Source organism: Mitsuaria sp. CC2, assembly GCF_048957715.1.
GTDB lineage: Bacteria > Pseudomonadota > Gammaproteobacteria > Burkholderiales > Burkholderiaceae_C > Roseateles.
In genome coordinates this window covers 230,687-346,029 of record NZ_JARVXN010000011.1, presented here as the reverse complement: position 1 = coordinate 346,029, position 115,343 = coordinate 230,687, and the positions used below count along the sequence as shown (strand labels likewise).

The 115,343-nt window shown below is 68.5% G+C and carries 92 protein-coding genes and 1 pseudogene (2 of these 93 running past the window's edge); 33 read left to right on the top strand and 60 right to left on the bottom strand.

Annotation, left to right across the window (positions count from 1 at the left end):
* Both PV762_RS07410 and PV762_RS07405 read left to right on the top strand, forming a co-directional pair.
* A protein-coding gene (locus tag PV762_RS07410) for a hypothetical protein (protein ID WP_421034389.1) crosses the window boundary here: on the top strand, positions 1-1,485 show its 3' portion. It extends 303 nt beyond the left edge of the window; 1,485 of the gene's 1,788 nt are visible here — the last part of the coding sequence; the start codon falls outside the window, past its left edge; it ends in the stop codon at positions 1,483-1,485.
* 129 nt (positions 1,486-1,614) lie between these two features.
* Entirely contained in the window at positions 1,615-3,927 is a 2,313-nt protein-coding gene (locus tag PV762_RS07405) for a di-heme oxidoredictase family protein (RefSeq protein ID WP_421034387.1), read from the top strand.
* 42 nt (positions 3,928-3,969) lie between these two features.
* On the opposite strand, the gene norR is transcribed toward PV762_RS07405, so the two are convergent.
* Positions 3,970-5,598 carry a nitric oxide reductase transcriptional regulator NorR gene (norR, locus tag PV762_RS07400; RefSeq protein ID WP_421034386.1) on the bottom strand — a complete coding sequence of 543 codons (1,629 nt, stop codon included), beginning with the start codon at positions 5,596-5,598 and terminating at the stop codon, positions 3,970-3,972.
* A 183-nt stretch (positions 5,599-5,781) separates the two neighbouring features.
* On the opposite strand from norR, the gene hmpA reads away from it, so the two are divergent.
* A complete protein-coding gene (gene hmpA / locus PV762_RS07395) occupies positions 5,782-6,969 on the top strand; it encodes an NO-inducible flavohemoprotein (RefSeq protein ID WP_421034385.1) in 1,188 nt (395 codons plus the stop codon).
* 113 nt (positions 6,970-7,082) lie between these two features.
* A complete protein-coding gene (locus tag PV762_RS07390; RefSeq protein ID WP_421034384.1) occupies positions 7,083-7,916 on the top strand; it encodes an enoyl-CoA hydratase-related protein in 834 nt (277 codons plus the stop codon).
* A gap of 57 nt (positions 7,917-7,973) precedes the next feature.
* Here the strand turns inward: PV762_RS07390 and PV762_RS07385 are convergent, their stop codons facing one another.
* Complete coding sequence (locus tag PV762_RS07385; protein WP_421034383.1) at positions 7,974-8,858, bottom strand: putative bifunctional diguanylate cyclase/phosphodiesterase; 885 nt, start codon at positions 8,856-8,858, stop codon at positions 7,974-7,976.
* Positions 8,859-9,020: 162 nt separating this feature from the next.
* Positions 9,021-9,209 (bottom strand): annotated as a pseudogene (locus PV762_RS07380) (integrase core domain-containing protein); the annotation flags it as partial.
* Between the two features lie 235 nt (positions 9,210-9,444).
* Here PV762_RS07380 and PV762_RS07375 point away from each other — a divergent pair.
* Positions 9,445-9,915: a histidine phosphatase family protein gene (locus PV762_RS07375; protein ID WP_421034382.1), complete on the top strand. Its 471-nt coding sequence runs from the start codon at positions 9,445-9,447 to the stop codon at positions 9,913-9,915.
* Positions 9,916-10,212: 297 nt separating this feature from the next.
* On the opposite strand, the gene PV762_RS07370 is transcribed toward PV762_RS07375, so the two are convergent.
* The 4 genes from PV762_RS07370 to PV762_RS07355 all read right to left on the bottom strand — a co-directional run bounded on the left by PV762_RS07370 (position 10,213) and on the right by PV762_RS07355 (position 13,480).
* A complete protein-coding gene (locus tag PV762_RS07370; protein WP_067272237.1) occupies positions 10,213-10,488 on the bottom strand; it encodes an HU family DNA-binding protein in 276 nt (91 codons plus the stop codon).
* Positions 10,489-10,829: 341 nt separating this feature from the next.
* Positions 10,830-12,329, bottom strand: a complete 1,500-nt coding sequence (locus PV762_RS07365) for a PA domain-containing protein (protein ID WP_421034381.1) — start codon at positions 12,327-12,329, stop codon at positions 10,830-10,832.
* A 3-nt stretch (positions 12,330-12,332) separates the two neighbouring features.
* Positions 12,333-12,788: a post-PEP-CTERM-1 domain-containing protein gene (locus PV762_RS07360; RefSeq protein ID WP_421034380.1), complete on the bottom strand. Its 456-nt coding sequence runs from the start codon at positions 12,786-12,788 to the stop codon at positions 12,333-12,335.
* A 53-nt stretch (positions 12,789-12,841) separates the two neighbouring features.
* Positions 12,842-13,480 carry a choice-of-anchor J domain-containing protein gene (locus PV762_RS07355; protein WP_421034379.1) on the bottom strand — a complete coding sequence of 213 codons (639 nt, stop codon included), beginning with the start codon at positions 13,478-13,480 and terminating at the stop codon, positions 12,842-12,844.
* Positions 13,481-14,112: 632 nt separating this feature from the next.
* Between PV762_RS07355 and PV762_RS07350 the strand changes: the two genes are divergently transcribed.
* Positions 14,113-14,901, top strand: a complete 789-nt coding sequence (locus PV762_RS07350) for an alpha/beta hydrolase (protein ID WP_421034378.1) — start codon at positions 14,113-14,115, stop codon at positions 14,899-14,901.
* 69 nt (positions 14,902-14,970) lie between these two features.
* The gene (locus PV762_RS07345; RefSeq protein WP_421034376.1) at positions 14,971-16,584 is read left to right on the top strand and encodes an HD domain-containing phosphohydrolase; all 1,614 of its coding nucleotides are present in this window, start codon (positions 14,971-14,973) and stop codon (positions 16,582-16,584) included.
* On the opposite strand, the gene PV762_RS07340 is transcribed toward PV762_RS07345, so the two are convergent.
* Positions 16,541-17,350 (bottom strand): alpha/beta fold hydrolase, encoded by an 810-nt coding sequence (locus PV762_RS07340; protein ID WP_421034375.1) that lies wholly within the window; start codon positions 17,348-17,350, stop codon positions 16,541-16,543. The two genes, PV762_RS07345 and PV762_RS07340, sit on opposite strands and share 44 nt — an antisense overlap.
* Before the next feature lie 80 nt (positions 17,351-17,430).
* Between PV762_RS07340 and PV762_RS07335 the strand changes: the two genes are divergently transcribed.
* The gene (locus PV762_RS07335) at positions 17,431-17,889 is read left to right on the top strand and encodes a hypothetical protein (protein WP_421034374.1); all 459 of its coding nucleotides are present in this window, start codon (positions 17,431-17,433) and stop codon (positions 17,887-17,889) included.
* Between the two features lie 269 nt (positions 17,890-18,158).
* Here PV762_RS07335 and PV762_RS07330 read toward each other — a convergent pair whose 3' ends face one another.
* The 3 genes from PV762_RS07330 to PV762_RS07320 form a co-directional block, all read right to left on the bottom strand.
* Positions 18,159-19,349, bottom strand: coding sequence for an MFS transporter (locus tag PV762_RS07330; protein ID WP_421034372.1), 1,191 nt, complete (start codon positions 19,347-19,349; stop codon positions 18,159-18,161).
* 10 nt (positions 19,350-19,359) lie between these two features.
* Positions 19,360-21,240 (bottom strand): hybrid sensor histidine kinase/response regulator, encoded by a 1,881-nt coding sequence (locus PV762_RS07325; RefSeq protein ID WP_421034371.1) that lies wholly within the window; start codon positions 21,238-21,240, stop codon positions 19,360-19,362.
* Between the two features lie 247 nt (positions 21,241-21,487).
* Positions 21,488-22,177 (bottom strand): response regulator, encoded by a 690-nt coding sequence (locus PV762_RS07320; protein WP_421034370.1) that lies wholly within the window; start codon positions 22,175-22,177, stop codon positions 21,488-21,490.
* A gap of 381 nt (positions 22,178-22,558) precedes the next feature.
* Here PV762_RS07320 and PV762_RS07315 point away from each other — a divergent pair, with 381 nt between their 5' ends.
* Both PV762_RS07315 and PV762_RS07310 read left to right on the top strand, forming a co-directional pair.
* A complete protein-coding gene (locus PV762_RS07315) occupies positions 22,559-23,386 on the top strand; it encodes a MipA/OmpV family protein (RefSeq protein ID WP_421034369.1) in 828 nt (275 codons plus the stop codon).
* 62 nt (positions 23,387-23,448) lie between these two features.
* Positions 23,449-24,612: a sterol desaturase family protein gene (locus PV762_RS07310; protein ID WP_421034368.1), complete on the top strand. Its 1,164-nt coding sequence runs from the start codon at positions 23,449-23,451 to the stop codon at positions 24,610-24,612.
* A 27-nt stretch (positions 24,613-24,639) separates the two neighbouring features.
* Here PV762_RS07310 and PV762_RS07305 read toward each other — a convergent pair whose 3' ends face one another.
* The 4 genes from PV762_RS07305 to PV762_RS07290 form a co-directional block, all read right to left on the bottom strand.
* The gene (locus PV762_RS07305; RefSeq protein WP_421034367.1) at positions 24,640-25,761 is read right to left on the bottom strand and encodes a DUF4126 family protein; all 1,122 of its coding nucleotides are present in this window, start codon (positions 25,759-25,761) and stop codon (positions 24,640-24,642) included.
* A 233-nt stretch (positions 25,762-25,994) separates the two neighbouring features.
* A complete protein-coding gene (locus tag PV762_RS07300) occupies positions 25,995-28,391 on the bottom strand; it encodes a TonB-dependent receptor plug domain-containing protein (RefSeq protein WP_421034366.1) in 2,397 nt (798 codons plus the stop codon).
* A gap of 22 nt (positions 28,392-28,413) precedes the next feature.
* Positions 28,414-28,611, bottom strand: coding sequence for a hypothetical protein (locus PV762_RS07295; protein WP_421034365.1), 198 nt, complete (start codon positions 28,609-28,611; stop codon positions 28,414-28,416).
* A gap of 10 nt (positions 28,612-28,621) precedes the next feature.
* The gene (locus PV762_RS07290) at positions 28,622-29,248 is read right to left on the bottom strand and encodes a GNAT family N-acetyltransferase (protein ID WP_421034364.1); all 627 of its coding nucleotides are present in this window, start codon (positions 29,246-29,248) and stop codon (positions 28,622-28,624) included.
* Between the two features lie 97 nt (positions 29,249-29,345).
* Between PV762_RS07290 and PV762_RS07285 the strand changes: the two genes are divergently transcribed.
* The 5 genes from PV762_RS07285 to PV762_RS07265 all read left to right on the top strand — a co-directional run bounded on the left by PV762_RS07285 (position 29,346) and on the right by PV762_RS07265 (position 35,777).
* Positions 29,346-29,795: a hypothetical protein gene (locus tag PV762_RS07285; RefSeq protein WP_421034363.1), complete on the top strand. Its 450-nt coding sequence runs from the start codon at positions 29,346-29,348 to the stop codon at positions 29,793-29,795.
* Positions 29,796-29,912: 117 nt separating this feature from the next.
* Complete coding sequence (locus PV762_RS07280; RefSeq protein ID WP_421034362.1) at positions 29,913-32,147, top strand: TonB-dependent receptor; 2,235 nt, start codon at positions 29,913-29,915, stop codon at positions 32,145-32,147.
* Positions 32,147-33,028 (top strand): ABC transporter ATP-binding protein, encoded by an 882-nt coding sequence (locus PV762_RS07275; protein ID WP_421034361.1) that lies wholly within the window; start codon positions 32,147-32,149, stop codon positions 33,026-33,028. Before PV762_RS07280 ends, PV762_RS07275 begins: the two co-directional genes overlap by 1 nt.
* Positions 33,025-34,428 (top strand): DUF3526 domain-containing protein, encoded by a 1,404-nt coding sequence (locus PV762_RS07270; RefSeq protein ID WP_421034360.1) that lies wholly within the window; start codon positions 33,025-33,027, stop codon positions 34,426-34,428. The genes PV762_RS07275 and PV762_RS07270 overlap by 4 nt, the downstream gene beginning before the upstream one ends.
* On the top strand, positions 34,425-35,777 hold the full coding sequence (locus PV762_RS07265) for a DUF3526 domain-containing protein (protein ID WP_421034359.1): 1,353 nt from the start codon (positions 34,425-34,427) through the stop codon (positions 35,775-35,777). Before PV762_RS07270 ends, PV762_RS07265 begins: the two co-directional genes overlap by 4 nt.
* Here the strand turns inward: PV762_RS07265 and PV762_RS07260 are convergent.
* Positions 35,668-36,909 carry an MFS transporter gene (locus PV762_RS07260; protein WP_421034358.1) on the bottom strand — a complete coding sequence of 414 codons (1,242 nt, stop codon included), beginning with the start codon at positions 36,907-36,909 and terminating at the stop codon, positions 35,668-35,670. The two genes, PV762_RS07265 and PV762_RS07260, sit on opposite strands and share 110 nt — an antisense overlap.
* A 394-nt stretch (positions 36,910-37,303) precedes the next feature.
* Here PV762_RS07260 and PV762_RS07255 point away from each other — a divergent pair, with 394 nt between their 5' ends.
* Entirely contained in the window at positions 37,304-38,938 is a 1,635-nt protein-coding gene (locus PV762_RS07255; RefSeq protein ID WP_421034357.1) for a glycoside hydrolase family 64 protein, read from the top strand.
* A gap of 55 nt (positions 38,939-38,993) precedes the next feature.
* Here the strand turns inward: PV762_RS07255 and PV762_RS07250 are convergent, their stop codons facing one another.
* The 18 genes from PV762_RS07250 to PV762_RS07165 form a co-directional block, all read right to left on the bottom strand.
* Entirely contained in the window at positions 38,994-41,045 is a 2,052-nt protein-coding gene (locus PV762_RS07250; protein ID WP_421034356.1) for an alpha/beta fold hydrolase, read from the bottom strand.
* A 161-nt stretch (positions 41,046-41,206) separates the two neighbouring features.
* Positions 41,207-42,358 (bottom strand): hypothetical protein, encoded by a 1,152-nt coding sequence (locus PV762_RS07245; RefSeq protein ID WP_421034355.1) that lies wholly within the window; start codon positions 42,356-42,358, stop codon positions 41,207-41,209.
* Positions 42,359-42,383: 25 nt separating this feature from the next.
* Positions 42,384-48,743, bottom strand: a complete 6,360-nt coding sequence (locus PV762_RS07240; RefSeq protein WP_421034354.1) for a calcium-binding protein — start codon at positions 48,741-48,743, stop codon at positions 42,384-42,386.
* A gap of 805 nt (positions 48,744-49,548) precedes the next feature.
* Positions 49,549-50,130, bottom strand: a complete 582-nt coding sequence (locus tag PV762_RS07235; RefSeq protein ID WP_421034353.1) for a hypothetical protein — start codon at positions 50,128-50,130, stop codon at positions 49,549-49,551.
* Between the two features lie 111 nt (positions 50,131-50,241).
* Positions 50,242-50,769, bottom strand: a complete 528-nt coding sequence (locus PV762_RS07230; protein ID WP_421034352.1) for a hypothetical protein — start codon at positions 50,767-50,769, stop codon at positions 50,242-50,244.
* Positions 50,766-51,434 carry a hypothetical protein gene (locus PV762_RS07225; RefSeq protein WP_421034351.1) on the bottom strand — a complete coding sequence of 223 codons (669 nt, stop codon included), beginning with the start codon at positions 51,432-51,434 and terminating at the stop codon, positions 50,766-50,768. Before PV762_RS07225 ends, PV762_RS07230 begins: the two co-directional genes overlap by 4 nt.
* Positions 51,427-52,107: a hypothetical protein gene (locus PV762_RS07220; RefSeq protein ID WP_421034350.1), complete on the bottom strand. Its 681-nt coding sequence runs from the start codon at positions 52,105-52,107 to the stop codon at positions 51,427-51,429. Before PV762_RS07220 ends, PV762_RS07225 begins: the two co-directional genes overlap by 8 nt.
* A gap of 328 nt (positions 52,108-52,435) precedes the next feature.
* On the bottom strand, positions 52,436-52,744 hold the full coding sequence (locus PV762_RS07215) for a hypothetical protein (RefSeq protein ID WP_421034349.1): 309 nt from the start codon (positions 52,742-52,744) through the stop codon (positions 52,436-52,438).
* Between the two features lie 578 nt (positions 52,745-53,322).
* The gene (locus PV762_RS07210; protein WP_421034348.1) at positions 53,323-54,048 is read right to left on the bottom strand and encodes a hypothetical protein; all 726 of its coding nucleotides are present in this window, start codon (positions 54,046-54,048) and stop codon (positions 53,323-53,325) included.
* Between the two features lie 174 nt (positions 54,049-54,222).
* The gene (locus PV762_RS07205) at positions 54,223-55,527 is read right to left on the bottom strand and encodes a glycosyltransferase family 4 protein (protein ID WP_421034347.1); all 1,305 of its coding nucleotides are present in this window, start codon (positions 55,525-55,527) and stop codon (positions 54,223-54,225) included.
* Between the two features lie 64 nt (positions 55,528-55,591).
* Positions 55,592-61,876 carry a beta strand repeat-containing protein gene (locus tag PV762_RS07200; RefSeq protein WP_421034346.1) on the bottom strand — a complete coding sequence of 2,095 codons (6,285 nt, stop codon included), beginning with the start codon at positions 61,874-61,876 and terminating at the stop codon, positions 55,592-55,594.
* 49 nt (positions 61,877-61,925) lie between these two features.
* Positions 61,926-62,708: a hypothetical protein gene (locus tag PV762_RS07195; RefSeq protein ID WP_421034345.1), complete on the bottom strand. Its 783-nt coding sequence runs from the start codon at positions 62,706-62,708 to the stop codon at positions 61,926-61,928.
* The gene (locus PV762_RS07190; protein WP_421034344.1) at positions 62,705-64,201 is read right to left on the bottom strand and encodes an HlyD family type I secretion periplasmic adaptor subunit; all 1,497 of its coding nucleotides are present in this window, start codon (positions 64,199-64,201) and stop codon (positions 62,705-62,707) included. The genes PV762_RS07195 and PV762_RS07190 overlap by 4 nt, the downstream gene beginning before the upstream one ends.
* On the bottom strand, positions 64,198-66,429 hold the full coding sequence (locus tag PV762_RS07185; protein ID WP_421034343.1) for a type I secretion system permease/ATPase: 2,232 nt from the start codon (positions 66,427-66,429) through the stop codon (positions 64,198-64,200). Before PV762_RS07185 ends, PV762_RS07190 begins: the two co-directional genes overlap by 4 nt.
* 208 nt (positions 66,430-66,637) lie before the next feature.
* Entirely contained in the window at positions 66,638-67,561 is a 924-nt protein-coding gene (locus PV762_RS07180; RefSeq protein WP_421034342.1) for a spherulation-specific family 4 protein, read from the bottom strand.
* A 168-nt stretch (positions 67,562-67,729) separates the two neighbouring features.
* Entirely contained in the window at positions 67,730-69,127 is a 1,398-nt protein-coding gene (locus PV762_RS07175; protein WP_421034341.1) for an efflux transporter outer membrane subunit, read from the bottom strand.
* Positions 69,128-69,252: 125 nt separating this feature from the next.
* Positions 69,253-72,417 (bottom strand): efflux RND transporter permease subunit, encoded by a 3,165-nt coding sequence (locus tag PV762_RS07170; protein ID WP_421034340.1) that lies wholly within the window; start codon positions 72,415-72,417, stop codon positions 69,253-69,255.
* 4 nt (positions 72,418-72,421) lie between these two features.
* Entirely contained in the window at positions 72,422-73,699 is a 1,278-nt protein-coding gene (locus PV762_RS07165) for an efflux RND transporter periplasmic adaptor subunit (RefSeq protein WP_421034339.1), read from the bottom strand.
* A gap of 187 nt (positions 73,700-73,886) precedes the next feature.
* Here PV762_RS07165 and PV762_RS07160 point away from each other — a divergent pair, with 187 nt between their 5' ends.
* From PV762_RS07160 to PV762_RS07150, 3 genes are all read left to right on the top strand, one after another.
* Positions 73,887-75,278, top strand: a complete 1,392-nt coding sequence (locus tag PV762_RS07160) for an ATP-binding protein (protein ID WP_421034338.1) — start codon at positions 73,887-73,889, stop codon at positions 75,276-75,278.
* Positions 75,271-76,041: a response regulator gene (locus PV762_RS07155; protein WP_421034337.1), complete on the top strand. Its 771-nt coding sequence runs from the start codon at positions 75,271-75,273 to the stop codon at positions 76,039-76,041. The genes PV762_RS07160 and PV762_RS07155 overlap by 8 nt, the downstream gene beginning before the upstream one ends.
* 196 nt (positions 76,042-76,237) lie before the next feature.
* Entirely contained in the window at positions 76,238-76,747 is a 510-nt protein-coding gene (locus PV762_RS07150) for a CC0125/CC1285 family lipoprotein (RefSeq protein WP_421034336.1), read from the top strand.
* On the opposite strand, the gene PV762_RS07145 is transcribed toward PV762_RS07150, so the two are convergent.
* The 10 genes from PV762_RS07145 to PV762_RS07100 all read right to left on the bottom strand — a co-directional run bounded on the left by PV762_RS07145 (position 76,725) and on the right by PV762_RS07100 (position 87,209).
* Positions 76,725-77,531: an SIR2 family NAD-dependent protein deacylase gene (locus PV762_RS07145; RefSeq protein ID WP_421034335.1), complete on the bottom strand. Its 807-nt coding sequence runs from the start codon at positions 77,529-77,531 to the stop codon at positions 76,725-76,727. The two genes, PV762_RS07150 and PV762_RS07145, sit on opposite strands and share 23 nt — an antisense overlap.
* A gap of 183 nt (positions 77,532-77,714) precedes the next feature.
* Entirely contained in the window at positions 77,715-78,194 is a 480-nt protein-coding gene (locus PV762_RS07140; protein WP_421034334.1) for a VOC family protein, read from the bottom strand.
* Between the two features lie 170 nt (positions 78,195-78,364).
* Entirely contained in the window at positions 78,365-79,084 is a 720-nt protein-coding gene (locus PV762_RS07135; protein ID WP_421034333.1) for an anti-sigma factor, read from the bottom strand.
* Complete coding sequence (locus tag PV762_RS07130) at positions 79,084-79,788, bottom strand: sigma-70 family RNA polymerase sigma factor (protein ID WP_421034332.1); 705 nt, start codon at positions 79,786-79,788, stop codon at positions 79,084-79,086. The genes PV762_RS07135 and PV762_RS07130 overlap by 1 nt, the downstream gene beginning before the upstream one ends.
* Before the next feature lie 32 nt (positions 79,789-79,820).
* A complete protein-coding gene (locus PV762_RS07125) occupies positions 79,821-81,884 on the bottom strand; it encodes a TonB-dependent receptor (RefSeq protein WP_421034331.1) in 2,064 nt (687 codons plus the stop codon).
* Positions 81,881-83,098: a HupE/UreJ family protein gene (locus PV762_RS07120; protein WP_421034330.1), complete on the bottom strand. Its 1,218-nt coding sequence runs from the start codon at positions 83,096-83,098 to the stop codon at positions 81,881-81,883. Before PV762_RS07120 ends, PV762_RS07125 begins: the two co-directional genes overlap by 4 nt.
* On the bottom strand, positions 83,095-84,270 hold the full coding sequence (locus PV762_RS07115; protein ID WP_421034329.1) for a hypothetical protein: 1,176 nt from the start codon (positions 84,268-84,270) through the stop codon (positions 83,095-83,097). Before PV762_RS07115 ends, PV762_RS07120 begins: the two co-directional genes overlap by 4 nt.
* Positions 84,267-84,611, bottom strand: a complete 345-nt coding sequence (locus PV762_RS07110; protein ID WP_421034328.1) for a hypothetical protein — start codon at positions 84,609-84,611, stop codon at positions 84,267-84,269. Before PV762_RS07110 ends, PV762_RS07115 begins: the two co-directional genes overlap by 4 nt.
* A gap of 14 nt (positions 84,612-84,625) precedes the next feature.
* On the bottom strand, positions 84,626-86,155 hold the full coding sequence (locus tag PV762_RS07105; RefSeq protein WP_421034327.1) for a DUF4331 domain-containing protein: 1,530 nt from the start codon (positions 86,153-86,155) through the stop codon (positions 84,626-84,628).
* Between the two features lie 322 nt (positions 86,156-86,477).
* A complete protein-coding gene (locus PV762_RS07100; protein WP_421034326.1) occupies positions 86,478-87,209 on the bottom strand; it encodes a TetR/AcrR family transcriptional regulator in 732 nt (243 codons plus the stop codon).
* A 110-nt stretch (positions 87,210-87,319) separates the two neighbouring features.
* Between PV762_RS07100 and PV762_RS07095 the strand changes: the two genes are divergently transcribed.
* Together PV762_RS07095 and PV762_RS07090 are read left to right on the top strand one after the other, a co-directional pair.
* Complete coding sequence (locus PV762_RS07095) at positions 87,320-88,453, top strand: FAD-dependent oxidoreductase (protein ID WP_421034325.1); 1,134 nt, start codon at positions 87,320-87,322, stop codon at positions 88,451-88,453.
* 101 nt (positions 88,454-88,554) lie between these two features.
* On the top strand, positions 88,555-90,150 hold the full coding sequence (locus tag PV762_RS07090; protein WP_421034324.1) for a hypothetical protein: 1,596 nt from the start codon (positions 88,555-88,557) through the stop codon (positions 90,148-90,150).
* A gap of 107 nt (positions 90,151-90,257) precedes the next feature.
* On the opposite strand, the gene PV762_RS07085 is transcribed toward PV762_RS07090, so the two are convergent.
* Both PV762_RS07085 and PV762_RS07080 read right to left on the bottom strand, forming a co-directional pair.
* Positions 90,258-91,235 carry a Bug family tripartite tricarboxylate transporter substrate binding protein gene (locus PV762_RS07085; protein ID WP_421034323.1) on the bottom strand — a complete coding sequence of 326 codons (978 nt, stop codon included), beginning with the start codon at positions 91,233-91,235 and terminating at the stop codon, positions 90,258-90,260.
* A gap of 23 nt (positions 91,236-91,258) precedes the next feature.
* A complete protein-coding gene (locus PV762_RS07080; protein ID WP_421034322.1) occupies positions 91,259-92,032 on the bottom strand; it encodes a GntR family transcriptional regulator in 774 nt (257 codons plus the stop codon).
* 41 nt (positions 92,033-92,073) lie between these two features.
* On the opposite strand from PV762_RS07080, the gene PV762_RS07075 reads away from it, so the two are divergent.
* The gene (locus tag PV762_RS07075; protein ID WP_421034321.1) at positions 92,074-92,895 is read left to right on the top strand and encodes an amidohydrolase family protein; all 822 of its coding nucleotides are present in this window, start codon (positions 92,074-92,076) and stop codon (positions 92,893-92,895) included.
* Positions 92,896-93,145: 250 nt separating this feature from the next.
* Here PV762_RS07075 and PV762_RS07070 read toward each other — a convergent pair whose 3' ends face one another.
* Positions 93,146-93,517 carry a VOC family protein gene (locus tag PV762_RS07070; RefSeq protein ID WP_421034320.1) on the bottom strand — a complete coding sequence of 124 codons (372 nt, stop codon included), beginning with the start codon at positions 93,515-93,517 and terminating at the stop codon, positions 93,146-93,148.
* 142 nt (positions 93,518-93,659) lie between these two features.
* Here PV762_RS07070 and PV762_RS07065 point away from each other — a divergent pair, with 142 nt between their 5' ends.
* Together PV762_RS07065 and PV762_RS07060 are read left to right on the top strand one after the other, a co-directional pair.
* A complete protein-coding gene (locus PV762_RS07065) occupies positions 93,660-94,436 on the top strand; it encodes a hypothetical protein (protein ID WP_421034319.1) in 777 nt (258 codons plus the stop codon).
* A gap of 176 nt (positions 94,437-94,612) precedes the next feature.
* Positions 94,613-95,317 (top strand): PEP-CTERM sorting domain-containing protein, encoded by a 705-nt coding sequence (locus PV762_RS07060; protein WP_421034318.1) that lies wholly within the window; start codon positions 94,613-94,615, stop codon positions 95,315-95,317.
* Positions 95,318-95,345: 28 nt separating this feature from the next.
* Here PV762_RS07060 and PV762_RS07055 read toward each other — a convergent pair whose 3' ends face one another.
* From PV762_RS07055 to PV762_RS07045, 3 genes are read right to left on the bottom strand one after another with little or no spacing between them, the layout of a single operon-like run.
* Complete coding sequence (locus PV762_RS07055) at positions 95,346-95,846, bottom strand: endonuclease V (protein WP_421034317.1); 501 nt, start codon at positions 95,844-95,846, stop codon at positions 95,346-95,348.
* Complete coding sequence (locus PV762_RS07050; protein ID WP_421034316.1) at positions 95,843-96,397, bottom strand: YrhB domain-containing protein; 555 nt, start codon at positions 96,395-96,397, stop codon at positions 95,843-95,845. Before PV762_RS07050 ends, PV762_RS07055 begins: the two co-directional genes overlap by 4 nt.
* Entirely contained in the window at positions 96,394-96,939 is a 546-nt protein-coding gene (locus PV762_RS07045; protein WP_421034315.1) for a hypothetical protein, read from the bottom strand. Before PV762_RS07045 ends, PV762_RS07050 begins: the two co-directional genes overlap by 4 nt.
* A gap of 176 nt (positions 96,940-97,115) precedes the next feature.
* On the opposite strand from PV762_RS07045, the gene PV762_RS07040 reads away from it, so the two are divergent.
* Positions 97,116-97,616 (top strand): hypothetical protein, encoded by a 501-nt coding sequence (locus tag PV762_RS07040; protein WP_421034314.1) that lies wholly within the window; start codon positions 97,116-97,118, stop codon positions 97,614-97,616.
* A 13-nt stretch (positions 97,617-97,629) separates the two neighbouring features.
* Here the strand turns inward: PV762_RS07040 and PV762_RS07035 are convergent, their stop codons facing one another.
* Positions 97,630-97,887, bottom strand: coding sequence for a hypothetical protein (locus tag PV762_RS07035; protein ID WP_421034313.1), 258 nt, complete (start codon positions 97,885-97,887; stop codon positions 97,630-97,632).
* 277 nt (positions 97,888-98,164) lie between these two features.
* Here PV762_RS07035 and PV762_RS07030 point away from each other — a divergent pair, with 277 nt between their 5' ends.
* Both PV762_RS07030 and PV762_RS07025 read left to right on the top strand, forming a co-directional pair.
* On the top strand, positions 98,165-98,929 hold the full coding sequence (locus PV762_RS07030) for a class II aldolase/adducin family protein (RefSeq protein ID WP_421034312.1): 765 nt from the start codon (positions 98,165-98,167) through the stop codon (positions 98,927-98,929).
* Entirely contained in the window at positions 98,930-99,148 is a 219-nt protein-coding gene (locus PV762_RS07025) for a 4-oxalocrotonate tautomerase (protein ID WP_421034446.1), read from the top strand. It abuts the gene before it with no gap.
* 43 nt (positions 99,149-99,191) lie between these two features.
* On the opposite strand, the gene PV762_RS07020 is transcribed toward PV762_RS07025, so the two are convergent.
* From PV762_RS07020 to PV762_RS07010, 3 genes are read right to left on the bottom strand one after another with little or no spacing between them, the layout of a single operon-like run.
* Entirely contained in the window at positions 99,192-100,223 is a 1,032-nt protein-coding gene (locus PV762_RS07020; RefSeq protein ID WP_421034311.1) for a Bug family tripartite tricarboxylate transporter substrate binding protein, read from the bottom strand.
* Positions 100,220-100,606 (bottom strand): AtuA-related protein, encoded by a 387-nt coding sequence (locus PV762_RS07015; protein WP_421034310.1) that lies wholly within the window; start codon positions 100,604-100,606, stop codon positions 100,220-100,222. Before PV762_RS07015 ends, PV762_RS07020 begins: the two co-directional genes overlap by 4 nt.
* Positions 100,603-101,982, bottom strand: a complete 1,380-nt coding sequence (locus tag PV762_RS07010; protein WP_421034309.1) for an acyclic terpene utilization AtuA family protein — start codon at positions 101,980-101,982, stop codon at positions 100,603-100,605. The genes PV762_RS07015 and PV762_RS07010 overlap by 4 nt, the downstream gene beginning before the upstream one ends.
* Before the next feature lie 70 nt (positions 101,983-102,052).
* Between PV762_RS07010 and PV762_RS07005 the strand changes: the two genes are divergently transcribed.
* Positions 102,053-103,039, top strand: coding sequence for a LysR family transcriptional regulator (locus PV762_RS07005; RefSeq protein ID WP_421034308.1), 987 nt, complete (start codon positions 102,053-102,055; stop codon positions 103,037-103,039).
* Between the two features lie 57 nt (positions 103,040-103,096).
* Positions 103,097-103,387: a hypothetical protein gene (locus tag PV762_RS07000; RefSeq protein ID WP_421034307.1), complete on the top strand. Its 291-nt coding sequence runs from the start codon at positions 103,097-103,099 to the stop codon at positions 103,385-103,387.
* Between the two features lie 74 nt (positions 103,388-103,461).
* Here the strand turns inward: PV762_RS07000 and PV762_RS06995 are convergent, their stop codons facing one another.
* Together PV762_RS06995 and PV762_RS06990 are read right to left on the bottom strand one after the other, a co-directional pair.
* On the bottom strand, positions 103,462-104,859 hold the full coding sequence (locus tag PV762_RS06995) for a HAMP domain-containing sensor histidine kinase (RefSeq protein ID WP_421034306.1): 1,398 nt from the start codon (positions 104,857-104,859) through the stop codon (positions 103,462-103,464).
* A gap of 74 nt (positions 104,860-104,933) precedes the next feature.
* The gene (locus tag PV762_RS06990) at positions 104,934-105,788 is read right to left on the bottom strand and encodes a MipA/OmpV family protein (RefSeq protein WP_421034305.1); all 855 of its coding nucleotides are present in this window, start codon (positions 105,786-105,788) and stop codon (positions 104,934-104,936) included.
* Positions 105,789-105,983: 195 nt separating this feature from the next.
* Here PV762_RS06990 and PV762_RS06985 point away from each other — a divergent pair, with 195 nt between their 5' ends.
* The 4 genes from PV762_RS06985 to PV762_RS06970 all read left to right on the top strand — a co-directional run bounded on the left by PV762_RS06985 (position 105,984) and on the right by PV762_RS06970 (position 112,722).
* Positions 105,984-107,462 (top strand): efflux transporter outer membrane subunit, encoded by a 1,479-nt coding sequence (locus tag PV762_RS06985; RefSeq protein WP_421034304.1) that lies wholly within the window; start codon positions 105,984-105,986, stop codon positions 107,460-107,462.
* Positions 107,459-108,571 carry an efflux RND transporter periplasmic adaptor subunit gene (locus tag PV762_RS06980; RefSeq protein WP_421034303.1) on the top strand — a complete coding sequence of 371 codons (1,113 nt, stop codon included), beginning with the start codon at positions 107,459-107,461 and terminating at the stop codon, positions 108,569-108,571. Before PV762_RS06985 ends, PV762_RS06980 begins: the two co-directional genes overlap by 4 nt.
* Positions 108,568-111,711, top strand: coding sequence for an efflux RND transporter permease subunit (locus PV762_RS06975; RefSeq protein ID WP_421034302.1), 3,144 nt, complete (start codon positions 108,568-108,570; stop codon positions 111,709-111,711). Before PV762_RS06980 ends, PV762_RS06975 begins: the two co-directional genes overlap by 4 nt.
* Positions 111,712-111,822: 111 nt before the next feature.
* Positions 111,823-112,722, top strand: a complete 900-nt coding sequence (locus PV762_RS06970; RefSeq protein ID WP_421034301.1) for a hypothetical protein — start codon at positions 111,823-111,825, stop codon at positions 112,720-112,722.
* Positions 112,723-112,728: 6 nt separating this feature from the next.
* Here PV762_RS06970 and PV762_RS06965 read toward each other — a convergent pair whose 3' ends face one another.
* The 4 genes from PV762_RS06965 to PV762_RS06950 all read right to left on the bottom strand — a co-directional run.
* Positions 112,729-113,505 carry a VacJ family lipoprotein gene (locus tag PV762_RS06965; RefSeq protein ID WP_421034299.1) on the bottom strand — a complete coding sequence of 259 codons (777 nt, stop codon included), beginning with the start codon at positions 113,503-113,505 and terminating at the stop codon, positions 112,729-112,731.
* Between the two features lie 88 nt (positions 113,506-113,593).
* Positions 113,594-114,724, bottom strand: a complete 1,131-nt coding sequence (locus PV762_RS06960; protein ID WP_421034298.1) for a hypothetical protein — start codon at positions 114,722-114,724, stop codon at positions 113,594-113,596.
* Positions 114,725-114,772: 48 nt separating this feature from the next.
* A complete protein-coding gene (locus tag PV762_RS06955; RefSeq protein ID WP_421034297.1) occupies positions 114,773-115,321 on the bottom strand; it encodes a flavin reductase family protein in 549 nt (182 codons plus the stop codon).
* A 10-nt stretch (positions 115,322-115,331) separates the two neighbouring features.
* Positions 115,332-115,343, bottom strand: partial view of a hypothetical protein gene (locus PV762_RS06950; RefSeq protein WP_421034296.1) — the 3' end only. 519 nt of this gene lie beyond the right edge of the window; the window shows 12 of its 531 coding nt (coding positions 520-531); the start codon falls outside the window, past its right edge; the stop codon is at positions 115,332-115,334.

The window sequence follows — 115,343 nt, the reverse complement described above, 5'->3', positions numbered from 1 at the left end:
TCGAGGAACAGCACCGGCGGTCCCGGCGCATCCACCGACGCCCAGGGCGGCGAGCACATCCCCATGACGCCGCTGTCCGCCACGCTCAGCAGCAGTTCGCTGTCGAGCGATGCGCAGCGGCTCTCGGGCGGCGCGCCCGGCGGTGCGCAGGTCATCGCCGAGCAGCGGCGCTCCTCGGCCACCGGGACGGAACACTCGTCCGCCCTGCCGCGACAGCCGCGCGACGAGATCTCCGAACTGACGCGCGGCATGCCGGGCGCGTTCGATCCGCTGCCGCGCGCGGAGCCGGATCACGGTCCCCGCGCGCCCGGCGGCCTGGCCTCGCTGCACGCGGCCACCGTGCCGAGCCCGCGCGACGTCAATCCGCGCATCGACATCGACTCGCTCGCGCACAAGCTGCCCGGCGACATCACCGGCTGCGCCGCCTACATGCTCAGCGCGATGCGCCAGGGCCCCGAGGACATTCCCGCGCTGGAACGTCTGGCCACGCAGCAGGCGGCGGTGCTGCAATCGCGCGGCATCCACACCCGCGACGATTTCGTGGCCGTGCTCAAGAAGGTGCAGTGGCGCGACCAGGGCACGGCCATGATGCATGGCATGACCTCGGCCAGCGGTTTCAACCTCGGCACGATCCCGGTCAACCTGAAGCTCGCCGACCTGACCCTGGGCGCCCTGGCGAAGGCGATGCCCACCCTGCCGATCGCCGTGCCCGCGCTGATCACCGGCGCGATCATGGGCTTCGCGCTGTCGATGCTGGACGTCGCCGCCGGCGCCGCTGCGGGGAGAACCTTCAAGGACGCCTACTTCACCCGCCCGCCGGGCGAGCAGTTGCCCGAACCCCTCGCGAGCGCGAATCCGCCCACCAAGGCCAGCCTGGCCGCGGACAACTCGAAGGCAGCAGGCATCGGCTACGGCGGGCGCAACGCGGTCGTGCGCGTCGCGCCCATGCTCAACTACGAGCTCAAGGGCCAGCCGGAGAAACGTGCCGCCGTCGACGGCGTCCTCGATCCTGCCTTCGGCTTCGCGGCGGGGGGCGTCATGCGCGCCGTCCAGAACGACTATGACGTCAGCGCCGGGCGGGCGGGCTTCCAGCATTTCCTGGCGCGCGACGATCTGGGCGCCTGCCTCGACCATCTGAACAAGCCGGCGGCCGAGCAGATCATCAGCGCCGCCGCGCGCGTCGGCACCCACATGAAGAACCTCAAGGACACCTTCCCCGAGGCGCTCGGGGACGTCTTCGCCAGCAAGGTCGGCTGGACATCGCACGCCATCCTCAGCGCCGGTTTCGGCGGCCTCACAGCCATGGTGGCCAGCCTGCCCACGACCCTGCGGCAGGGTTACGGCCTCAGCGAGAAGGAAGCCAACATCACCACGCAGATGCTCAAGTACGTTGTGCTGCAGGCGCTCTACCACGTCTGGGGCGGCGCGCTGGGCGCGGTCGGCGGACCGAAGGCCCCGGACCCGGCGGCGGTCTCCCACGCCTGAGCGCGCATCAATTCGACACACATTCAAACTTGCCGACCGGCAAAAAAAACGGAGACACTCCCGGCGCCTGACCCTCGAATGAGGGACAAACCACCAATCGCACCGAACAGGCACGGGAGGGAGTCAACCATGATGGGCAAGGCCTGCGTCCGAGCCCTGCTCGGCAGCGCCTTGCTGACCGCCTGCGTCGGCGGCGGCACCGTCCGGCACGAGAGCAGCACCCGGATCGCCGCGGACACCGGGCCGGACGACACGACGATCACCTCGCCCTTCCCCGTTCCCGCGGCGGGCGCGACGACCGCGTCTGCGCACCTGCCCGGTATCGTGCCGCTCTTTGCGCCGCAGGCGCCGATCGAGACCCTGCAGTTCACGTTGCCGGACGGCACGCTGGTGACGCGCTTCGGCAACCGCGCCGTGGGTCGTCACGGCCGCGAGCGGGGCGAGGAGTGGAACGAGGCCGGCCAGGGCCCCAACGAGACCGTCGACGAGGCCGGCCAGCCGGTCGACAAGGGACGGGGCGCGTCCCTGAGCTTCGTGCCGAACTCCTTCAGGAACCGCACCTGGGGGCTGGAGATCATCGACGACAGCCGCGTCGCCGGAGTCACCCGGCCGACGCTGAAGGTCAACACCTACAACCCTACGGTGGACTTCCTGCCGGGCGGCACGGCGTTCTTCCGCGCCTTCGATCGCGTCGGCGTGACCGGCTACGGGTGGATGGACAACGGCGAGCTGCTCGACCGATCGGGTGCGATCTGCCGCCCCGTGGGTTATCCGGCCAACGGCCAGCCCGGCACGGACCACTGCACGGTGCTGGTCAAGGGCTACCCGGCCCATGCGGGCCTGGGCGCCGACGGCTTCCCCGACGGTCGCACCGTGGCGGCGCGTCCGCTGAAGATCGGCGACGCGGTGGAGGTCGCGCCGTCCATGTACACCACCTCGCGGGCCATGCAGGCCCGCGGCGACGCTGGCGGCATCCGCTACGTGGCCGGCGAATGGTTGTACGTCGTCGGGCAAGGCCTGACCCCGTGGCACGGCGTCCAGCCGCGCCTGAACAGCGCGCCCCTGCCGGAGTCCGTCCTGTCGGGCGGATCGGGATCCGTGTCGTACAACTATTCGGACGAGGGCGCCCGCATGTTCCAGCAGCCGGCGGGCAACATCGGCATGCAGAACATGCAGCGCTTCCTCGAAGGGCGCCGCACGGCCCACAGCAGCTTCGTCACCGGGGCGCACGACGAGTCCGGCAACGACCCGATGACGGCCGTCGCCAACCTGGCCGGGCAACGCTTCAATGCGTCCTCGTGCGTGCAGTGCCACACCGGCAACGGACGCAGTCCGGCGCCGTTCATGGTGGGCCAGCGGCTGGAGGGGATGGCCTTCCACGTGGCGGTGATGGACGCGGACGGCGCGCTCCGCCCGGATCCGCGCTACGGGTCGGCGATCCTGATGAATGCGGCGTCGGCGTCGGGCGCGTCGCGGGACGGGGGCAACGCGGTCAAGGTCGCGGGTTTCGAGACCCGTGTCGTCACGCTGGCCGACGGCACGACGGTCGAGCTGCGCAAGCCGCGGTTCGCCTTCGACGGGCCCACGCCGCAGCGCTGGTCGGCGCGCGCCGCGCAGCCGCTCATCGGCGTCGGTCTGCTGGAGGCCGTGCCGGAGGCGGACATCCTGGCCCGCGTCCGCTCGAAGCCGGACCCCGACGGCGTGCGCGGGCAAGCCAACTTCAGCGTCGATCCCGAAACCGGCGTCACGCGCCTGGGCCGCTTCGGCTGGAAGGCGACCAAGGCCAGCGTCCGGCATCAGGTGGCGGCGGCGTTGCTCAACGACATGGCGGTGACCTCGCCGGTGTTCCCCAACCGCAGTTGCTCGATGGATCCGGCGGGCTGCCGCGCGGCCCCACCGCAGATAGGCATCACCGAAGGCGACCTGACCGCGCTGACGCACTACATGCAGCTGCTGGCCGTCCCGGCGCAGCGCAGCCTCGCGAGCGGCTTCCCGAAAGGCGTGGCGCCGATGGAGGAGCACCGGGTGGATCCGGTGCAGGTGGCGGCCGGCCGCAGGGTGTTCGACGCCTTGAGATGCGCGGCGTGCCACACGGCGGAGATGAAGACCGGCAGCACCCATCCGTTTGCGGAACTGCGCGACCAGACCATCCGTCCGTTCACCGACCTGCTGCTGCACGACATGGGCCCGGACCTGGCGGACAGCCTGCCGGAGGGCCGCGCGCCGGCCGCGATGTGGCGCACGCCGGCGCTGTGGGGCATCGGGTACACGGAGAAGGTGGCGCAGTGGACGCCGGTCGGTTACCTGCACGACGGGCGCGCCCGCACCCTCACCGAGGCCATCCTCTGGCACGGCGGCGAGGCCGCGAAGGCGCGGCAGCGTTTCGAGCGGTTGCCGACGGCGGATCGGGCAGCGCTGCTGGCGTGGCTGCGATCGCTGTAGGCCGCGCGGCGACGCCGCCTCGCCCCGGCGCTCAGTTCCGGCTCAGTCCCGGCTCTTCAAGCCGAGGCGCTTCACCAGGCGCAGGAAGTTACTGCGGTCCATGCCCGCCTCGCGCGCGGCGGCCGCCCATGCGCCGTCGTGTCGTCGCAGCGCGTCCTCGATCCATCCGCGCTGGAAACGCTCGGTCGCCTCACGAAGCCCCGGACCGACGTCGCGCGCAGCGCCGAGCCCCGTGTCGCGATGGGTGTCGCGTCCGATCTCCCGCCCGGTGTCCCGCCCGGTGTCGAGTTCCGCGCCCGGATCCCGGCGGGCCTCGACGCGGTCGCTGAGCGAGCGCGCGGCGGCCATCGTCGGAGGCGCCAAGCCCGTCGCCGCGCCGATGACACCCGTCTCCAGTCCCAGGTGTTCCGGCTCGATCGCGATCCACCGCCCTCCCCGGCCGCTCGATGACAACGCGCGCAGCGCGGCGCGGCTGATCAGGTGTTCCAGCTCGCGCACGTTGCCTGGCCAATCGTGACCGAGCAGCGCCTGTGAGGCCGCCGGCGACAGCCGCAAATTGCGGGCGCCGAGTCGATGCTGGTTCTCTTCCAGGAAGCCGCCGGAGAGCGCCAGCACGTCGCGGCCGCGTTCACGCAGCGGCGGCACGTGCAACGGATAGACCGACAGCCGGTGGTAGAGGTCGGCGCGGAAGCGGCCGCGCGCGACCTCCGCGCGCAGGTCGCGGTTGGTGGCGGCGATCACGCGCACGTCCACCTTGCGGACCTGGTCGCTGCCGGGCCGCTGTATGTCGCCGCTCTGCAGCACGCGCAGCAGCTTGGCCTGGACCGGCAGCGGCAGCTCGCCGACCTCGTCGAGCAGCAGCGTGCCGCCGTCGGCCAACTCGAATTTCCCGCTGCGATCGGCGACCGCGCCCGTGAAGGCGCCGCGCTTGTGGCCGAAGAGCTCGCTGTCCGCCAGCGTCTCCGGCAGCGCCGCGCAATTGATCTGCACCAGCGGTCGATCGCGCCGCGGCGAGCGCGCGTGCAGGCGCTCCGCGACGAGTTCCTTGCCCACGCCGGTCTCGCCGAGGATGAGCACCGTGAGATCCGAGCCGGCGACGGTGTCGATCTCCTCGCGGAGGCGGGCCATCGCCGCGCTGCGGCCGAGCAGCTCGCGCGATCCGCCGCGTGAGGCGGCCCGCGCGAGCGCCTGTTCCTGCTCGGCCCGGCGGGCGAGCTCGGCGATGGTCTCCTCGGCGGCGATGCCGGCCTCGAGCAGCCGGACGATGCCTTGCAACCGGCCGTCGTCGACGCCGTCGAAGGCGCGCGGATCCATCGCATCCAGGGTCACGAGGCCCCAGATCCGGCCCTGGACGCGCACGGGCGCGCCCATGCAGTCGTGCACCGCCTCGAGTTCCTGCTGATGTTCCAGCAGCCCGTCATAGGGATCGGGCAGGCCCGCGTCGGACGGAAAGCGCAGCCCCTGCCCGCTGTCCAGCAGACGCGCCAGACGGGGATGCGCCGCCACCGGGAAGCGCCGACCGAGCGCCTCCTCCGCGAGCCCGTCCACAGCCACCGGCTGCAGCACTGGCGCGCCTTCGCCGGGCAGCAGCCGCAGCAACGCGGCGGCATCGCATCGCACGAGGCCGCGCACGGCGGCGAGCAGCTGGCGGTAGCGGGAATCTGGTGTCACTGCGACCTGTTCGTTGTCAGTTGGACTGCTTCCGATACTCGGTCATTTAGACCTTTCCTGTCCATCAATAAAATGGTAGGTATGGAAAATCAATAAGTTGCGAATGATTTTTGAAGTCGTCAGCGCTGGCACGGATCGTGAAATGAGGAAAGCACCCTCAACGACTCCGGAGTCCAGAAGCTCATGTTCAAGCCCCAGACCATCGCCCTGATCCAGGCCACGGTGCCGCTGCTGAAGTCGCGCGGCGAGGACATCACGCGGCACTTCTACCGCGCGATGCTGACCGAGCACCCCGAACTGAAAGCCTTCTTCAACGAGGCGCACCAGGCCGAAGGCACGCAGGCGCGCGCCCTGGCCGGCGCGGTGCTGGCCTACGCGAGCCACATCGACCGCGTGCACGAAATCGCGCCGGCCCTCCCTCGCATCATCCAGAAGCATGTGGCGCTGGGCGTGCAGCCGGCGCATTACCCGATCGTCGGCGCGTGCCTGCTCGCGGCCATCCGCGAGGTCCTGGGCGCGGAGGTCGCGACCGACGAGATCATCGCCGCCTGGGCCGAGGCCTACGGCGCCCTCGCGCAGCTGCTGATCGACGCCGAGGAGCAGGTGTACGCCGCCACGGCCGCGCTGCCGGGCGGCTGGCGGGGGCAACGCGCGATGGTCGTCGCGCGCAAGGAGCGGGAGAGCGAGCTGATCACCTCGTTCTACCTGGAGCCGGTCGACGGCCAGCCGCTGCCGCCTTTCCACCCTGGGCAATACCTGACCCTGGTGCTGGACATCGACGGACGGACGGTGCGCCGGAACTACTCGCTGTCGGATGCGCCGGGCAAGCCCTGGTACCGCGTCAGCATCAAGCGCGAGGACGGCGGGCTGGTGTCCAACTGGATGCACGACACGGCCGAGGTCGGCAGCCGCCTCGACGTGCAGGCGCCGGCCGGCGAGTTCACGCTCGACGCCGCGGCGACGCGGCCGCTGGTGCTGGTGACGGGCGGCGTGGGCATCACGCCGGCGATGTCGATGCTGGAATCGGCGGCGGCCAGCGGGCGCCCGATCCGCTTCATCCACGCGGCGCGGCACGGTGGCGTGCATGCGTTCCGGGAGCGGGTGGATGTGCTCGCCGCGGCGCATGACAACGTCGAGGCGACGTACGTCTACGACGCCCCGCGCGACGGCGACGAGCCGCACGAGGTCGGCTACGTCACCGATGCGCTGCTGGCGCGCCACCTGCCGGAGGATCGCGACGTCGACCTCTACCTGCTCGGCCCCAAGCCCTTCATGCAGGCGGTCTACCGGGCCGGCCGCTCGCTGGGCATCCCGGCGACGCAGCTGCGCTACGAGTTCTTCGGCCCGGCCGAAGAACTGGTCGGCGCCTGAGAGCCCTCTCCAATCGGGATCGGGCGTCGCGTCCTTGACGCGGCGTCCGGCGGTCTCCCGCTAGCATGGTCCGATTCCCTGCTCCAAGACAGGGACGACCGAAGGAGACTCGAATGGACTGCCTCACCCTGACCGAAGAAGCCGGCGTCGGCCATCTGGTGCTGAACCGGCCGGACGCGATGAACACGATGTCGCCGCAGCTGTGGCGCGAGCTGGAAACGGTGCTGGCGCAGTTGCACCGCAGTCCGACGCTGCGGGCGCTGGTGATCTCGTCGACGGGCAAGCACTTCAGCGCGGGGATGTCGCTGGAGGTGTTCCAGAACGGCGGCATCCAGCTCGACGACCGCAGCGCCGAAGGCCGCGCGGCGATCGTCGACCTGCTGGCCGACATGCAGCGGGCCTTCAACCAGCTCGACGAGCTGCGCGTGCCGACGATCGCGGCGATCCAGGGGGGCTGCATCGGCGGCGCGGTGGACCTGGTCGCGGCCTGCGACATCCGCTATGCGGAGACCGGCGCGTTCTTCTGCATCCAGGAAATCAACATCGGCATGGTGGCCGACCTGGGCACGCTGCAGCGCCTGCCGAAGCTGGTGCCGCTGGGCGTGGTCAAGGAACTGGCCTACACCGGCCGCCGCATGCCGGCGGCGCGGGCGCAGGCGGTGGGGCTGGTCAACGACGTCTTCGCGACGCAGGCCGAGTGCGTCGACGCCGCGCTGCAATGCGCGCGCGAGATCGCGCAGAAGCCGCCGGTGGCGATCTGGGGCAGCAAGCAGGCCCTCCACTACGCGCGCGACCACGGCGTCAAGGACAGCCTCCAGCAGATGGGTTGGCTGCAGGCGGCGATCTGGCAGAACAAGAACCTGATGGAGGCGTTCGCGGCCGCGCAGGCGAAGCGGCCGACGGCGTTCCCGGACCTGGCGGCGTTGAAGTTCTTCCGCGAAGGCTGAGCCGGATCGGCCAGGCGTCGCGGCACGCCGCTCGCGCCCGTGCCCCGGCCCGCTTCGTCAGAAACTCGTCGCGGCGAACTTGACTTCCAGGCCGGTCAGCGTGGCCACGGCCTGGGCGCAACACTCCCCGCGATCGGATTCGCGCCGCAGCATCGACTCGAGCTCGGCCGCCGGCACGGCCGGGCTGAACAGGAAACCTTGCAGCAGGTCGCACCCCAGCGCGCCCAGCGCGCGCTCCTGCGCGTCCGTCTCCACGCCTTCGGCGACTACCTGGAGCCGCAGCTTGCGGGCCATCTGCACGATGGCCTGGGCGAACGCGCGATCCTCGGGGTAGTCGGCGATGCCGCGCACGAAGCTGCGGTCGATCTTGAGGGCATCGACCGGGAAGCCTCGCAGCTGAGACACGGACAGGCAGCCCGTGCCGAAGTCGTCCACCGCCAGCCGCACGCCGAGCGCCTTGAGCGCCGTCAGCTTGTCGACCGTGCCCGCGGTGTCCGGCATCAGGAGGCTTTCGGTGATCTCGAGCACCAGCAACTGCGGGTCGACGCCGGTGCGCACCAGCAGAGCCTCGATCTCGAACAGCAGCTCGGGATCGCGGAACTGGGCCGGCGACAGGTTGATCGACAGGCCGATCGCGGGCAGCCCCGCGCGTCGCCAGCCGAGTAACTGATCGAAGGCCTGACGCAACACCCAGCATCCCAACGGCACGATCAGGCCCGTTTCTTCGGCGATCGGGAGGAAGCTCTCGGGCAAGATGCTGCCCAGTTGGGGATGCTTCCAGCGCACGAGCGCCTCGACGCTTTCGATCCGCCCGGTGAGTGCCGAGACCTGGGGCTGGTAATGGAGGGACAGCGCCCCGGTCCCGACGGCCTGACGAAGCGCGGCCTCGAGGGCCGGTCGTTCCATCTTCGGCGGCAACGGGATCTCGGCGTGATGTGTCATGGGGCGGCTCCGCGAACGGGGAGAGCAAGGATCTGGGCTGATTGTTCCGACCCGGTCCGCGTCTCACCAGCGGGGGATGGCGTCACCGCCTGTCGGCAAGTTGCTGACAGACAGCCCCGCGCATGGAGCGCTTCTGCGCCTTGTCACGCCCTCGTCGTTGGACTCGATGACGACCTTGGCCTCGCGGCGCGAACGGAACCACTCGACGGACAGGCACTCGTCGCGGAACTTGCCGTTGAAGCTCTCGTCGGCGCCGTTCTGCCAGGGCTTGCCCGGGTCGTTGAGCACGGTCGAGATGCCCGCGCCCGCGATCCATTCCAGAATCGCCAGGCTGACGAACTCCGGCCCGCTGTACTTGCTTCAGTGTGCGGCGGCGGTGCCATGGCACGCGAGGGGGGCCACGCCTTACGCCCCGGTAGAAAATTCCCTCGCCAGGCCCCGGAGTGCGCATAAGCTGCCAGGAACGGCAGACGGCACCGCCCCGTCCTGACGTGCGTGACCAGGGACCGCTATGAAGTTTTGCCTAGCCTGCCTTCTTTGCCTGTGGCTCGCGCCCGCTTGGGCGCTGGACCTTCGGGACGGCGACGTGCTGCTTTACCGCCATGCGCTGGCGCCAGGGGGCGGCGATCCGCAGGGCTTCAAGCTCGGCGACTGCGCCACGCAACGCAATCTCAGCGACGCGGGACGCGATCAAGCGCGGCGTCTGGGTGAGGCGCTGCGTCAGAAGCTTGGCGAGTTGCGTGTCTCCGCCGTTTGGGCATCGCCCTGGTGCCGAACGTTGGATACAGCCCGGTTAGCCTTTCCAGGTTTGCCGGTGCTCGAACAGCCGGCCTTGGGCTCGTTCTTTCGCCAGCCCGAACGCGAGGCGGACCAGTTGCGCGAAGCCACCGCGCTGCTGGCGGCGTGGCGCGGGCCTGGCGTACTTGTGGTCGTCACACACCAGGTAACAATCACCGCGCTCAGCGGCGTGCACCCCGAATCCGGCGAAGGTGTCGCCCTACGTTGGACGGACGGCCGCGCCGGGTTGCTAGGCCGCTTGCCTGCGCCGCCGCACTGAGCCGGCTCCCAAACTGTCGGCTTGAGCAATTGGAAGAAACTCTCTGCCACGGCGTTGTCGTGTCAGTTGCTATGACCCTCTGTCACTACGGGGCGTTCAGAGACGACAAGTCCTCGCTTTCCCTTGCCTTGTCCATCGCAGGGATGCAGACGTACGGGTGGAATCGCAACCTCTTGGGCAGAAAGGGCAACACCTGCCCCCATGCCGGAAGTCCCGCATCCGATCCCGCCCACAAACGACAACGCCCGCCCTGCTGTTGCAGGAGCGGGCGTCGCCCAGTGAAAGAAGCCGGGAGGCTTACTTGTTCACCGCATCCTTCAGCGCCTTGCCGGCGGTGAACTTCGCGACCTTGGAGGCCGGGATGTCCAGCGCTTCGCCGGTGGCGGGGTTCTTGCCGGTGCGGGCGGCGCGGTCGCTCACCTTGAAGGTGCCGAAGCCCACCAGGGCGATCTGGTCGCCGGAGGCCAGCGCTTCGGTGATGGTTTCCAGGGTCGCGTCCAGGGCGGTCGCGGCCACGGCACGGGTCACGCCAGCCTTGGTGGCGATGCCTTCGATCAGTTCACTCTTGTTCATCAATGCTTCCAGTAAAAAACCAGGTTCCGGCTAGCCGGGGCCGGCGATTATCAGCCAGTCCTGACCACCCGCCTGTTTGAAGACGCAACCAGTCGCCCTCTTCACCCCCCTCGAACGTCCGCATGGCGGATTTCATCGCCCGTTTGAGCGACATCGCCCGGTCATGACACCGACATTCGAGCGGGATCCGGACGGCGTCCGGTTGCCGCGTGCAAGAAAAAAGCCTGGCGCTTTCGCACCAGGCTTTCGGGGACTATCCTACCCGACCCGCAAAGCGCCCACTTCAGGGGCGAGCGGGTGGGACGACCGGGCCTGCCGGCCCGATCAAGACGACGCGGGGATTACCAGCCCAGGTCCTTCAGCAGCGGCTTGGTCAGGTCCTTGGGCGGCACCAGGACCAGGCCCAGGTCGGGGCTGATATTCGGTTCCATCAGCAGGTTCGGCGAGGCCGACACGTCCCAGTGCGACACGGACGAGCCCGAGGCGATGGGGTTCGGCGTGTACAGCAGCGGACGACCCAGCACGTCGGCACCGGCGCGCCGGCTCGGGTCCGCGCCCAGGGAGGCGTTGGCCAGACCCGGCTTGGTCCGCGTGCCGTAAGGCAGCGCCGCGGTGATCGCGGTGCGCAGCTTGACGCCGTCGGCCTGCGAGACGCTGACCGTCGGGATCACGACGGTCGGATCCGCACCGCCCAGGCCGGGGGCGGCGCCCGCGGCGTTGTTGGCGATGATCACGCCGATCGCGCCCGCGTTCTGGGCGTTCTTGGCCTTGACCGCGAAGCCGCAGACGCCGCGATCGATGATCGCCACCTTGCCGGTCACCGCCGCCGTGACGGCCGGGGTGAAGGGCAGGCAGCCAGCGCCGTTCGAGGCGTCGGCCGGCACGGTCGCCAGCGCGCCCAGGTTCAGGCCGCTGCTCACGGCCGGACCGAAGGACGCCGTGCCGTACGGATACTGACCCGAAGCGCCCGGCGCGGAGGCCGAGATCTTCAGCACCGGCGTCGCTGCCAACATGTCGGCGCCGGCCAGCACGTTGGGGCCGATCCAGGCCAGACCCAGCGGGTTGACCGCCGAAGCGCCGCGCTCGGCGCTGGTCATCGTGAGCCAGGTCTTGCCTGCCGTGTTGTCGTACATGAACTGTTCCCAGACGCTGGGCAGTCCACCGCTGGCGACGTAGGCCGTGCCGTCCGCGTTGAGGCGATAGCCGACCGCGGGGGTCACCGAACCGGTGTAGACCGTCAGCACCGAGAAGCCCAAGCCGTGGCCCAGTTCATGCAGCAGCGTCTCGACGAAGTTCACGCCGGTGCCGAAGTTGCCGTCGATGCCCAGGTAGAACGGTGAGCCGGCCAGGCAGTCGCTCTTGCCGAGGTTGATGTTGAACTGCGTCTTGATGTCGACGTTGTCGTAGCCGGAGGGGCCGGGGGGCTGGTCCGCGCTCAGGTTCTCGCCGGCCAGCTTGTTGGCCAGCGCCTGCGGATACCAGGTCCCGGGCGTGCCGCCGGGGAAGTCGTGCCAGATGTTCCAGGCGCCGGCGCTGCCGAGCACCGCCTGCGACGAGGTGCAGGTCAGCGCTTCCCAGCCCGCGTTCACGGTGATCGTGACGTTGCTGTCGAGCGCCTTCTCCCACACGTCGGCCACGTACCGGTAAACGAACATGCGCTGCTCGCCCAGCGTGGTGCCCGGGTTCCCGCCGACCGGCGCCACCGGCGTCGTGTCGTTGAAGCCGACGCCTGCGGGATCGCGGCTCTGGATGACGATGGTCGCCGCCTGCGCGACGCCCGCGCCGCACAGCGCAGCCAGCAGGGCCGAGCGGAGAACGGTCTTCTTGAACGATGTCTGCATGGCTTACTCCGTGGGCAGGGCCGACTTGGCGACCGCGCCGCCGTTCTTCATGAAGGCTTCCGCCTCTTCCTTGCTGGCGAAGCAGGCCTCGATGAGCTTGCCGTCGGCGCCGCGCACCATGACGGACTGGCTCACCATGTCGTCGGTCAGGCGGACGCCGACCGCGCCGCTGCGATGCTGCTTGAGCAGCGGCGTCAGCGCCGCGGCGCGCGAGGCGACACGGGCGCGGGCGTTGACATTGGCGGGCAGCGCCTTGAGGGCGTTGTGCTCCTCGGGTGTCGCGGGGCGCAGGTGGCCGGTCTCGGCGTCGCGCACGATGATGATGTTGTTGCTGTCGGCAGCCGCGGCGGCGGCCGCGTCTGCGACGGACAGGGAAGCCGGCGCGGCGGCTTCGTGAGCCTGCGCCGCCAGCGGCAGGGCCGCGGCGATCGCCAGGCCCAGGGAAATGCGGGTGATCATGGTCGTTGTCCTTGCGGAGATGACTCGGAAGTTCCGATGACTCGACACGCGGCTCAGGCCTGCGTGCGACGACGGCGGGCGGCCACCAGGCCCAGCAGGCTCACGCCGGCCAGCGCCCAGGTCGACGGCTCGGGTACGTTGATGGCGACGTCGTCGACACCGATCACGGTGGCCAAGTCACCGGCGCCGAAATACTGGATCGCGAAGCGACTGCTGGAGCCCGCGCCTTGCCCCGACAGCTGGAAGCTGTAGCGGGTCCATTCACCGACAAGGGTGACGCTGGCCTGCGGCACGAAACTGGCGAAGGTGCCGGCCGCGTCGACCAGGCCATAGGCCAACTGGTCGATGTAGCCCGCAGCCCCCTCATTGCGCGCCCAGAATGACACCTCGAGGTTCTCGGCGGTCGAAAACACCGGGCTCAGCAACCAGCTCGACAGCGTGCCGCCGGCCCCGACCGCGCCCCATTGGGAGGCGATGTAAGCAGTGGGGAGGCCGCTATGCGCGTCGAACGCGCCGACGTTGCCCTGGTACCAGGTGAGGATGTCGGGGTTGACCGGCGTGCCGAGGTTGGCGATCGTCCAGCCCGGGAGGGTGTTGACGTCGTCGAATCCCTCGTTGATGAGGGTCGGCCCGGCATGGGCCGCGGCCGCGGCGCCGACGAGCGCCAGAGCCAGACAGGTCTTCTTGAACATTGCTGCGTCCTTTTCAGGATGAAGGTGGGATGTCCACCTGGACTTGGACGACGGCGCACCGTGATGCGGGGCGCTGTCTTGAGGGCTGACGGCCGGCGGGAGGACGACCTTCGGGCGTGTCGATTCTGTGACTCTTGTCACGGAGAGCACGAGGGGGTAGCGCCGCGGTTCCCCCTTGGTGTGGGGGTGGTTCTTTCCCTAGGGGGTGACTCTTTCGGGCCGGTCGGCCGGTTTGGGAGGGCCCCTCGCCGGGGTCAGGACTTGCCGGTCCGACCGCGTCGCGCCGGGCGCAAACGGCGCGCAAACGCATCCGCATTGGGAATGCGGCAAGCCCTGGCCCCGCGCGCGTGTCGCTCGCCGGTGGCGACCTCCGCCCGCGTCGGGCGATGGCCGTTTGACGCCGGACTCACACCGCCCGCGGTCGAGTGTGGCGGGCTCGGTGTAAATACCGATGGGCAACGGCGACCCCTGTCACCTCCGTGTCACTTCCTTGTCACCCGTGCCGACGGCTGCCCCGATTAGGAGAACCGGACCTCGGACATTCGTCCGATACCGGCGCGCGGCCCGATTCGCGACAGTAGAGCCCTGTCTTGAACACCTTCGACACCCTCCCAACCACCAGGAGCCTGACCATGAACTTCACCCGCCGCCTCATCGTCGCCGCCGCCGCTGCTTCCGCCCTCGCCGCCTCGGCCGGTCTGTCGACCGCCGCGCTGGCCGCCACGCCGGCCGCTCCCGCCCAACCGTCGGTCGTGATCGTCCACGGCGCCTTCGCCGACGGCTCCGACTGGGCCAAGGTCATCCCGCTGCTGCAGCGCGAAGGCGTGCAGGTCACCGCGGTGCAGAACCCGCTGAGCTCGCTGGCCGACGACGTCGCCGCCGCGCGTCGCGCGATCGACGCGCAGCCGGGCAAGGTCGTGCTGGTCGGCCACTCCTGGGGCGGCACGGTGATCACCGAAGCCGGCAACTCGGACAAGGTCGCGTCGCTGGTCTACGTGGCCGCCTTCGCGCCCAATGTCGGCCAGAACACCGCCGAGCAGGGCAAGGGCTTCCCCACGCCGTCTGGCGTCGGGCACTTCAAGGCCGACGCGCAAGGCTGGCTGAGCCTGACCGCCGAAGGCATGAAGAACCACTTCGCGCAGGACCTGCCCGCCGCGGCGACGGCCGTGATGACGGCGACGCAAGGTCCGATCCAGGCCAAGGCCTTCGAGCAGACCGTGTCGGCCGCGGCATGGAAGAACAAGCCCTCGTACTACCTGCTGGCCACGGCCGACCGCATGATCGCCCCGGAAGCGCAGGCCTCGATGGCCGCGCGCGCCGGCGCCAAGGTGACCAAGGTCGACAGCTCGCACGTGCCGCAGCAGTCGCAGCCGGAAGCGGTCGCAAAGGTCATCCTGGACGCCGTCCGGCAATCCCGGTAAGGTCCGCGCCGTCCGCGGGCACCCATGGCGCGGTGCCCGCGGCGCGTTGGACTTTGCCCCTGGGACGCCGTGACTGAACCTTCGCCCTCCTCTTCCCCGCCCCTTCCGACTTCCCGCTCGACGGCACCCGCCGCGACGGCCACGACCACCGTAGCCGCCTCGGCCGCCGTCGCAGCGGGCTCGCGCGTGCCGGTGCTCGACGCCGTGCGCGCGTTGGCGTTCGTGGGCGACCTCAGCATGGGCCAGCCGGTCGACCATTCGACGCGGACCGGATGGCTCGCCACGCGCATCGCCGAGGCTGCGCGCGCCGAGGGCTTGGCGCCCGGCCGCGACGCGGATCAAGCGCCGGGGCACGCGGCCTGCGTCGCGCTGCTGCGATGGTCCGGCTGCACGGCCAACGCGCCGGAGATCGCCGCCGCGCTGGGCGACGACGTCGGCGGACGCGACGCGATGCTGTCCAACGGCTCGGCCGAGGAAGCCTCGGCCCTGGCCGGCACGCTCGGCGAGGCGGCGCTGATCCACTGCGAGGTCGCGGGCGAGATCGCCCGGCTGCTGGGCCTGCCCGGCAACATCGAGCGCGCGATGCGCCACCTCTTCGAGACCTGGGACGGTCACGGCAAGCCCGACGGCCTGAACAGCGACGAGGTGCCCGCCGTCGTCTTCCACGTGTCGCTGGCGGGAGACCTCGAGATCTTCTCGCGCGTGCACGGGCTGCCGGCGGCTCTGCGCTACATCGGCGAGCGCTCGGACGCGAAGTATCCGAAGGCGCTGGTGGACCTCGTGAGCAGGAACGCGCAGGCGTGGATGACAGCGCTGGACGCCGGAGCCCATGAGGACGGTTCGCACGATCTCGACGCGACCCTGGCGACGCTGGACACACCGCTAGAGCTGGTCGCCGACGTCATCGACCTCAAGCTGCCGTGGATGACGGGCCTGTCGCGGCGCGTGGCCGACGCGGCGCGCGAAGCGGGCGCGGTGCTCGGCTTCGACGCTGCCGCGCAGGAGCGACTCCATCGCGCAGGCCTGCTGCACGGCATCGGCCGCGCGTCGGTGCCCAACGCGCTCTGGAGCGAAGGCCGTCGGCTCGGCGAGGCTGACCGCGAGAAGCTCCGCCTGATGCCCTACTGGACCGGACGCGCCGCGCGACGCCTGAGCGCGCTGCACGCGGAAGCCGAGCTCGCGTCCTACGTCGACGAACGCATGGACGGCTCCGGATCCTTTCGAAGCGCAGCAGGCGCCGCGATCCCGATGCCCGCACGCGTGCTCGCAGCCGCCTCCGCGTGGGTGACCGTGCGAACCGGCCGCCCCGGCGCACCGGCGCTCGATACCGACGCGGCGCGCGCGGCCATGAGCGCGGAAGTGGCGGCAGGCCACCTCGACGCCGAAGCGGCTGAGGCCGTCTGCGGCGCCGAACGTCGCCGCGCGACAGCTCCGGCGTCCGCGCCCTCCTCCTCATCCGCCGCGCCCGTCCCGATCGTCACGCTCTCCGCGCGGGAGACCGAGGTGCTCGGCCGCATCGCCATCGGCGAAAGCAACAAGGAAGCCGCCAAAGTCCTCGGCATCAGCCCCGCCACCGTGCGGACCCACCTGGAAAGCGCGTTCCGCAAGCTCGAATGCAGCACGCGGGCCGCAGCAACGCTCAAGGCGATGACGATGGGGCTGTTGTCCCCAGCCAGTCTCTGACGGCTGCGATCACCTCGACAGGCTTGTCCTTGTGCGGCGAATGGCCGCATGCGGGAATCTCCAAGAGGCGCGTCTGCGGCACTTCGCGGGCGATGCCCCGGATCTGTTCGAGCGTGCCGTACTCGTCGTCGTCGCCCTGTATCGCCAGCAGCGGACAGGTGATCGCACGGATCTCCTCGACGATGGACCAGTCGCGGAACGCCGGATTCAGCCAGGTCCCGCTCCATCCGCCGAACGGCGAATCCGGATCGTCGTGGAATCGCGCCAGACGATCGCGCAGCGGACCCGCCTCGTAGATCTCAACGGTCTTGCGAATGCCGTCGAGCGACAGGTCCTCGACCACGATGTGCGGCGCAGCAACGACTGCCCCCGCGGTCGGCAATGTCGCCGCATGCAGCAGCGCGATGGAGCCGCCATCGCTGTGCCCGAACAGCCACGGCGGCGACGTCACGCCCAGTTTGGCGAGTACCGCGGGCAGCACCTCATGCGCCTGGCGATGCAGGTAGTCGACGCCCCAACGATCGTCCGGCGCGCGCATCGTCGAGCGCCCATACCCCGGCCGCGAGTACACGAGCCCGCGCATGCCGATGGCTTCGCACAAGCGAGTGGGGAAGTCGCGCCACATCGCGATGGATCCCAGGCCCTCGTGGAGGAAGACCATGACCGGCGCGTCGCTGATCGACTCGTTGACCCAGGTGTATTCGATGTCGGTGGCCCGCCCGCGCCAGTCGATGCGAAGCCGTTGCGTCGAAGTCGTGCTGTTCATGGGCACGCATCTTAGGCACGCGCGCCGGTACGAGCAGTCCCGTAGGCACCTTGCCTCCGGTCTGGAAAGACGAATCGGGCATGCGTGCCCGTGTGTTCGTGAAGGTGACCGCCACCGCCAAGGGCTGGTTCCGCATCCGCGAGGCTTTTGAGGACGAATCGCTGACCGGCCAGCCAGCTCGGCCCGTCTACGAGGGCGAAGGCTGGGTCAGCGGTCGCAAGCTCGTCGTGAAGTCGCAAGCCAATGTCGGGCGCACCCGACCCGATGCCAAGGCACCCGTCGCCGTGCAACTCAAGGATGGCCTTTTCTTCGATGGCAGCAGCACCATCGCCGCCGGGCGACTGGTCGACTGCAGCGGCAGCTGGGTGCAGGTCGATTACGAGGAATCGCGCTTCTCCGCCGAGATGCGGCCCTATCTGCAGATCGCTCCTGCGGCTCGCTCAGGGCAGCCCAAAGGCCGCTTCCGCGCCTGGCTGGATCAGATCTGCGGCATCCAGGAGACGACCTGCGACGGATCGTCGTCGATCGACACGCAGTAGTCCGCGCGGTCTGACCCCGACCGCAAAGCGCCGCCCCGAAAAGAAAAGGCCCCGGTCGTGAGACCGGGGCCGAAAGTTCGTCCGCCTGCAGAGGGAAAAGGCGGACCATGCGAGAGAGAAGCATGAACAACGGAAGCTCGAATTCCGTTGTCAGGATCAACTGTAGGGACGAGGGCGTGCCGTGGCACGAGGGCGACGACGCATCGTCGCCTCGGGGAACGCCCGATGCGCGTGTCGGGCGTTCGCCTACAGGAGCGCAGGCGGCGACGTCAGTCCGCGGCGGCAGGTGCCGCGGGACGAGCCGTGCCGCCCAGCGCGCGCTGGGCGCTGGCGGCCATGAACAGCGCGAAGAAGACGACGCAGGACAGCCCGGCCGTGAGCGAGGTGTGCTCCGCGATCATCCCGATCAGCGGCGGGCCGGCCATCATGCCGAGGTAGCCGAGCGACGAGACCGCCGCGATGCCGTGCGCGGCGCTGACGCCGGGCACCTTCGAAGCCGCGCTGAACAGCACCGGGACGACGTTGGACAAGCCCAGGCCGACCAGCGCGAAGCCCAGGAGACCCGCGGAGGCGACCGGCACCAGCAGCGCGGTCGCCATTCCGGCGGCCGCCATCAGTCCGCTCGCGAGCATCAACGGGACGGGCGCGACACGCGCCCGCACCCAGTCGCCGCCGAAACGCCCCAGCGCCATCGCCAGGCTGAAGCTCGCATAACCGAGCGCGGACAGGCTCGCGTCGCTGGCACGCTCCTGCTTCATGAAGAGCACGCTCCAGTCGTACATCGCGCCCTCGGCGATCAAGCCCAGCGCGGCCAGCGTGCCGATCAGCGCGAGCACGCCGCGCGGCAGGCTCAGCGGCTGCGATTCGCCGGCATCGGTCTTCATCTTCAGCATCGCGGCGCAGGCCCCGAGGATCAGCACCATGCCCGTCCCGCAGGCCACGATCAGGTGCGTCTGCGGCGTCCAGCCCAGCAGCGGCAGCAGGCTGCCGACGCCGGCACCGACCATGCCGCCCAGGCTGAACATCGCATGGAAGTTGCTCATCAGCGGCCGGGCGGCCTGGTGTTCGATCTCGGTGGCCTCGGCGTTGATGGCGACGTCGAAGAGACTGGCCGTCGCGCCGAAGAGCATCAGCAGAAGAACGAGCCCGAGGTACACGCTGGGCGCGATCAGCATCGATACGCCGGCCGCGCAGAGCACGCCCGTCAGCCCCGCCACGCCACGCGGACCGAACCGCGCCACGACACGACCGGCCTGCGTCAGCGCCAGCAGCGCGCCGACCCCGGAGGCCAGCATCGCAATCGCCAGCGACTGCTCACCCAGGCCGTAATGCGCCTTCACCGTCGGCACGTGCACACCCCAGGTCGCGAACAGGGCGCCCGAGACGAAGAACTGGATGCGCAGCGCCCAGGCCGCGGACGTCAGGCGGCGGGGCGTCAAGGGGTCGGAGATCGTGGTCATTGACTTCGGGTCAGGACACCATGCCGCGCAGGGCGTTGAAGAGCTTGCGCGGCTGCAGAGGTTTGAAGAGCACCGTGTGACCGCTCTCGGTGGCGCGGCGCAGTTCCTCGCGGCTGGTGTCGCCGGTGACGAGGATCGCCGGCACCTCCATGCGGCAGAGCTCCCGCACGGCACGGATCGCGGCAATGCCGTCCGGCCCGTCCCCCAGGTGCAGGTCCGACAGGATCAGGTCCGGCGGCTCGGCGCGCTTGCGCACCGCCTCGGCCGCCTCAGCCGCGGTCGCCGCGATGATGGACTCGTAGCCCCACTCCTCCAGCAGCAGCTGCAGGCCGATGCGGATCGGCTCCTCGTCGTCGATGACCAGTACGGAGCGCGGCTCCATCACCGGCATCGGGACGGTGTCGGCCGCCGTCGTGAACTCGGGGATCTCCGGCAGACCGCCCAGCGGGATGCTGAGCCGGAACATGGTCCCACGGCCCGGCCGCGACGCGACCATCAGCCGGTAGCCCAGCAGGTGCGCCAGGCGCTTGACGATGGCCAGGCCCATGCCGAGGCCCTGGGTGCGGCTGCGCTCGCTCTGGCCCACCTGGTAGAACTCCGCGAAGATGCGCGGGAGGTCGCTGGACTTGATGCCGATGCCGGTGTCCCAGACTTCGAGGTTGAGGTGGGTGGAGGTCGACCGCGCGACCACCACGACACCGCCCTCCTCCGTGTACTTGATCGCGTTCTGGATCAGGTTGCCCAGGATGCGCTCGAGCAACTGCGGATCGCTGGTGACGGACTTGCCGCCGGGTGAGAAGCGCAGCCCCAGTCCCGCCGCCTCCGCCTGCCCCGCGTAGTGCATGTGCAGACGCCGGAACAGGTCGCGCAGGGTGAAGTGCTGGAGGTTGGGCTCGACCGTACCGGCGTCCAGCCGGGAGATGTCGAGCATCGCGTTGAAGGACCGTTCCAGCCCCTCGATCGAGCGCATGACGTTGCGGATCAGCGGCTCTTCCTCGGTGCCCTGCAGGCGTCGCTCCAGGCTCGCGGCGAAGAGCCCGAGCGCATGCACGGGCTGGCGCAGGTCGTGGCTGGCGATGGCGAGGAAACGGCTTTTTTCCTGGTCGGCTCGGATCGCGCCGTCGCGGTCCTGTTCGAGCGTGCTGACCTGCAGGTCCTGCTCCATCAGCAGGCGCTTGGCGCGCTGCCAGCGATGGTGTTCGAGCAGGGCCAGACCGCCGACCACCGCCGCGGCGAGGAACCACACCGGGCCCGCACCGGCGCGCGCGCTCGGATCAAAGAGCCGCGCCAGGCCTTCGGAGGCCGGCAGCACCGCGATCACCGCGGCCCAGCGTCCCATGGGCGCGAGCAGGACGCCGACGACCGCCGCGGTGGCCGCCAGCAGCGGGCCGGTGAGCAGGCCGCGCGCGCCCGGCGATTCGGCCAGCCACGGATGCAGGCTGAGCAGCCCGAGGCAGCCCGCCGCCTGCAGGAAGAGGAGTCGCCGTCCCTCGCGGTCGGAGAACGCCATGCGGCTGCTGTCGCTCCGGGACCCGCGTCGCGAGAGGGTTCTCGCGGTGAAGACGCACCCCACGGCCAGCGCGATCACGCCGAAGACCCAGACCACCAGCCCCGTGCCCGGCACGCCGCGCAGCAGCGCGGAGACCAGCGGCACGGCGACCGCCGTCAGCAGCCAGGGCCAGTGGCTCCAGGCCTCGTCGAAACCGGCGTCCTGCAAGCGGCGCGCGATCGCGCGGCGCTCGCGGCGACGGCCTTCCTGGACGGCCTCGTCGTTCTCCGCGACGGCACCGGCAACCGCCACGAAAAGGCTGGGTTTGGGGGGACGCCGGGAGCGCTTCGGACGTACGCCCAGGCTCTCGGCCGGCGACGGCGCGTGCGCTGATGCACCCATCGGGGCTTCCGCCGATGGGGGGCGGGGAGGCGCGGCCGAGGACGTGTCGGAAGATGCACCAGAAGACGTCCCAGAAGACGCACCAGGGGGCGTTCCCGTGGGCGTTCCAGAAACGGCGCTCGCCGGCACGTCAGGGACGTCCGGCGAGTCGATGAAGAGTTCGGTCGGGGGGAAGGTGGTGTCGGGGGCGGGCTCGCCCCCCTGTTGAGCGCCCCGAGGATCGCCCCGATGGACCGCGGCCACCGCGTCAGCGGAAGAGGCTGATCATGTGCGAGCGCGACTTGACGTCCAGCGCGAGCAGCAGCGAGGAGACGTAGTTCTTCACCGTGCCCAGCGACAGCTGCGTCGAGTTGCTGATCTCCTGGTTGCTGCATCCGGACAGCACCAGCTCGAGGATCTCCAGGTGGCGCGGGCCGAGTTCGGCCACACGGTCGTACATCGCCGAGGACGGGAAGCGCGGGAACAGCGTGCCCGACTGCGACTGCCGATGGCGCTGGCCCTCGGCCAGCAGCGCGCGCAGCGTGCTGCGCATCTCGGCCATCATCGCGCCCTTGGGCAGGTAGCCGACGGCGCCCAGCGCGCGCGCCTGGCGGACGACGAATTCATCCTGCGTGCCGCTGAAGACGACGACGCGGGCCTCGGGATAGGCCTCCATGAACTGCCGCAGCCCTTGCAGGCCCTTGCAGTCCCCCAGGTTGAGGTCGAGCAGCACGGCATCCACCGCCCCGCCCTGCGCGTACGCCAGCAGACCTTCCTGCAGCGACGCCGCCTCCACCCACTCGATGTCGATCTCGTCCAGCGACTGGTACAGGGTGCGGATCCCCGCCCTCACCAGTTCGTGGTCGTCGACCAGCAGCACCCGGCGCTTGACCGCCGGCAACGCATAGCCACCACTCCCAGCCGCCTCGAACGTACGGGCAACGGACACTGCTTCCATAGGGCCTCCCTTTTTCGACTGACCGATGGGTCTCCGGCACGGTCGTCGTCACCCTTTACTGCACGCCGGAGAAGCTCTGCATGATAGGCCGATGGTCACTTGCGTCGCCCCCTCTTCAGGGGGAACCCTGAGGGGTGAAGCCCGAAACACTTGTGACGACATGTTGCCGATGTAAGTCGTCAACGTTGTCATTCCCCTCCCTATCTATCGCGCGAATTGCGGCGGGGCTATCCCCCATGAGGTGGGATCTGCAAACGTACTCTGCACGGACACGCCGCAGTCAGGCAAGACGGCGCTGGACGGGAACCGAAGCGACGACAGCCTCCAGCAAGGTCTGGTCGCCGCCCGCTCCCTAGAATTCCGTCCAACTTCCGAGACCCAATGCGCCGCCTTCTCCGTCCTCTCGTCCTGCCGATCGCGCCGATGCTGTGTGTCGGTCTGGCGGCGGGCCCCGTGTCCGGTCCGGCGATGGCGGCGGGCAGCCTGGTGCTGATGGACGCGCCGCCGGCTGAGACGAGCTGGTCCGGCGGGCTGTCCACCCGCAGCTGGCCCTCCGCGCCCGGCAGCCGCGCCCGGAGCAACGACCTGCTGCCGGCCGTCGAAGTGCTGACACCCGAAGGCGGTTTCGTCTCCACGGATCTCGGCGTCGGCTGGAACCTCGTGCCCTGGGTGGCCGATGCGGACACGGCCAGGACCTGGCAGGCGGGCGCGCGGCTGTGGCCCGAGTTCGGACGACCCTCGCGGGTCACCCCCAAGGGCGTCGACCGGCTCGGCTCGCGCGTCACGACGGAGGCCTTCGCGAATGTGCAGGCGACTTCGTGGCTGATGCTGCAGTCGGGCTTCTCCTGGGGCAGCGGCCGCCGTCATGACGGCGAGTTGCTCGAGCTCGGCCTGACCTCGGGCCTCCCGTTGGGCGACGAGCTCATCGCCGTCACGCTGGGCGCCACCGCCGCCAACGGCGCGCACCTGCGCAGCAGCTATGGCATCGGGCCGGGCGAGTCCCGCGCCAGCGGCCTGCCGGCCTGGCGCCCGCGCGCCGGGATGATGGACTGGAGCGTGGCGCTCAGCGGCGAGCACAAGTTCTCCGGGCACTGGTCGGTCAGCGGCCAGTGGCTGGACGCGCGGCTGGTCGGGGACGCGTCGCGCTCGCCGCTGACCACCTCCCGGACACAGCAGACCTTCAGCGCCAGTCTCTGGTATCGCTTCTGAGGCCAGTCCTGCCCCCTCCCCCCGCCGTCCCCCCCGCCTTCCCGCCTTCCCGCCTTCCCGCCATGCATCGCGTCCTGCTCATCGCCGTCCCGCTGTTCGGACTCCTGATCGCCTTCGAATGGCTGTGGGGGCGGCTGAAGGGGCGCGACACCTACCGGCTCTCCGACTCGATCAGCAGCCTGAGCCAGGGCCTGATGAGCCTGGCGGTGGCTGCGGTGACGCCGCTGTTCCAGAACGGCATGTACGCCTGGCTGCAGCCGCACCTGGCGCTGCTGCCGGCCTCGGTCTGGGACGGCTGGTGGGGCTGGGCCGCGGCCATCGTCGTGTACGACTTCTGCGACTACTGGCTGCATCGCGCCAGCCATGAGAGCGCCCTCTTCTGGGCGGCGCACACGGTCCACCATCAGAGCGAGCATTTCAACCTCACGACCGCCCTGCGCCAGGAGAGCTTCTACGCGCTCATGGGCTGGCCGTTCTTCCTCCCGATGGCGCTGCTGGGCCTGCCGCTGGAGCAGTACGTGATGGCCGGGCTGCTCGTGCTGCTGTACCAGTTCTGGATCCACACCGAGCACATCGGCCGGCTCGGCTGGCTGGACCGCGTCTTCTCGACACCGTCCAACCACCGCGTCCACCATGCGGTGAATCCGGGCTACCTGGACAAGAACTACGGCGCGGTGCTCGTGGTCTGGGACCGGATGTTCGGGACCTTCGCCGAAGAGACCGAACCCTGCGTCTACGGGACGGTCAAGGCACTGCACAGCTGGAATCCGATCCGCGCGGTGGGGCAGTTCTATGGTGAGCTCTTCCACCGCGTGCGGGCCACGCCGCGCTGGGCGGACCGGATCCGGGTGCTGTTCAAGTCGCCCGGCTGGGCGTCGCCGGGAAGCTCGGCGGCGGCCGAGCCGGACGGCGAGCGGCTACGCCAGCCGCGCTTCGATCCCCTGGTGAGCCGGCTGGACCGCTGGCGCGCGGTCAGCCTGCTCGCGATGACGGGCGCGGCGTCGGCGGTGTGGCTCGATGCGAGCGACGACATGAGCGAAGGCCGCAACCTGCTCGCGGCGGCGGTGATCGTCGCCGGGCTCTATGCGGCGGGCGCCCTGCTTGCGAGAGGCACGGACCAGGCAGGCGATCGAGAGGACCGCCGCCGCCACTTTCGCGACTGGGGCCTCTACCTCGGCGCGATGGCGCTCTGCGCCGCGATGGTGGCCGTGCTGATCCGGCGTTGATCGGGCGTTGATCCGATGGCCGGCCGCTCAGCTGTGCGGCCATCCCAGCACCGAGAGCGCATCGTTGTAGGAATCGGTGGCGTTTGACGGCGTGGCCGCGGCGTCCGCCGCGTTGCTCCCCAGCTGAGCCAGACACACCATCGTCGCGCCGCCGAAGGCGATGAAGTCCTCGACCGCCGCGACCGGGAAGTCGTGGCCGAGTGCGTCGGACAGCTTCTCGCGCAAGGTGTAGCCCGCATAGGTGGCCACGACCGCGCCCATCGCGCCGGCGAAGGCCGCGGGCCATGAACGGCCGCCCGCCAGCGCCGCGCCCGAGATCGCCCCGCTGACCGCGCGCGCCGCGAGCCCCGGCGGATCGGTGCGATCGGGCGTCGCAGGCAGCTTGTCGACGATGAGTTCGCCGATCGCCATCGGGGTGGTGACCGCCACGGCGTGGGTCGAGCCCAGGAAGGCCAGCGGCGAGTCCTTGACGTCGATCCAGCCGCACTTCGCGGCCCAGCTGGCGACGGTCAGCGGCGCGCTGGTCCGCGGCCCGGCGGTGCTGCCGAGCAGGAAGGCGAGCAACAGCGTACGGCGTGAATCGGCCGGCTTGACGGCGACGACGGGCACGCCCTGCGCCTTCGCTTCCCGCACGAGCTGCGCGCCCGTGCGCACGTCGCCGAAGAAGCGACGGAAGAAGCGTCGCGCCGATTCGGTGAACGCGCCGTATACCAGGTGCGAGACATACGAATATGGATGCGACTGCAGCGGCGCCCGAGTGATCGGATCGCCGAGACGGAAGGCGGGCACCAGCGTCTCGTCGACGACGGTCGCCGCGGCCACGCCGAAGACCGTGCCGCATCCCGCGGTGACGCGCGGTTGCAGCTCGGCGGCCGCGCCGTACAGACCGCCGACCAGCGAGCCCATCCCGTAGTGGACGGCTTCGCCGGCCGCGGGACGGCGCTTGCGGGGCAGGCGACGGCCCGTGAGCTTGGCGACGCGCTCGGCGGCCCGTTCGGTCGAGGGCATGCCGCGCACGCCGGAGGTGATGCCGACCCGCTCCAGACCTGCCTGGAAGGCCGTCATCGCGGCGGCGCCGATCAGGCCGCCGAGCAGTCCGGAAGCGGTGCCGACGCAGAGGTCGCGCGGCGGGCGGGGGTCGATGTCCATGGGCGTTCCCGTCAAGATCGGAGTGGAACCGCTTGCATGGCAAGGGTCGTTCCTCCCAGGATGACGGGGTTGAGATGGGGGAGGAAATTCACGATCGACCTCATGACCACCTACCACCGCCTCGCCAACAGCTTCCGGAACGTGCCGAGGGCGGGTCGTTGAAGCGGACGCCGCACCAGCCTTGAGCCCCTCTCCCGCAGTGCGGGAGAGGGAGTCATCCCGGCGGTGGCGCATTACCAGCGATATCCCGCTTTCGCGTAGTACTGACGGCCGTTCGCGCCGAATGGCGAGAATTGGTTGTAGGCCAGGATCCCTCCGACGGCATTCGGCGTGATCACGCGATCGGGGTAGCGGTTGGTGAGGTTGTCGACGCCGGCGCTCCAGGACCAGGCGCCCTGCTCCCACCCTGCCGACAGGTCGAGCAGCCACGCCGGCCCGAAGGTCTGGTCGTTGGCCGCGATGGACTGCCGGATCACGAAGCTGCCGTAGCGGCTCGCCGCCGCGCGAGCGATCCACGGTCCCCAGCGGTGCTCGGCACCGAGCACCAGCTTGTCCTTGGGCGATCCGATCGTGGCGCGCGCCAGCGAGACGCGGTCGATCAGCTCCAGGCTGTTGGCGGTCAGGATCGCCGGGTTGTCGTCGACATGCCGGATCGAATTCCTGTTGTGGTTGTACGCGACCGTGTACTGGCCGCGGCCCGCGCCGCCCCAGTCCTGCTGCCAGGTGCTCACGACGTCGACGCCGCGCGTGCGCGTGTCCAGCGCATTGGTGAAGTAGCGCCCCGCGCTGACCAGCACGCCCTGCGCCGCCAGCTGGTTGCGAAGCGCGACCGGCAAGGTCAGGTTGGCCGACAGCAGGATGCGGTCGTCGATGTCGATCTGATAGACGTCGACCGTCGTCTGCCACTGCGCCAGTGGCTGCAGCAACAGGCCGAGGCTCACGTTCCGCGACTTCTCCGCCTTGAGCGGCTTCGCGCCGAGCGCCGCCGCGGGAGCGGACTCGACCGGGAAGGTGCCGGCGTCGACCAGCGCGCCGTTGATCAGGTTGGTCGACGTGGTGGCGAAGTACTGCTGCGCCAGCGAAGGCGCTCGGAAGCCCGTGGACACCGTGCCGCGCAACGCGACGGCCGGCGACCAGACGTAGCGGCCGGACAGCTTCGCGGAGGTCGCGTTGCCGAAGTCGTTGTAGTGTTCGGCCCGCAGCGCGGCGGAGGCGCTGAGAGCCTTCGTCACCTGGCCTTCGAGGCTGGCATAGGCCGCCACGTCGCGACGCGAATGCGCGCCGGCGTTGCTCGGCTGGAAACCGGGGAAACCGGAGGCGCCGCCGGCCTGATAGGACGCGGGCTCGCCGGCGTCGATCTCATATCGCTCACGGCGCGCCTCGGCGCCAAGCGCCAGCGTCCACGGCGCGGCGAGACCGAGGTCGACTTCGCGCGACAGGTCGAGGTTCAGCACCGTCTGCTGGTTGCTGAGCCGGCCGGCGTCGAAGCGCGTCGGGCTCGCGTTGCCGAGCGAGTAATTGGCCGTGTTGGCCACGGCGATGTCGAAGCGGTTGCGGCCGTGGTTGACACTCGCATCCCAGGACCAGCCGGCGACTTCACCGCGCACGCCGGCGACGATGCCGGTGTCGACCGTGCTGCTGTCCTGCAGCGGCAGGAAACCCTCCGGATACAGCCCGGCGACGTTGTTGGCCACGGCGGTCGCACGGGTGCGCCAGAACGCGGCGGACACCGTGTCGCGATGGCTCAGCGTGGCGACGGCATAGGCCTGCAAGCTGCCGGTCAGCGTGATCTCCGCGTTGATCACGGCGGACTGCTGGTGGCTGTCCGGATCGCCCAGACGGTTGTTGACCTGGCCGAAACGCGGCTCCGTGGCCGGGTCGCGCGTGTCGACGCCGGCGCGGTTGGTGCGCTGCTGATGGCGGTTCTCGAGCGCGAAGCGTACCCAGCCATCCTGGCCGAGCGCGAATCCGGCGCTGGCCGCCTCGGTGTGGCGGAAGCCGTCGCCCGAATCGGTCTGGCCGACCTCGGCATTGACGCTGCCGCCCTTGGCGCCCTTCTTCAGCACGATGTTGATCACGCCGGCGATCGCGTCGGAGCCGTACTGCGCGGCGGCGCCGTCGCGCAGCACCTCGACGCGTTCAATGGCGGCGAAGGGGATGGTGTTCAGGTCCACCGGTGCGGAGCCGCGGCCCTGCGTGCCGTTGATGTTGACGACGGCGGTGGTGTGCCGGCGCTTGCCGTCGATCAGCACGAGGGTCTGGTCCGGCGACAGCCCGCGCAACTGGGCGGGCCGCACGGCATCGGACGCGTCCGTCAGCGACGGCCGCGGGAAGTTCAGCGAGGGCAGCAACTGCCCGAGCGCCGTCGCGAGTTCGGAGGTCCCCGTACGTTGCAGATCGGCGACGCTGAGCACGTCGACCGGCGATTCGGACTCCGCAACTGTCCGGTTCACGCGACGCGTGCCGGTGACGACGACCTGTTGGAGCTGATCACCGGAGGCGGCGACCGACGATGCTGCCGATTGCGGTTGAGCCTGGACGGCGGGTGCGAGGCTGGCGATGGCAGCGAGCGCGACAGCACTCAGCGGGATTCCGGAGTTCAACGGCCGGAAGGACGAACGAAGGGACATGGGGGCTTTCGGGAGTCATCAGTCACGACAACCCCATAGCCTGCGGGCGTCGGCGTGCCCAGCCAACGAAGCGCACCGCACAAGCAAATGCGAAGGAAAAACTTCCCGGCTCTTCGGTGCCCTCCAGCTTCAACTCGCGACCGAGAACAGCACGCACACGACGATGAGTGTCGCGATCGTCGCCGAAGAGAGGCAGGAGGATGGTCAGCGTCGCGAACATGCCCCGCGCGTCACGTCGCCGGCCGCTGGGTCTCGCCCCAGTGCGGATTGATGAGCGCGAAGGTCTCGTGATCGCGCCACGCGCCGTCGATGAACAGGTAGCGCGGGCTGAAGCCCTCGCGTTGGAAGCCCAGGCGCTCCAGCACCCGACGGCTGCGCTCGTTCTCCGGCCTCACCGACGCCTGCAGGCGATGCAGCGACACCGATGCGCCGAAGACCTCGTCGATCAGGTGCTTCAGCGCCTCCTGCATCAGTCCGCCGCCGACGCACCCCGCGTCGAGGCTGTAGCCCAGCATCGCGCTCTGGAACACGCCCCGCACGACATCCGACACTGCGCACACGCCGATCAGCCGATCCGGCGCTTCGGACAGCGACAGCCAGTAGCGCCAGATCGTCCCGGCGCCGAAGGCGACGTCCTCGCGGGCGAGCCGCGCCCGCGTGACCTCGAGCGCCCAATGATTGGCCGGGCGCGTCGGATCCCAGCGGGCGAAATGCGCCAGGTTGCGCGACTGGAAGTCGATCGCCGCTGCGGCGAGCGCGGGCGCGGAGGCCCGCATCAGCAGGCGTGCGGTGCGCAGCAGCTTGGGCGGGGAGCCGGGGCGGCGTTCAGCCGGACGGTCGACACGGGGAGAAGACATGCCCCGACTGTCGCATGACCTTCGCATGACCAACGGGTGCGTCACGAACACCGGTGCACAATGCCGCCCGCGCGTTTCATCGCCCTCCTCTGCCGTCATGCCTCGTTTCAACCGGTCCCTCACGCTGTGGACGTTCGCCCTGCTGGTGGCGAGCGTGCTGCTGGCGTGGCCGTTGCACGAAGCCCGGCATGCGAGCCAGGCCGTCGCCGAACTCGTCGGCGCCTCAAGCGCCTCAAGCGCCTCCGCTGACGGCGTCACCGCCACCGTCGTCGGGGCTTCCGTCGATGTCGACGCCGCCTTGATCGCCAACGCATTCGCGTTCGCCGACCACAGCGAGGCCGATGGTCTCGATGGCGGCAACGGCGAGGTCAAGGGCGGCGGATGCGCCTGGTGCCTGTTCCATGCGCAGCTCTTCGCCGCGTCGGACACGCCGCTCGCCTTCAGCTTCCATGCGGAAGCCTCTCCCCCGCCGCTCGCGCCGACCTGTGGACTGCCCACCGGTCGCTGCGTGCTGGCCGCGCATCCTCGAGGGCCACCCCGGGCCTAGGTTCCCGTCCGCTCCGGACACCTGACCTCTCCACGTCTGCACGACCTCATCCGCACCTCCGGTGCCGGGTGACGGCCGCGCTGCGTGTCGACCTTCTCCAATTCCCCGGGCTCTCCCATGTCTTCGAACCGATCCACGTCCTCCACCTCCACCTCCACCTCCATTTCCTTCCCCTTCGCGCCGACTCCGCTGGCCCTCCTCCTCTCGCTGGCCTTCGCGGTCGACCTGGCCCATGCCCAGGCCGTCATGCCCACGCCGGCTTCCGACGTTCCCGCCGACGCGCAACCCCTGCGACGCGTCGAGGTCTCCGGCAAGTCCGCCTCGACGGTCCGCCAGCCCGGCGACCGCAACGAGCTGAGCCTCAAGCCGACCGCCCTGCCCGGCGCCGTCCAGCACCTGAGCGACGAGGACATCGCCGCGACCAACATCGGCCGCGACATCTCCAACGTCTTCCGCCGCGTCCCCGGCGTCCTGGCCAACAACATCGACCAGGGCGAGACGGGCAACGGCTTGCGCATGCGCGGCTTCGCCACGCAGGGCACGCACGGCGCGGACACCGCCGTCTACGTCGACGGCGTGCCGCAGAACATCCCGTCCAGCCAGGGCGGCGCCGGCCACGGCCCGGTGTTCCTCGAATGGCTGGTCGGCGACCTGATCGGCGGCATCGACGTCGTCAAGGGACCGATCTCCGCGCTCTACGGCGACCAGAACCGCGCCGGCGCGGTGGACATCCGCACCCGCGACGGCGGTGCCGCGACGCCGTCCAGCCTGGGCGTCAGCGTCGAGCGCTACGGCCTGCGGCGCGCCACCCTCGTACTCTCCAACACCTTCGGCGGCACCTCCGACAGCGCTTCCGACAGCGCTTCCGGCGGCGGCTCTCCTGGCGCTGTCCTGGGCGGCCTGCCGAAGATCGATTCGCTCCTCGTCGCCGACCTCTACCGCAACGACGGCTATCGCCGCGACTCCCGCACCGACCGCGACACCTTCTTCTGGAAGCTCGGCACGCGCATTGGCGACGCCCGCTACAGCCTGCGCGTCACCCGCTACGTCGCCGACTTCGCCGCCGCCGGCTATCTCCTGCTGCCGGACCTCGAGAAAGGCCTCGATCCTCGCTCGACGCAGGCCAACAATCCGGGCTTCGGCAACGCGCGCCGCAGCTCGCTGGTCCTGAACCGCGCGCCCGCCGAGGGCGACGCCGGCTGGTACGGGACCGCCTACGCCGAACGCTTCGACCGCACACGCGGCATCACCTCCAACACTACGACGCACACGGTCGGCGTCGACCATCGCAACATCTTCGGCGGACGCCTGCTGCAGAACGTCCGACTCGGCGAGGACGCCGCGATCGCGGTCGGCGCCGAAGCACGTGTGGATCGCGGGGACGCGTCGCGCCGGATCTTCGTCAACCGCGCGCCGACGGCCAACTACGTCAACGCGCAAGACCTGGACCTGCTCACCTACGGCGTCTTCGCGCAGGCGCAGTGGCGCCCCGTCCGCGACCTCAAGCTGAGCGCGGGTGCGCGTTACGACCGCTTCGACTACGACATCGACAACCTGAAGCTGCCGGCGGCCACGACCGGCTATCGCAAGGGCGTGCTGACGCCCAAGCTGGGCGCGTCCTGGTCGGTGCTGCCGTCGCTGGAGCTGTTCGCCAACGTCGCGCAGGGCATGCGCTCGCCGGCGGCAGAGCAGATCAGCAGCAGCGGCGCGACCGGTCCGCTGGGAGCGTCCGGCGGCGTGATCAGCCCCGTGGCGCCAAGCAAGGTGCGCTCCTACGACGCCGGCTTCACCACCGCGCCGCTGGTCGGCTGGACCGTGTCCGGCACCGCGTACTACATCCAGAACGACGACGAGATCACCGGCCAGCCCGACGGCTCGTTCAAGTCGGTCGGCGACACGACGCGCAAGGGCGTCGAACTGGAGACGCGCTGGCAGCTCGCGGCGTCCACCAGCGTCTACGCCAGCCTTGGCCGCATCCTTGAAGCCAAGGTGAACAACCCCGCCGCCAACACCGGCGCGAAGCTGTCGGTGCCCGGCCGCCAGTTCAAGGGCGGCGTGCAGCACCGCTTCGCGCTCGGCGCCGGCCGGATGACGCTGAACGCCGATGCCTACTACCTCTCCGGCATCCCCTACTACGTCGGCACGCCCGCCACCCAGGAGCGCGAGATGCCGGTCTACACGCGCTACGACCTGCGCGCGACCTACGACTGGGCGTCCATGCAGGCGACGCTGTACGCGGTGATCCAGCCGCACCGCCACGGCACCGAGATCGCCTACGGCAGCGCCGCCGGCCTGATGCTCTCGCCGGTGCCGCGCAGCACCGTCGGCGCAACGCTGAAGGTGTTCTTCTGATGGGCGCCGCTCCCTCGCCGGACACGGCGCTCCCGCTCGATGTCACCCGGTCGACGGCGGCCGACCCGGTGCTCGAGGCCCGGCGCCTCGTCGTGCGGCGCGGCGCGCGCGTCACGCTCGACGCCCTCGACCTGCGCGTCCCGCCGGGCTGCGTCTACGCGCTGCTCGGCGGAAACGGCGCCGGCAAGACCACCACGCTGAACGCGCTGCTCGGCTTCGTGCCGGCGTCGAGCGGCCAGGCGCTGGTCGACGGCATCGACGCGACGCGCGATCCGCAGGCCGCTCGCGCCCGGATCGCCTACCTGCCGGAGAACGTCGCCCTCTACCCCTACCTCAGCGGCATCGAGAACCTGCAGTACTTCTGCACGCTCTCCGGGCTGCGGATCGACTTCGGACGCGCCTGCCAGCTGCTCGCCGCGTCCGGCCTGGCCGAAGCGGCGCATTCGCAGCGCGTCGGCGGGTATTCGAAGGGCATGCGGCAGAAGGTCGGCCTCGCCATCGCGAGGGCGCGGCGGGCACGCGCGATGCTGCTCGACGAACCGACCTCCGGCCTCGACCCCGCGGCGGCCAACGAGTTTGCGCGCGGCGTGCTCGACGCCCGCGACGCGGGACTGGCCATCCTGATGGCGACCCACGACCTGTTCAACGCGCTGCAGGTCGCGGACCGCATCGGCATCCTGCGCGAAGGTCGCCTGGTCGCGGCGTTCGACGCCCACGGCGTCGCCCACGAGGAGCTGGAGCGCATCTACCTGGAACATGCGCGCGGCGGGATCAGCGAGATGCACGGAACCGTCGGAACTGTCGGAACCGGCCAGATCGGCGACGGCCACAGCGGCCACAGCGGCCACAGCGGCAGCCCCTTCGAGGAGCCTTTGCCATGATGGCCGCCCTCGTGAGGACGGAGCTGCGCGCGCAGTTGCGGGACGGCCGGCTGTGGGTCCTGGGCATCGCCCTGGTGCTGCTGTTCGCCGCGATGCTCGTGCTCGCGCATCAGCGGCACGAGAGCGCCGAGCGGGAACGGCGGGAGGTCGAGGCCGCGTCCCGGGCGCAGTGGGAACACCAGGGCGACAAGCACCCGCACCGCGGCGCGCACTTCGGGCTGTATGCGTTCAAGCCGGCGTCGCCTCTGGCCGCGGTGGAGCCTGGCGTCGATGCGCAGGCGGGACAGGCGCTGTGGCTGGAGCCTCACAAGCGCAACATGGCGATGTTCTCGCCGGCGGCGGACGCCGCGCCGACGATCGGCCTGGGCGAGCTGACGCCGGCCTTCGTGCTGGGCGCGCTGGTGCCCTTGCTGATCGTGGTGCTCGGCCACGGCGCGGTCACCCGTGAGCGTGAGACCGGCACGCTGCGCATGCTGCAGGCCTGCGGTCTGCGCGTGCGGCCTTTGCTCTTCGGAAAATGGCTGGCGCTGTGCGCCGCCCTGTCGCTGGTCCTGCTGCCCGCGCTGGCGCTGGCCGCAGGGCTCGTGATCGACGCCAGCGTGGCGATCGAGGCGCTCATTTTCTGCGCCGCGTTGCTCATTGCCGTCGCCGTCTGGTCCGCGGTGACGGTGAGTGTCTCGGCGTTCTGCCGCAACTCCCGCGCCGCGCTCCTGACGCTGACCGGCCTCTGGGTCGTCGCGGTGTTCATCGTGCCGAGGTTGGCGGCCACGGCGGTCGAGCGTCTCGTGCCCCTGCCGACGGGTCAGGCCTTCTGGTCGGCCATCGCGCGCGACATCGAGCAGGGGCTGCCGGGCGAGGGCGATGCGAAGGAGCGCCTGAAAGCATTTGATGCCGGACTGCTCGCCGAGCATCGCGTGACCCGGCTCGACGACCTGCCGCTCGGCGCGAACGCGGCGCGCCGCCTGTTCCGCGACGCCTACGCGGCCCGCGTGCACGCGCTGCACTTCGACGCGTTGTGGGATGCGCAGTCTCGGCAGCAGGCGCTGCTGCGAGCCCTGACCGCGATCAGCCCCTACGCGTCGATGCGCGCGGTGGGCGGTGCGCTCGCGGGGACCGACCTCGCGCATCGCCGGCATTTCGAGGACGCGGCCGAACAGTACCGCCGGACCTTCACCACGCGCATGGACGAATGGGACCGCGACGCCACGCGCGGCCTCACGTCCTTCGAAAGCCGTTATGCAGGCGATGCGCAGTGGCGTGCGGTTCCGCCGTGGACCTACGAGCCGCCCGGTTGGCGGTTCGCCTTGCACGCGGCCTGGCCCGACCTCCAGCTGCTGGCGCTGTGGCTGGCGGCGGCCATGGGCGGCCTCTGGTTCAGCGCAAGGCGGGTGGTCCCATGACTGTCTTTCCCGACATCGACACCTGGCGCGCCGAAGGACTGCGGCTGCGACGCCAGCCGTTCGCATGGATCTCGCTGGGCGCCCTGCTGGTGGCGCTCCTGACCGGCGCCTTGTCTGCGGGGTTCGAGGCCCGCGAGTGGCGGCAGGCCGCCGCGGCGGACGACGCGCGGCGTTCAGCGCTGGTCGACGCCGCGGTCGCTCAGTTCCGCGCCCTGTCGCCCGGTCCCGCCGCCGCGCAGGCGAGCTACCAGCTCGGCCGCGGCGAACTCGGCGCGACGCGCATGCCGGTCGAAGGCGGACTCGCGTTCGGCATCGACCGGCTGCGCGTGCTGCCGACGCAACTCAAGGCGACGCTCGACAGCTGTCATGTGGACGCCCGCCCTCCCGGCGCGCTGCGCAATCCGCTGCTCGTCGACAGCGTCCTGCCCGGCGTCCCGGCGATGGTGGCGCTGCTGCTGCCGCTGGTCGCACTGGCGCTGTGCGCCGGCCTGCTGCAGGAGGAACGCGAACAAGGCCGTCTCGGCCTGCTTCGCGTGCAGGCGCGCCGCGGCGTGCCGAGGGTGATCGTGGCGGCGCTGGGTTGGCGTTTCCTCGCGTTATGGATGGTGGCGATGCTGGCCACGCTGCCGGCGTTGCTGCTCGATCCTGGCGCCTCGGCCGCTGCGGGCGGGCACTGGGCGCTCGCGCTCGCGGCCTTCTGCGGCGCATGGGTGCTGCTGGGCGGGTCGCTCTCGGCGCTGCCCCTGTCCGGCCCCGCCGCCATGCTCGCCGCGCTGGGCCTGTGGCTCATGCTGACCTTCGTCGTCCCTGCCGGGCTGCTCTGGGGAGCCCAGCGCGAGACGCCGATGCCGTCGCGTCTGGCGGCGATCGTGCAGATCCGCGACGCGCAGCAGGACAGCGAGACCCACGAGGACGCGCTCGCCCGCGACTGGTACGCACGGCATCCGACGGTTCCCGCCCAGTTGCCGGCGGTGTGGCCTGCGAGCTTCGTCCCGCGCGTGCTGGCGCAGGACCGCGTGCTGAGACCACTGATGCGAGGCTTCGACGACGCGCGGCTGCGGCAGACCCGCTTCGTCGAGCGCTGGTCGTGGTGGTCGCCGGGACTGGCGCTGACCTTGACGGGCGAGCGCCTCGCGGGCACCGACGCGGCCAGCCATGTCCGCTACCTGCGCGAGGTCGACGCCTTCGAGGATCGCTGGCGGGACGCCCTCGTCCCGCACGTGATGGACCGGGGCGGGATCAGCGCGGAGGGGCTGGCGGCGTTGCCGTCGTTCCGGACGCCGCCGCGTGCTTCGGCGGGATCCACCTCCCCAGCAGCGTCGCCGCCAGCATCGCCAGCAAGCCGGTGACCGCGATGCCGCCGGCCAGCGAGGCCGTCGCCACCAGCGCCGACAGCAGCGCGGGGCCGCAGGATCCGCCGACGTCGGACAGGAAGCGCCACACCGCGAGGAAGTAGGCGCGGCCGTGGCGCGGCGCGTGGTCGGCGCCCAGCGTCATGATCAGGCCCGAGCCGATGCCGTTGCCGAAGCCGATCGCCGTCGCGGCGATCAGCAGGGTCGTGAAGCCGACGGTGAACGGCATCGCCAGCAGCGCCAGGCCGATGATCGCCATCGACGGCACCGCGACCCAGCGGCGGCCCTTCAGGTCCATCACGCGGCCGGCCGGGTAGAACAGCAGCATCTCGATGCCGCCGGAGATGCCGTAGATGAGCGAGGTCACCGCCGGCGCGAGCAGCAGGTGGTCCGCCCACAACGGGATCACCGCCTGCCGCGACGCGCGCACCGCGCTGACCAGCAGCACGCCCAGGCCCAGCGTCAGGAAGACCCGGCGGTGGTCGGCCACGATGGACTTCAGCGAGACCGGCGTCGGTGCGGCCGCGCCGGCGGGGTGCGGCGGCGCCTCCAGGTCCGGCAGCCGCGCGCCGATGGCCGCCGCGGCCAGAACGCCCGCGATGCCGACGCCGAACGCCGCCTGCAGCCCGAAGGCGTGCACGGCGGCCGCCGACAGGAACGGCCCGATGAACATCCCGATCCGCATCACCCCGCCCAGCGTGGACAGCGCCCGCGCCCGGTAAGCGGCCGGCACGGCCTCGGTGAGGTAGCTCTGGCGCGCCAGGTTGTAGACGGCCTGGGACATGCCCACCATGAAGCAGCCGATGCCCAGCGCCAGCACGCCGGGCAGCAGCACGCACAGCGCCATGCCCAGCGCGCTCCACACGCCGGCGGCCACGATGGCCCAGCGCTCGCCCCAACGCATCGTGATCACCGAGGCGGGGATGTTGTTCAGCAGCGAGCCCAGCCCGATCAGCGTCACCACGAAGGCCGCCATCGATACCGACGATCCCTGTTCCCGCGCCATCAGCGGCACGATCGGCAGGATCGCGCCCTCGCCCAGGCCGAACAGCAGCGACGGCCCGAAGGCGGACACGGCGATCCGGCGGAACGAGAACTCGGCATCAGACGTTGCGGAAGGTGTCGACATCGGGCGGGGATCGGACTGGGATCGGACGGAGGCGTACTGGAAAAAGCGGCCATGACGATAAGCGAGGTCCGTACCAGCAGGCGGCGCTCTTCGCCCGCAGCCCCCATTTCAAGCCTCCTCCGCCCTTGCCGGGACCGCCGGTCCGCCCGGACATCGCACCGGTCCTCACGCCGCGACAGCAGGGCCCACCCCCACCCGTTCACCGCCATCTCCGCTTTCAAGCCGTTTCAATCGCATACCTCGAAATGGTGAAAGCGCTTTCAGAATTCACGGCTTTTGCCTAGGATGGTTGGCGCAGGAGAGAAGTCGCGGACCCGGACGGACGTCGCAGAGCGTTGCCCGGACTGCGTCGATCGGTGCCTCCAGCACACCATCGAAACCTCTTGGAGATTGCATGAATCGCCTCCTCTCCTGGCTGGGCGCGTGCCTGGCTTTCCTTGCGCTGAGTGTCAGCGTGCCCACCACCCAGGCGCAGACCAATGCGAGCTTCTCGCACGGCGTCGCGCTCAATGGCAGCCAGGCCACGCTCTGGTTCAAGTCCAACGTCGCGACGACCTGGGTCGACGCGCATTACCAGCTCAACGGCGGCCCGCAGCAGAACCTGCGCATGCCCTTCAACGGCGGCGCGGCGCGTTACGAGCTGGCGCTGGCCGGCGCGGCCGTCGGCACGCGCGTGGACTACTGGTTCACCTACAACAACGGCAACCCGGCCTATGACAGCGCGCGCTTCTCCGCGACCGTCACGGCCGGCGGCGGCACGACCGATCCGGGCACGCCGCAGAACCCCGGCAATCCGGGCAACCCGGCCGACTGGAACGCCAGGACCACCTTCAAGATCGAGAACGCGACCAACGGCCGCTGGCCCGACTCGCAGGTGTACTGGGCCATCATCGGCAAGAGCTGGCAGACCGGCGAGTTCGTGCACGTCGACGCTGGCGGCAACGTGGTGCCGATGCGCCTGTCCGACAACACGGTGACCAAGAACGGCCGCAAGTACGCCAACTACTTCTTCCCGCTGTCGCAGACCAAGCAGATCACGATCCCGCCGGTCAACTCCGCGCGCGTGCTGATGTCGGTGGGCAGCCCGATGTTCATCGAGGTCAACACCGACGGCGCGGGCAACATCGCCTACGCTGGCGCCAACATCGAGAACGCGAGCGATCCCAACCTGGACGTCATCTTCGACTTCGGTGAATTCGCGCTGATCCCCAAGGGCCAGCCGGACCAGGGCATCTTCATCAACACCACGCGCGTGGACCATTTCGGCTTCCCGCTGAAGCTGCGCGTGCAGGGTCTGGGCGGCTACGACAAGACGGTGGGCGAGCCGCTGACCGAATCGCGCGATGCGCTGTTCACCAAGTTCCAGCAGGAAGTGCCGGCCGAGTTCCGCAGCCTGGCCGATCCCAACTTCCCGAACGTGCCTTACCGCACCCGCATCCTGGCGCCGGCGCATTTCACCTTCCGCCCGGGCGACGTCAACGGCGCCTACCTGGACGGCTACATCGGCGACATGTGGAACCGTTTCAAGACGCAGGACCTGGTCTTCACGCTGGACAACCTGGGCACCTTCCGCGGTCGCGTGGACGGCAGCACCAACCGCTTCGTCTTCACCGGCGGGCGTTCCAACGGCACGTACTACATCAACGGCAAGCCCAACACGGCCGAGGTGTTCCTGGGTGCGGGCAAGCTGGACGATCCACGCAAGCCCGACGGCAGCTTCCAGGTCGACACGCCGGCTGATGCGGCGAAGTCGATCCAGCTGCAGATTCAGGCGCAGGTGTGCGCGGCGCTGAACCGCCACGTGCTGGCGACGCCGGCGGACTGGTACCGCCCGGCGGCGTTCTACCCGGCCGGCACGCGCGGCAACTGGTTCGCCAAGTTCTGGCATGACCACTCGATCAAGGGCACGGAAGGTGCTGCCAACGGCTACGGCCTGGCGTATGGCTTCGCCTACGACGACGTCGGCGGCTTCAGCCCGTCGCTGCACACGAACGCGCCGACCACGGTGACGTACACGATCGGCTGGTAAGCCGCTTCAGGACTCATCGATGCGAAGGCCCCGCCTCCCGGCGGGGCCTTTTGCGTTACTGGAGATGCTTCGCCAGGAAGCGCTCCATCCGCCCATAGAAATCGACCTCCGTCGACAGCTTGCGCCAGCCGTGACCTTCGCCCTCGTAGGTGACGTATTCGAGGTCCTTGTGCCCTGCCTTGTCGAGCGCGCGGCGGAAGTCCGACGCGTGGTCGATGGGCACACGGCGATCGTCGTAGCCGTGGGCGAGCAGGACCGGCGCCTTCAGGTCGGCGGCGCGGCGCAGCGGCGAGGTGCGACGCAGCATCTCGGCGTCCTTCACCCGATCGCCGACCAGCGCCGGCAGGCCGTATCGACGTCCCGCCTCGCTCTCGTCGCTCCAGTCCAGGCTGAACAGGTAGTCGAGGTCGGTGACGCCGGCCCAGCTCACGCCGCAGCGGTACTGGCCCGGGTCCTTGATCAGGCCCATCAGCGTCGCGTAGCCGCCGTAGCTCGCGCCGGCGATGCAGACGCGCTTCGCATCGACCCAGCCCTGCTTCACCGCCCACGCGAGCGCATCGCTGAGATCGTCGATCATGCCCTCGCCCCACTGCTTCATGCCGGCGCGGAACAGCTGGTTGCCGTAGCCATAGCTGCCGCGGAATTCGGGCTCGATGACGACGTAGCCGCGCGAGGCCAGGAACTGCGGCTCGGCTTCCCAGCCCCAGGTGGTGCCGCGCACGAACGGACCGCCGTGCACCAGCACCACCGCGGGACGCGGGCCGTCGGCCTTGCCGCTCGGCATAGTGACCGTCACCGGAATCTCCAGTCCGTCGCGCGCCACGATGCGGCTCTGCTCGACGTGCGCCATGTCGGCGGCGCGGATCCACGGGCGCGACGCGCCGATCGAACTCAGCTTCTTCGCGGCATGGTCGTAGAAGAAGTACTCCTCCGGCTGCGTGTCCGACATCGAGGTCACCAGCACGCGCCCCGTCTTGAGGCAGCGCCGGCATTGCAGCGTGTTGATGCGTCCGGGCAGCGCGCCGTCGACGTTGGCCTGCATCTGCTTGAGCGTCGCATCGAACCAGTGCGTGTTGGGCGCGTCGCTGACGAAGTGCAAGCCCAGCAGGCGCCGGCTTTCCGGGTCGAAGACCGCTTCGCCGTCGAAGTCGAAGCCCGTCAGCGAGACGAGCGGCTCGGCTTCCCTCTTCAGGGTCTTCGGATCGATGCGGTACAGCGCGTCCGTGCCGGCGGGCGTCCTGCCGACGACCAGACGCAGGTCGCGGCCATCCGAGGCGAGCGGCATGACGGTCGGCGAGGTGACGTAGTTGCCCTCCTGCGCCAGCGTCCAGGCGCCGTCGGACGTCTTGAAGTAGAGGGCCTCACGATTCTCCACGTATGTCCTCAGGGCCCAAGGTTCGCCGACGGGGTCGAGGTCCCAAAGGATGGCGTTATCCGGCGACTTGGTGTCCAGCATGCGGCGCTGCTGCGTCTCGACGTTGAGGCGCGCCAGCTGCACCGACGTCAGGTCGCCGCGCGCGTCGTACCGGCCATAGCCGACGATGACCTCCCCGCTGTCGTCGTCCGGCACGCCTTGGAACTGCCATTCGTAGGGCAGCGCGCGCGAGATGACACGCGTCTCGCCGGTCTGACCCTGGGCGTAGCGCGTCATGATCAGCTGGCGACGTTCGGATCCGTCGCGCTTGACGGTCCACAGGCCAGCGGCGTTGTAATCGCTGCGCTTGCCCGCCTGGTCCTTGCCGGAGGTGTAGACGAGGCGGCCGTTGCCGACCCAGTCGAAACGCGCGATGTCGGAGTCGTTGAAGCTGGCGACCTGCGTGGCGCGGCCGCCCTGGTCCAGCTCGATCACCGCGAGCGCGCTGCGATCGTGCTGCGCGCTGCTGACGACCATCGCGATGGCGCGACCGTCCGGCGAGATCTTCGGACGCCGCATCATCGGATCGCGGAAGAAATCGGCGATCGAGGGCGGAGCGCCCTTGGCTGCAGCGGTGGCGGGTTGCGCCGTCTGCGCATGCGCGGCCCCGCTCATCAGACCCAGCGCGCCGATCGCCACACACACGGACGCATGCGCCCAGACGGCAAGACGTCGCCGACGAGATTGATTCATTCCTCTCTCCCTGACACCAAGAATCGCTTTTTGAATGCGCGCATTTTTGTTGAGATCGATCCGCGCGGGTACCGGGTCGATCCATGAGAAAAATGGGCTCACGGACGTGATAGTCCGTGAGCCCTTCGGGGATCGCAGCGGGTTCCGCGCGGATCAACTCGCTAGCGGATCCATCGCTCGATCCGCTCCGTCAGCCGATCGCCCAGACTCATCGCGCGAAGCTGCTCGCCGAGCAGCGCCGCGCGCTCGATGGCACCGGGAGAGGACAGCCAGTCCAGGGCGCCTCCCAGGTCGCCGGTCGGCAGGACCAGCCGTCCGAGGTCATGCCGGGCGACCGTGGCCGCGATGGTCCACTTCTCGATGTCGGGCGGCATCATGAGCTGCGGCTTGCCGGCCAGGATGACCTGACTGACCAGCGTGCTGGACCCGTAGTTCAGCACGGCGTCGCAGTCCCGCAGCGCGGACGCGATGTCGACCGGCGTCCGGGTCAACCGGACATGCTCGCCCAGGGCCACCGTATCGCCCGTCCAATCTGGGCAGACGCAGAACAGCTCCCAGTTCCTGCCCGACGACGCTGCGGCGAACGCGGCGACCGCGGCCTGCCCGCGCAGATACGCAAACGCCCTTTTCATGCCCGGGCGTCCCGTCCACGTCGCCTCGTCGGCGCAGGGCAGTTGCCCCAGCGGACCGACGTAGGCCGACGGCGACCGAGGACCGTGAGGATCGGCCTGCGGCACGCAATCGAGCAGACGATCGGGCGCGTCGAACAGCACCGCCAGCGATAGCGCGCGACCGAAGATTCGTCCGACGCGCTCCAGGCTCCGGGAGAGCGCCGCCACGGTGACGGCGTTCTTTCTGACGAAGTACTCGCCGTTGAAGCGCGTGGCGAAGATCGGCAGATCGGCCGGCGGACTGTCGAAGCCGTTGGTGACCTGCAGCACCGGCAGTCCTGCCGCCCACGCGGCCAGTTGCGCGACCGGCGCGTAGTCCGCGACCACGCCCGCGATGCGTTCGCGCTGCCACAGCGCGTGCCACGCGCGGATGCTGGCCAGGAGGTACGCGTCGTCGAGGAAGCCCTGCGAGACCAGCAGGTCGGCGGTGGACAGCACGGCGCCGAGCGGTCGCGTGAGCACCGGCGGCGCCTGGACATGCGGACGCGGATCGCCCGCGAGTGCCGCGAGCCCGCGACGATGCGGCGCCAGCGCCCAGACGGGCGCGGCGCCGGCACGTTCCAGCTCGTCGCACAGTCGACGCAGCCGCACAAGGTGCCCCTGGTTTCCTCCCTGCTCCCAAGCCAGGGCGATCCTTTTCATCGGGAGGACTCCACCGGGCACATGCTCAGAGCGAGCTCTCGACCAGCACGGGGTGCACGTACAGCCGCTGCTGATCGGTCTGCGTCGACAGGAGCGACGATGCCGAGAAGGACGCCATCGCCTCGATCAAGGCATTCACCTGCTCGTTGCTGATCTCGGCGCCGTCGGCGAAGCGGAAGGTCTCGATCTGGCTGGACGTGAACATGAACCAGTCGCCGATGGTGAGCCGATCACTGCCCCCCTGCAGCGTCACCGCGAGATCGTCGCCGTCGCGGGCGAACTGCACCTGCTCCGGGGTGACGTCGGACGACAGCAGCACCACGTCGTCGTCGCCGCCCAGGTCATGGACGTCATCGCTGCCGCTCCCGGAACCCCAGCGGTAGGCGTCGGAAGACTCCGACATGTCCCACAGGATGTCGTCGCCCTCACCGCCGTCGTACACGTCGCTGCCCCAACCGCCGAACAGCTCGTCATCGCCTTCGCCGCCCAGCAGCGTGTCGTTCCCGTTTCCTCCGTTCAGATAGTCCCATCCGTCGCGGCCGTCGAGGAGGTTGTCTTCCTGGTTGCCGTACAGCTCGTTGTCGCCCGCGTTGCCCACGCCGACCTTCGCGCTGCCCTCCAGCTCGAGCACCTCCACCTCGTCCGCCAGCACCATGTCGACGGACGCACGCACCTCGTCGTAGCCGCCCCCGGCCGCCTCGACGACCACATCGCCGATGTCGTCGATCAGGAACAGATCGTCACCGGAGCCGCCGATCAAGGTGTCCGCGCCGGCCCCGCCGATCAGCGTGTCATCCCCGCCGCGGCCGTTCAGCAGGTCGTCGCCGCTGGTGCCTTGCAGGCGATCGTTGCCCGGCGTCCCGGTCGGCACCGTCGGCACCGTCGGCACCGTGGGGGACTGGGCGATCGTGGCGAGGAACTCCTGCACCTTCAGGACCGTGCCGTCCGCGAAGCGGAAGCGCTCGACGCCCATGGCGGACGCCTCGCGATCCAGGAGGTAGCCGAACCCGGCGCTGCGGTACGCCTGCTCCAGCCACGGGGACACCTCCCGCGCGATCAGGCCTCGCTTCACGAACTCGTCGTAGTCGATCTGCAGGAAGAGCCGTCCCTCGACCAGGATGTTGAGTTGCGCCTGGCCGCTGTCCTCGTCGGTCTCTCCCCAGAAGTAGGACAGGTCGGACCGCCGGACGCTGTCGTCGAATTCGACGGTGTCCATGTTGGTCAGGGGCGCGTCGCCGTAGCCCGGCATGGCGAAGTTGATCGGGTCGTAGCTCGCGGTGTCCACGATGCGGTCCACATCGTTGCCGGCGTTGGACACCAGATACGTGTCGGCCCCCGCCTGCCCGTTCATCCAGTCGTTGCCGGCGCCGCCGACGATCACGTCGTCGCCCTCGGTGCCGGTCGCACTGTCGTTCCCCGACCCCAGGTCGATCCACGCCCCCGCGCCGCGCCTGAAGTCGTTGGACCGGCTCATGGGCTGCGTGGCAGCCCCGCTCTGTCCATAGTCGTCGTACTCCGAGACATAGCTGTTGAACGGGCTGATGACCACGCTGTTGAGGGTCACGAGGTCGTCGCCGGCGCCGGTCTCGATCGTGCCGCGGAAGATCGCGGGAGTCCCCGGGTCGGTCCCCTCGCCTGCCAGGATGACGTCGTCCGTCTCCGTCCCCCTGACGTGCAGGACGTTGGCATCGTCGATCCGGACGGGTTCGGTCGTCGTGGTCGTGACCGTTTGATAACCGACGATCCGATAGGTCGGCGGCACCGGCGTCAGGAACAGGTAGCCGCTTAGGCGGGTCCCATAACCGGCGCCGGCGCTGCCGGCACCGCTGCCGACGTCCGGCACGTACACCGGCGTCGCCCCGTCCGGCACCCTGCCGTCGAACTTCGCCACGATGTCATACACCGACATGAAGGTCCCGGTGGCGGTGTGCCTCGGCGCCACCTCCTGGTACACCGGCTGAGAGTCCGACCGCGTCACCGTTTGGTAGGTCTGCGTCGAGGAGATGGAGGAGCCCAGGCTCAGCTCGACGCCCGCCTGGACGTCCACGGTCGCCTCGCCGATGTGCCGAGGCGCGGGGCTCACGCCGTTCATGCCGGAGGTCTGACCCAGCGTCATCAGATCGCCGTGCAGTTGCCGGATGAAGCGGGCCTTGCGCGCGGCCAGCGGCGAGCCGTCCGGGTCGGTCGGTTCGCCTCCGGACAGCAGCGTCGACAGCGTCACCGGGTCCGCGCCCGGCGCATGCACCGTCCACTGCCCGGCGTCGGATCCCTCGCGCAGCAGGCCGCGGAGAGTGACGCTCGAATCGGTGCCGTAACGGATCAGGACGTCGCTGCCCATCGCGGCGACCTGCACCGCTCCCGAGAAGCGCAGGCTGCCGATCTCGCCGGCCGTGGTCACGATCAGGTCGTTGCCGTCCTCGGCGCCGAACACGTACTCGTTCTGCCCGATGCCGCCGTTCAGGAGGTCGTCGCCGAGTCCGCCTTCGATCCGGTCGTCGCCGCCCAGGCCCTTGATCACGTCGCGAGCCGCCGTGCCGACCAGGTGGTCGTCGGCCTGCGTGCCGGTCATGTTGCCGAGATCGTCCGGCGTCGGCGCCAGCACCGAGGCGACCAGCTCGCTCATCGGGATGACCGTGCCGTCGGCGAGCCGGACCTCCCGGATCGTGCCCTCTGCGCCCGGTTCGAGCACGACGCGGTCGCCGTTGCCGTAGGTGATGGACAGATGCACGCCGCCCATCGTCGAGCCGACGCGCAGGTTCTCCACCTGCAGATCGGTCCGCGTGATCCCGGCGCCGAACTCGATGACGTCCTGCGCCGCACCGGACACGCCGGTCGCGACGATCCAGTCCACGCCGTCGCCCGTCGCGAAGCGGTAGATGTCGGCGGCGCCGTCGTCCGCGAAGTTGTTCAGATTGCCGTTCAGGACGTCGGAACCGGACCCGCCGCTGAGGATGTCGGCGCCGGCGCCGCCGGTGAGGGCGTCGCTGCCGCTGGCGCCGCGCAGCACGTCGCTGCCCACGCCCCCGTCCAGCCAGTCGTCGCCGTCGGCGCCCTCGATCAGGTCGTTCGACTGCGCGCCGACGAGCGACTGGTCGCCGGTGACCGCGGTGCTGCGGACCACCCGTCCGGTCTGCTCGTCGACATGGCCCGCACCGATCCGTCCGTCGGCCGTGCCGGCGAGGTCGGCCAGCGTGCGCTCGATGCCGTCGCCGAAGTCGATCACCGTGTGTTCGACGTCCTGCGCCGATCCCAGCGAGACGCGCGTGGAGGCGTCGAGCCAGAGCTGCACCGAGCCGTTCTCCACGAACACTTCGGCGGGCGGCGCATCGACGGCGCGACCGGCGAACCGGATGGTCGTCTTGCCCGCCGTGTCGTTGATGATCGCGTTGTCGAAGATGGCCTGGAGGTCCGCTCCGGCGGCGATCTCGTAGACGTCGTCGCCTTCGCCGCCGTCGACCAGGTCGTTGCCGTCGACGTACAACGTGTCGTTGCCTGCGCCGCCGTAGAGCACGTCACGGCCCGAGCCGCCCTGCAGGAGGTCGTCGCCGTTGCCGCCCGACAGCAGGTCGTCGCCTTCGCCGCCCAGCAGCGTGTCCGCGCCGCCGTTGCCGACCAGGATGTCGTCGCCCACGCCGCCGTCGAGCAGGTCGTCGCCGTAGGCGAAGCCGTCCGCATCGGCGCTGCCGGCGTCGCCGATCAGGAAGTCGTTGCCGCCTCCGCCCGACAGCAGGTCGTCCCCGCCGTTGCCCACGAGCGTGTCGGAGCCGCTGCCGCCTTCCATCATGTCGTTGCCGTGCGCGCCCGATTCGACCTCGTCGCTGTCGCCGAACATCAGGTCGTTGCCGTCGCCGCCGCGCAGATCGTCGATGCCGCCGTCGCCGATCAGCGTGTCGTTGCCGGCGCCGCCGTCCAGCCAGTCCATGCCGTGGTCGGCGGCGGCCACGTCGCCGGGACTGCCGTCGCCGCGCAGCACGTCCTCGCCGCTGCCGCCGATCAGGGTGTCGCTGCCGGCGCCGCCGATCAGGGTGTCGTTGCCGGAGCCGCCGTCGAGCGTGTCGTCGCCGCCGCCGGCGTTCAGGACGTCGAAGCCTTCGCCGCCGTCGAGATGGTCGTCGCCCTGGAAGGCCGCCGGAACGTCGTCCTCGTCGCCGTCGCCGATGAGGGTGTCGTCGCCGCTGCCGCCCAGGAGCGTATCGCCCAGACCTCCGCCGATCAGGAGGTCGTTGCCGTCCTCTCCGTCGAGGTAGTCGGCGCCATGAGCGTTGATGGAAAGGCCCTCGCCCGCCCAGTCGCCGAGCAGCGTGTCGTGGCCGAGGCCGCCGTACACCGTGTCGTCGTTGCCGCCGCCGACCAGCAGATCGTTGCCGGCTTCGCCGTCCAGGTAGTCGGTGCCCTGGTAGGACAGGCCCACGCGCTCCTCCACGTCGTCGCCGTACACGCTGTCGTCGCCCTCGCCGCCGTACAGCAGGTCGCTGCCGCCTTCACCGACGATGGAGTCGTCCCCCTCGCCGCCGTCGATGGAGTCGTCGCCGTGCAGCGTCACGGGCAGGTAGCCGAGCCGACCGGGATCCACGGCGCCGGCGTCGCCGAAGAGGACGTCGTCCCCCGCTCCGCCCTGGATGTCGTCGTTGCGTCCGCCGCCGATGACGGTGTCCTTGCCCTCGCCGCCTTCGATGTAGTCGTCGCCGTGGATGTCCCCCGGCACGCGGGACAGCTTGTCGTCGTCGCCGTAGATGGAGTCGTCGCCGGTACCGCCGTAGAGCTCGTCGCCGCCGCCCTGCCCGAAGATCAGGTCGTTGCCGGCGCCGCCGTCGATGATGTCCGAGCCCTGGGTGTCGGCCAGCGTGGAGATCACGCCGTTGACGATCGTGTCCTGCGACACGTTCTCGCCGTCCCCCCACAACTGGTCGCGTCCGTCGCCGCCGTCGATGTAGTCGTTGCCGCCCATGCCCCAGATGCGGTCGGATCCGTCGCCGCCGAAGGCGACGTCCCCGTTCACCCCGGCGGCGATGAAGTCGTCGCCGGCGCCGCCGTCGATGTAGTTGCCCTCGTCTTCGGCATCGAATTCGCGCGCGATGCCCGATAGCCAGCCTTCCGAGAAACCGTATTCGTCGTACCCGTTCCAGGCGTGGAACCAGGTCGTGCCGCGAGAGATGACGTTGCCCTCGAAAAGGACCATGTCGGGATCCTCGTAGTCGACCCGGGGGGAGCCATAGACGCTCCCGTTCGTGGAGCCGTACAGGAGGTCGTTCCCCTCGCCGCCTATCATCGTGTCCGCCCCGCGGCCCCCGAAGATCACGTCGCCGCCGTCGCCGCCGTCGATGTAGTCGTCCCCGCCGAGAGCGATGATCGCGTCCGCGCCGCCGAAGCCGTAGATCTGTTCCGCGACCTCCTTGCCGGTCAGGATGTCCGCGGCGCCGGGATCGGGCGCACCGCTGTCGTCGGGCGTGTAATTCGTTCCGCCGTCCTTGAGGACGTAGCGCCCGTCCTGCAGCATCTTCTTGAAGTCGCCCAGGATGATGGTCTCGTCGCGCGGCGCCTGCTGCTCGTCGAGCGTGATGCCGAGATCGCCGTCGGCCCAGTCGCGGATGCGGATGCTGCTCAGCGAGCCCTTCTTGTTGAGGATCAGGTCGCCATTGACCTTGGTGTAGCTCCAGCCGGAGGCCTCGTCGAAGTAGGCGTTCTCGCCGCGCTTCTTGCCGCCGGTCAGCGTGGTGCCCTCGAAGACGACGGAGCCCTGGCCGTCGCTGTCGACGATCCAGTCGCTGCCGTAGCTGCCGTTGAACGAATAGGTGTCGTCGCCTTCGCCGCCGTAGAGGTAGTCCGCGCCCGTGCCTCCGTCCAGATCGTCGTCTCCGTCCTGGCCGTACAGCACATCGGTGCCGGCGCCGCCGACCAGGATGTCGTCGCCATCGCCGGCCACGATTTCATCCGATCCGCCGCCGCCGCCGATCACATCGTTGCCGGAACTGCCGACGAGCAGGTCGTCCTTCTCGCTTCCTGCCATCGTTCCGGCGGAGGTGGAGATCACCAGGCGATTGGCGCCGCTGAATGCAAACGACTGGGCATCCACGCCGCTGAGCAGGTCGCCCACGTAGTCACGCAGTTCGTTGGTCAAGGAGGACAGGCCGATGGGGAAGTCGTAGGTCACGACACCGTCTTCGACCGTCACGCGTTGGCGCGGGTAGGCGTTCTGCTCTTTCGCAGCGACCATGATCGCGCGCAGCAGCAGATCGCGGCCCACGAGGGTCTCGCCGGAGAACGGTGCGTCAAACAGCTTCTGGACGTCCGCGACCATGTCCGGATTCACCGGAAGTTGACTCGCGCCGAACAACAGTGCCGTCAGCGCGACCTTCTGCTCCTTGGTTGCGTCGAGCCCGGACATCCAAGTGCCGTCGAGTTGCCCGAATTTGGCCAGCTGATCCAGGATCGAATTGAGGGCACGATTCTGTGCGTCACCCGAGATTTCGAAGATTCCTGTCAGGAAGGGTCTCAGATACGGCTCGAACGCCTCTTCAAATGCCTTGCCGGCAACGAAGCCGACCCCGACTGCGCCGATGATCGCCCCTAGTGCTGCGGCTGCCGTGGCGGACACCGTCACGCCAAAGATTCCTGCCAGACCGGCTGCTGCCAGCGTGCCCATGAGGGCACCTGCGGAGGCTCCAGCCATGCCCGAGACAAATCCCATGAAGGCCCCGAAGAGCTTCTTCGATCCCTCGTCGACTCCCTCGTAGTAGTACGCCATACCGACTTGCAGAGCTGACAGAGCAAGTCCGCCAACTTTGAACAACTGGGACGCTCGTCCCGCCAGTTTTTGCATTGATCCAGTCGAGGTGGCCTCCTCGACAGCCACCACCATGCTCTTGGCTAGTTCCTTTGCCTGACTTGCCAAGCCAGAAAAGAATCTCTTGAGTGAACGTTCTTCGGCTGAAATGGCCTCGACAGGAATGGAAGAGATCTGTGTCTGGATTCGACCAAACGCACCATCAAAATAATCAGCAAGTTTCTGAAGCTTGGCGGCATCGGCGACATCGAGCGTCCCCTTCTTCCAAGCCGCAAGAAGCTCGCCAAACTGCTTCCACGCCTCATCAGACCCTCCAAGATAGCCTCCAGCATAATCCCAATTGTCAGGCTTTTTGAGAGCAGCCATCACGCCCTCAATATATCCTTCCGGTTGCTTTTCAGGTTCATCAGACATTGTTATCTCCCTTTGAAAAAATTCGTGAAACGCCATCAAAGACCAATATTGGCCAATAACCAGCCAATATTCCAACCATCTGAATGACCACAAATGAAATCATCAGGTAACCGACTCGATATTCTGTAGTCAGACCTGGGAAGAAGCTCCAATCCCCAGGAGTGCAATAAAAACCCCAGATGCAGACAAACAGTACAAAAGGCACAATAAAAATCATTCCCAAGATTCCACTTCTGGGGGGAACTACACGCAGTTTTTTATCGAAAAATGCAGGAAAAAAATAAAGGAAGAATGCGGCAGCAGTACTACCTATCAAATACACGGCATACGCGGTTGCTAGCTGCGCCACTTCCGAAAACTGAGTGCTGCGTGCGTGGCGAAATAGATCTATCGAGGGGAACGAGCTCGCCAGCATGGACTTGGTCGTCAAAACAAACTTATTCAATGATTCACTACTCGAAATAGTGTCAATAGGAGAGAAAAGCACAACGAGCAAATACAAAACAGATGGCAACAACCAAAGAACCCCTATTACGGTTCTTCGCACAGGGTGCACCACGACAACAGAACCCATAATCAATCCCTTTGAGAAAAAATACTCCAAGCCTTACTGACTCGTGAGCTACCAGCGGAAACCGTTCGCCATTACTACAACGAGCAAAGAGAAAATGGAAACCACTAGGACTCACCTCCCAAATCTGATCAAAATCCAGAAAGGCAGTGAAATCACAACAACACTGATCATCAAAATCGTGGCATCTTCCCTCCGTACGAGGGAGCCCGAAAACGCATAGAGGAGAATTGCTGGCAACGCCGAAAGCACCAGCAAACCATCGACATCCCTGATTCCACTTGAGTTTGGCAAAGCGATGAAGCGAAGTCGACTCCATTGGTAGCGAATCAGCAGAATGCTCATCCAGCCGGCGGAGAGCAGCATGGCCCAACCTTGCTTCCATGGCACTGTCTCGGCAGCCGAGTGACGCAATCTTGGAACCACTTCGATTTCCCCGATTGCTATTGCATCGGCGATCGAGTGAGAGAATTTCCAGAAGAACATAAATCCAATTGCCAGAAGAACCGCGTCAAGCGGCAGCAGATACAGGGCTTTCTTTCTTCGCTCCCTGATCGATTCAGGCGACAACATCTCCGGCGAGTACTCAGAAGAGGCTGTCGGCTCATTGACTTGATGAGGCATCGTTTTCTTGTTTTTCATTGGTTTGACTCCAAAAGCATTTCCGGATATTTCACCATTCCTTCCCAATCCCAATCATCCAGCTCGCTACAAGCCTTGGCGAAGATTTTCATAGCCGAAACGGCAACCCCCAACTCGACGAGAACAACACCTATCGCGGTACCTGCCCAATATCCAGCTCCCGCTCCCACGGCGCCGCCCACATAGCCGGCCACAGCGCCAAACAACTTCTTTGCGCCTTCATCGACGCCATCGAAGTAATAGGCCATGAAAACCTGGACACCCGCCAAAACATAACTGCCGTTCGCGAACAACTTCGAAGCTCGACCTGCGAGGTCGGCATCGACGGTTGCGGCGAAAGTCCTCGCTGTCAGCTTCGCCTGCTCGGCCAGATTGAGGTAGTAGCGCTTGATCGCCTTCTCTTCTGGCGTCACGGCCTCGATTGGAATCTTGCTGATCCGGTCGACGACGCTCGACAGTGCATCATCGAGATAATTGGCCAGCTGCCGAAGACCACTCACATCGACGGCACCCAGTCTCCCCGCCTTCCATTTCGCAAGTAATTCCCCATATCGTTTCCAAATCTCCGAAACACCGCCGAGCGCCAGCCCTCCCCTATCCCAATCATCCGGCTCGTTGCAAGCCTTGGCGAGGGCTTTCATATATTCACTTTTTTCTTCAGCCATTTCTCTTCCCTCCCTGGAATAGATTAATTATGGTAATGACAAGAAGAATGGGCCAATAACCCATTCCGACGCTGGTCATCACAGCGCCGACGAACGATAGAAAGAAGTAGCCCAGACGGCTGCCGGTGCTCGCGCCATTCGCCATGCTCCAATCGCCCGGTAGACAATAGAATCCCCAGACATATAAGAAAAGCATGCACGGCGCAACAAAAAGCATCACCGTGGGATTCTTGTCGGGGTATCCAAGACGGAGTCGGTGATTCAAGATTGCCGGCACGAATATCAGGAAAGTCCCGAGCGCCGCAATCCACCACCACCAGAACATATAGGAGGTGGAGAGCCTCGCCACCTGCTCGAATCGCGTACTGCCGGCATGACCGAACAAGTCAACGGCAGGAAACCAGTGCGCAGCAGCCCGCTCGGTGTGCAAACAGAATTCAGAAAGAAGCCGACTGCGCTCCAGAATATCCAATGGACTGAAGAAGACGATCAGCGCATAGAGAATTGCGGGCCCAAACCATGTCCCCCAAACCAGGAAACGCAAGCGGCGGCTTCCTGCTTGAAGCTTCGTTCTCGACTCTTTGATCCGTTTGACCGAACACCTCCCTGACAAATACTCGCCTGAATCTGTCGGACCATCGTCTTCGTGAGGCATTTTCTTCTGGGTATTCATTGGTTTGACGCCGGAAGTTTTGCCGGAGAGTTTCCCTTGAATCGAACAATGACCGGAGCGCTCGTCTTGAATTGATTGACCAGGACGTGAGGGGTGACTGGATCGGACGCTGCGGAATCCTTCCGCGCGGCCGAGACGCCCGCCCAAGGATGGACAGACCCGCAATACGGCTCCAGGTTGCGCGCGATATACGTGATCACGGGATCCTCTCTTCGATTCTCATAATAAGTTATAGATGAAATATCCATCCGGCCGAGTTACAAGGATTTCTCCAGTCGAACGACCCTAATATGCGACTGCCCTTCATTCTTCAGGATGATCACCATCTTCAGATTTCCTTGACCTGACTGAGAATGTTTATGATCTCATCGTAAAGGTCGGGCCAGCTTTCGCAAACATCACCTGACCTCACAATAATTTCCACATATATTCCGTCGCGCCAAACAAACCCACCGCCCGCGCCTGCCGAATTTCGATTTGTGGTACCTCGTTCGCAATTCAGCACTGGCGGCAGCCCTTCTGGCGTGATCCGATCGGTTGCCACATACGCGGTGATCACAAGGCTCCTGCTCACTTGTCCGGTCGCAGGATTTTTATAGTTATATCGAATACGATCCAAATTTGGACGCAGATTCATATATTCCAGAACCCTACCTTCCATCTTGGCTTGCTCAATAATTCGATATCCTCTGAGGTCCGGAGGGATGTCGTACGAACGAGGTAAGAGGTAGACCAAAGAATCGGTGGGTGCTCCCTCTGGCTTGTTTATAGCCGCGGGTCGCCTAGTTGGCCAATAGAATCCAATCCCAGAGTTATATTTATATTCAGAAGGGATCAGAAACCAGTGATCGTTCCATTTGAAGAGACGATGCCGTTTCGAATCGAAGTTCGGTTTTTGCAAATTTCCACAATTCACCTCATCTTTGCAAAGTACTCGATTGCGCGCTTCCTCCTGGATTCTATTGGAATGTGATTTTTCGCCACACGACATCAACAAACCAACAAGAACGTAATCAGGATCAGCCTTGCCAAATCAAGGAATGAATCTTTAAAGCACCGATTGACCGGAAAATATCCCAGAACAAACATACTTATCCCATTCATCAACATTCCGCCTGCCAATATTGACGTTTGCATACGTCAGTAAAAATCAATATCCGCCCAAACTCTTCGATTAAATCAAACTAACCAATTTGGATGAGAAATGCTCAGTCATCAGCCCTCCTTCGTCAGATTGAGCACGCGCTCAATCTCATCGTAGATCTCCGGCCACTCTTCGCACACATTGCCTGAGCGAATCAGGATCTCGACATAGATCCTGTCTTTCCAGACAAAGCCGGTACCGCCTCCGGCTTGAGAAGGATCTTGCGCATTCAACGCGCAAGCGAAGACTGGAGGTTGTCCATCGGGCGTCCTTTTTTCTGTCGCTACATAAACGGTAACGGAACTTCTGTCACTCGAAGAAGCGGCAGTCGCACTGGCCCGGATATATCTCACTCGATCCAGTCCCGGCCTTAACGTCACGCGTTCAAGCAAACGTCCCATCTTCTCTGCCTCTTGGATGCGTCCATATCCTCTAGGCTCCGGCGGAAGATCATGAGATCGCGGGAGCAGGAAAACCATCCAATCTGCCGCATCAGATTCTTTGCGACTCACTGCAACTGGCCTTCTCGACGGCCAATAAAAAGCCAATCCAGTGTTGTACTGATACGCAACCGGCGCTAGAAACCAACGATCGTCCCATTTCAATCGTGCCTGCGTCTTGGCGTCATATTCGGGCGGCGTGTCATTCCCACACCATGGCTCATCCCTGCACGCCCCCTGTCTACGAGCTTCTTCTTCGCGTGCATGCTCCGGATTTCTGCGATCACAGGCAACAACGAAGCTCGCGAGCGCAAAAATCACAAAACAATGCTTCAATAGGTTCAATTCATTCTTCAAGACTGCTCCCAACCAGCCATCTGAACATCGGTGAACCTGCTGGAATTGCCTTCCCGCCTGAGTGGGCCGCACCCTTCGAGGTGACGAGAAATGCCTTGGCGGCCATCTGCAGATCTGGGGACGTGAGCCGCTCGCGAGCTCCCCACCTCATCGAATCCGAAGATCGCGAGCGCATCAAGCCGTCCGTTTCATTCGTTGCTGTTCGGCGAGACAAAGCGTCTCAAAAGCATTTGCGCCAGCCGTCGTTCCAAAATCCATCGCGCGACGTCGCGCCGAATAACTCGATTTCTGGCGTTCCGCGATCGACAGAGTCAGCGCCTCCAACGTCCGCTCCGACAGCCGTGCCCGATCGAACATGCCAACCAACAAGCCATTGACCCCGTCATCGATCACCTCCCGCACCGGCGCCGTATCCGACCCGACCACAACGCACCCCGTCGCCATCGCCTCCAACATCGACCAGCTCAGCACGAACGGATAGGTCAGGTACACATGCGCCGCTGACAGCTGCAGCACGCGCTTGTAGTCCGCATAAGGCACCTTGCCGAGGAAGTGCGTGCGCGTCGGATCGAGCCCATCGCCGACCTCCTCCAGCATCACCTGGCGCCAGGTCTTGCCTGCCGCGGGCGCCCTGCCGTAGCTCACCTCGTCCCCGCCCACGATCACCGTGTGGCAGGTCTTGTGCTCCCGCTGGATGGCCGGCAGCGCGCGCATGAACTGATGGAAGCCGCGATACGGCTCCAGGTTGCGCGCGACATACGTGATCACCGGATCGCCCGCCTTCAGCACCGCGCCGTTGGGCATCGTCATCCGTGCCTCGGGATCGGGCTTCAGGCCGTCGAGATCGATGCCCTCGTGCGCCACGGTGATCTTGTCGAGGTAGGCCTTCGGATGCTGCACCTTCTGCCACTGCGTCGGGCTGATCGCCGCGTCGCAGTTCTCCAGGTTCAGCAGGTGCAGCGCATTCCACGCGCGGATGCGCGCCCGGTCGTCGAAGCTCACCGGGAACTCGGGATCGAAGCCGATGTCCGCGCCGGGCCAGTCCGGATCGAGCCCGTTGCCGCTGGCCGGCGCGTTGTAGAACCACTCGCAGAAGTGCACGAGCCGCGCGTCCGGGAACACGTCCTTCGCGTTGAGCGTCTCGCCCCAGCCCGGGTGCGCCAGGATCACGTCGGGCACGAAGCCCTTGGCCTTGAGCTTCAGCAGCACGCGCGCCACCGCCTGGCCGTGCAGCACGGCCTCCTCCATCCGGCGCAGGTAGTGGTGCTGGCCCTTGCCCACGTCGCGATGCGGCTTGTAGCGGATCAGCGTGAGCCGGCCGCTGCGTTCGAGCTCGGGCATCCCCGGCGCCGTGTCCCGGCCGATGCCGACCACCTGCCAGCCCGGCCGCTCCGACCACGCCTTGGCCACATGCCGGAACTGCCCGGGAAAGTTCTGATGAATGATCAGCACGCGCATCCGCGCTTCCTCCAGATTCAAGCGTCCATCGACGCGACGCCGCGCAGCCCCCGGACGAATCCAGCGGCCGCGCGGAGGTCACGCCTCAGCGTGCCGAGACGGCGAACTGATCGCGGAACTCGCCCGTGTACAGCGGCAGCGACGCGTTCGTCGCCATCCCCGACGAGCCCGAGAAGGACGCCATCGCCTCGATCAGCGCATCGGCCTGACGTGTCACCGTCTGGTCGAAGCCGGTGCTGTCCGACCCGGTGTGGATCAGCCATTCCTGGTAGGTCCCGACCAGCTCGCGATCCGCGCTGGTCTTCACCATCGCGGTCTTCGCCGTGGACGATCCCGCAGGCTGCCCGGCCGCCGTGTTGACCTGCGCGTTGGTCATCACCGTGCCGTCCGCGTAGACGACGCGCTCGACCTGGTTGGCCGCCCCCAGGTACCAGTCCTTGACCACCACCTTGTCCGTCGTGGTGCCCGTGAACGTGATCTCCAGGTTGTTGCTCACCTTCTTGAAGGTCGTCCCGCTGCGCGTGATGTTGGCGCCGAAGGTCAACTGGTCCAGCACGCCCGATGTCGAATCGCTGTCCTGGATCGTGTCGGAGCCGTCACCCTTGTTGAAGAGGTACAGGTCCGCCCCCGCGCCACCGACGAGCGAGTCGTTGCCCAGGCCGCCTTGCAGCGTGTCGTTGCCCGCCGCACCCGTCAGCGTGTTGGCCCCGGCGTTTCCGATCATCACGTTGTTGGAGGCGTTGCCCGTCGCGCTAAGGGCTGTGGTGCCGGTCGAGAGCGTCACGTTCTCGACGTTGGCGACCAGCGTCAGCGTGACCGAGGTCAGCACGGTGTCCGTCCCCTCGGAAGCGTTCTCGGTGATCGCGTCGGTCGTGGCGTCGACGACATAGAAGTCGTCTCCAGCGCCGCCCAGCATCGTGTCGTTGCCGGCACCGCCGTCGAGCGTGTCGCTGCCGGTGCCGCCGGTCAGCGAGTCGGCACCTGCGGCGCCCACCAGCGAATCGTTGCCCGCGCCACCGTCGAGCTTGTTGGCGTTGCCGTTGCCGGTCAACACGTTGTCGAGCCCGTTGCCGGTCCCGTTGGTCGCGTTGGAGCCGGTGAGCGTCAGGTTCTCGACGCTCGCGCCGAGCGTCCAGTTCACCGCGCTCTGGACCAGGTCGATGCCCTCGTTGGCGTTCTCGTTCACGACATCGCCCACCACGTCGACGACGTAGGTGTCGTTGCCCAGGCCGCCGCTCATCGTGTCGTTACCGGTGCCGCCGGTCAGCACGTTGGCGCCGGCGTTGCCGATGAGGACGTTGGCCAGCGTGTTGCCCGTGCCGGTGATGTCCGAGGAACCGGTCAGCTCCAGCTGTTCCATGTTGCTGCCCAGCGTGTAGTTCACGCTGGCCAGGACCTTGTCGGTGCCCTGGTTGGACGACTCGGTGACGGTGTCGCCGGCGTTGTCCACCACGTAGGTGTCGTCGCCCGCGCCGCCTTTCATCGCGTCCGCGCCCAGACCGCCGTCCAGCCGGTTCGCACCTGCGTTGCCTTCGAGCTTGTTGTTCAGCGCGTTGCCGGTCGCCGAGATCGGGGCCGTGCCGGTAAGCACGATGTTCTCGACATTGGCCGATAGCGTGTAAGACACCGAGCTCCGCAGGAGGTCGGTGCCCTGGTTCGTCTCCTCGACGACCACGTCGTCATTGCTGTCGACCACGTAGGTGTCGTCGCCCAGGCCGCCGATGAGCGTGTCGGTGCCCCCACCGCCGTCCAGCGTGTCATTGCCGGCCAGACCCAGCAGACGCTCGTTGCCGACGTCGCCAAGGAGATCGTCGTTCTCGTCGCTGCCCCGGATCGCTTCCAGCGAGCGCAGGTACGCGATGTCGCGCACGGTCCCGTCGGCGAAGCGCACGAACTCGATGGTCGTCGCCGCGCCTTCGATGCGACCGTCCTTGATGCGGATCCCGTCGTTGCCGAAGGACAGGATCAGGTCGTTCGGCCACCAGGCGCTGACGGCCATGTCCGCCTCGTTCAGGCCGGCTCCCAGCACCAGGGTATCAACGCCGCCCACGTCGACCAGCATGTCGAAGCCATCGCCGACATTGAAGCGGTAGACGTCGTTGCCCTGCCCGCCGTACAGCGAGTCATTGCCCAGGCCACCGGTGATGTCGTCGTCGCCCGCTCCCGCCGAGATGCGGTCGTCGCCGCCCGCACCCGACAGCGTGTCCGCCCCGCTCCCCGCGATGATCAGGTCCCCGTCTTCGGTCACGGCGTTGACGTTGCCGTTGACGAAGCGCGCCCGCACCTCCGCGCGGCTGAGCTCGAACCCGCCGGCGAAGGTCACCGTGCCCAGCGTCGAGCGGAACGGCTCCGAGCCCGGATCGACGAACGCCCGGCTGAAGGTCATCGAATCGCCCGAGCCTCCCACCCTCAGCTGCAGGTCGTCGCCCTGGCGCGCCATCACGAATTCGGACGCGTCGATGCCCGCGCCGAATTCGACGTCGACCGAGCCCACCGTCGTCTCGGTGAGCCAGTCCGCGCCGTCTCCACGATTGAAGAACACCCGGGCCGAGCCGCGGTCATCGAACATCAGGGAGATCGTGTCGTTGCCCGTCCCGCCGGTAATGAAGTCGTAGTCCCCGTGCGTGTAGATGAGGTCATCTCCCGCGCCTCCATCAAGGACGTCCTGGCCGGACACCATGTAGCGTCCCCACAGAGGATCTCGGATCCAGCCGTCGTCCATGACATCGTTGCCCGCGCCGCCGATCATCACGTTGCGCTTGGAGTTCCCCGCGAAGTTGTCGTCCAGGTCCGACCCGATCACGCCCACCTCACCCACCGCCTCGTCCAGGATCAGCCGCTCCACCGAGGCGGCCAGGTCCAGCTTGAACATGGACGCGCTGCCCGCCGAGACGATCACCACCGTGTCGAAGCCCTCGTCGGCCCTTTCGACGATCACGTCCGACGCATCGACCCGGTAGAAGTCGTCGCCCAGTCCGCCCACCAACGTGTTGGCGGCAGCATTGAGGCTGCCATCGAGCACGTTGTTCTTCGCATTGCCCGTCCCGACGGTCGCGTTCGATCCCGTCATCGTCAGGTTCTCGACACCTGCGGTCAGCGCGTACGAGATCGAGGCCTCCACCGCGTCCACGGTGCCCCAACGGTCGCTCTCCTTATCGCCGCGAACCACATCGCCCACATTGTCGATGACGAAGACGTCGCTCGACTCGCTTCCTCCGATGAGCGTATCGGCGCCGGCACCGCCGTCGATCCGCACCGCCCCATTGAGACGGCTCGCGTCGATGACGTTATCCAGCGCGTTGCCGGTGTACGTGTGCTCGATATGGCGTCCGCTGTCGGTGTAGAAGTAGTCCTGCGCGTTGAACGTGACCAGGTCTTCCACGTTGTCGGCGAGGGTCTCGTGATACGCCGTCGTGACGACGGTGTCATGCCCGCCATCTGCCAGTTCGACGATCGTCTCGTCCGCCACGCCCAGATCGTTGGGATGGTGGATGAACGGCCGAGCTTCCCCGTTGCTCGACGTCGTGTAATAGACGTCGTCGCCAGCGCCGCCGATCAGGGTGTCCGCGCCCCCGCGGGAGTTGTCGACATAGCCGTCCCGCAAGGTCGGGTCGTAAACGGGCGCCCAGGTCGATGCGTTCAGGAAATCCGGCGCATTCAGCACATTCGCGCCGTTGTCGCCGACCAGCTGGTTGTTGCCCGCATCCCCCTGCAAGGCCCCGTACCGCGTCATCAGATCCGCCATCTTCACCACCGTGCCGTCGGCGAAAACCAGCTCCTCGATCTGGTAAGCCGAATGCGCGCCCCAGTTGCCGATCGTCAGCCTGTTCGATACGCCTTCAAAGGTCACGAGCAGATCGAAGCCGGCGCGCACGATCTTCATGCCGGTCGCGGAGATGCCCGCGCCGAATTCGACCCTATCCCTGCCCCCTTCCTCGTCGAGGATCATGTCGTTCCCGGCCCCGGCGGCGACGCGATAGGTGTCGTTGCCTTCGCCGCCGACCAACGTGTCGTTGCCGTCCCAGCCGTCGATGAGGTCGTCGCCGCCGCCGGCGAGGATGGTGTCGTCCGAGACGCCTCCCACCAGCACGTCGCGGTAGACGCCGCCCAGGGTACCGAGCGTCAGAACGGAGTTGAGCCAGGTCCCGAACGCGCCCTGGAGCCCGGCGGAGGCGTTGCGCACCTTGGTCAGGATCTCTTCGCCATGTTGACCGTTGGCGCGCAGGACCTTGCCGATCTCCGCCGCATCCACATCGCCGGCGTTGAACTTGTTTTCCAGCACGGTCATCGCCGCGGAGATGTCCGTGGAGATCGTCCCGGTCGAGATGTCCACGGTGGTCCTGATGGCGTCGAAGAAGGGCTTCAGCCGCGTCTGGACCATCAGTTGCGCGTACATGCTGTCCGCGTACTGGTGATAGGCCAGCGTGAGCACGCGTCCTGCGTTGGGTCCGGGATTGGGTGTGTCTTCGTTGGTGCCGGCGCTCTGGTAATACTTCCGACCGGTGATCGCTTCCAGCACGTACAGCCAGCGACCGTCCTCGATATAGATGTCGCGGCTGTTCCTGGCCTTGTCGTCGGCGCCGGCCAGGGTGAACAGGAGATGCTCCAGCACCTGGCGACGCTCGGTTTCCCCCTCGGCCTCGATGAAGGCCTGAACCAGCCCCTTGAGCTTGCCGCTTGCGTCGCGCAGGAGAGCCTGATGCAGGCTCGGGATGACGCCGAAGCCGGGCAGTTCCGGCAATGCCGCCACCTCGGCTGTTTCGGCGATCAGCACGGTCGACTCGCTGATCGACCGCTCGACGGCGAACCACACGTCGACGAGACGGCCCACCGTGCCGTCGACCCACTCGAAGCTCCCCTGGTCCGTCGCCTCGTTGCCGTACTGATCCGTCTTGCCGCGATCCTGCGTCCAGGTGTGATCGATCGAGATGCTCTTGATCCCCACCTGGGCCAGCGAGCGGAGCTCGACGGATTGAGCCTTGCCGTCGGAGTTCTCGTCGACCCAGACCCGCAACTCGGCGAATCGCGGATCGTCGGCATCAAGCCGTCGATCCTGGTTGATGTCGAGTTCCCACATCGCATGGAAACCGTTGACGGCCTTGGTGCCGTCCGACAGGATCGTCTCGGAGCCGAACAGCTCCCGGCCGCTGTCGATCTCGCCGTTGTGGTCGCGATCCAGCACGAGCAGTCCGTCCCGACCGTGGACCCAACCCGTACGTTCCGCGAAGCCGTCGCCGTCGTGATCGAAATTGACTCCCTGGTCGAAACCAATCAGATCAATGCCGTTTCCGTCGAGGTCCAGCACGATGGGCGAGACCGTCTTCAGCGCGATGTTGAAGGCCTTAACGATGCCGGCGATCAGGGTTCGGTCAAGGAAGGCGCCGCCGTAGATGCCCTGGATCCGCTTCTCGATCTCGGCCCAGTCTTTGCCGGCGAAAGCGCCTACGCCCAGCTTCCACTGCGCATAGGCTCGCTCGAGCGTCTTGCTGACCACCTCGGTGCGCATCGAGGTCGGCAGCAGCAGCATGGCCTCATTGAAGTTGTTGAGGAACCGATCGCGGTCTCCCGCTGCCGGATAGCCGGATTGCGGCGGCCCCTTCATCAACTGCTCGATCAGCGCAGCACCGGTCCGACCAAGGGCGTCGGAAATCGTGGTGCCGCTCAGGGAGGCACTCAGCTCCGTGAACCTCTGCTTGACTTCCGTTGTCCAGAAGTCGCCGAACAGCTTCACCGCCTTGTCGACGAACCCGGGATAGATCACCGCGCTGAGCCAATCCCGCGCACGCTGCCTGTCCGTCGCATCAGTCGCGACCAGGGCAGCACCCTGCACCACGTCGGCCAGGAAACCGCTTGCGATGAGCGCGTCCAGCCCGGTGCCCTGCGTGTCCCGGATCTGCTTCCACATGGACTCCGCACCGGCCTTCCCCTGCATCTGGAGCACGATGTCCATCGGGACTTTCAGGGTCCAGTTCTCGATGGAGAGTCCGTTGTCCAGGAACACTTCGGAGTGGAACTTCTCGGTTTCCCGGTAGGTGACGTCCTGCTCGACCACGCCGCCGTTCTCGTTGGCGTTCTTCAGCAACGTATTCAGGAAGGCTTGGGCCATGTCGATCTTGATTCGATCGACCTGCGTGGCCGTGAGATTGCGACACGCATCGCTGCCGACCCCGGCCAACGCCGTGTTGGACAAGAAGTCGTACGCCTCGCGCCCGGTGATCGAGCTGCCCGCCGCCACGCCGAGCGCCCACCCGGCGTAGTCGTAACCCAGGCCGAGGAAGGACTGGTACATCTGCTGTGCGGCAACGACGCCCCCGGATTGAACTGCTGCGATGTATTGCTGGATCTGTGTCGCGCTGACTTTCTGAGCCATTGTCTATATCTCCCTGTCGAATCGAGTCTTTGATGAATCGCGGTCGCCATTACCTGGACGGCCGGATGAAGCTTTCGGTGACCTCTCTCGTCGCCTGCTGGATGCCGGACCACTCGCACATCTGCGTGCGGGGATACAGCAGATAGACCGAGGCATGAAGCCGCGGTTCGAGATCGAAGCGTTGCGTGCACGGCGCGCTGCGGACACTCCGGTTGCTGCATTCGAGGAAAGTCCGCGCCTGACCGGTGCCGTCGCGCGCCACGAAGATGTCCTTGGCGTCTTCCCGCTGTGCCTGCGTCAGTTCTCCCTGAAGGACATAGGTCTCCAGGCCGCAGGTGTCCTGCGCAGCGCGCGCGTACGCGGCGCCGGTGCGGGGATCCGGCGTGTTCAGGACACCGGCCGCAATGCGCTGCACACCGCCCGGTCCCGGATAGAGCTCGCCGGACTTCAACCCGACGAAGATCCAGGGCGAGTCGGCCGGTGACAAACGCGCACGTTCCTGTGCAGCGGCCTTGTTGGCAGGCCCGGTCTTGTCCGGATACCTGAACTCGAAGCCGAAACTCTTGATCTTCGGATCATTGCCCCGCCGTTCGCCGGCGTCTCCCGGGACCGGCTTCCACGTGGGTTCTCCGTCGTACTCGACGCCCTGGGCGAACTCCGCCGGGATGCTGACCAGCGCACCGCCGAATCGGGCATGGACCTGTCGTGGGGGCGAGCTCGAGGCGCTCGCAGAGCTCGCAGACGGACTCACAGTCCGATCGCCGTCGCCGCACGCTGCCAGCAGCAGGGCGACCACGAACAGGCCAATGACAAGATCGTTTGTGCGCATCATCTTTCCCTCATACTTTCATCCACATGCTGCTTCACCGGATCAAACAGATACCGGATCACTCGGCGTTGCGAGGTCTTGATCTCGGCCGTGACATTCATGCCGGGGGCCAGCCTCACCTGCTTCCCATCCACATCGATCACGCCCTTCCCCAGCACCAGCGTCACCGGAAAGATCGCCCCGCGCTTCTCGTCATTCACCGCATCCGCGCTCACGCTCTTCACCGTCGCCGCCACAGTGCCGTAGCGCGTGTACGGGAAGGTTTCGAGCTTGATCTCCGCCTCCTGCCCGGCGCGCACGAAGCCGATGTCCTTGTTCTCCAGCACGACCTCCGCGGTTACCTCGGCCTCATCGGGCACGAGCACCAGCAGCACCTGCGCCTCGGTCACGACGCCGCCGGCCGTATGCACCGCGAGCTGCTGCACCGTGCCGTCGACCGGTGCGGTCAGCCTCGTCAGCTGATTGCGCTTGTTGGCCTTCGCGCCTTCCTCGGCGAGCTGCTTCAACTTGAGGTCGGCCTGCGCTTCCCGATCCCGCAGCGTCCTCAGCGTCTCCGCCCGGAACGACGCCGTCGACCCGCGCGACTCCGCCAGCGCCGCCTGCGTCTCGCGCTCACGCGCGATCGCCGTGCCGAGGTCCTTCTCCTGCTCGATCCGCTCCCGCGTCCGGTCCTGCCCCGCATGGCCCGCGACGAAGCCCTGATCGCTCAGCGCCTTGTAGTCGCGCTCGCGCTGCTGCGCCATCGGCACCGTGCTCTGCAGCTTCTCGACCACCTGCTTGGCCGTCGCGATCTCCGCGTCACGGCGCTCCAGCTCCGCCTGCAGCTTCGCCAGCTTCGCGGAGATGTCCGCCCACTCGCTCTGCAGCTGGAAGCGCGCGCTGTTCGCGTCCTCGCGCGGCATCGAGCTCATCGAGGCCTCCGTCAACTGCGGCGCGCCGCCGCCCGTCAGCGCTTGCAGCAGCGCGCGCGAGCGCAGCACCTCCGACAGCGCCGCCACCCGCTCCTTGTCGACGCGGTGGCTGTCCGCCTCCGTCATCGTCGAGTCCAGCGCGATCAGCAGCTGCCCCGCCTTCACCTTGTCGCCGTCCTTCACGAAGACCTCGCGCACCACGCTGGTCTCCAGCGGCTGGATCGTCTTGCTGCGGTCGCTGACGATGACCCGCCCCTGCGCCACCGCGACGACGTCGATCTGCCCGATCAGCGCCCACAGCAGCGCGAGCACGAACAGCGTGCAGATCGCGATCGCCGCGCGGCGCGGCGCCGGATGCGGCGGCGTCTCCTGCAGCTCCAGCGCGGCGGGCAGGAAGGCTCGCTCGTCGGCCATGCGACGCGGGCCCGCGAGCTCCTCGCGCCGCTCCCACGCCGCCCGGAACACCGCGCCATACCGCCCCAGCAGCTCACGCACCGGATGACGCGGCTTCGGCGCTGCCTCGGCCCCTTCGCGCGTCGCGCTCATCGCGGGCGCACCGGCGCCCTCCACCAGTTCCGCGCTCATTCCGAGCCTCCTTCGCTCTGCATGCGCCACAGGTGCGCGTAAAGCCCTTGCGGCATGGCGATCAGTTCGTCATGGCTGCCCATCTCCGCGATGCGGCCCTTCTCCATCGCGATGATCCGGTCAGCGTGGCGCACCGCGCTCAGCCGGTGCGCGATGATGAACACCGTCCGCCCCTGGCAGATCGCCCGCATGTTCTTCTGGATGATGGCCTCGCTCTCGTAGTCGAGCGCGCTCGTCGCCTCATCGAAGATCAACACCCGCGGCTGCCCGAACAGCGCCCGCGCGATCGCGATGCGTTGCCGCTGCCCGCCGGACAGCCCCGTGCCCTGCTCGCCCACCATCGTGTCGTAGCCCTCGGGCAGCTCCGCGATGAAGTCGTGCGCGCCGGCGAGCTTGGCCGCCTGCATCACCGCCTCGATGGGCGCGGCCGGATCTGCGATGGCGATGTTCTCCCGCACCGAACGGTTGAACAGCATGTTTTCCTGCAGCACCACGCCGACCTGCCGGCGCAACTGCGTCGCGTCGGCCACGGCGATGTCCTGCCCGTCGACCAGCACGCGCCCCGACTCCGGCACGTACAGCCGCTGCAGCAGCTTGGTCAGCGTGCTCTTGCCCGAGCCGCTGCGCCCCACGATGCCGATGACCTCCCCGGCCTGCACCGTCAGGTCCACGCCGTGCAGCACCGGCTGCGCGTCGGGCGGGTAGCGGAAGGTGACGTTCTCCAGCGTCACGTCGCCCCGCACGCGCGGCATCGCGCCGGCGCTCTGCGAGCGCAGCTCCGTGCGCGTGTTCAGCACGTCGCCCAGCCGCGCCATCGAGATGCCCGTCTGCTGGAAGTCCGTCCACATCTGCGCGATACGCATGATGGGCTGCGCCACGCGACCCGCGAACATGTTGAAGGCGATGAACTGGCCGACGCTCAGGTGGCCTTCGATCACCAGCTGCGCGCCCCACCACAGCGTGGCGGCGTTGACCAGCTTGCCGATCAGGTTGATGCCCTCGTTGCCGTACTGCGCCAGCGTCTGCGTGCGGAACGAGGCCGAGACATACGCCGCCAGCTGCTCATCCCACTTGCGCGCCATCTGCGGCTCCAGCGCGCTGGCCTTCACCGTCTGGATGCCGGTCACCGTCTCCACCAGCAGACTCTGGTTCTCCGCGCCGCGCGCGAACTTCTCGTTGAGCCGACCGCGCAGCACCGGCACGATGGACAGGCTCAGCACCAGGTACAGCGGCAGCGAGATCAGCACGATCAGCGTCAGCGTCGCGCTGTAGCTGAACATCACCGCGATGAAGATCACCGAGAACAGCACGTCCAGCACCAGCGTCAGCGCGTTGCCGGTCAGGAACTGGCGGATGTTCTCCAGCTCGCGCACCCGCGCCACCGAATCGCCCACGCGCCGCGCCTGGAAGTAGGCCAGCGGCAGGCTCAGCAGGTGCCGGAACAGCCGCGACCCCAGCTCCACGTCGATGCGGCTGGTCGTATGGCTGAAGACGTAGGAGCGCAGGATGTTGAGCGCGCTCTCGAACACCATGATCACGACCAGCCCGATCACCAGCACGTCCAGCGTGGTGAGGCCGCGGTGCACCAGCACCTTGTCCATCACGACCTGGAAGAACAGCGGACTGACCAGCGCGAACAGCTGCAGGAACAGCGAGATCGTCAGCACCTCGCCCAGCAGGCGGCGGTGCTTGACGATGCTCGGGATGAACCAGGAGAAGTCGAACTTGGCCAGCTCGCCGGCGAGGCTCGCGCGGCTGGTGACCAGGATCAGTTCGCCGGTCCATTCGGCGGCGAAGGTCTCGACCGGCTCGATCGTCGGCCGCGCCGACGCCTCGTCGCCGGTCGGGTCCATGAACAGCACGCGCTTGCCGTCGCATTGCGCCAGCACGACGGTCCGCCCGTCGCGCAAGGTCGCCAGCGCGGGCAGCGCCGCGAGGCTCAGCCGCTCGATGCTCGTCGACGAGCGCTTGGCCTTGAGCCCCAGCCGCTTCGCGGCCAGGAGCAGGTCCTGCGTCGACGGCGCATCGCTGGCCCCCAGGCCCAGGCTGTGCCGCAGCGACGGCGCATCGGCCGCCACGTGGTGCATGCGCGCCACGATGCACAACGCGCGCAACGCCCCATCCCGATCGACGGTCGGCGATGCGTCGCCCCCCTCCCCGTTCGGCAATGCGGCGGCCGAACCGGACGCGCGCTCGAGCACGTCCGCCACTCCCTGATTGATCGTCATCTTGTTGCCGTCTTAGCGGCTTCGTGTCAAAGCGGAAGCGATGCTAAGGGGAATGGCAACGGAAAAAGACTCCCCCCTCGGAGGGGGCGGGGAAGCTCAGGGGATCAAGGCAACAGAAGGTAGCTGCAGGCGCCCCCTTTGGAGGTAGCGCGTCGCCCGAACGGCGCGCACCGGACCCGATGCGCGCTCGACGGGATGAGGATGAGGATCAGCAGCTGCCGCCGCTCTTCAAGCTCTTCAGACACCAGCGCTCCGTCCCGCTGGTGGTGTCGTTGCCCCAGTAGGTCGGCGTGTAGTTCCAGATCGGCCCGCCCCACGGCAGGCTGGGGTTGTAGGTCATGCTGGTCACGTAGACGTAGTTGGCCGTCGTGCCGCGCAGCGTCGCCTGCATCTGCGCCTGCGTCGCGGAGTGGATCAGGAGCCACGTCTTGACGTTGAGCGAGGTCGCCAGGTTCTGCACGTCGCCGTTGAGCCAGCTCGCGCCGTTGAGGTAGTCGGCATAGGCGGCTTCGTACATGACGATGTGCTCGCCCGACTGCGCCGCGCTGACGAAGCAGCCGCTCGCGCCCGGCCAGCCCGCGTTCCAGACCTTGATGCCGCCCGCGCCGGAGCCCGACACCATCGAGCGCACGTTGGCCCACTTGGTCGGCGTGGCGCTGCATTTCTGCGCGTCGGTCAGCGAGGCGTCGTCGTGCGCGGCCTCGTCGAAGAAGAAGCCGTCCACGCCGCCCAGCGTGTTCTTGTAAGCCGAGAGCTCTGCGGGAATCGCGTTGTAGCGCGCGAGCTCGTCCGCCGTGTTGCGGTCGTAGCCGGTCGGCACGTAACCCAGCACCTTGCCGCCTTGCGCGCGGATGTTGGCAATGACCGCCTTCCAGTTGGTGATCTGGCTCGCGTTCAACCCCTGCGCGCCACTGTTGGGATTGATGACGACATAGGCGCCCGACGGCACCTGGCCGCCGTAGGTGCTGGCGGTCTCGCCCCAGTAGGCGATCAGGCCGAAACCGGTCGGCGCCGCCGTGGCCGTGGTCGCGACACCGGCCGCCGCGCCCGCGAGCGCAACGACGGCAGAAAGTCGGGAGAACGTGTTGAAAAGCGTGGTCGGACGCGCGTTCAGCCAAGTGGCTTGCTTCATGAGATCCCCTGGTCGTGGTGAATGACCAGCGGAGTCTAAGAAGCCATCGAATTCTTTCGAATATGGTTTACGCCACGTTTTTTTCTTTCCTTACAACATAAATCGAAAGTTTTATTTTCGATTTATACGAAAGCGAAAGTCATCATCGGGACCAGCCGCACCGTCCAATCACTGCGTCCAGCGTCCACCGAGCGCCCTGAGCAGCGCCACGCGATTGGCCTGCTCGGTCTGTCGCAGCGTCACCAGCGCGCGCTTCGCCGTCGTCGCCTGGCGTTGAGCATCAAGCAGCTCCAGCTGGCTGCTGCCGCCCAAGCGGTAGCTGCGCTCAGCGAGGCGTTGCGACTGCTCGGCCGCATCGACCTGCGCCTGTTGCGCGTCGAGCCGCTCGGCGAGTTGGTCGCGCACCGCGAGCGCATCCGCGACTTCGCGGAACGCCGTCTGCAAGGCGGACTCGTAGTTCGCCAGCGCTTCCTGCCGGCTGGCCTCGCTGACCTCGACCTGCGCGCGGCGTTGTCCGCCGTCGAAGATCGGCAGGTCGATCTGCGGCACGATGCTCCATACGCCGCTGCCGCTCTTGAAGAGGCCGTCCAGGTCCGGACTGCGCGTGCCGGCGCTCGCCGTCAGCGTCAGGCGCGGGAATCGCGCCGCGCGCGCCGCGCCGACGTCGAAGGCCGCCGCGCGCAAACGCTGCTCGGCCGCGCGCAGATCGGGCCGCTGCAGCAGCACGTCGGCGGGCAGACCGCCCGGCACCGCCGGCAGCACCGTGACGTCGACGCCGCCCGGCGTGGACGTCGTGCCTGGCGCGGTCGGCAGGAGCCGATCCGGCAGCGGCTGGCCGACGAGCAGCTCCAGCTGCAATCGCGCCTGCGTCACCGCGCTGACGCTTTCCGCCGCGTCGCCGCGTGCGGACTCGAAGGCCGCGCGCGCCCGCGCCCGATCCAGCCCCGACGCCGCGCCGAGCGCGTACTGCCGCTCGGCCAGATCCAGCGAGCGCTGCTGGCTGTCGCGCAGCTCCTGGTTGAGGGTCAGGCGTTGCTGCGCCGCCGCCAGGCCGAGCCACGCCGTCGCGACCTCCGCGGCCAGGCTCAGCCGCGTGCTGCGCTGCGTCTCCTGCTCCGCGAGGAAGCGCGACAGCGCCGCGCCCTCGAGGCTGCCGAGGCGGTTGAACAGATCGATCTCGTAGCTCGCCAGGCCGAGGTTGACGCCGTAGGCCGTCGTCGCGCCTTCGCCGTTGATCGTCCGCTGGCGCGTGACGGAGCCACCGACGCCGATCTCGGGCAGACGATCCGCGGCGGTCACGCGGTACTGCGCCCGCACGCGCTCGACGGCGGCCGCGCTCGCGCGCAGGCTGCGGTTCTGGTCGAGCGCCGTGGCGACGACTTCATCCAGCCGCGCATCGGCGAAGAAACCGCGCCATTCATGCGAGGCCGCAGGCGCGGAAGCCGCGGCGGTGGGGGCCGATGCTGCCGTCGGGCGGAAATCGTCGCGCAGGGGCGGACGAGGCGTGTCGGTGCTCGGAACGAGACTGCCGCAGGCGCTCAGCGCGAGCATCAACGGCAACAGCAAGACGCTCCTCGAGAACGTGCTCGATGTCGAGTCGGCGCAAGCCGGCCCGGGGGGGACGATTTGCGACAGCGTATGAGGAGCCCCCGGGCCGGCTTGCGCAGACGGGCGAAGTGCAAGAACGCGGCTCATGCCCGCACCTCCGGATCCTGGTGTTCCTCGGCCTGCGCCGCCGGAGGTTTCGCGCGGCTGAAGCGCTGCTTCACCCACAGGTAGAACAGCGGGACGAAGAAGATCCCCAGCAGCGTCGCGCTGCCCATGCCGCCGAGCACCCCGACGCCGATGGCGCGTTGCGAGCCCGAGCCCGCGCCGCTCGCGAAGGCCAGCGGCAGCACGCCCATCATGAACGCGAGCGAGGTCATCAGGATGGGTCGCAATCGCTGCCGGCAGGCCTTCAAGGTCGCCTCCAGCACGCTCATGCCCTGCCCTCGCAAGGTCTCGGCGAACTCCACGATCAGGATCGCGTTCTTCGCCGACAGGCCCACCGTCGTCAGCAGGCCGACCTGGAAGAACACGTCGTTCTGCTGCCCGCCGAGGTGGCTGGCCGCGAGCGCGCCGATGATGCCCAGCGGCACGACCAGCATCACGCTGAACGGCACGGACCAGCTCTCGTACAGCGCCGCCAGGCAAAGGAAGATGAACAGCACCGACACGGCATACAGCATCGGCGCCTGGTCGCCCGAGAGCCGCTCCTGGTAGCTGCGGCCGGACCACTCGAAGCCGATGCCGGGCGGCATCTCGCGCAGGATGGATTCCATCGCCTTCATCGCCGCGCCGGAGCTCACGCCCGGCGGCACGTCGGCCTGGATCTCGTACGCCGCGCTGCCGTTGTAGCGGACCAGCTGGCGCGGCCCGTTCTGCCAGGTCGCCGTGGCGAAGGCGTTGAACGACACCATCGTGCCGGCGGCGTTGCGCACGTACCAGTAGCGCAGCGCGTCGGGATCGGCGCGGTAGGCGCCCTCGCCCTGCACCAGCACGCGCTTGACGCGGCCGCGGTCAATGAAGTCGTTGACGTAGCTGCTGCCCAGCGCGATCGACAGCGTGTCGTTGATCGTCGTTGTCGCCACGCCCAGCGTGCCCGCCTTCTGGTCGTCGATGTTGATCTGCAGCTGCGGCGTCTCCGTCAGGCTGTTGATGCGCGCGCGCGCCAGCTCGGGATGCTTGTTGGCCTCATCGATCAGGCGGTCGCGCGCCTCGGCCAGCGCCTGCGTGCCCACGCCGCCCAGGTCCTGCAGGAACAGCTGGATGCCGGCACTGCCGCCCAGGCCTCGCACCGTCGGCGGCTGCACGATGAAGATGTTGGCGTCGCGGATCTTCTTGCCGAGCTCGCGGCTGAAGCGCTCGGCCAGCGCGGCGGCGCTCTGCTCCTTCCCGGGGCGTTCCTTCCAGTCGGTCAGACGGATGAAGCCCTGGCCCGAGCCCTGGTCGCCGTTGGCGCCGCGCACCAGGTTGTAGAACTGCACTTCCTTCTGCTCGGCCAGGTAGGTCTCCATCGCCAGCGCCACCGCCTCCATGCGCTCCGACGTGGCGCCCGGCGCCATGCGGACCTGCATCTGCAGGCTGCCCTGGTCCTCGTCCGGCAGGAAGGAGGTCGGCAGCGACTTGTACAGGAACGCCATGCCGGCGATCAGCAGCAGGTAGACCAGGAAGCTGCGCACCCCGCGCGCCGTCAGCCAGCGTACGCGCGCCGTGTAGCGGTCGCTGAACTTGTCGAACTGGCGGTTGAAGCCGCCGAAGAACCAGTCGAGCTGCTTGCCGAACGGACCGCCGTGGGCCGCGTGCTCGCCCTGGTGCACCGGCTTGAGCAGCGTCGCGCACAGCGCCGGCGACAGGCTCATCGCCACCAGCACCGACAGGATCATGGCGCTCACGACCGTGATCGAGAACTGGCGGTAGATGATGCCGGTCGAGCCGCCGAAGAAGGCCATCGGAATGAACACCGCCGACAGCACCACCGCGATGCCGACCAGCGCGCCGCTGATCTCCTTCATGCTCTCGCGGGTCGCGTCGCGCGGACTCATGCCCTCCTCGCGCATCAGCCGCTCGACGTTCTCCACCACGACGATGGCGTCGTCCACCAGCAGGCCGATGGCCAGCACCAGCCCGAACATCGTCAGCGAGTTGATCGAGTAGCCCGCGATCGCCAGCACGCCGAAGGTCCCCAGCAGCACCACCGGCACGGCGATCGCCGGCACCAGCGTCGCGCGCAGGTTCTGCATGAACAGGTACATGATCGCCACGACCAGCACCATCGCCTCGATCAGCGTGTGCACCACGCCCTCGATGGAGACGCTGATGAAAGGCGTCGTGTCGTAGGTGATGGTCGACGTCATCCCCTGCGGGAAGAAGGGTTCCAGCTCGGCGAGCTTGGCCTTGACCAGCTCCGCGGTCTTGAGCGCGTTGGCGCCGCTGGCCGGCAGGATGGCCATGCCGGCCGCCGTCTGGCCGGTGCTCTTGACGTTGGAGGTGTAGCTGTCGCGGCCCAGCTCGACGCGGGCGACGTCGCTCAGCTTCAGGGTCGAGCCGTCGGGCTGCACGCGCAGCACGATGTTGCGGAACTGCTCGGCGGTCGTCAGCTTGGCGCGCGCGGTGATGATGGCCGTCAGCCGCTGGCCTTCCGGCGCCGGCTGGGCGCCGAGCTGGCCGGCCGAGACCTCGGTGTTCTGCGCCAGCAGCGCGCTGCGGATGTCTCCCGGCACCAGCGCGTAACGCTGCAGCTGCGCGGGATCCAGCCAGATGCGCATCGCGTAGCCGGAGCCGAAGACGTTGACGTCGCCCACGCCCTCGATGCGGCTGATGATGTCGACCAGCGTGCTGGACAGGTAGTCGCCCAGGTCGGCCGAGGTCACGGCCGGGTTGTCGCTGGTCAGCATGATGACCATCAGGTTCTCGGTGCCCGCCTTGGTCACGCGCACGCCCTGGGCCTGCACCGCCTGCGGCAGCCGCGAGAGCGACTGCGAGACCTTGTTCTGCACCTGCATCTGTGCCAGGTCGGGATCGGTGCCCGCGACGAAGCTCAGCACCGTGCTGGCGCCGCCGGAGGCGTTGCTGCTCGATTCGATCGAGAACAGGCCGTCGATGCCCTTGAGGTTCTGCTCGATGACCTGCGTCACCGAATCCTCGATGGCCTTGGCGGCCGCGCCCGGGTAGCTGGTGTTGATGGAGATGCGGGTGGGCGCGATGTCGGGGTAGCGCTCCAGCGGCAGGATGCGCACCGCGGCGGCGCCCGCCAGCATGATCACGATCGCGATGACCCACGCGAAGATGGGCCGGTCGATGAAGAACGATGCCATGGCGTCAGCGTCCCGCGGCGGATGCGCCAGAGACGCCGGATGCGGCGGATGCGGCGGATGCTGCGGATCCAGCCGCGGCGGCCGAGGTCGCGGCGCCCTTCTTCATGCCCGCCGGCACCGGCGTGACCGGCTGGCCGGCGCGCACGCGCTGCAGGCCTTCGATGGCGAGCTTGTCGCCGGCCTGGAGGCCGCTGGCGACCAGCCACTGGTTGCCGACCGCCCGGGTCAGCACCAGGGGACGCAGCTGCAGCTTGTTCTCGGGTCCGACGACCAGCGCGGTCGCATCGCCGGTGGGCGAGCGCGTCACGCCCTGCTGCGGCACCAGGATCACGCCGCTGTCGACGCCGGCCAGCAGCTTGGCGCGGACCACCATGCCCGGCAGCAGCGCGCCGTCGGGATTGGGCACGATCGCGCGCAGCGTCACCGCGCCGGTGCCGCGGTCCACCGTCACGCCGCTGAACTGCAGCGTGCCGGGACGGGCGTATTCGGTGCCGTCCTCGAGGATCAGCTTGACCTTGCTGCTGCCGCTGCGGGCGTCGAGCTGACGGCGCAGCTGCAGGATCTCGGCGCTGCTCTGGACGATGTCCACGTGCATCGGATCGAGCTGCTGCACCGTCGTCAGCGCCTGCGTCTGCGCGGCGGTGACCAGCGCGCCGGCGGTCACCGTCGACACCTCGATGCGGCCGGAGATCGGCGCCGTGATGCGGGTCCGGTCGACCTGGACGCGGGCGGCGTCCAGCGCGGCGCGGGCCACGGCCACGTCGGCCTGCGCCTGGCGCAGCGCGCTGGCGCTGTCGTCGGCGCTCTGGCGGCTGAGGGCGTCGGCCTTGAGCAGTTCGGCGTCGCGCTCGGCGCGGCTGCGGGCGACGGCCACCTGGGCCTCGGCCTTCTGCAGCGCGGCGGCGGTGCGGGCGCGCTCGGCTTCGTAGGTGGCGGCGTCGAGCTGATACAGCGGCTGGCCGGCACGGACCAGCTTGCCTTCCTCGAACAGCCGCTTCTGCACGATGCCGGTCACCTGCGGGCGGATCTCGGCGACCTGGCTGGCGGACAGCCGGCCCGGCAGCTCCAGCGCCAGCGGCGCGTCCTGCGTCGTCACCACGATCACACCGACTTCGGGCGCGGCGCGTTTGGCGGGCTCTTCCTTCTTCTCGCCGCAGCCGGCGAGCACCAGCACGGCCAGGGCAGCCAGCGCCGCGGCGATCGGCGCCAGGGTAGGAGCGCGGGGCGTACGCGGCGGCATCGGGGACTTCAACGACGTGGATGTCAGAATCTTCTTCGGCATGGCGGCGGATGCTCGGCCATGAATGTGGAGAGACCTTGAAGATCGCGTCAGGCGCGCGGCCACCGCCCGGATGGCTTGCCGGTCGCACGCCCGCGCCCGCATCATGCGGTCCGGCGACGGGATCCCCATCACTTTCGGCACACTGCCCCGGTCCGTATCGCGCTCCCCTCGTTTTTCCCTGCTCCGGATGAAGCTCTCGTTCACCCTCACCGCCCGGCTCTTCGCCGCCGTCTTCAGCACCGCCATGGCGGTGGCGCTGGCGATGGGCGTGTTCTCGCACATCAACCTGAACCGGGACTTCATCGGCTACCTCAACGAGCAGGGCGTGAACCGGCTGGAACTGGCCCGGACCAGCGTCACCGCCGGCTACCGCGAGAACGGCAGGAGCTGGGATTTCCTGCGCGAGAAGCCGGAGCTCTGGGGCCGTCTGCTGCGTCCGCTGGTGCCGGAGGCCGACATGCCGGCGGTCAAGCAGGGTCCGGCCGAGCTGACCGGCGCGACGCGGCGCTTCACGCTGTTCGACGAGAACCATGAGCGGGTCGCCGGTTATGCGGGACCGGTGGAGCCGACCGTGGAGCGCCCGATCATCGTCGACGGCCTGACCGTGGGCTGGCTGGCGCTGACCCCGATCGAATCGGTGAGCCCGGGCGCGGAGAAGCATTTCTACGACGCGCAGCTGCGCTCGGCCTGGGTGGTGGGCGGCGCGGCGGTGCTGCTGGCGGGCGCCGTCGCGTTCTGGATCTCGCGGCGGCTGCTGAGTCCGGTGCGGCGTGTCGCCGACGCCACGCACCGGCTCGCGGCGGGCGACTTCGAGGTCCGCGTCCCGGAGACGCGCAACAACGACGACATCGCCAGCCTGGGCCGCGACTTCAACCAGCTCGCGCTGACCCTGCAGCGCAACGAGGCGATGCGGCGGGAGTTTCTCGCCGACGTCTCGCACGAGCTGCGCACGCCGCTGGGCGTGCTGCACGGCGAGTTGGAGGCGCTGGAGGACGGCGTGCGCAAGCTCGACGCCCAGGCGCTGCGCTCGCTGCAGGGCGAGGTCGGCATCCTGCACAAGCTGGTCGACGACCTGCACGAGCTGTCGATGGCGGACGTGGGCGCCCTCGCCTACCGCAAGTCGGAGGTCGACCTGTGCCAGCTGATCGACGTGACGGCCGGCGCCTTCGGCGAGCGGCTGCACGGCAGCGGGCTGAGGCTGCAGCTGGACCTGCCGGAGCAGCCGCTGCGCGTCTTCGGCGACGAGCGCCGGCTGCGGCAGCTGCTGGGCAACCTCGTCGAGAACAGCTGCCGCTACACCGACGCCGGCGGCGCCTTGAGCATCAGCGCGCGGCGCAGCGGCGAGCACGCGGTGATCGACGTGCAGGACACCTCGCCCGGCGTCGGGCCGGAACACCTGCCGCGCTTGTTCGAGCGCTTCTTCCGCGTCGATGCCTCGCGCAGCCGGCGCGGCGGCGGATCGGGGCTGGGGCTGTCGATCTGCCAGCGCATCGCCGAGGCGCACGAGGGCCGCATCGAGGCGCGCCCCTCGCCGCTGGGCGGGCTGTGGATGCGCGTGGAGCTGCCCGTCCATGCCTGAGAACGACGCAGGGTCCGCCGCGGGACCAGGATCGGGTCTGGCGCCGATGCCGATGGAGCCGGGCCCGTCGCGGGTGCTGGTGGTCGAGGACGAACCCAAGCTCGCGGCGCTGCTGGCGGACTACCTGCGCGCGGCGGGGCACGAGCCGGAATGCGTGGCCGACGGTCGCGAGGTGATCCCGGCGTGGACGGCGCGGCGGCACGACCTGATCCTGCTCGACCTGATGCTGCCCGGTATCGACGGGCTGACGCTGTGCCGCACGCTGCGCGGGATGAGCAGCGTGCCCATCCTGATGCTGACGGCGCGGGCGGACGAATCGGACCGGCTCGCCGGATTGGAGACCGGCGCGGACGACTACATCGCGAAGAATCCGTTCAGTCCGCGCGAGGTGATGGCGCGGGTCAAGGCGGCGCTGCGCCGCGGCCGCGCGCACGAGCGGGCGACGGCCGCCGCGGTGGCGGCTTTCGCGGCCGGCAGCGAGGCGCTGTTCATCGACGAGGCCGGCTGGACCGCCAGCTGGCGCGGCGAGCCGCTGGACCTCACGCCGATCGAGTTCCGGCTGCTCCACATCCTGGCGACGCAGCCGGGGCGCGTGTATGCGCGCACGCAGCTGCTGGACCTGCTGCACGTCGACGGCCGCGAGGTGACCGAGCGTGCCGTCGACAGCCACATCAAGAACCTGCGGCGCAAGCTGGAACGCGCCGGCGCCGGCACGGACCGCATCCGGTCGATCTACGGCGTCGGCTACCGGTTCGAGCGGTGACAGGTCTTGCGTCGGAGGGTGGTCCAATCCGCACGGCGCGATTCGTGGCGCCGCCGGCAGCCTCGGCAGTCAACCAGCCGCGAACCGCCGCGTTATTGAACCAGCAATCGCTGACGACCCCGAAGCAATCCGCAACATGACCGCAATGAGACGGTCACGGCGCTTCCGGACAGTCGTCCCAGAGGAGGAACCCTGAATGAAGAAATGGATCGCCATCGGCGCGCTGGTGCTGCTGAACGCCTGCGCTTTCACGTCCTACACCCGCATGTTCGGCGGCTACGGCTACAACGACGTGCCGCTGTCCCCGGACCGTTACCGCGTGACCTTCGCCGGTTACCAGAACGACGTCCCGTCCAAGGCGGCGGACCAGGCCCTGCTGCGCAGCGCCGAGGTGACGTTGACCAAGGGGTACCGCTACTTCGTGGTCGTCGAAGAGCGCAACGACATGCTGACCAGCAGCTACCAGGTGCCGGCGACGCAGACGACCGAGACCACGAGCAAGGTCGAAGGCAACGAGACGAAGTCGGTATCGACGACGACCTACAACGAAGCCAAGACCGTCACGCAGAAGCAGCCCGCGACGACGCTGACGATCCAGTGCTTCCACGACAAGCCCGCGGCCGCCGAGGGCAAGGTCTACGACGCCCAGTTCCTGTGGACCGAACTCGGCCCGCGGTACGGCGTCAAGCGTCCGCCGAAGGGCTGACCGCCGCTGACAGACGCGACGAGAGAAGTGCCGCCACGGCCGGCAGTCCGGCCGCCGCGGTCGTCTGCCACCGGAAGCTCACGTTCGCCGCCACGTCGCCGGGCTGTGGATTGATCTCCACGATCACCGCGTCCTTCGAAGCCAGCCTCACCATGCCCGCGGCCGGGTAAACGACGCCGGATGTGCCGACGATCAGCAGCAGGTCGCACTCGGCGATGCGCTGTGCCGCTGCGTTCACGACGGCGTCGTCGAGCTGCTCGCCGAACCACACGACGCCGGGGCGGATCGCCCCCTGGCCGCACGCCGCGCAGGTCGGCGGCGTCAGTCGACGCTGCGCTTCAGGTGGCGGGTCGGACAAGGTCGCGCGAGCGCCGCACCGGTCGCATCGTGCGGCGAATAGGCTGCCGTGCAAGTGCAAGGCGTCCTCCACCCCCGCGCGCTCATGCAGGTCGTCGACATTCTGCGTCACGACCTGGGCGCCGAATTCCCGCTGCAGTCTCGCCACCGCGAGGTGCCCCGGATTCGGCGTAGCGGCCATCACGTGCCCGCGGCGCCATTCATACCAGCCCCAGACGGTCTCCTTGTCGCGTTGCCAGGCGTCAGGTGTTGCGAGTTGCTGGGGATCGAATTCGCCCCACAGTCCGTTGCTGCCCGAACGGAAAGTCGGGATGCCACTGTCGGCCGACATCCCCGCGCCGCTGAACACGACGATGTGCTCGAAACGGCGATTCAGCAGTTGACCCAATGCCGTGGGTAGGTCGACCCACTCACCCTTGTCATTCATCGTCAGACATCCATCGAATGGGATTGCGCGATTCCCCCGGGAGAGGGCGTCCATATCCCCCGACAACCCGCTGTCGTCGCAGGGACGCGCTCGGATAATCGCATGCCATGGCTCGCCGACAAGGTGATCGCCAAGCACTGAGCGCAGCGGCTGAAGGGCTCAGCGGCTGAAGGGCTCAAGGGCTCAGCCCTTCAACGCCGCCTCGATCTTCGCCACGTCGATCTTGTGCATCGCCATCATCGCGCTGAAGGCGCGCTTGGCCGCCGCGCGGTCGGGGTTGTTCAGCGCCTCCGACAGCACGCGCGGCGTGATCTGCCACGAGATGCCCCACTTGTCCTTGCACCAGCCGCACGCGCTCTCCTGACCGCCGTTGCCGACGATCGCGTTCCAGAGGCGGTCCGTCTCGGCCTGGTCGTCGGTCGCGACCTGGAAGGAGAACGCCTCGCTGTGCTTGATGCCCGGCCCACCGTTGAGGCCAATGCAGGGAATGCCCATCACCGTGAACTCGACGACCAGCACATCGCCCTCCACGCCCGAGGGGTAGTCCCCCGGCGCCCGCGCGATGCGGCCCACCTTGCTGTCCGGAAAGGTCTTCTCGTAGAAGCGCGCGGCCTCTTCGGCGTCCCGGTCGTACCAGACGCAGATCGTGTTCTTCGCTTGCATGAAGTCTCCTTGGGGTTGAGGGGGCATCGTAGACACGACGCACGACGACCGGTGATGTCGACAGTCCCGCACGACACCGAGATCAACCAGGATGCCGTGTACGCGGCAGCGCGGCTGTCTACTCGGTGTCGCTGCGGGTGGCTTACTGATCGGCGCCCCCCTCTGCTCCGTCAGATCCCTCCCGCCGACACGATGGGGCCCGTCGGCTTGCCGGTGCGCGAGCCGCCGCTGGGCTCCAGGCTGACGGCGAAGGCCTGGGTGTCGGCCAGCAGGTTGGCGCGCGTCACCGTGGTCGGCGCGTCCCCCGCCGCGATCAAGCCGAGCGAGCGCGGCGCGCCCGCCTTCGGCACGGCCCAGAGCTCGAGCGCGTGCGCCGCGTCGATCTCCACGGGCGCCAGCGGCTTCAGCACCAGCGCCCGTCCGTCCGCCGACACGCTGGCCACGAAACCGGTCTTGACGAGCTCGACGCCCTCCGGTGTGCTGCGCAGCACCACGACGATGGGCGCCGCCTCGGGAACGGGCCGCACGACCAACACCCCCAGGACCACCGACGCCGCGAGGGCGACGGCGCTGAGGCCGCGCCAGAACCGCAGCGGGCCGGCACGGCCGCGGTCGGTCGTCGGCGCCTCCGCCGCCACGCGCCCTGCCACGCCCTCCGTCGCACCGAAGAGCCGCGTCTGTATCGTCGCCCACACATGCGGCGGCGGTTCGACCGGTGCCACCTGCCCCGCCAGCAGCTGCAGTCGCGCGGACCAGGCCGCCGTCGCCGCGGCGAGCGCAGGATGGGCCGGCAGCAGCTGTTCGAAACGGCGACGCGCGCCGCCTCGCAGCGTGCCGACGGCGTAATCGGCGGCCAGCCGTTCTGCGCGTTCGGGATGTCCGTAGTCCATCAGACCGCCCTGCCCATCGTGCCCAGACGTTCGGCCGCGCGGTCGAGGCAGCCGCGCAGGCTCGACAGGCCGCGCCGCACCCAACTCTTCACCGTGCCGAGCGGCTGACTCATGTGCTCCGCCACCTCGGAATGCGACAACCCCTGAAAGTAGGCCAGCGCCAGGCTGCTGCGCTGCTCGCCGCTGAGCTGCGACATGCAGCGCTCCAGCGCGTGGGCGCGGTTCGCGTCGTCCAGCAGGTCCAGCGGGCTGGGCTGGTCGCTGGGCATCTGGTCGAGCAGGTCGCGCTCGCCCTCCCCGCCGCCCGGCCCGCCGCCCGCTCCGCCATCAAGCCCGCCGAAGCGGCTGATCGTCGCCGGCTGCGCGGCCCGTCGGCGCAGGCTGTCGATCGCCCGATGCCGCGCGATCGTCGTGAGCCAGGTCAACACCTTGCCGTGCGTGACGTCGAAGCTCGGCGCCTGCCGCCACACGGTGATGTAGATCTCCTGCAGCACGTCCTCCGCGTGGGCGCGATCGCGGTTGATGCGCAGCACCATGCCGAACAGCGCCGCGCTGGTGGCCCGGTAAAGCTCGTCGAACGCGCGCCGGTCCGCCGACGCGACGCGCGCCATCAGATCCGCCAGGCGCGCGTCACGCTCGGGATGAGCCGGCGGCAGCGCGTCGGCCCGTTCCTGCGGGCCGGAGTCTTCAGAAGGGGACGTCATGCCGGCATATACGCAGCAACTGCGCGAACGGATCAAAAACTTCGGCGCAGGGTGACGCGCAGCGTGCGCGGCTCCGCCGGATGGACGTGGCGGTCGGCCACGGCCATAGCTTCACCCGGAAGACGCGACTCGTAGAAGTACTCGATGTCGTTGACCCGCCTGTCGAACAGGTTGAAGACATCCAGCGTCACCTCCGTCTTCGCGCCGACACGGCGGTTCACGCGCAGGTTGGTCGTCAGCGACGACCGCGACCGCACGCTGTCGTCCTCGATCAGCGGCGCGCTGCCGAGGTAACGCCATTGCAGGCTGGCGGACCAGGGTCCCAGTTCGCGCGCCGTCACGCCGAAGGAGGCGACCTTGTCCACCGCGTTGGGGATGCGCACGCCGGTGGGATCGGCATCGGAGAACCGTGCCCGCGTCCAGGCCAGATCGGCATCGATCAGCAGCCAGGGCACGGGGATGTAGCGGTTGTTCCACTCCACGCCGTGCCGCCGGCTGGGCCGATTGGCCTCGGTGGCGCCGGCGTCGCCGACGTAAACCAGCTCCGAGTCGAAGGCCAGCGTCCACCACGCCAGCGAACTCTGCAGCCCGGGCACGATCTCGCTGCGCACGCCCAGCTCGCGGCCCTTCGCCTTGACCAGCCCCGGCACCGGGTCCACCGGATCGCCGCTGCGCGGATCGACGCGGGCGGTCACGCCCCGCGCGTCATTGCTGTGGAAGCCGCGACCGGCGTTGACGAAGAATTCCGTGCGCGACCAGGGTCCCAGGACCAGCGAGAGCTTCGGCGACGCCAGGGTCTGCCGCGCCGACCCGGCATTCGTCGCGTTGCTCAGGCTGTCGACGCGGAAGCGCGCCTGGTCCGCGCGCAAGCCCACGACGGCGCGTGCCCATGGCGCGAGCGCCACGCCGAGGTCTCCGTAGACGCTCGCCAGCGTTTCGCGCACCCGGTCGTCGCGCGTCGTGCCGATCGTCGCGCGCGCCTCGGTGTCGAAGAGCCCCACCCGCGCGCGGTCCTGACGCAGTTGCACGCCAATCTCGCCGCGGGCCGGCAGACCGGCGAGCGTGGTGTCCACCGCATGGCTCGCGCTGAGACCGTAGATCTTGCGATCGTCCTTCTGCGCGAACTGGTCGCCGGTGTCGGGGCGTTCCATCGCATAGGTGAAGTTCGAGTAGAGCGACAGCCGGTACGCCATCGCGTAGCCGGCCACGCGGGTGCTGTGGTCGCCGTCGTCGCGGGACCACTCGCCCGACAGGCTGCTGCGGCGCGTGCTGCCGCCGTCGGTCGGGTCGATGGCATCGAAGCGTCCGAACGGACGCCCGTTGAAGCTGCCGGCATCGATGAGTCGCTGCGGCACCTGGTCGGTCGAGGTCCAGTCGGCGCGGTAATCCATCAGGCCGACGCGCCAGCGATCGGTACCGACGGCGCCCGACAGGCTCAGCACGAGATTGCGCCGGTTCAGGTCTTCCGGCAAGCGCCACGGCCCGTCGTTGCCCATCGCCTCCACCGCGCCCAGCAGTTGCACGCCCTCCGAGAGGCGCGTGGAGCCCGCCGCGAGCGCGCGCCGGTAGCGACCCTCGCCCAGCGTCAGGCTGACGAAGGGCGCATCGAGCTCGCGTTGGTAGTCGATGTCGGCCGAGCCCGCCGCGGCGAAGTCGCCGTTGCGGGCGAAGTACGGTCCCTTGCGGTAGTCGATGCGCTCGACGATTTCCGGGATCAGGAAGTTCAGATCGGCATAGCCCTGCCCGTGCGCGTGGCTGGGCATGTTGACCGGCAGGCCCATCACCGTGGTGGCGAAGTCGGTGCCGTGGTCGAGGTTGAAGCCGCGCAGGAAGTACTGGTTCGCCTTGCCGTCGCCGCTGTGCTGCGTGACGATCAGGCCGGGCACGAATTCCAGCACCTCGCCGGGTCGCAGCACGGGCCGGCTCTTGAGCAGCGCCGCGCGGACGGTCCCTTGCGACGCGGCGTCGCTGCTGCCCACGCCGTTGTCGTAGTGGCGGCCGTCGACCTCGACCCGCTCGAGCGCGAGGGTCTGCGCCGTCGAGGTCAACGCCATGGCCGCCGCGGCGATGCCCGTCACGACATGATGGATGCTCATGCGCCCACTCCCAGGATCTGCACATCGAAGAGCCGCTCGACCAGCCAGACGACCGCGATCGACGCGACGGCCGCGGATCCCGCGCCCAGCACCCATCGCGGATAGCCGCGCCAGCGTCGGGTCGTCCAGGCCAGCGGCACCAGCACGGCGACGATCGCCAGTTGTCCCGCCTCCACGCCGAGGTTGAACAGCACCAGCGGCGCCATGAGTTCGGACCGCGCGAGGCCGAGGTCCTTCAGCGCGCCCGCGAAGCCGAAGCCGTGTACCAGTCCGAAGAGGAAGGTCAGCCGCCAGCGCGTCTCGACCAGCACCGGCCGCAGGTTGTTCAAGGCGGCGAGCAGCACGCTCAGCGCGATCAGGCTCTCGACCCAGCGCGACGGCGGATCGACGACATCGAAGACCGCGAGCGCCAGGGTGATCGAGTGGGCCACGGTGAAGGCCGTGACGACGCCGAGCACGCGCCACAGCGCCGGTCGCCACGCGGTGGCGGGTTGCCACTGTCCGCCCTGCCGACGCAACACCGCCGGCAACAGCAGGACGACGAGGAACAGCACGTGATCAATGCCGATCCAGATGTGGTGGACGCCGTCGCGGAAGATGCCCGCCAGGCCGTGCGCGGGGTGACTGTCCCCCTCCGCGGCCTCCGCGGCGTCCGCGGAGCCATCGCCGCCCGAGGGTTCCGGGCGAAGCGCCAGGCGCATGTCCACCGTTCCCGGTGCGACGACGGCCGTCCTTGCCGCACCGCCCTGCCGCCAGACCAGCACGCCGCGATGCGACGGGTCCGTCATCGCGAACAGCCCATAGGAGAGCGCGCCGGTCGCCGGCGACGACGCGCAGGACCAGGTCCGGACCAGCACCGCGTATCGGCCGTCGCTGTGCTGCTCCAGCTGCAGCGGCGCCTGTGCGCCCGGCCGGCAGACGGCGCCCTGCACATCGCGGACCTCCAGCCGGACCCCGCGCTCGGCGATCGACTCGATATCCGCCGTGCGCGACCGGACCTCGCCCCAACGCAGCAGGCCGTCGTCATCGGCGTCGAGGACCAGATCGCGGTCCAGGTCGCGCAGGGCGATGTCGACGCGCAGCGTCACGACGCTGCCGTCCGACCGCAGTTGCAGGTAGGCGTCGCTGGCCTTGTGGGCCTCGGCGACAGACAGCCCCATGACGGCGGCCAGCGCGACACCGCCTGCGAGGACGCGCCGGACCCACGCGTTCATGGACGCTTCTCCAGACGTCGGTCCTGCATCGATTGCTCGCGGACGAAGCGCCGGACGGGCTCGGCCGCGTCGGGTTGCTTCGCGGCCCGTGCGGCGCGCACGAGCAGCACCGCATCGGCCGGTTCGCGCTGCTGCGCCCAGTTCGTCAAGGCCTCCTCCAACGCCGTCGCCGCGTCGCCCCGCACGTCCAGCGCAAAGCGGCCGCGCTCCCGTGCATGGCTGGTGTCGCCGCGCAACGCGGCGGCGTCGAAGCGCTGCTGCATTTCCGTCGCCGCGCGCCCGGCTTCGGGACTGCCTGACCGCGTCCAGGCGATGGCCAGGCGCAGCAGCAGCGCGTCGGGGATCTGGTCCAAGCCCTCCAGCTGTCCTGCGCGGACGATGGCAGCGGCCTCCTTGGGGCGGCCGGCGTCCAGCAGCCAGTCGGCATACCCCGCGCGGACGTAGAGGTCGTCGTCCAACTGCAGCGCCCGTGCATACAACGCTCCCGCCGTCGCCAGTCCCTGCCGCTCGGCAAGCTCGGCGCGCAGCAGGGCGATCCATGCATGCGGCGCGCCCGGCGCGCGGTCGAGTGCGGCCAGGCGTTGCGTCGCCTCGGCGTCTTTGCCCTGCAGACTGTCCAACTCTGCAAGACACGCGTGCCCGTGCGAGAGCGACAGCGGTGGCGCCGCCAGCCGCTGGCACCCCTCCCGCGCCTCATTCCAGCGGCCGCGCACCTGCAGAACGCCGGCACGCGTGAGCTCTGCCTGCGCCTGGAGCGCGGCCGGCAGCCCGCGCTCGCGCAGCAGCCGGTCGAGTTCCTCCAGCGCCGGGTCGAAGTCGTGCCGCGCCTGCAGGACCGTTGCCTTCAGCAGTCGCGCGGCCGGCGGCGCAGCGGGATCGTTCCACCAGGGTTGCAGCCAAGCCTGCGCGGTGCCGAGGTCGCGCGGGTCGCCGTAGCGACGGCTGCGCTCGACGGCTTCCCGCGCCGCGCGCAGCGCCAGTCCGAGATCGCGCGGCTGCTGCGCCAGCACGCGCTGCTCGGCACGCTGACGCGCGCGCTCGCCCGCCGAGCCGGCACGCAGCGGCAGCCGTTCCACGACCTCGTCATCCTGACGAGGCGTGAAGGGTTGCGCCGACGCAGCGGCTGCGACGGTGGCGAGGCACGCGAGCGCGAGGGCCCGCGCGGTCTTCAAGTGACGGACGCCGGTTCGTCGGTCTCGCTGGCGGGCGGCGTCGTCACGTTGTCGGCCGTCAGCGGCTCCGCGGTCTCGCTGCTCGACTGCGAGGTCGTCAGCGTGAACTGCGTGTAGGCCGTGGACGAACCGAGCGCGCTGTCGGGCACCGACGCCGGCTTCGGATCGCCGGGGACGCCGCTGTCGCCGTCCCCGTCGCCGCCGAAGCAGCCCGCCAACATCAAGGCGGCGCCGATCGCCGTCAGCGCGAGCGCGGGTCGGCCGACATCCGCCAGCCGCCCGGCGCGGGGCCGATCGCCGGGCCCGGTCGACGCGGCCGATTCGGAAGAGGATTCACTCATGATGGGCTCCTCGTTCATTGCGTACCGCCGGTGGGCGTATACAGGTAGGGGAAGCCGGGCAGCAGCGGCACGACGGCCTGGTCGACCGCGTCATGCAGCTTGAAGGCGGTGGCGCCCAGCGGCACGGCGGACGGCTTGCAGGCCGCGCCGAAGCCCAGCGCGTCGGTGTCGCCGTTGGCCACGCACAGTCCACCCATCACCGCCACCAGCGAGATGTCGACCACGTCGTCCTTCGGGCGGCGGCCGTTCGGATACCCCGCGTTGTCGCTGCCCTGCGCGAGCAGGTTGCCGACGATGCCCAACCGGTTCTGCTGCGCGAAAGGCACCGCCGCGATGGACGTGTTCAGGCGGAGCTCCTCCGACGCGACCGCGTTGGCGGGCTGGTTCACGCCCTTGATGCCGGTGAGGAAGGTGGTGACCAGGTCGTTGCGCGGCAGGTTGGTCGGTGCGGAGCCCGGCAGGTTGAGCACCGAGGCGAGCAGCGCCGGCAGGGTCGGGTTGGTCACATAGGTGGCGAACTGCGCGTCGTCCTTCGGCTTGGACGCATTGAAGCGGTCCTTGTCCGGCAGCCCGATGACGACCTCGTTGACCAGCGGCATGCCCAGGCGGGAGACCTGCACCCAGGCGCCTCCGGCCTTGTCGGCGGTCTGGTGGCCGGCCTTGGGCGACGGATCGAGGATGCGGGCCTGACGCATGCTGGCGGAGGTCCAGCCGCCGATGACCGGTTCCGCGCCGGCGACCAGGCAGCTCTTGTGCACCTCGAGCGCGAGCGTGGTGACATTCTTGCCATCGAGTGTGTTGGGCGCGGCGTTGATCTGGGCCGGGTCGGTGATCAGTCCGACGGGCGCGTTCACCAGGTCGAAGATCGTGCCGAGGTTGACCGCGAACGGGTCCTTGCGCTGGCCGACGAAGACCTTGCCCGGCTGGTTGCAACCGGGAATCGTGACCGGGTAGATGTGCTTGGCCGCATAGGCCGTGTAGTCGGCGATCGTCTTCTTGCCGATGTTGTCCACGGGCTTGTCGAAGGTGGTCGCGCCGCCGGAGGCGTTGGCGATCGGGGTCCGCGTGCCGGAGCGGCGGTCGCCGCGCACGATGTCGACGGTGTAGCTCTCGTTGACGTTGAGCGCGGCGGCCTTCACGTCGGAGACGGTGCCGGACTGGACCAGCGGGATGGCGACGTTCTTGTCGCCGATCGCCAGCGTGGTGGCCTTGAGCGTGTTCTTGAAGCGGAACTGGAAGGTGATGTCTTCCTTGGCGTCGCCGTTGTTGTCGACGTGGATCTCGTAGAGCGCGTTCGGATCCATCGCGTAGTAGTTGGGGCCCGCGAACGGATCCTGCAGCGGCACGTAGTTGGCGATGAGCGTCACGTAGTCGGCGCGGCCGGTCTCGTAGCTCATGAACATGTAGAAGTCGGTCGCATCCGCCTTGGGGACGGTGGTGATGAAAGGCGCCTCGCGGTGGCTCGACGCGAAGGCCAGCCCGGCGCAGAGCGCGCTGGCGGCGAACAGCCCGACGCGCAGGGGCGTCGATGGGAACTGGGTCATGGAAAGCTCCTCGTTGTTGAGGGAACGGTGTGGTGGAGGCGGGAGCGGATGAGCGCCGCCCGAGTCCCTTTACGCATCGGACCGCGCGCTGGATGCGTCGCCGCCCTCTTCGTCGCGGATTTATTTCGACCCGCGGATCCGCGGGGCAAGGGCGCGACCCGTGTGCCCGCGAAAGCGTCAGTCTTCGAGGGGACAGGGACTTCGCGTTTCCGATGCATCCGATCGATAGGATGCTGCGTACGCTCGCCTCGCCTCGCCTCGCCTCGCCTCGCCTCGCCTCGCCTCGCCTCGCCTCGCCTCGCCGGCGCAGGTGCGCTTGCCGCTAGCGCTTGCGCGCCCTGGTTTCCGTGGACCGCTTGATCCCGCCGAGGATCAGATCGATCCCCGCGAGGAAATCGCCGCGGTCGTCGTGGTCGCGCAGCTGGTTCGCGACCGATCGCGTGAACGGGTAGTCGCGTTCGTCAAGCGCCGACCAGGCGTCGGCCACCTCGCCGAGGAAGTCCTCGCGATCGAGCGCCCGCGTCTGCGCGGAAAGCCGGTTCGCGGCGTTCTGTCCGCCGACGCCGAGGATGTAGTGCAGCAGCGCCGAGGTCGCGGACCATTGCCCTGCCGCCGGCGCGCCGAGCGCCCTCACCTGCTGCCCGATGCATTCGAACAGGCGCACCGTCGGCAGCGCGCCGGCCGATTGGAACAGCGCCGATCCGATCCACGCGTGCTCATCCATCGCGTCGAACATGCCGAGCGCGAGCGCGCGGATCGTGTCTTCCGGCGACTGCGCACCGGCCGGAGCGTCGGCGTTTGCGTCCAGCTGCGCGGCCATCACCGCTGTCATGACGCCCGCGATCACCGCGTCGCACGCGGCGACGAGCAGATCGCCCTTGTTGGCGACGTGCCAGTAGATCGCGCCGGGCCCCGTGGCGAGCCGCTCCGACAGCGCGCGGAAGGTCAGGCCGCCCTCCCCGGCGCTGTCGAGCAGCTCGATCGACGCGTCGACGATGCGATCCCGCGAGAGCGAATCCTCCCGCCGTTGAGGCGAACGTGTCTTCTTGACCATGCCCCGATCTTGACACAACTGGAACGCCGCTCCATCATCATGGAACATCATTCCATACATCGATCCTGTGTCCCTTTCAGGCGATGTCACCCCACCCTGAAGGACTCAAGATGACACGCACGATCGCGATCGTCGGCGCCGGCCTCGGCGGCCTGATGCTCGCCCGGGTACTCCACGTCCACGGCATCGCCTCCATCGTCTATGAGGGCGAAGCCTCGCCCACCGCGCGCAACCAGGGCGGCATGCTCGACATCCACGATGACAGCGGCCAGATCGCTTTGAAGGCCGCGCGCCTGCACGAGGCGTTCGTGCAGCTCATCCATTCCGGCGGGCAGGCCTCGCGGGTGCTTGACAAGACCGGCGCGGTGCTGCTCGACCAACCCGACGACGGCACCGGCGGCCGCCCCGAGGTGCGACGCGGCGAGCTCCGTCGACTGCTGCTGGAAGCGCTGCCCGCCGGCACGGTGCAATGGGGACGAAAGCTCGCGTCGGTCGCCGCGCTCGGCGACGGCCGGCACGCGTTGACCTTCATCGACGGCTCGACGGCAAGTGCGGATCTGCTGGTCGGTGCCGATGGCGCCTGGTCGAAAGTCCGTCCGCTGCTCTCGCAGGCGAAGCCCGAGTACGTCGGCACGACCTTCATCGAAACCTATCTGTCCGATGCCGACGTCCGCCATCCCGCGAGCGCCGAGGCCGTCGGCGGCGGTGCGTTCTTCGCGATGGCGCCGGGCCAAGGCATCTTTGCGCATCGCGAGCCGGACGGCGTCCTGCACACCTACGTCGCGCTGCGCAAGCCGATGGCGTGGGTGTCGGAGATCGAAGCCGCCGAGCCCGCGGCCGCGCTGCGTCTCGTGGCATCGGAGTTCGAAGGCTGGGCACCGGCGCTCACCGCGCTGATCACCGACGGCGAGACCGATCCGGTGCTGCGGCCCATCCACGCGCTGCCGCCGGATTCCCGATGGCCACGCGTGCCCGGCGTGACGCTGATCGGGGACGCGGCGCATCTGATGGCCCCCGCGGGCGACGGCGCGAACCTCGCCATGGTCGACGGCGCCGAGCTCGGCGAAGCCATCGCGGCGCATCCGGACAATCTGGAGGCGGCGCTATCAGCCTATGAGTCAGGGATGTTCACGCGCAGCGCCGCCGCGGCCGTCGGCTCGGTCGAGGTGCTCGACGCCTGCCTCGGAGAGGACGCGCCGCACAGCCTGCTGCGGTTCTTCGCGCAGGCGCGACACACGGACTGATCGCTCCGAATTCCGGCGCTGCAATATCCGCTTTCGGCCGATGGCGCAGCCCCGTTGACCGGGCTACCTTCGACGGTGTCACCCACGCGAGGAAAACACGCATGTCCGCCCGCGACCGCACTGCGCGCAGCCAACGAACCCGGGCTGCCACGGCGTCCCATGAGCCGAAGGCGCCGCAGTCCGCGCGAAGCGGGCAGGACGGGCCGGACCATCGCCTCAGCGCGCTGCAGTTGGCGATCGACCGGTCCCCGCGCATGCTCGCGCAGCGGCGGGTGCTGGGCGCCTCGTCCGATCCCGCCCTCCTGCGTCCTACGCCGTCGGTCCCACCGAACGCACCGGTCCAGCGCAAGGAGAACGAGCTCGCGGTGCAGTCCCATCCCTGGCGGACGATGAAACAGGAGATCGCCGCCCAGTACCAGCCTCCCGACGGCGCCCTCGACGAACTCTGGAGCAAGACACCGACATTGGCCTCGATGGCCAAGTACCAGCAGGGCGGTCTGCCCTACCACTCCCGGGCCCTGGTGGCGAAGACGCCGACGGGCAGTCGCCCCAGCAATCCTGCGTCGGTGACCGTGCACGGTCAGACCGGGAACGCCGAGGCTCTCCTGCGCGGCGGCGTCACCGGCGAGCCCTACGACGGGGGCCATCTGGTCGCCTACAGCGTCATGGGTTCTCCCGCCAACAGCTACGAGAACGTGGCGCCGCAGGGCAAGAAGCTCAACAACGGGCCCTTCTCGCTGTGGGAGGACAAGGTGCTGGGCGGCGCGATCCGGCACACCACGGATCTGCTGCTCAAGCGCGGCGTCAAGGACTTGCCCCACACGTTCGACTACGACGTCTTCGTGCGCTACCCCATGTCCCACTACAGCGTCAGCCGCGAGACCCTGGTGGACGCCGGGCTGGCGCCGAGGTCGCATATGAAGGAACTTCCCGAGGAGTTGCACCTGCTCAAGCGCATCCCGCAGCATTGGTCGGCCCACGCGCAGCCCCTGGCGCTCCCCACCGCGGCGGAGCTCGGCATCGATGAGCGGCCCGATACCCCGTTCCTCCTGGGTGAATCGGCACGCACCGCCGACTACGGGGTGGTCAGCGGCACCACACCGAACCAGAACTTCACGGCACGCGGGCCCAAGACGCTGGTGGATCCCTTGAACTACGGCATGGAAGGCGAACTCTCGCAAGGCACCTTGGACAAGTTCAGGCGCACACCGAAGAGCCTGGTCAACAACCCGAGGCTGAACAACTTCAGCGCACTCAAGGGGAACGGTGCGGCGGACTGGATGATCGACAACCCGTTCTCCGGCAGCAATTTCTCCCTCGAAGAACTGGGCAGGCTGGTGCCGTTGATCCAGATGCAGAACTCGAAGACGGTCAAGGGCGCTACCGGACTGCGCATCGTCAATTCGGACTACCAACGCTGGACGTCGACGGAGATCAGCGTCGACGTGAGACGGGTGTTGGACGGTCAAGAGCCGTTGACCATGACTCGACCGCAGATGAGCGACGTGGTCGAGTCGACCTTGCAGTTCGCCGGCACGATCCAGGGCTTGCTGAGCGACAAGAAGCCCCCGAAGCTCGTGCCCAGGGATGCCAACACGCTCGACTTCACCTCGGCCCGTCAAGTGACGCCAGAGACGTCCGGTCTGCCGGACTACGCCACGCTGCGCTTTGAGGCGGCCGAGACGCAGCCCGATTGAAGCGTCGCGCCGGCAGCCGCTCCGGCGGCCCCCCTTCCGCCCGTCCGACGATCAACGCCAGCGATGCTGCGCGACGCGGAGCCGCTCGCGCGGCCACCCGACGGCGGTCACTCGACCGTGATGCTGCGGTCCTTGATGAGCGTCGCCATGCGTTTGAGCTCGGCGTCGACGAACTTCTCGGACTCCTTCACGCCGCCGTGGAAGGCGTCGCCGCCCAGTTCCGCGATTCGCGCCTTGACCTCGGGCGAGGCCAGCGCCTGCTGGACGGCCTTGGACAGGCGCTCGATGACCGGTACCGGCGTATCCGCCGGGGCGAACAGCCCGTTCCACTCGTACATCTCGAAGCCCGGCAGGGCCGCCTCCGCGCCGGTCGGCACGTCCGGCAGCGCGACCGAGCGCTTCTTCCCGCTGACCGCCAGCGGACGCAGCTTGCCCTGCTTCACGTACTGCAGCGTCGAAGCCACGTTGCCGAAGAACACCGGCACCTGGCCGCCGATCACGTCGGTCAGCGCCGGACCGCCGCCCTTGTAGGGCACATGCATCATCTCGACCTTCGCGGCCTGCTCGAACAGCACGCCGGCGATGTGCTGGGCCGAGCCGTTGCCCGACGAGGCGAACGCGACCGCGTCCGTCTTCGCCTTGGCCGCGGCGATCAGCTCGGCGGCGTTCTTCGCCGGGAACTGCGCGTTCACCAGCACGACGTTGGGGAACAGCGCCGTCACCGCGACCGTCTTGAAGGCCTTGCCGTGCTTGTAGGGCGAGTTGGGAAACAGCGTCGGCGTGACCGCGTACGAGGACGCGTCGAACAGCAGCGTGTAGCCGTCGGCCGGCGCGCGCGACACGGCGCCGGCGGCGATCTGGCCGCTGCCGCCCGGGCGGTTCTCGATGATGACGGTCTGACCGAGCGCCTCGCCGACCTTGGGCGCGATCAGGCGCGCGATCAGGTCCGCGCCGCCGCCGGGCGGGTAGCTCACCATGAAGGTCACCGGCTTGGTCGGCCAGGCCTGCGCCGAGGCGGCGCCGGAAAAGCTGGTCAGGGCGGCCAGGGCCAGCGCCGTCAGCACGGCATGGCGTCGTTGGGTCATCGTGGGTCTCCAGGGAAAGAAGATCAGCGCGTCTCGGCGCTGTAGTGGAAAGCGGTGGCGTCGCCCCAGGTGGTGCGCAGCTCGATGCACTGGCCGCCGAGGTCGAAGGCCTTGCGGTCGACGCGGATCCCGGGCGCGCCTTCAGGCAGGTCCAGCAGCGCCGCAGTCGCGGCGTCCAGATGCCCGAAGGTGAGTTCATCGTTGGCGCGCGCGACCGTCACGCCGCACAGGCGCGCCAGCATCGGATAGAGCAGGTCTTCCCAGTCACTCGGTGGCAACTCTCGCAGCGCGGCGAAACGATCGAGCGGCAGCAGGATGTCCTCGGCCAGCACTGGCTTGCCGTCAAGCAGCCGCACCCGCTTCACGCGCAGCGCGCTGTCGCCGGTCGACTGTCCGAGCACCTGCGCCTCGGCCGCGCGCAGGCGCACGGTCTGGCAGCGTCGGACCTGCGCGGTCGGCGGTCCGTCGGCCGGACCACGGAATCGGAAGAAGCGCAGCAGCGAGGGGCCGTTCAAGCCCTGCGTGACGAAGGTGCCCTTGCCGTGCACGCGCTGGACGATGCCTTCGGCCGCCAGCATGGCGACAGCCTGCCGGACCGTGCCGAGCGCCACGCCGAAGCGTTGCGCGAGATCGGTCTCCGACGGAATGGCCGCGCCGGCGGACCACTCGCCGCCGACGATGCGCTGGCGCAGGTCCTGCGCGAGCTGCGCGTAACGGCTGACGCCGGCAGTCGGGGCGAGCCCCGCGTCCGCGAATGCCGCGGCGCCGGAGATGCTGGAAGTACTGGCGTTTCCCAAGACTGTTTTCCTATAGTCCTCTATAGGACTAGAATTTGCTCATGATGCCGACGCCCCACCCCGCCGTCAAGCCCGCCGTCCAGCCCGCTGCGACTCCCACGGCCGTGGTCGACGCGCACTTCCACGCGTTTTCGTTGACGACTGCCGCGGTGCCGGGATCGCGCTACGTGCCGACCTACGCCGCTCCGATCGACGCGTGGGACGCGGCGGTCACCCCGCATGGGATCTCGCATGGCGTGCTGGTCCAGCCCAGCTTCCTGGGCACCGACAACAGCCAGCTGCTGCGGATCCTCGCGGACCGGCCCGCGCAGTTGCGCGGCGTGGCCGTCGTCGCGGCCGACTTCGCGGTGAGCGAGCTCCGGCGCATGGACGCGCTGGGTGTCTGCGGAATCCGCCTCAACCTGGTCGGCACCGACCATCGGATCGGCGAGAACCTGCATCCGCTCTTCGATCAACTCGAAGCGCTGTCCTGGCATCTGCAGATCCACACGGATCACGGGCGGCTCGCGGAGGTGCTGCGCCAACTCCCCGAATCGCTCACGGTTGTCGTGGACCACTTCGGCAAGCCGGCGGTGCCGACCGAAGTGGGCGGTCTGGTCGCCGGCCAGCACGACCGGCTCTACGTGAAGCTGAGCGCGCCCTATCGCCTGGCGGCCGGCTGCGCCGCCGAGGATCTCGCGGCCCGATGGCTCGACCGCGTGGGGCCGATGCGTCTCGTATGGGGCAGCGACTGGCCGTGCACGGCCCATGAACAGGCGCAGACGACGTCCGTGTCGCCGACATGGCTGGCACGATGGCTCGCATCGGAGTCGATGACCGAGGTCGTCCTCACCGACAACGCGCTGAGTCTCTACGGGTTCTGAGCGTCGGGGCCGCGCGATCGCGCCGCCCTTCATCGTTCCCGCTGCCGCCGGACGACTCGTCGGCGACCTCCGCTACGCTTCTTCCCGCAGCGCGTTCCTCGCGCTGCCGTAGGCGTTACCGTCGACGACCCGTCCTCGCTCGTGCAGCTGACCGAGGTGCTGCTCGATCGTGATCTCCCGCGCCGATGGGCGGAGCGCGATGGCAAGTACGAGACGCTCTTCGCGGCGATGAACCAGGGCTGAGGAACGCTCAACCCGGCGCGTGGCAGACCGCTTCGATGTTGTGCCCGTCCGGATCGATGACGAAGGCCGCGTAGTAGTTCGCGTGGTACTTCGGACGGAGCCCGGGCGGGCCGTTGTCCGTGCCGCCGGCCGCCAGCGCGGCCCGGTGGAAGGCGTCGACCTGCGCGCGCGTCTGCGCGACGAAGGCGATGTGCAGCGGCGCGGTCCGTTCGGTGGTCTCGAACAGGCACAGCGACGCGTCGTTGCTCCCGCAGATTTCGATGCCGTAGCTCGGAACGCCCTCCCCGCCTATCGTCACGCCGAGCGGTTCGAGCGCCTGGAGGTAGAACGCCTTGCTCGCGGCATAGTCGCGGACGCCGAATTTGACGTGGTCGAACATGGACTCTCCTGGAAAGGTCCGTCCATCATCGCGCGATCCGCCGGATGAGCCTTCCGGGCCATTCCCTCGACGATCGTCTCGGGGTTACCCTCGCGGCGACATGTCATCAATCCGTCACACATCTCCGATAGGCGTCGCCGCCGTGGATCCCGGCGTCCTGTCCTGGTGGCGCGCCCTGCGCGCGATCGCCGCGCTGAACGTCTGCCTGTGGCTGGCGGTGCTGCAGTTCGCGCCGGTCAGCGGCGTCTACGCGCATCTGCACCTGGCACTGTCCGGCGTCTATGTGCTCGTCTGCGCCTACCGCTCCATCTTTCCCCGCGTGGACCTGGAGCGGCTGGTCGTCGTGGACACCCACCTGTCCAGCATCTTCCTGGGCCGCACCGCGGCGACGATCGCGGAGATCTGCTTCGCGTTCCAGCTGGGGCTGCTGGTCCATCAACTGGCCGCGCATGCCGGCATGCCGGCGGTGCAGAAGGCGGCGTGGGCGATCCCGCTGTTCATGGTGATCGCGCAGGCGTTCTGCTGGCACAGCGTGCTGACGCTCAACCACATCACCCAGGCGGTCGAGTCCTCGCTCTGGGCGGCGGGCTTCAGCTGGATGGCGATCCTGCTCGGCGTCATCGCGTTCAACAGCGGCGGCTGGATGCAGGCGGTGGCGCTGCTCGGCATCGTGGGCGCGGCCGGGTTCGTCGCCTACGTGCTGAGCGTCGACGTGCCGATGTACTGCCGCCGCTACCGCGAGGGCCGCGCGCGCGGCCTGGTCTACATGCGCCTGGACGAAGGCGCGCGGGACGCCTGGCACCGTCGCGTCCACAGCGGCAGCTGGGTAGCGTGGAAGGCCGATGCGCTCTGGCTCACACCGTATTTCAGTTTCGGCGTGTGGGCGAGCATCGCGATGGTGTGCGTGCCGGGACTCTGAACTGAGCCGCCCGGCACGCGGCGTGCCGCCCCTGCCCCCTCTTCCGATGTCACGGGAGCCCGCCGGCGGCGATCGGCGTCCATGAATCGAGGGGCGCGGTGGGGAACGGCACCAGCAGGGTGCGCCTAGTGTTGTAGCGGGAGCTCGACATCCCGACGACATTCAAGGAGACCCTCATGCGCAACCCCCCGATTGCGAAGCTGCCGCTCGTCTGCGCGCTGGGCGTGGCGGCCCTGCTCACGCTGGCGCCCACGCCGGCGTCCGCCGACTACTACCAGTACACGTACACCGGCAATCCCTTCACGATGACCTACCAGCTCTATTCCCCGGATCCCATGGATCCCTGGGCTGGCCGGCGGTTTTCGCTGGTGGCGATCGACGCGGTGGTGATCTCCGACCGGCTGCTGACCGGGACGGCGACGACGGACGACGTCCGTTCGATCAAACTCACCTTGCGGTATGTCAACGAGCCAGGCTCCACCACCTGGCTCACCCTCCCGCCCAGGCCGCGTGAGATCTGTCCCGTGTGCCCGGACTACGGCCCCTTCACCAACGGCTCCCTCCGCATGTCCAACTTCAACGACTTGAACCAGCCCACCAGTTGGGATATCTGGATCAATCAATGGAGCACCTCTCCGACCAACCGGATCGATTCAAGGACCTACGGAACGTTTTTCGACGCCTCGTACGACCAGATGGATTCGATGGAGGCCTACTACGAGGGCGCATACCTGAGCCAAGGCGGTCTCAGGAATTCCTCCGGCGTCTGGGCCATGGCGGTGCTTGTGCCGGAGCCGTCGACCTACGCGTTGATGCTGGGCGGCGTGGCGCTGCTGGCGGGCGTCGCACGGCGACGGTCGGGAGGCGTGCCGAAGCGGTGAGCGAGCGCCGCGGGCGATCGCGGGGGAATCACTCGTCGTTTTTCGCGAGCCGGGCGGCAAGCTTCATCAGCGTGGGAACGCGTTTCCTGCCGTGCATGGATCGCACGCGCACCTTGGCCGCGCCGATGTCGATGCCCGAACAGGTGATCAGCAGCGGCTGGGTCTCCTCTTCGCGCATGACCTCGAACTGCGCCGACAGCCCCGGCAGGCGCTTCTTCGACACACCGACGATGGGGACGCTGCCGCCCAGCGCGTGATGCAGATGCTGGCCGAGGCCCGGCGTGTCGTCGGCGTCCAGATGGACGAAGCCGTCGATCAGGATGAGCTCGGGGGTCAGGTTGTGCTCGCGCAGCAGCTGCAGGATGCAGGGGAGCTCGCGAAGATCGAGTTCTCCGCGCACGGCCTTCTCCACATGGGCGATGCGCGACACGTAGATCTTCGTCGCCTCCGCGGCAGCCCAGTCTTCGAACGCCACGGCGGCGGCAGTCGCCTGCGCGCCGTCGACATGAATAGCGACTAAGAGTTTCATGCGGGGATTATGGGTGGCGATGAAGGTCCATAGCGGACGGAGGCCCCGAAGCCGAGAGCGTCGAGGCTCTGGACCAATGTCTGGGCCTCCGCCACGGAGCTGACCTCGACGACGGGAGACTCGCCGGCCAGGCACGAATCGACCAGCTGTTTCGCCACTTCGAGTCCAAGGGGCGCATGTTGCCGAATCGCTCGAATCGCAGGGATGACCAAGGCGCCTTCGCGCCACCCCGTCAGTTGCACGAATGAAGTCTCCCGGGCATTGAGGTCGCCACTGGCCCGATAGGCCTTGAGCGATCCCTCCAACGGACGATGGAAGTCAACCCAGAAGAGGCGGCCATCCGATCGAGCGATGAAGAGCGGGTTGTTCCCGGCCAGCATGTCGCTGAAGTCTCCAGTCTCAAGGTAGCGGTCAGACTGGTAGTAGAAAACCCAGCCGACGTCGAACTCTTTTGTCTTGTTCGGCAAGAGGCGAAGCGCGACCTCATCGTCGGACATTGAGCGCAGGTGACCGTTGGCGATCTCGGTCGCCTGGGCGACAGTGATGGTCATTGAATTGAGTTCCCCGGCCATTTCCAATCGATCTGCGCCTTCCCCGCGCAACGCGACGAATCCGCGAACTGCCCGGTCTGTTCACCGCGGCACGCCCACACGAGCAGTCCCTTGTCGTTGAGGAACTGATCCCACTGCCAGGAGTAGTCCGTCGTCGTGTACGGCTGCGCGTAGGTCCGCCCGTAGTCGGGCTGAACGTACGTCCCGCCGCCACCGCCGCCTCGCGACGACGCCGCCGCGGCAACAGCCACGACGGTCAATGCGGCCAGCACACCCAGTGCGATCTTCTTGCGTTTCTCGGCCGCCAAGGTCTCGCAGCGCGCGTCGCTCAGCTGGCGTCGATCGAGTTCTCCGACCACCGATCCGATGAAGTCCTCATCGCCGCTCTTCTGCGCATCCGCCAAGGCCTCGCAGACCTCGCGATCGCTGAACCGCAGGCGCTTCTGCTCGAACTTCGCCGGATTCATCGCGCAGCCCGACAACGCCAGCGCGATCGACACGCACGCGACGATGCCTCGCGCGCCTAACGCCCTTCCTCCCATGACCCCCGCTCCTGTTCTTGAACTTGTGGCCGATCTCAACGCCGGCTCTGCAGTCCTGTTGCCGAAGTGTCGCCGCTCCGCAGGATCAGTGAGATCGGGACTAATCCGACGCGGCGTCGCGGCCGGCGTGCGTCGAATAGACTGCGCTGCATTGCCATCGCTAGACGCTCGCGCCAATGACCTGGGTTCACGGAGACTGGATTGAAGACGAGGCCGGAGGCTGGGCTTTCGTGCCGTACGTCCGACAACTGTTCGAGCGCGCGGGCTGGCAACCCTTGGCTCGTCCCGCCCCTTCTGCCTCGGGCGATGCGATGGCCTACGCCACGCTTCTCCTGAACGAATTCGGCGGCCTGACGGTGGGCAAGAGCGGCGCTGGCGTCGACTGTGCGGCAAACAATCTCGAGTTCCTGCAAGCACCTCGCCCCGTCGCTGCGCACTGGGTACGGCGCTGGCCGCGCCTTCGCACCGCCGTGATGCTCGGCAGGGCGCACGACACCTACATCGACGTGCTCGTGGATGCCAACGGAGACTTCCTGCTCGTCACCGAGATCGACGAGCGCCTGTACGACTTCGGCAATGACTTCGTGCGGGTCGCGGAGATCCTGCTTCGTGGTCTGGCATGGCCCCGTCCCGTCGACGTTCGAGCTTGTCGTCAGGGGGACGCGCGCGCGGCGTGACGATGTCTGATTGTCAATCGAGTGACCTGAAGACCTGGACGCAGGCGCCGATGGTGACCATCAAGCCTGATCCCAGGATCACTCCGCCGGCCTTGGAAGGACTCCAGAGAAGCGACAGCATCCCCACCAGGATGTTCAGCACGGCCGCCGCCGCGGCCGCAAGGACCAGCGCCATCGCGACCGCGATGGGCTGTGCGGCCAGGAAGGAACCTGCGTACTTGACGGCTCGTTCCGACGTCAGCGCCCAGAGCAGGCAGGCGACCAGCAGCATCAGCCAGGGCGTGGCCGCCAGGAGAAATAGCCAGGTCTTGCCGCATGCGGCGGAACTCGGCGGCCGATGCCGAACTCGCGCGGTTCGTGCAGGAGTCGAGCTTGATCCGCAGTTCGTCCGCGTTGCCCTGCGCCGGGCCCGTGCCACGCGTGAATGGCGCCTGGTCTTGCGTCGAATAGACTCCGCCGCATTTCCATCCTTCGACATGCGCGCCGATGACGTGGTTTCAAGCGGACGGCGGCTCGTCCAAGAGCAATCATCTCTGCGCCGCGAAGCAATGAACGACCCCGTCATTCCTCAAGCACGTACCGAAGCCGAGGTGCGCATCGACCTCGCCGCCGCCTACCGCCTGGCGGCGCTGGCCGGCTGGGATGACACGATCTACACGCACCTGTCCGCCGCCGTGCCCGACGAGCCCGGCGTCTACCTGCTGAATGAATTCGGCCTCGGTTTCGACGAGGTCTGCGCCTCCAGCCTGGTGAAGGTCGACGTGCGCGGGCGCGTGGTCGACGGCACGGGACGGCGCGTCAACCCGAGCGGCTTCGCGATCCACGGTGCCGTGCACGCGGGCCGCCCCGACGTGGAATGCGTGATCCATCTGCACGCGCCCTGGGGCGTCGCGCTGGCGATGCTGCCCGGCGGGCTGCAGCCGACCTCGCAATGGGCGATGCGCCTGCATGGCCGGCTCGGCCGCCATGCCTACGAAGGACTGGCGTTGGGCGCCGAGGAACAGGGGCGATTGGTCGCCAATCTGGGTGCGCTCGACGGACTGATCCTGGAGAACCACGGCACCCTCACCGTCGGCCGCTCGGTGGCCGAGGCCTATCTGCTGATGCACATCCTCGAGCGCGCCGCGCAGGCGCAGTTGCGTGCGATGGCCGCCACGGCCGCGACAGGCGGCCAGGTGCTGCAGGTCGCCGACGACCTCGCCGCCCTCACCCACCGCCAATGGATCGGCGACGGCACTGAACGCGACGGCGACGCCGAATGGCCCGCGCTGCTGCGCCGCGTCGACCGGCTGTCGCCCGGTTTCCGAGACTGAATTCCAACCACTCCCAGGAGCAACGCCATGCCCACCCTCCGCGTCGAACTCTTCGAAGGTCGCACCCCGCAGCAGAAGGCCGATCTGGCCAGGGAACTCACCGAAGCCTGCGTGCGCGTGCTCGGCGGCAGCGCCGACGGCGTCGATGTCGTGTTCTTCGATATCAAGCGCCAGGACTGGGCGACCGGCGGCGTGCTGTGGAGTGAGAAAGGGAAGTGATCGCTGAGGGCCAGCGGCCTGGGCAGTCAGCCCCACTCGGCCCTTACTCCGGCTCGATCCCCGCCGCCTTGATGATCTGCCCCCACTTGCGCGTCTCCGCCTCCTGGAACGCGCGCAGCTCGTCCGGCGTGCTCGCCCACGCGTCCACGCCGGCGCCGTCGAAGAAGGTCTTCGCCGGCACGCTGCGCAGCGCCGCGGTCAGCAGTTCCCGCAGCCGGTTCACCACCGGCGCCGGCGTCCCCGCCGGCACGTAGGCCGCGAACCAGTAGCTCATGTCGTAGCCCTGGACGCCCGCCTCGGCGATCGTCGGCACGTCCGGCAGCAGCGGCGACCGCTTCGTCATCGAGAACCCCAGCGCCCGCACCTTCCCCGCCTTGATCTGCGGCAGTCCGGTCGCCGTGTCGGTGATCATGAAATCGACCTGACCCCCGATCAGATCGGTCAATGCGGGCGGGTTGCTCTTGTACGGCACGTGCAGCAGCTGCGTGTGCGAGAGCTGCTGGAACTGCTCGCCCGCGACGCGGCTCGACGCGCTGCCGCTGCCGAAGCTCACCTTCCCCGGCTCGCGCTTCGCCCGCGCGATCACGTCGGCCACCGACTTGTAGGGCCCGTCGGCCTTCACCACCATCACCTGCCCGCCCTTGCCCAGGCCCGTCACCGGCGCAAGGTCCTTCACCGGGTCGTAGGGCAGCTTGCGGTACAGATGCGGATTGGCGGCCTGCGTCGTGTTGGTCGTGATGAGCACCGTGTAGCCGTCCGGTGCGGCACGAGCCCCCTGCTGCGCCGCGAGCATGCCGCTCGCCCCCGCCTTGTTGTCGACGACGACCGGCAGCTTCGTCTGCTCCGTGATCGCCTGGCCCAGCGCCCGCGCCAGCTGGTCGGTCGCACTGGCCGCGGCGAACGGGACCAGGAAGGTGATGGGCTTGTTCGGGTACCCGCCGCCCCCCTGCCCCTGCCCCTGTGCCTGGACCGGCCCCGGCGCAGCCAGCGCGAAGGCGGCGGCGCTCGCGGCGCCCACGAGGCTGGCAGCGGACAACAAGGCCTGTCGGCGGCGGATCGGCTTCGGGAAGGTCATCGGGTCGTCTCCATCGTGTCGTTCTGGTTCGGGATCGGGCGCCGGAGCAAGGGCAGCAGCGACTCCGGCACTTCCAAAGGCATCGCCAGCACGACGAAGGACAGCGCCTTGCCGTGACTGTCGAGATTCAGGGCGTCGTTGACGCCGCCGTCGAGGACGTCGTCCAGCACGAAGTTCATCGCGTGCAGGTTCGGCAGCAGATGACGCGTCACGCGGGTCGGCCGGCGGGAGGCGAAGCGGCGCGCCACGGCCTCTTCGGTGAGCTGGTCCACCAGCAGCGGGTACAGCGCCGGATCCCAGGCGATCACGCTGATGTTGGACCGGTTGCCCTTGTCGCCGGTGCGGCCGTGGGCGGCGTGGCGAAGTTCGACGGATCGGGTCATGACAGCGTCACCGTGGCAGTCGCGAGGGCTCGCGGGAACAGGCAGGAACGAAGGCCCAGTCGCGGGCGCACGTTCACCCGAACGCCGCCGCCGCCGGCGGGACCGCAGGTGTAGAGCGCGGTGACCTCCCGCGTCAGACGCTCGGCGCCCGCACGTTCGGCGTGATTCGCCGCGACGCGCAGCCGCACGTCGCGCGCATCGCCCACCGGCTGGACCGCCAACGCGTCCCCCGCGTCGTCGCCCAGCACGCTGGTCACGCCGATGAGATCGACACGCAGCGGGCCCTGGCGGTCCCGCCGATCTGCCAGCCGCGCGCGCAGCACGTCCGCGGCCAGCCGCGCACGCGCTTCCGCGCCGGGGCCCGCATAGGAGATCTCGCCTTCCGCCAGCCATCCGTTGGCGAAGAACACATTCGCCTTGAGGGCCTCGGGCCGGGCGTGGCCCCGGACGCCTGACAGCCTCACCTCGTCCGGACCGACCTGCAGTACCGTCGCTTCGCCGATGTCGGCGACGACATCGGGGGTCAGGTAGGCCGACGGATCGTGCAGTTCGTAAAGGAGCTGCTCCTTGACCGTGTGTTCGTCGACGCAGCCGCCCGTGCGGTCGGCCTTGAACACGGTGCAGCTGCCGTCGGCCTCGATCCGGGCGATGGGGAAGCCGACGGTCGCCAGATCCGGCACGTCCTTGAAGCCGGGATCCGCGTAGTAGCCCCCGCAGACCTGCGCGCCGCATTCCAGCAGGTGCCCGGCCATCGTCGCGCCGGCAAGACGATCCCAGTCGTCGAGCGCCCAGCCGAAGTGCGCCAGCGCCGGTCCGACCGTGAGCGACGGATCGGCGACACGCCCGGTGACGACGACGTCCGCGCCTTGCCGCAACGCGTCCGCGATGCCTTCCGCGCCCAGATAGACGTTGGCGCAGGCGATGGTCCCATCCTCGATCGCCTGCCCCTCCTCTGCCAGCGTCCGAGCAAGCAGCCCGCGCTGTTCCGGCGAGGTCAGCGCATCGCCGCCGACGACGGCGACGACGGGCATCCGCAGGCCGAGTTCCGCGGCCAGCGCCCTCACCCGGCGCGCGGCGGCGGGCGGATTCGCCGCGCCGAAATTGCCCACGATGGGGATGCGATGCGCGAGGCAGTCGGCGAGCACCGGCCGCAGCATCTCGTCGAGCAACGGCTCGTAGCCGCTCTCGGGATCCCGTTGGCGCGCCAGCTGCGCCAGCGCGAGCGTGCGCTCGGCCAGCGTCTCGAAGATCAGCACCGCCGGTCCGCCGAGGCGGATCAACGTGTCCACGACCGGCCGCGCGGCGTCGGTGCGATCGCCGGAAAAGCCGGCGGCACAGCCGACGAGCAGGGAGGCAACCCTCGGAACGGATGTCATGTCGTCGACTGTAGGTGAGCGTCGTCTATCGGAGAATTCGATTGTTCGGATCAAAAGATCGGCAAATCAGATGAATCAGATGACCCCGATGAATCAGGGATCGACCGATGGCGCGGTGGCCAACCTGTCGGCGAGGCAGCTCGCGGCCTTCGTCGCGCTGGCGGAGCTGCGCAGCTTCACGCGCGCCGCGGCGCAATGTCACCTGTCGCAGCCGGCTTTCAGCGCACTCATCCGGACGCTGGAGGACAGCCTCGGCGCGCGCCTCTTCGACCGGACGACACGCGCAGTGGAGCCCACCGTCGAAGGCTCGCTGTTCCTGGAACCGGCGCGGCGACTGCTCCAGGACATGCGACTCGCGACCGACGACCTGCGCGACCACGTCGCGCGCCGACGCGGCCGCGTCGCGCTGGCCGCACTGCCTGCGCTGGCGGCGGGCTGGCTGCCACCGCATCTTGCGGCCTTCCGGCGCGACTACCCCGGCATCGAACTCGACCTGGCGGACGTGCTGTCGGAGAGCTGCGTCGAACGCGTGCGTTCTGGCCGCGCCGACCTGGCGCTGGCCGCCGTGCGCGCCACCGCGCCGGAGCTGTCGGTCGAGCCCTTCCTGTCCGATGTGTTCTACCTGGTCTGCCGACGGGACCATCCGCTGGCGAAGCGCCGCAAGCCGACGCTGGCGGAACTCGCGCAGCAGCCGCTGATCGGCCTGGCGCGCCACAGCAGCGTGCGGCAGGCGCTGGACGCCGCGCTGCCTTCGCAGCCCTTGCGGCCGCTGCTGGAACTGGAGCAGCTCAGCTCCGTGGCGGGCATGGTGCTCGCAGGCCTCGGCGTGACGCTGGTGCCGGCGCTGACGCTGTTCCACTTCGATCATCCCGACCTGGTCTCGCGCCCGATCACCCACGCGGTCGCCGATGAGCCGCTGCAGCGCCACATCTACCTGATCCGCCGGCGTGACCGTGCGCTGTCAGCCGCGGCGCAGGCGATGGCGGACTCGCTGTGGCGTTGGGCCGCGGATGGTCCGAAGCGCGCCGGGGTGACGGTGGTTCCGCCACAAATTTAAGTCACTACTGTATGCAAATACAGTATGATGGCGCCATCCAACTCCCGGAGTACAGGCATGCTGCTCGACCTCAACAACGCGGCCTCGATCGTGGAATGGTGGTGCATTTTCCCTGAGCGCCACGGCCCGCTGCTGGCGGACTGGGAGCGCCGCCGGCCGGAGCATGCGGCGGAGATCGGACGCGCCCGGCGGCTGATCAAGGCGGATCCGGCACGGCGCGCGTTGCTGGCCAGATCGCAAGCCGACGAGCGCCGCGCAAGACCTGTCCCTGAGTACCGGCCGTCCTTCGATGAGGTGGCCGCGGGGGAACTGCGCGATGAGGACAGCGTGGACGTCGTGGCGGTCTGAAGCGGCGTACTGCCGCCCGCCGCTGGCCCTCCCCCCTGCCCTGTCCAGCAAGCGGGAGAGGGAGCAAAGACGGCTCAGCTCTTCTTGACCACCATCCGCAGCCCCGGATCCTCCGGCTGCGCCGACAGCGTCCATCCGTGGGCCTCGGCGATCTCCTGGCAGATCGCCAGGCCGAGGCCCGCGCCGTGATCGCGCCGATGCGCGCCGCGCCAGAAGCGCCCGAAGATCCGCGATAGCTGGTGCGGTGTCACACCAGGTCCGCGGTCGCGCACCGAGAAGCGGTCGGCCTCGATCTCCACGCTGACCAGACTCCCTGCCGGCGCGTGCTGGATCGCGTTCTCCAGCAGGTTCTTGAGCAGCGTGAACAGCGCGCCGCGATCCGCGTCCCAGGTCACCGAGCGGTGGGACTCAGCCGCCGCGTCCGATGCATCCGATTCATCCCCCGCATCCGACCCGACGACCACCACGTCGAGCGCCACCTCGCGCGCGCTCGCCATGCGGGTCAGGTACTGGACGGTCTCTCCGGCCGCCGCTTCCAGATCCGTCGGCGTGAAGACGTAGTTCTGCGTCTCGCTCGCCTCGGCCAGCAACAGCAGCTGCTGCACTTGCCGGGTCATGTGCTCAACGTCCTGCAGCAGCAGGTCGGGCCCCTTGCCTTCGGCCATCCGCTCGACCTGCGCGCGGATCAGCGCCAGCGGGGTCTTGAGCTCATGCGCCGCCGTGGCGAGGAATTCCTGCTGCACGCGGTAGCCGCGCTCCAGCCGGTCCAGCGCCCGGTTGAAGCTCTCGACCAGCGGGACGATCTCCGTGGGCACGCGGTCGACCTGCAGCCGCCCGTGCACCGAGCGCGGCGAGATCGCCGCCGCCGAGGCCGAGACCTCGTGCAGCGGCCTGAGCACGCGGCGCAGCGTCAGGTAGGCGCAGACGCCGAAGACCAGCAGCAGCGTCGTGGCGAAGAGGCCCATGCCCTTGCTCATGAAGGGCATCGCGTATTCGAGGTGGAACAGCTCGAAGAGCCGCGCGCTGCCGGCCTGCTGGAAGTACCAGTCGCGGCCGCCGTGCCGGACGACCTCGGTGGCGCCGCGCATCGATTGGCCGGCGTACTCGAACGAGAAGTTGCCCTGCTTCAGCCGCAGTGCGCCGGGACCGCTCGCGGCCCAGAATTCCTGCGACGCCGGCGACGCGAACACGACACGGCCCGACGCGTCCAGCAGCCGATAGGCCAGATCGTCCTTGAGCTTGGCGTACATCCACTCGTACTGCCGCGCCTCCTCGTCGAAGCCGACCGGCGTGCCGCTCGCGTCGAACACCAGCTTCTCCGACAGCTCCTCGGCGAATTCGGAGATGTCCTCGTCGAAGTACACCGTGCCGCGCCAGCTCGCCACGCCGTCGAAGACGAGCACCAGCGTGGCCACCGTCAGCACGACACCGACGAGGTAGGCCACCAGCATCTTGGCGGTGAGGCTGCTCATCCATCCCGCACGCGGCACGGACGGCTGGCTGTCGACCGGCTCGCGCCCGGCCGGTGCTCGACTTCCTTCAAGCATCAGAAGCGGTACTGGTAGCCCACGAAGACGCGATTCTCCGTCGAACGGTCGACCAGCGTGCTGTCCTTGATGCCGCTGCCCAGGCCCTTGACGCTGAGGTCCAGCAGCATCGCGTGATGGCGGTCGAACAGGTACATGGTGCGCAGGCCCACCTCGGCGTTGGTGGTCGACTTGCCCTGGTAGAAGGCGCGGCCCGCGCGGGCTTCCTCGGCACGCACGCCGTAGTAGTAGTCGACGTACTTCTTGTCGACCCATTCGGCGCCCAGGCGCGGCGTCAGCATCACCTGACCGCCGAGGCGCCAGGTCTTCTCCAGCGTCAGCTCGAATTTCTGGCCCTTGCTGTGGCCGGAGGCATCCGCCGTCCACTGGCCGCCGAGGTCGAACATGTCTGTCTTCCACTCGGCCTTGCCGCCCAACCACACGCCGCCCTTGCGCTCGGCCATGCCGTTGAGGATGGGGGCGTCGTCCTGCTCGTAGCCGCCCAGGTCCAGCCTGGCCACCAAGCCGAACTCGACGCGCTGCGACGGGTTGATGTTCCAGCTCGGCAGCTTGCCGGTGAGACCCAGCCCGGACAGCTTGACCCAGCGGTTCTCGTAGCTGAGCATCGGCAGCACCTTGGTGTCGCGGTCGTAGCCGGTGTAGGCCTTCTGGGAGCTCACGGCGCCGATGCCCAGGCCCCAGGAGGATTCGCCGTCCTTGCCAGGGCCTCCTGGACCGCCGGGACCGCCGGGACCGCCCGGCCCCGCCGCCATCGCGGACAGCGGCGCCGACACGCACAGCACGGCTGCGGAAGAGAGGACGGCGCGCTTGAGCGCCCGGGGAGCATGCGAAAGGAATCGTGTCTGCGGTGCCATGAGAAGTTCCCGAGTGGGGCGGTGATTGGAGCCCGCATCCTCGGTGCCGGTGTCTTACTGACTACTTACCGTACGCCGCTTGTTTCCCTCTGAAGCAATGGGCGGGAATGGGTGGACGGCGACCCGGCAAGACCTGACGCTCAACCCGCCGGCGGTAAGGAGCCGGAAAGACGGGCGCCACGACAGTCGCGCCCCATGCACCGTCGCTCCCCCTGCTTCACCGTCCTGAGCCTGCCGCTTCTGAGCGCCTGCGGCTCGCTGTCCCCGTTGTCCCCGCCGACCACGCCCCCCGGCACCGTGCCGGTCGCCGCGTCATGGCATGCTCCGATGCCGCACGGCGGCCAGACCACGGACCTGCGCCGCTGGTGGTCGCAGTTCGACGATCCGCTGCTGGCGGCCCTGGTGGCCGACTCGCAGGCCGTGAGCCCGAGCGTCGCCACCGCGGCCGCCAACATCGCCGACGCCCGCGCCGCGCGACAAGCGGGCCAGGCCGCGCTGCTGCCCGGCGTCGACCTCGGCGCCGGCGCGTCCCGCTCACGGCCCGAGCCCGGCGCGCCGCTCGTCAACGCGGTGTCGGCCAGCGTGAAGCTGGCATGGGAGATCGACGTCTTCGGCGCGGCCCGGGCCGGCGCCCAGGCGGCGCAGGCGCGGCTGGCGTCGTCCGAAGCCGCCTGGCACGGCGCGCGCGTCAGCGTCGCGGCCGAGGTCGCCTCCGCCTACGTCGACCTGCGCGCCTGCGAAGCACAAGTGGGCCAGCTCGACCAGGACGCCGCATCCCGCGACCGCATCGCGCAGTTGACGGTGCGCGCCACGCAGGCGGGCGCGCGTTCGCCGGCCGCCGCCGCCCTCGCCCAGGCCAGCGCGGCGGATGGCCGGGTCACGCTGCTGCGGCAGGTCACGCGCTGCGACCTGCTGGTGAAGTCGCTGGTCGCCCTCACCGCCCGCGAGGAAGGCGCCCTGCGCGTCGAGCTCGCCACGCGCGCCAACCGGCTGCCGCAGCCGCGCGAATTCAGCGTGACCTCGCTGCCGGCGGAGGTGCTGGCGCAGCGCCCCGACATCCAGGCCGCGGAGCGCGATGTCGCCGCCGCCGGCGCCGATGCCACGCAGGCGGTCGCGCTGCGCTGGCCGCGCATCACGCTCGCGGGGAACCTGGGCACCGCGCGTACCAGCAGCGCCGGTGTCACGACCGACGGCTCGGTCTGGACGATGGGCCCCGTCTCGGTGAGCTTCCCGCTCTTCGACGGCGGCACGCGACGCGCCAATGCCGAAGCGGCGCGCGAACGCCATGGCGCCGCGATGCGCCTCTACGCCGCGCGCTTGCGCTCCGCCATCCAGGAGGTCGAAAGCGCCCTCGTCACGCTGCAGAGCACCGCCCTGCGGCAGGAGGACGCCGCCACCGCCGCGCTCGGCTACGAGCGCTCCTACCGCGCCACCTCGGCCAGCTACGAGGCCGGCACCGCCAGCCTCTTCGAGGTCGAGGACGCACGCCGCTCGCTGCTGAGCGCGCACAGCACGCTCAACGACCTGAGCCACGAGCGGCTGCTCGCCTGGATCTCCCTCTATCGCGCCGTCGGCGGCGGCTGGGCGACGCCCGCGCCGGCCGCCGATGACGCCCCTTCCCGCCTGCCGGCGGGCGACACCACCGCGCTCACTTCCGACCTCCTCCGCCGATGATGACTCCCTCCCTGAAACTCACGCTGTCCGTCGCGGGTGCGGCGCTGCTCTGCGCCGCCCTCGCCGTCAAGTTCGTCGGACCCTCGTCGGCGGCCAGCGAGCCGACGGCCGCGCCCCGTGAGAAACCCGCGCTCGCGGTGACCGCCGCGCGGCTGAGGCCGGCGACGCTGCCCATCCGCCTGTCCGCCAACGGCAACGTGAGCGCGTGGCAGGAAGCGCTGATCGGCTCCGAAACCAACGGCCTGCGCCTCACCGAGGTGAAGGTCAACGTCGGCGACGAGGTCCGGCGCGGTCAGGTGCTCGCGATCTTCTCCGCCGACACGGTGAATGCCGAGCTCGCCCAGCGCCGCGCCGAGGTCGCGCAGGCCGCCGTGGCGCTGACGGAGGCTTCGGCCAACGCGGAGCGGGCACAGGCGCTGCGGGAAAGCGGCGCGCTGTCGACGCAGCAGATCCAGCAGTACGAGGCCGCCGCGCGCTCCGCGCAGGCGCGGCTGGACGCGGCCCGCGCCGTCGAGCAGAGCCAGTCGCTGAAGCTGACGCACACCCGCGTCCTCGCGCCGGACGACGGTGTGATCTCCGCGCGCGCCGCGACGGTGGGCTCGGTGGTGCCGGCCGGACAGGAGCTGTTCCGCATGATCCGCGGCGGCCGCGTCGAATGGCGGGCGGAGATCGCGGCGCCCGACCTGGTCGCGCTCAAAACGGGACAACGCGTGCGCGTCACACTGGTCAACGGCGAGGCGGTCGACGGCCGCGTGCGCATGATCGCGCCGTCCGTGGACACGCTGACGCGCAACGGGCTGGTGTACGTGGACCTGCCGCGCCACCCCGCGGCGCGCGCCGGGACTTACGCGCACGGCGACTTCGACCTGGGCAGCAGCGCCGCGATGGTCCTGCCGCGCGGGGCTGTGCAGATGCGCGACGGCCTGCATCAGGTGATGCGGATCGACGACAAGGACCGCGTCGCGCAGGCCCGCGTGCGCATCGGCCGCCAGACGGCGGACCTGGTGGAGATCCTGGAAGGCCTGGCGCGCGCCGACCGCGTCGTCTCGTCCGGCGGCGCCTTCCTCGGCGACAACGACCTCGTGCGCGTCGTCGGAGGCGCCCAATGACCATCAACGTCTCCTCCTGGTCCATCCGCAACCCGTCGCCCGCCATCCTGCTGTTCGTGCTGCTCACGGTGCTGGGGCTGATGGCCTTCTCGGCGCTGTCCGTCCAGAACTTCCCCGACATCGACGTGCCGCGCGTCTCCGTCTCCGCGTCCTTGCCCGGCGCGTCGCCGTCGCAGATGGAGACGGAGGTCGCGCGCAAGATCGAGAACTCGCTGGCTACGGTCCAGGGCGTCAAGCACATCCACACGACGCTGACCGACGGCTCGGCCGAGATCGGCATCGAGTTCCAGTTGGAGAAGCCGACCGACCAGGCCGTCGACGACGTCCGCGACGCGGTCGCCCGGGTGCGCGCCGACCTGCCGGCCGACCTGCGCGATCCCGTCGTCAAGAAGGTCGAGATCGTCGGCTCGGCGATCCTGACCTTCACGGTGGCGTCCGTCTCCGAACGACCGATCGATACCGAGGCGCTGTCCTGGATCATCGACAACGAGGTCAGCCGCAAGCTGCTGGCCGTGCCCGGTGTCGGCGCGGTGAACCGCGTCGGCGGCATTGAGCGCGAGGTGCGCGTCGAGCTCGATCCGCAGCGCCTGCTCGCGCTGAACACGACCGCGGCCGAGATCTCCCGCCAGCTGCGCGAGGTGCAGCAGGAGGCCTCGGGCGGTCGCGTCGACCTGGGCGGCATCGAGCAGTCGGTGCGCACCATCGCGACGGTGCGAACGGCCGAGGACATCGCCGCCATCGAGCTGTCGCTGACCGACGGCCGGCGCATCCGCATCGGCCAGGTCGCGACGGTGACCGACACCGCCGCGGAGGCCCGCGCCGCCGCGCTGCTGGACGGCCGGCCGGTCGTCGGCTTCGAGATCGTCCGCGCGCGCGGCTTCGGCGAACTGGACGTGGCCGCCGGCGTCCGTCGCGCCGTCGCCGCGCTGCAGGTGCGCCGGCCCGATCTGCACTTCGTCGAGGCGGTCGACTTCACCGGCGAGATCATCGAGAACTACGGCGGCTCGATGCGCCTGCTGGTGGAAGGCGCGGCGCTCGCGGTGCTGGTGGTGTTCCTGTTCCTGCGGGACTGGCGCGCGACCTTCGTCGCGGCGGTGGCGCTGCCGCTGTCGGTGATCCCGACCTTCGCGCTGATGCACTGGATGGGCTTCACGCTGAACACGGTGACTTTGCTGTCGCTGTCGCTGGTCGTGGGCGTGCTGGTCGACGACGCGATCGTCGAGATCGAGAACATCGAGCGCCATCTGCTCATGGGCAAGACGCCGTACGAGGCGGCGATGGAGGCGGCCGACGAGATCGGTCTGGCGGTCATCGCCACGACGTTCACGCTGGTGGCGGTGTTCCTGCCGACGGCCTTCATGAGCGGCACGGTCGGCAAGTTCTTCGTCCAGTTCGGCTGGACGGCGGCGGGCGCGGTGCTGTTCTCGCTGTTGGTCGCGCGGCTGCTGACGCCGATGATGGCGGCCTACCTGCTGCGCGCCTTCAAGCGCACCCACAAGCCGGAGCCCGTCTGGATCCGCGCGTACCTCGGCTGGGCGCGCTGGTGCCTGCGGCATCGCGCGGTCACCGTGCTGGCGGCGACGGCGTTCTTCGCCGGCGGCATCGGCCTGGCCTTTTTGCTGCCGACGACCTTCATCCCGCCCGACGACGGCATCCAGACGCAGGTCACGATCACGCTGCCGCCGGGCAGCAAACTGCCGGCGACGGCGGCGATGGCGGAACGCGCCCGCACGCTGCTGATCAAGCATCGCCATGTGCATTCGGTGTTCACGGTGATCGGGGTCGCGGGCTCCGGCGGCAGCGGGCCGGGCGACGACGAAGGCGGCGCGGCCAACGTGCGCACCGCGGTGCTGGCGCTGCAGCTGACGCCCCGCGCGAAGCGCGAGGACGGCCTCAACCAGCAGCAGATCGAGGCGCAACTGCGCGGGCGCCTGTCGATGCTGCCGGGCGTGCGGGTGAAGGTCGGCCAGGGCGGTTCCGGCGCGAGCTACCAGCTGACGCTGGCGGGCGACGACGCCGAGACGCTGGAGCGCCACGCCGCGCAGGTCGAGCGCGAGCTTCGCACCCTGCCCGGCCTGGGCGCGGTGAGTTCGACGGCCAGCGTGGCGCGGCCGGAGCTGCGTGTGCGACCGGACTTCGCCCGTGCGGGCGACCTCGGCGTGACCTCCGCCGCCATCGCGGAGACGCTGCGCGTCGCGACGATGGGCGACTACGCGCAATCGCTCCCCAAGCTCAACCTGAGCGAGCGCCAGGTGCCGGTGATGGTGCGCCTGAGCGACGCGGCGCGCGAGGACCTCGACACGATCCGTCGCCTGCCGGTGCCCGGCGCGCGCGGGCCGGTGCCGCTGGAGCACGTCGCCGCGCTGGACTTCGGCAGCGGACCGTCGGAGATCCAGCGGCAGGACCGCCAGCGCACGATCACCGTCGACGTCGAGGCCAACGGCCGCCCGCTCGGCGACATCGAGCGCGAGGTGCTGGCCTTGCCGGCGTTGAAGCAGCTGCCGCGCGGCGTCACGCTCGGCGCGCTCGGCGAGGCCGAGGAGATGGGCGACATGGCGGCCGGTTTCGGCATGGCGATGCTGACGGGGGTGCTCTGCATCTACATGGTGCTGGCGCTGCTGCTGAACAATTTCGTGCAGCCGCTGACCATCCTGATCGCGCTGGTGCTGTCGGTGCCGGGCGCGATGCTGGCGCTGTTCCTGGCCGGCTCCACCTTGTCGATGCCGTCGATGATCGGGCTGATCATGCTGATGGGCGTGGCGACGAAGAACTCCATCCTGCTGATCGACTACATCGTCATCGCGCGCCGCGACCACGGCCTGGGCCGCATGGAGGCGATCGTCGACGCCTGCCGCAAGCGCGCGCGGCCCATCGTCATGACGACGATCGCGATGGGTGCCGGCATGCTGCCCGTGGCGCTGGGCTACGTCGGCGATCCCAGTTTCCGGTCGCCGATGGCCATCGTCGTCATCGGCGGGCTGATCACCTCCACCTTCCTGAGCCTGCTCGTCATCCCGGTGGTCTACAGCCTGGTGGACGACCTGCTCCTTCGCCTGGAGCGGATCGGGCGCAGCCGTCGCGATCCCGCCGATCGACAGGCTGACCATCAGGCAATGGGCCCGGATCGTCATCAAGGTTGATGATTGCTCTCGGGTTTGTCCGACAACGAGTGTTGTTCCGTCCCGTTAGGTTGAGCGCAGTCATTGCATCGCAGCACCGCGATGCAAGCTCTACGACCTTCGGAGACACCCATGTCGGACCGCAACCACAAGACATTCCTCGGCCTTCCCCACTTCCTGGCGGTCTCAGGCTTTGCGTTGGCCATCAGCATCGGTCTGATCTACTTCCTGCATTCGACGGAGACAACACCCAAGTCCATCTGGCATGTCATCGGCGAGCATTTCGCGACCGCATTTGCCGTTCTGGGCGTCTGGCACGTCATCGATCAGTTGGTCATCAAACGCGAGTTCCGAAGTGAGATCGTGGCCGCGATGGAGCATCTGAGCACCACGGCGACCAAGACAGCGGAGACCAATCTGCACCAGTTGGAGCGACACATCGACTCCCTCGAGCAGTCGCTGCGAGTCGCCAAGCACGACCCCGTGCTCGGCCTCTCGGAGACCTTCCACGACGTGGAGAATTTCAGCTACAGCCAGATGATCCGAGAGTCCCAGAACATCATTGCCGTTCTTGGCGATGGATACAGCTGGGTTGGCCGCCACGCGGAGGCCTTGGCCGACCGCTTCGCAGACGCGACCAAGAAGACGACCATCATTCTCGTGCACCCGGAATCGGAGCTCACAGCGGTCCTGGCGCGCAAAGTCGGCATGCAGAAGGAGCACTTCCGCCACAAGATCTACAGCACGGTCCGTCAACTCAAGAAACTCAACACCGGCAAGGACAACGTCAAGATCTGGGGTCACACGCTCATCAACAGTCACTCGGTGTTCATCGCAGACAACAAGGCGGTGTTCTCGCCCTACTTCCTGTCCACACAGCGGCGCATGCCGCCCATCTTTGTTCTTAGAGACACCGGACAGAGCTCCTTCTTCTCCAAGCTCAAGCAGGACGTGAACTACCTCGAAAAGGAATGCTCACCGATCTCCGAGCAGCTTGCCATGGACCTTGGCGAGCCGGGCAGCGTGTCCTGACGGTCGTCACGGTTTCGGTGGCTCGGACGCCACCGGCTCGGCCTTGGACGCGTCAACGTCAACGCGCGGCGCCCCCGACCGATCCGCCTCCCGCTGCGCCCGCCGCTGCAGATAGGCGTCGCGCACGAACAGGTATTTGTCGAGCGCCACCTCGTCGACCATTTTCGTCACATCCAGCAGGTTGGCGCGCTTGTCGACCATGCCGACGATGGTGAACGCGTTGCGCGCGCCGGCGTCGTCCAACTGCCCGGTCAGGTTGCCATAGCTGTTGACAGGAATGGACGCCGTGCTGCGCAGGTCGGAGGGCCCGAACAGCGGCAGCACCACGTACGCACCGCCGCCGACGCCCCAGACGCCCAGCGTGTCGCTGAAGCCGTCGCCGTGGCGCGGCATGCCCCAGCCGGTGGCGACGTCCATGAACCCCAGCAGCCCGACGGTCGAGTTGGTGCCGAAGCGCGCGAAGTCCGACAGCCCGTCCTTGAAGCGCCCCTGCAGCAGCAGGTTGGCGCCGGACCAGGGGTCGCCCAGGTTGGAGAAGAAGTTGGAGACGCCGCTGCGCACCGGCGTGGGTACGACGGTCTTGTAGGCGGTGGCCACCGGCTTGAGCACGACCTTGTCGATCCCCTCGTTGAGGGCGAAGGTCTTGCGGTTCACGGACTCGATGGGATCGGGGTTCTGCGGCGTGGCGCAGCCCGACAGGAGCACGCCTGAAACGATGAGGAGCGCCGGCAGGCGGCGATGAGCGCCGATGGAAGCGAAGGGAAGGACGGGGATGAACGACATGAATTGCTCCCGCTCCGGAAATGGAGCCGCGAGCATGGTCGGCCGGGTGATCTTTCTGGAGACTTACCCGAACGCAGGCGACGAGCCGTCACTGCGCTTCGATCTCCCAGACGCTGGCGTCCAGCCTGCCGAGCGTCGTGAGCGTGGCCTGCTGCAATTCCTTCAGCCGATCGTCGCCGAGCCGACCTTCGACGATCGCATGGACCAGCCAGCGATCCTCAGTGAAACGCACCCGCACGCCGTCCACGACAGCGATATAGACCTCGTGTCCGATCCCCTCCTCCACCGGCGGTGAGTCTTCATCAGGACGGTAAAGGCGGTCGAGCGCATCAAAGTCTGGAGGCTCCTCGAACCTCCAACCACTCTCCAACCCGAGATGGGCATGCTTCTCAAGCCACCGCTCGTGGCGCGTGTCCCACAGGCGATTGGGCTTGCGATCAACGCGAAGCATCGTCCATCGCTGCCAGTCCAGCGCCGTCAATCTCGTCCACCGCGCGGACTCGAGATCGAAAGACCATCGATCGAGGTTTTCTTGGAACGAGCGGCCCTCCGCCGTCATGACCTCTCCGCCACTGACGATGATCGAGCGCATGTCAGCATCGAGTTCCGCCGAATGCCGGCTGATCCATCCCGGCGCGTCGCCGTGCGAGGGCATCTCGGTGATGACCAAGGTCTCGATGTCGATCCGGAAGACCGGGGTCTTCCCTACGATGCGCTGCGCGGAATGCCCGAGGTTGCCGATGATGTACAGGGCCTTGTTTACCAGCGTGGCGCTGTGGAAGTCCGTCGGGGGAAAGACGTCGTGGCCGTAACCGTGGATCGAGATCCGCCCGTCGACGTCGACGATGACGACATCGTTGTAGATGAAGAAGTCCGGGTCGTAATGGTCCTCATGTTCGCCGGCCACATGAACGACGCGACCGTCCGGCAGAGCGGTCTCGCTACGGCCGTATCGGTCGAAGCACCACATCGGGCCCGCCTCAAACGACGAGGGCCCCGCAAACTCCTGATTCGCGGAATAGGCCGAATGCCGGCTTCTCACCAGCCAGTGCCAGAGTGGGTTGTCCAAAGAAGTGGGACCGCCGGCATCGGTGCGCGGCGAACGCCACGCCAGGAATTCGCCCTCACCCAACTCGGGGGGCGGCTCCGCCTTGCGCTGACGGTCGCGCTCTTGCTCCGCAAGTTCGGCGGCCCACTCGTCGTCGATCTCAATGCCCATACCAGCCCGCCGTCTTCAAGTTCCGAAGGAGAGCGAATTCTGACAAGGTCAAAGCATCCCCGGTGTGAACAGCGACCGTCGACTGATCACCTCGCCCGCCACAACGAAGATCCCATCGCCCGTGTAATGCAGCGTCTCGGGATGCTTCGGCCGCGTCGCAACATGCGCCTTCACCACCTCGAAGACGAAGAAGTCATATCGCTTGATCATCGCGGTGTCGCGCAGGCGGCATTCGAAGCTCGCATGGCATTCGCCGATGAGCGGTGCTTTCACCTGCTCGGCGGATTGCCGCGTCAATCCGAAAGCCTCGAACTTGTCGACCTCCGCGCCGCTGCAGTTGCCCACGCGCACGACCGTGTCGGTCAACGCGGTGGTCGGCAGGTTGATCACGCACTCGCGGCTGCGACGGATCATGCCGTGGCTGTGATTGGCCGACGAGATCACGCCACCGATCAGCGACGGCGAAAACGCCATGACCAGATGCCAGCCCATCGTCATCACGTTGTCGCGGCCGCGCCAGTGCGAACTCACGAGGACGATCGGACCGGGTTCGAGATACCGGCGGACCTGATCGACGGGGAGGTCGCGCTTCTTCATCACGACGTCGTCAGTCCGCCGT

Excerpts from the sequence above, each read along its gene's own strand:
- PV762_RS07220 (WP_421034350.1), bottom strand. The coding sequence starts at position 52,107 with ATGAATACCCAGAAGAAAATGCCTCACGAAGACGATGGTCCGACAGAT.
- PV762_RS07250 (WP_421034356.1), bottom strand. The coding sequence starts at position 41,045 with ATGAATCAATCTCGTCGGCGACGTCTTGCCGTCTGGGCGCATGCGTCC.
- PV762_RS07130 (WP_421034332.1), bottom strand. The coding sequence starts at position 79,788 with ATGACGTCCCCTTCTGAAGACTCCGGCCCGCAGGAACGGGCCGACGCG.
- PV762_RS07105 (WP_421034327.1), bottom strand. The coding sequence starts at position 86,155 with ATGACCCAGTTCCCATCGACGCCCCTGCGCGTCGGGCTGTTCGCCGCC.
- PV762_RS07355 (WP_421034379.1), bottom strand. The coding sequence starts at position 13,480 with ATGTTCAAGAAGACCTGTCTGGCTCTGGCGCTCGTCGGCGCCGCGGCC.
- PV762_RS07360 (WP_421034380.1), bottom strand. The coding sequence starts at position 12,788 with ATGATCACCCGCATTTCCCTGGGCCTGGCGATCGCCGCGGCCCTGCCG.
- PV762_RS07045 (WP_421034315.1), bottom strand. The coding sequence starts at position 96,939 with ATGGGAGGAAGGGCGTTAGGCGCGCGAGGCATCGTCGCGTGCGTGTCG.
- PV762_RS07030 (WP_421034312.1), top strand. The coding sequence starts at position 98,165 with ATGAACGACCCCGTCATTCCTCAAGCACGTACCGAAGCCGAGGTGCGC.
- PV762_RS07215 (WP_421034349.1), bottom strand. The coding sequence starts at position 52,744 with ATGAATCTGCGTCCAAATTTGGATCGTATTCGATATAACTATAAAAAT.
- PV762_RS07050 (WP_421034316.1), bottom strand. The coding sequence starts at position 96,397 with ATGACCATCACTGTCGCCCAGGCGACCGAGATCGCCAACGGTCACCTG.
- PV762_RS06975 (WP_421034302.1), top strand. The coding sequence starts at position 108,568 with ATGACCATCAACGTCTCCTCCTGGTCCATCCGCAACCCGTCGCCCGCC.
- hmpA (WP_421034385.1), top strand. The coding sequence starts at position 5,782 with ATGTTCAAGCCCCAGACCATCGCCCTGATCCAGGCCACGGTGCCGCTG.
- PV762_RS07350 (WP_421034378.1), top strand. The coding sequence starts at position 14,113 with ATGAACTTCACCCGCCGCCTCATCGTCGCCGCCGCCGCTGCTTCCGCC.
- PV762_RS07070 (WP_421034320.1), bottom strand. The coding sequence starts at position 93,517 with ATGTTCGACCACGTCAAATTCGGCGTCCGCGACTATGCCGCGAGCAAG.
- PV762_RS07055 (WP_421034317.1), bottom strand. The coding sequence starts at position 95,846 with ATGAAACTCTTAGTCGCTATTCATGTCGACGGCGCGCAGGCGACTGCC.
- PV762_RS07270 (WP_421034360.1), top strand. The coding sequence starts at position 33,025 with ATGATGGCCGCCCTCGTGAGGACGGAGCTGCGCGCGCAGTTGCGGGAC.
- PV762_RS07315 (WP_421034369.1), top strand. The coding sequence starts at position 22,559 with ATGCGCCGCCTTCTCCGTCCTCTCGTCCTGCCGATCGCGCCGATGCTG.
- PV762_RS07300 (WP_421034366.1), bottom strand. The coding sequence starts at position 28,391 with ATGTCCCTTCGTTCGTCCTTCCGGCCGTTGAACTCCGGAATCCCGCTG.
- PV762_RS07240 (WP_421034354.1), bottom strand. The coding sequence starts at position 48,743 with ATGTCCGGGCTCGACGCAACCAAGGAGCAGAAGGTCGCGCTGACGGCA.
- PV762_RS07305 (WP_421034367.1), bottom strand. The coding sequence starts at position 25,761 with ATGGACATCGACCCCCGCCCGCCGCGCGACCTCTGCGTCGGCACCGCT.
- PV762_RS07120 (WP_421034330.1), bottom strand. The coding sequence starts at position 83,098 with ATGAACGCGTGGGTCCGGCGCGTCCTCGCAGGCGGTGTCGCGCTGGCC.
- PV762_RS07235 (WP_421034353.1), bottom strand. The coding sequence starts at position 50,130 with ATGGGTTCTGTTGTCGTGGTGCACCCTGTGCGAAGAACCGTAATAGGG.
- PV762_RS07015 (WP_421034310.1), bottom strand. The coding sequence starts at position 100,606 with ATGACCCGATCCGTCGAACTTCGCCACGCCGCCCACGGCCGCACCGGC.
- PV762_RS07170 (WP_421034340.1), bottom strand. The coding sequence starts at position 72,417 with ATGGCATCGTTCTTCATCGACCGGCCCATCTTCGCGTGGGTCATCGCG.
- PV762_RS07245 (WP_421034355.1), bottom strand. The coding sequence starts at position 42,358 with ATGAAAAGGATCGCCCTGGCTTGGGAGCAGGGAGGAAACCAGGGGCAC.
- PV762_RS07340 (WP_421034375.1), bottom strand. The coding sequence starts at position 17,350 with ATGAACAGCACGACTTCGACGCAACGGCTTCGCATCGACTGGCGCGGG.
- PV762_RS07225 (WP_421034351.1), bottom strand. The coding sequence starts at position 51,434 with ATGGCTGAAGAAAAAAGTGAATATATGAAAGCCCTCGCCAAGGCTTGC.
- PV762_RS07195 (WP_421034345.1), bottom strand. The coding sequence starts at position 62,708 with ATGATGCGCACAAACGATCTTGTCATTGGCCTGTTCGTGGTCGCCCTG.
- PV762_RS07185 (WP_421034343.1), bottom strand. The coding sequence starts at position 66,429 with ATGACGATCAATCAGGGAGTGGCGGACGTGCTCGAGCGCGCGTCCGGT.
- PV762_RS07320 (WP_421034370.1), bottom strand. The coding sequence starts at position 22,177 with ATGGAAGCAGTGTCCGTTGCCCGTACGTTCGAGGCGGCTGGGAGTGGT.
- PV762_RS07260 (WP_421034358.1), bottom strand. The coding sequence starts at position 36,909 with ATGTCGACACCTTCCGCAACGTCTGATGCCGAGTTCTCGTTCCGCCGG.
- PV762_RS07330 (WP_421034372.1), bottom strand. The coding sequence starts at position 19,349 with ATGACCACGATCTCCGACCCCTTGACGCCCCGCCGCCTGACGTCCGCG.
- PV762_RS07255 (WP_421034357.1), top strand. The coding sequence starts at position 37,304 with ATGAATCGCCTCCTCTCCTGGCTGGGCGCGTGCCTGGCTTTCCTTGCG.
- PV762_RS07385 (WP_421034383.1), bottom strand. The coding sequence starts at position 8,858 with ATGACACATCACGCCGAGATCCCGTTGCCGCCGAAGATGGAACGACCG.
- PV762_RS07085 (WP_421034323.1), bottom strand. The coding sequence starts at position 91,235 with ATGACCCAACGACGCCATGCCGTGCTGACGGCGCTGGCCCTGGCCGCC.
- PV762_RS07160 (WP_421034338.1), top strand. The coding sequence starts at position 73,887 with ATGAAGCTCTCGTTCACCCTCACCGCCCGGCTCTTCGCCGCCGTCTTC.
- PV762_RS07310 (WP_421034368.1), top strand. The coding sequence starts at position 23,449 with ATGCATCGCGTCCTGCTCATCGCCGTCCCGCTGTTCGGACTCCTGATC.
- PV762_RS06970 (WP_421034301.1), top strand. The coding sequence starts at position 111,823 with ATGTCGGACCGCAACCACAAGACATTCCTCGGCCTTCCCCACTTCCTG.
- PV762_RS07370 (WP_067272237.1), bottom strand. The coding sequence starts at position 10,488 with ATGAACAAGAGTGAACTGATCGAAGGCATCGCCACCAAGGCTGGCGTG.
- PV762_RS07150 (WP_421034336.1), top strand. The coding sequence starts at position 76,238 with ATGAAGAAATGGATCGCCATCGGCGCGCTGGTGCTGCTGAACGCCTGC.
- PV762_RS07020 (WP_421034311.1), bottom strand. The coding sequence starts at position 100,223 with ATGACCTTCCCGAAGCCGATCCGCCGCCGACAGGCCTTGTTGTCCGCT.
- PV762_RS06980 (WP_421034303.1), top strand. The coding sequence starts at position 107,459 with ATGATGACTCCCTCCCTGAAACTCACGCTGTCCGTCGCGGGTGCGGCG.
- PV762_RS07325 (WP_421034371.1), bottom strand. The coding sequence starts at position 21,240 with ATGGGTGCATCAGCGCACGCGCCGTCGCCGGCCGAGAGCCTGGGCGTA.
- PV762_RS07290 (WP_421034364.1), bottom strand. The coding sequence starts at position 29,248 with ATGTCTTCTCCCCGTGTCGACCGTCCGGCTGAACGCCGCCCCGGCTCC.
- PV762_RS07110 (WP_421034328.1), bottom strand. The coding sequence starts at position 84,611 with ATGAGTGAATCCTCTTCCGAATCGGCCGCGTCGACCGGGCCCGGCGAT.
- PV762_RS07230 (WP_421034352.1), bottom strand. The coding sequence starts at position 50,769 with ATGAAAAACAAGAAAACGATGCCTCATCAAGTCAATGAGCCGACAGCC.
- PV762_RS07095 (WP_421034325.1), top strand. The coding sequence starts at position 87,320 with ATGACACGCACGATCGCGATCGTCGGCGCCGGCCTCGGCGGCCTGATG.
- PV762_RS07390 (WP_421034384.1), top strand. The coding sequence starts at position 7,083 with ATGGACTGCCTCACCCTGACCGAAGAAGCCGGCGTCGGCCATCTGGTG.
- PV762_RS07285 (WP_421034363.1), top strand. The coding sequence starts at position 29,346 with ATGCCTCGTTTCAACCGGTCCCTCACGCTGTGGACGTTCGCCCTGCTG.
- PV762_RS07200 (WP_421034346.1), bottom strand. The coding sequence starts at position 61,876 with ATGGCTCAGAAAGTCAGCGCGACACAGATCCAGCAATACATCGCAGCA.
- PV762_RS07125 (WP_421034331.1), bottom strand. The coding sequence starts at position 81,884 with ATGAGCATCCATCATGTCGTGACGGGCATCGCCGCGGCGGCCATGGCG.
- PV762_RS07035 (WP_421034313.1), bottom strand. The coding sequence starts at position 97,887 with ATGCTGCTGGTCGCCTGCCTGCTCTGGGCGCTGACGTCGGAACGAGCC.
- PV762_RS07005 (WP_421034308.1), top strand. The coding sequence starts at position 102,053 with ATGAATCAGATGACCCCGATGAATCAGGGATCGACCGATGGCGCGGTG.
- PV762_RS06955 (WP_421034297.1), bottom strand. The coding sequence starts at position 115,321 with ATGAAGAAGCGCGACCTCCCCGTCGATCAGGTCCGCCGGTATCTCGAA.
- PV762_RS07135 (WP_421034333.1), bottom strand. The coding sequence starts at position 79,084 with ATGGACTACGGACATCCCGAACGCGCAGAACGGCTGGCCGCCGATTAC.
- PV762_RS07100 (WP_421034326.1), bottom strand. The coding sequence starts at position 87,209 with ATGGTCAAGAAGACACGTTCGCCTCAACGGCGGGAGGATTCGCTCTCG.
- PV762_RS07145 (WP_421034335.1), bottom strand. The coding sequence starts at position 77,531 with ATGAATGACAAGGGTGAGTGGGTCGACCTACCCACGGCATTGGGTCAA.
- PV762_RS07000 (WP_421034307.1), top strand. The coding sequence starts at position 103,097 with ATGCTGCTCGACCTCAACAACGCGGCCTCGATCGTGGAATGGTGGTGC.
- PV762_RS07165 (WP_421034339.1), bottom strand. The coding sequence starts at position 73,699 with ATGCCGAAGAAGATTCTGACATCCACGTCGTTGAAGTCCCCGATGCCG.
- PV762_RS07040 (WP_421034314.1), top strand. The coding sequence starts at position 97,116 with ATGACCTGGGTTCACGGAGACTGGATTGAAGACGAGGCCGGAGGCTGG.
- PV762_RS07190 (WP_421034344.1), bottom strand. The coding sequence starts at position 64,201 with ATGAGCGCGGAACTGGTGGAGGGCGCCGGTGCGCCCGCGATGAGCGCG.
- PV762_RS07090 (WP_421034324.1), top strand. The coding sequence starts at position 88,555 with ATGTCCGCCCGCGACCGCACTGCGCGCAGCCAACGAACCCGGGCTGCC.
- PV762_RS07295 (WP_421034365.1), bottom strand. The coding sequence starts at position 28,611 with ATGTTCGCGACGCTGACCATCCTCCTGCCTCTCTTCGGCGACGATCGC.
- PV762_RS06990 (WP_421034305.1), bottom strand. The coding sequence starts at position 105,788 with ATGGCACCGCAGACACGATTCCTTTCGCATGCTCCCCGGGCGCTCAAG.
- PV762_RS07275 (WP_421034361.1), top strand. The coding sequence starts at position 32,147 with ATGGGCGCCGCTCCCTCGCCGGACACGGCGCTCCCGCTCGATGTCACC.
- PV762_RS07010 (WP_421034309.1), bottom strand. The coding sequence starts at position 101,982 with ATGACATCCGTTCCGAGGGTTGCCTCCCTGCTCGTCGGCTGTGCCGCC.
- PV762_RS06965 (WP_421034299.1), bottom strand. The coding sequence starts at position 113,505 with ATGTCGTTCATCCCCGTCCTTCCCTTCGCTTCCATCGGCGCTCATCGC.
- PV762_RS06985 (WP_421034304.1), top strand. The coding sequence starts at position 105,984 with ATGCACCGTCGCTCCCCCTGCTTCACCGTCCTGAGCCTGCCGCTTCTG.
- PV762_RS07075 (WP_421034321.1), top strand. The coding sequence starts at position 92,074 with ATGATGCCGACGCCCCACCCCGCCGTCAAGCCCGCCGTCCAGCCCGCT.
- PV762_RS07140 (WP_421034334.1), bottom strand. The coding sequence starts at position 78,194 with ATGCAAGCGAAGAACACGATCTGCGTCTGGTACGACCGGGACGCCGAA.
- PV762_RS07180 (WP_421034342.1), bottom strand. The coding sequence starts at position 67,561 with ATGAAGCAAGCCACTTGGCTGAACGCGCGTCCGACCACGCTTTTCAAC.
- PV762_RS07365 (WP_421034381.1), bottom strand. The coding sequence starts at position 12,329 with ATGCAGACATCGTTCAAGAAGACCGTTCTCCGCTCGGCCCTGCTGGCT.
- PV762_RS06960 (WP_421034298.1), bottom strand. The coding sequence starts at position 114,724 with ATGGGCATTGAGATCGACGACGAGTGGGCCGCCGAACTTGCGGAGCAA.
- PV762_RS07265 (WP_421034359.1), top strand. The coding sequence starts at position 34,425 with ATGACTGTCTTTCCCGACATCGACACCTGGCGCGCCGAAGGACTGCGG.
- PV762_RS07060 (WP_421034318.1), top strand. The coding sequence starts at position 94,613 with ATGCGCAACCCCCCGATTGCGAAGCTGCCGCTCGTCTGCGCGCTGGGC.
- PV762_RS07405 (WP_421034387.1), top strand. The coding sequence starts at position 1,615 with ATGATGGGCAAGGCCTGCGTCCGAGCCCTGCTCGGCAGCGCCTTGCTG.
- PV762_RS07155 (WP_421034337.1), top strand. The coding sequence starts at position 75,271 with ATGCCTGAGAACGACGCAGGGTCCGCCGCGGGACCAGGATCGGGTCTG.
- PV762_RS07280 (WP_421034362.1), top strand. The coding sequence starts at position 29,913 with ATGTCTTCGAACCGATCCACGTCCTCCACCTCCACCTCCACCTCCATT.
- PV762_RS06995 (WP_421034306.1), bottom strand. The coding sequence starts at position 104,859 with ATGAGCAGCCTCACCGCCAAGATGCTGGTGGCCTACCTCGTCGGTGTC.
- PV762_RS07335 (WP_421034374.1), top strand. The coding sequence starts at position 17,431 with ATGCGTGCCCGTGTGTTCGTGAAGGTGACCGCCACCGCCAAGGGCTGG.